This is a genomic window from Pseudomonas sp. UME65, from assembly GCF_014170225.1.
In the GTDB taxonomy this organism is placed as follows: domain Bacteria; phylum Pseudomonadota; class Gammaproteobacteria; order Pseudomonadales; family Pseudomonadaceae; genus Aquipseudomonas; species Aquipseudomonas protegens.
The window spans coordinates 173,014-288,356 of the sequence record NZ_LZZQ01000005.1; the positions used below are offsets into that span (position 1 = coordinate 173,014).

Here is a 115,343-nt window from a genome sequence, read left to right on the forward strand (position 1 = left end):
CCTGGGCTGGCGTATTCCCACCGCCAGGGACCAGAACGTGTTCATCAATGTCGACGTGTTCAACGTGCTCGACAAGAAGTCGGTCAATGCCAACCAGACGGTCAACAGCAACTCGGTCTCGACCTATGAGGTGGGCCGCCAGTACTGGCTCGAAGTCGGATACGCGTTCTGAAATGCGCCGGTCCCTGAAGAGCCTGCAGGTCATGCTCGGCATGGTGCTGGTGATTGGCCCGCAGCACGTGCTGGCCTGCGCCACGAGCGAACCGTCTTGCCTGCGCGAGTTGTACAGCCGGCCCCCCGCGCAGTGGCCGGCGCCGCAGGTGGATGCCGGCGTGGCCTGGCAAGAGCTGGGCCCCTTGCCCGAGCGGGCGCCGTCCCCGGCGTACAACCCCTACACGCAGCAGAAGGCCGATCTGGGCCGCCGGCTGTTCTTCGACCCGCGCCTGTCGCGTTCGGGGCAGATTGCCTGCGCCTCCTGCCATGAACCGGACCTGGGGTTCGCCGATGGGCGTCGGGTTTCGTTCGGGCATGACCGTGCCGCGGGCCGGCGCAATGCACCGAGCCTGGTGGCCAGCGGCCTGGCCAAGAAGCTGTTCTGGGACGGGCGCGCCGACAGCCTGGAGATGCAGGCCCTGATGCCGGTCGTCGACCCCAAGGAGATGGCCTTCAGTGTCGCGGAACTGGTGGCCCGGCTGCGTGACACCACGGACTACCCGGCACAGTTCGCCCAGGTATTTCCCGGACAGGCGCTGGGTGCCGAGCAGGTGGCGGCGGCATTGGCGACTTATCAGCGTGGCCTGCTGCGGGTTGCCCAACGCACCCCCTTCGAGCGTTTTCTACGGGGGCAGGCGAAGGCGCTCAGCGACCAGCAATTGCAGGGGCTGCACCTGTTTCGCACCAAGGCACGCTGCATGAACTGCCACTTCGGCCCGGGGATGCAGGACGACCGCTTCCACAATGCAGGCCTGACCTTCTATGGGCGCCTGCGCGAAGACCTCGGGCGCTATGAAGTCACCGGGCTGGCGCAGGATGTCGGGCGCATGTGCACACCTTCACTGCGGCTGGTGAGCCATACCGGCCCCTGGTTTCACAACGGGCTGGCCAGCAGCCTCGATCAGGTGCTGTTGTTCTACAACGCAGGCATGCCCAGGCCCGTACCCAAGGAGGGGCAGCTGCAAGACCCGCTGTTTCCCGTGACGTCGGCGCAATTGAAGGTATTGGAGCTGGACCGGACCGAACTGAAGGCACTGAAGGCTTTCCTGGAGGCCTTATGAGAGGTTGGCCGCGGCGGCTGCACATCGGTGTGGCCACACAGGGCCAGCGCCAGGGACTTGATCACCTCCTGCCCGCTGCGGATACCGCTGTCGAGCCAGACTTCGAGGCGCCGGGCAACAGGCGCCTGGCGGCAGCGGGCCGGTGGCTGGCGATCTAAAGAGTTCGTAAAGACTGCCCGCCCGCCCCTCCCGGCACCTGGCAAATGCGCTTCAATAGCCTGCAAGCCAAGCCTGAAGCTCCCGGAGAAGCCCATGAGCAAAGTCGCCCGCTATCTGCAGGTCGAAGACATCCTCCTGGCGGTCAATGTCACGAACAAGCAGCGCCTGTTCGAGCAGGTCGGCCAGCACCTGCAAGAGACCCGGCAACTGCCGGCGGATTGGGTGGCCGCCAGCCTGTGGCGCCGGGAGCTGGCCGCCAGTACCGCCATCGGTGAAGGGGTCGCGGTGCCCCACGCGCGACTCGCCGAGCTCGATCGCATTCATGCGCTGTACCTGCGGCCGCAGACCGCCATGGCCTTTGCCGCCCCGGACCAGCAGCCGGTCAGCGATATCCTGGTGCTGCTGGTGCCCGCTCCCGCCGATCAGCAGCACCTGGACCTGCTGGCCGACACCGCCCGGCTGTTTACCAACCCGCGGTTTCGCCAGGCCCTGCTGCGCTGTACTGCGCCGATGCAGGTCAAACAGCTGTTCGATCACTGGTAGCTTGACCCAGACACCTGCTCCAGCACGCAATACCCATTTGCCGCTCCCCCGCGGCAAATGGGATAGCTCAAGCCCCACCGATCACCTTCCGGCACAAGATTTCATCTATTGGCGGTTAGCCGACTCATCCATTAACGTTCATTACACCTCGCGCAGCCCAGCGCTTGAGGGGGTGCCTGCCCTGCCGTCGCGCCGCTCTCCATATTCCTGTTGAACTCACTCACTGATTGCTCAATTAGAGAGAATATGAACAAGCCACAGCTGCTGCCTGTAGCCACTGGCGGCCGGCGTCCTCACAGGGACGAAGGTACCGGTCGAAAATCCTCTGGGCACCTGTCTCTTCTGTTGCTTGCCCGCTCGTCCCTGAACCTGCTCTGCATCGCAGCCCTCGCCAGCTGCGCCGTGGGGCCGGATTTCAGCCGCCCGGAACTGAGCCGGGACGCCGGCTACAGCGCCACGCCCCTGCCGCCCCGCACCGTCACGGCGGGGGTCGCCGCCGGTGGCGCGGCGCAGCGACTGGTGAACGGCATGGACATTCCCGGGCAGTGGTGGACGCTGTTCCGCTCGCCGCAACTCGATGCCCTGGTGCAGGAAGCGCTGCAGGCCAACCCGGATATCGACGCCGCCCAGGCCGCGCTGCGCCAGGCCAATGAACTGCTGTACGCCGAACAGGCGTCGCTGTTTCCCTCCCTCAGCGCCTCGGCCTCGAAAACCCGCGAGAAGGTGTCCGCCGCCAGCGCCCTGGGCTCCAGCGGCGGTGCGGCAGCGGCCGGGGGCTCTGCGGCGCAGATCTTCACGGTCAACTCGGCGTCCCTGAGTGTGTCCTACGCCCCCGACGTGTTTGGCGGCACCCGCCGGCAGATCGAGGCCAGCGGTGCCCAGGCCGACTACCAGCGCTACCAGCTGGAGGCGACCTACCTGACCCTCACCGCCAACCTGGTGAACACCGCCATCAGCCTGGCCTCGATCCGTGACCAGATCGCCGCCACCGAAACCGTGATTCGCCTGCAGAGCGACCAGCTCGACCTGCTGCAGGCCCAGCGTCGACTGGGTGCCATCGGCGACAGCGATCTGCTGACCCAGCAAGCGACCCTGGCCCAGACCCGCGCCACCCTGCCGCCCTTGCAGAAACAGCTGGCCCAGGCCCGCAACCAGTTGCAGGCCTACCTGGGTCGCTTCCCCAGCCAGGACCGTGGCGAACACTTCCAGCTGGCCTCCCTGCACCTGCCCGAGGAACTGCCCCTGAGCCTGCCTTCGGCCATCGTCGAGCAGCGGCCCGACGTACGTTCCGCCGAGGCCCAGTTGCATCAGGCCAGCGCCGATATCGGCGTGGCCATCGCCAACCAGTTGCCGCAGTTCAGCATTACCGGTTCCCTGGGCTCCACGGCGCTGGCGGGCACCAAACTGTTTTCCTCCGGCACCGGGGTCTGGAGCCTGGCCGGCTCCATCGCCCAGCCGCTGTTCGACGCCGGCGCCCTGGAGCATCGCAAGCGCGCCGCGGTGGCCGCCTATGAGCAGGCCGCAGCGCGCTATCGCGGCACGGTGATCACCGCCTTCCAGGACGTAGCCAATGCCCTGCGTGCCCTGCAGGCCGACGCCGAGGCCCTGCAACAGCAAGTGCTGGCCGAGACCGCCGCGCGCCAGAGCCTGGACCTGGCCCAGGCCCAGTACCGCCTGGGCGCGGTGGGCTACCTGAACCTGCTGACCGCGCAGCAGACCTACCAGAACGCGATTGTCAGCCGGGTGCGCGCCCAGGCCGCCCGCTACAGCGACACCACGGCGCTGTTCCAGGCCCTGGGGGGCGGCTGGTGGCAGCGCCAGGATGTCGCCCCCGACAGCCTTGGCAGCCCCGATCGTTTCGGCTGGCCGTCGCTCAAGGAGATGTACCCGCCGCCCGCGGCCCAGCACCGCGAACAGGCTCAAGCCGGCCAGCCGGGCCGGCTCCAGGGGCCGGCAGCCGCCGCGCCGTCCACTCGACCTGCACCCTTGCCTTAAGTGAGATCCGCCATGGCCGATGTCCACTCCAGCCCCTCCCCTGCGCACCCCGGCGCGGCCCCCCAGGCGCCGCGCAAGCGCCGGCTGCTGCGGCCGATGCTGATCATGCTCGGCGTGGTGCTGCTGATCGTCGCGGTGATCGGCGGGGTCAAGTTCGCGCAGATCTCCAAGCTGATCGCCCAGGCCAAGGTGCCCCTGCCGCCCGCGGTGGTTACCGCCATCAAGGCCCAGTACGAAGAGTGGCAGCCCAGCGTCTCCGCGGTGGGCTCGATGAAGACCGTGCGCGGGGTGGACGTGACCACCGAGGTCGGCGGCATCGTGCGCAGCATCGGCTTCAAGCCCGGCCAGGAAGTGGCCGCCGGCGACCTGCTGGTGCAGTTGAATGCCGACTCCGACATCGCCCAGTTGCATTCCCTGGAAGCCACCGCGGCCCTGGCCGGCACGGTGCTCAAGCGCGACCGGGCGCAACTGAAGGTGAGCGCGGTGTCCCAGGCCCTGGTCGAGGCCGACGAAGCCGACCTCAAGGCCAAGCTGGCCGCTGCCGAACAGCAGCGCGCGCTGGTGGCGAAGAAGAGCATCCGCGCGCCCTTTGCCGGGCGCATCGGCATCACCGCGGTCAACCCCGGGCAATACCTCAACCCGGGGGACAAGATCGCCAACCTGCAGACCTTCGACCCGATCTACATCGACTTCAACGTGCCCCAGGCCCAGGTGCAGCAAGTAGCTCTGGGCCAGAGCGTCACGGTCAGCGCCGACGGCCTGCCCAAGCAGACGTTCACTGGCCGGGTCAGCTCCATCGACACCCAGTTCGACCCCAACACCCGCAACGTCACGGTGGAAGCCACCATCGACAACCCCAAGCGCAGCCTGGTGCCCGGCATGTTCGCCCGGGCCGTGGTGGCCTCCGGCGGCACCCAGCGTTACCTGACCCTGCCCCAGACCGCGGTCACCTATAACCCCTACGGCACCACGGTGTTCATCGCCAGCCAGAAGAACAACGACCAGGGCGACGCAGTGCTCACCGCGCAGCAGACCTTCATCGAAACCGGCCCCAACCGTGGCGACCAGGTGGCGGTGCTGTCAGGGGTCAAGGAAGGCGACCTGGTGATCACCAGCGGCCAGATGAAACTCAAGAACGGCTCGCCGGTGAAAGTCGACAACAGCCACGCGCCGCGCAACGATCCTTCGCCGACGCCGCAAGAGCATTAGGGCCCGCCATGAACTTCACCGATACCTTTATCAAGCGCCCGGTCTGGGCCGTGGTGGTCTCGCTGTTCATCCTGATCCTGGGCCTGCGCTCGATCTTCGAGCTGCCGGTGAACCAGTGGCCGCGCACGGAAAACACCGTGGTCACCATCAGCACCTATTACTACGGGGCCGACGCCGCCACCGTGGCCGGTTTCATTACCCAGCCCCTGGAGGCCGCCATCGCTCAGGCCCAGGGCATCGACTATCTGTCGTCCACCAGCATCACCGGGCTCTCCACCATTACCGCGACCCTGCGCCTGAACTACGACTCCAGCAAGGCGCTGACCGAGATCAACACCCAGGTCAACTCGGTGAAGAACCAGTTGCCGGCCCAGTCCCAGGAACCGGTGCTGACGGTAGCGGTGGGCCAGACCACCGACGCCATGTACCTGGGGTTCTACAGCGACACCCTGGCCACCAACAACATCACCGACTACCTGGTGCGGGTGGTCAAGCCCAAGCTCGATTCCCTGGAAGGCGTGCAGACCGCAGAGATCCTCGGCGGCCGCCAGTTCGCCCTGCGGGCCTGGCTCGACCCGGACAAGCTGGCGGCCCACAACGTCACCGCCCAGGACGTGGCCACGGCCCTGGGCAACAACAACTACCTGTCCGCCGTGGGCTCCACCAAGGGGCAGATGATCACCGTGGACCTCACCGCCGGCACCGACCTGCACACGGTGGACGAATTCAAGCGCCTGGTGGTCAAGCACAACGGCGACGCCCTGGTGTACCTGGAGGACCTGGGCAACGTCACCCTGGGGGCGGAAAACTACGACAGCAGCGTGGCTTTCTCCGGCAAGCGCTCGGTGTTCATCGGCATCAAGGCAGCGCCCACCGCCAACATCCTCAACGTCGCCGACAACGTGCGCAAAGCCTTCCCCGAACTGCAATCGCAACTGCCGGCCGGGGTGCGCGGCGAGATCGTCTACGACTCCACGGCCTTCATCAACACCTCGATCTTCGAGGTGGTGAAGACCCTGGTGGAAGCCATGATCATCGTCTCGGTGGTGATCTACCTGTTCCTCGGCTCGTTCCGTGCGGTGATCGTGCCTCTGGTGGCGATCCCGCTGTCGCTGGTGGGCACCTTCTTCGTCATGTACCTGCTGGGTTATTCCATCAACCTGCTGACCCTGCTGGCCCTGGTGCTGGCCATCGGTCTTGTGGTGGACGACGCCATCATCGTGGTGGAAAACGTCGACCGGCATATCAAGGAGCAAGGCCGCGGCGTACTGGAGGCGGCGTTGCTGGCGGCCCGCGAGCTGGGCGGCCCGATCATCGCCATGACCGTGGTGCTGATCGCCGCCTACGTGCCCATCGGCCTGCGCAGCGGCCTGACCGGGGCGCTGTTCAAGGAGTTCTGCTTTTCCCTGGCCGGCGCAGTGACGGTGTCGGCGGTGATCGCCCTGACCCTGTCGCCGATGATGACCTCGCGGCTGTTCAAGAGCGGCCAGGAGGAAGGCCGGTTCGCCAAGCGCCTGGACCGCTACTTCGACTGGCTGCGGGGGCGCTACCACCGGGTGCTGGCGGCCGGGCTGGATAGCTGGCCGGTGCTGGTGACCTTCGGCTTCCTGCTGTTCGTGCTGGTGGCCGCCAGTGGCCTGACCGCCAAGAGCGAGCTGTCGCCCACCGAGGACCAGGGCCTGGTGTTCATGCAGATCAAGGGCGCGCCCACCGCCTCGCCGCAGCAGATGGAGTGGATTGCCGACCAGGCGTTCCAGATCGCCAACAAGGAGCCCGAGTACCTGCAGATGTTCCAGCTCACCGGCCTGCCCTCGCTGAACCAGGGCCTGGGCGGGGTGCTGCTCAAGTCCTGGGAGGATCGTGACCGCTCCCAGGCGCAGTTGATCCTCGACCTGCAACAGAAGTGGAACCAGGTGCCCGGCGCCACCATCGCCGCCTTCCCCCTGCCCTCGCTGCCCGGCGCCCAGGGCCTGCCGGTGCAGTTCGTGGTCAGCACCACCGAGTCGGTGGCCAACCTCAACGAGGTGGCCCAGGCGGTACTGGCCGAGGCCACCAAGCAGCAGCTGTTCTGGTTTTCCGACCTGGACCTCAAGCTCGACAAGCCCCAGGCCAAGCTGGTGGTGGACCGGGAAAAGATCGCCGCCCTGGGCATGACCCAGGCCGACGTCGGCGCCGCGCTCTCGGCGGCCCTGGGGGGCAACTACGTGAACTACTTCTCCACCGCCGGGCGCTCCTACAAGGTGATCCCCCAGGTGCTGCAGGTAGACCGGCTGAACCCCGAACAGATCCTCGACTACTACATCCGTACCCCGTCGGGGGCGATGATTGCAGCGCGCACCGTGGCCCATATCGAAACCTCCACCGAGCCTGAGTCGGTCAACCACTTCCAGCAGCTCAACTCGGCGACCCTGTCCGGGGTCAGCGGCGTGTCCCAGGGCGAGTTGCTGGCCCGGCTCAAGGGCATTCTGGAACAGGTGGCGCCATCCGGTTACTCCAGCGACTACGCCGGCGAATCACGGCAGTTCATCCAGGAATCGGGGGGGTTCGTCGGCCTGCTGCTGTTCTCGATCCTGATCGTCTACCTGGCCCTGGCGTTCCAGTTCGAGAGCTACCGCGACCCGGTGGTGATCCTGTTCTCGGTGCCGCCGGCGCTGTTCGGCGCCCTGGCCTTCATCACCATGGGGTTCGCCTCGATCAACGTCTACACCCAGGTCGGGCTGGTGACGCTGCTGGGGCTGATCACCAAGCACGGGATCCTCATCGTGCAGTTCGCCAACCAATTGCAGCGCGCCGGCCACAATAAGCGCGAAGCCATCGAAGAAGCCGCCGCGGTGCGCCTGCGGCCGATCCTGATGACCACCGCGGCCATGGTCCTGGGGGTGGTGCCGCTGGTCTGGGCTTCCGGCGCCGGCGCGGCGGGCCGCCACGACATGGGCCTGGTGATCTTTGCCGGGCTGTCCATCGGCACCCTGCTGACCCTGTTCATGGTGCCGGCCATGTACCTGTTCATTGGCAGTACGCACTCTGCCGCAAGCATCGAGAACCCGGGGGCGCAGGCGGATGCCGGAGCTTCCGACAGCGCCTGAACCCCTGCTCGATCGAAACCGCCGGGTATCAGGCCGGCACGCCCAGGATGATGTGGGACGCCTTGATCACCGCCGTGGCGCTGACGCCCGGGGCCAGGCCCAGTTCGGTCACCGCATCGCGGGTGACGATGGAATACACCTGGCTGCCGCCGCTGAGCTCCAGCACCACTTCGGCGTTGACCGCACCATCGGTGACGCTGATCACCTTGCCCTGCAGGCAGTTGCGAGCGGACAGGCGGATGCCCTCGGCATCGGTCATGAGCATCACCCAGGGTGCCTTGACCAGGGCCAGGGCCTCGGTGCCCGGGGCGATGCCCAGGCTACGCAGGCTTTGCAGGGTCACCACCGCCACCAGTTGCTCGCCGCCCTCCAGGGACAGCACCACCTCGGCGTTGACCGAACCCTCTTCCACCTGGCTGACCCGGCCTTTGAACACGTTGCGTGCACTGACTTTCATGTTGCATTCCTTTTGTTGACTACGGGGTTAGGATCGCCCGGCATGATCCGGACGCACGTTGTGTAGAAACAACCATAGCGCCCGCCACTCAAAGCCGGATATTTCTCGCAGGCCCCGGGTCAATCCTGCTCTTGCAGGTGTTCGATAAAGGTCGTGCCGCTATAGCGCTCGCGAAACAGCCCCGCCTCCACCAGCATCGGTATCACCTGTTCCAGGAAAATGTGCATCGAACGGATCGAGCCCCCCGGCGCGGCGATAAAGCCGTCCATGGCGCCGGCCTCGGCCCATTCGACGATCTGTGCAAATGCATCTTCGGCGGTGCCTATCACTTGCCAGTGGGCCGCGCAAATCACTTCCGGGCGCAGCAGCAGTTCGTCCAGGCGCAGGGTTTCGCGCTCGATCAACCGCCGCAGCAGGTTGGTGTGGGTGCGGCTGCCGGGGTTGTGCACCGGGGCCGGCAGGTCGGCGGCGCTCACCGGGCGGTCCAGGGGCCAGTCGCTTAAATCGAGGCCGATCATCTGCTGGATCGAGGCGAACTTGCGCGCGTTGTCCGGGCGCCCGTGGGTTTGCATGAACAGCTCGCGGGCCTGTTCCCGGGTCGGCGCCAGGTACAGGCTCAGGCCCGGCAGCAGGCGGATGTCCTCGGGGCGGCGGCCGTGGCGCCGGGCCCGTTGCGAGAGGTCGCGACGCAGTTCCAGGGCCGCATCCTTGTCCGGGGTCGGGGCGAACACCAGGTCGGCCACCGAGGCGGCAAAGTCGCGACCGGTGTCCGAGGCGCCGGCCTGGACCAGGGGAATCCGTGCCTTGCCGAACGCCGGCAGGTTGAGCGGGCCGCGCACCCGGAAGTACTCGCCGGCATGGTCCACCGGGTGCACCTGGCTGCGGTCGGCGTAACGGCCGTTCTCCCGGTCCAGTAGCAGCGCCTGGTTGGGGTAGCTGGCCCACAGGTCGTGCACCAGGCGGGTGAACTCTGCCGCCCGGGCATAGCGCTCATCCGCACCGGGCATGGCCTCCAGGCCGAAGTTCTCGTGGCCCTGCAAGGCGGTGACGATGTTCCAGCCGGCGCGGCCGTTGCTCACCCAATGCAGCGACTGCAACTGGCGCGCCACCACATAGGGCGGGAAGAAGGTGGTGGAAACGGTGGACACCAGGCCGATGCGGGACGTCTCCCGGGCGATGCACGCCAGCAACACCGTGGGATCGAGGCTGGCGAAACCCGAGCCGCTTTCCAGGCCGTCCATGTTCAGGCAACTGACGTCGGGGCGGAACACGAAATCCAGGTGCGCGGCCTCGGAACGCTTGGCGATGTCCACGGCGAAGTCGGCGCTGTAGATGCCTTCGATATTGCTGTCGGGCTGGCGCCAGGCATCGCCGCTGAGCCAGGTGGGGGCCAGGGACATGCCGATATGCAGGCGTTTGCGGTTACTCATCTGTTGCCAATCTCCTGTGTACGAATGAACGCCGGCAGCGCCTCGGGGGGCGGCCGGCGACGGGTTCCCGGGGGCCTCAGAACGCCCCTTTGACGCCGATGCCCAGGGTCCGTGGCTGGGTCATGCTGGCCTCGATGCCGCCGATGCCGCGGTTCTGCTGCATGTAGGTGGGCGAGCGGTCGTCGAAGACGTTCTTGACGTAGCCATAGAGCTGCACCTGGTCGTTGAAGCGGTAGCTCATGCGCGCATCGGTCAGGGTGTAGGGCTTGATCGAATAGGCCGAGGTGTTGGCGGTATCCGAGTAGTAGCCGTCCAGGTAGCGCACCTGGGCATTGAGGTTCAGGCGCTCGGTGATGTCCCAGCTGGGGCCGAAGCTCAGGGTGTAGCCCGGCGAGCGGGCAAACTCGTTGTGGGCGTAGTCGGCGTTGCTGGAAATCTTGTCGATGCGGGTGCGCAAGGTACCGGCGCTGGCCTTGAGCCGCAGGTTGTCCAGCAGGCGATAGTCCAGATCCAGCTCCAGGCCATAGGCGTGGGCCTTCTCGGCGTTGATGGTGTAGGACTGTGCCACCCCCGGGGAAATCACCACCGGGATGTTGTACTGGGCGTCCTTGAAATCCATGTAGAACAGGTTGGTGTTGATCAGCAGGCGGTCGTCGAGAAAGCTCGCGCGGCTGAACAGCTCATAGTTCCAGATCGACTCTTCCTTGAAATAGGCCCATTGCCGGGTCGTCAGGTTCAGCGACACACCGCCCGGGTTGTAGCCCCGGCTGACCAGGCCACCGACGGTCCAGTGCGGGGTGGCGGCGTAGGCCAGGGAAACCTTGGGCAGCACGGTGGAGAAGGTCTTGTCGTAGTTCAGCGCGCCGGGAGCCAGCACCGAGTTGCCCGTGCGCTCGATGTGGTCCTGCTGGTAGCGCAGGCCGGTGCTCAGGGTCCACAGGTCGGTGAGCCGGTAGTTGAGCTCGCCGAAGATCCCCAGGTTGGTCTTGGTGTCGTCGAAGGCCGAACGCCCCCGCAGGTTGAGGGTTTCGTCGGTGCGGGTGCGGGCGTAGTAGATCCCGCCCATGCCACTGAGCAGGTCCTCTTTCTCACCGAAGGTCAGGCGCGACTCGTTGGAGGCGTTCTTCTGGTGGATATCGGCATCGCCCTCGCCCGCCGCCCCAGTCACCCGGTGCACCGACGACAGCGAATACTGCGCCTGGTTGAACAGCTTGAGGCCATTACCCAGCTCATAGGAGACGTCGAGGATGCTGGTGTTGGTGTCCTGTTCCCAGGACGGCATGGTGGTGGAGCTGTGCTCCAGCTTGTGGAACGGCGCCGAGGCGGCTTCCTGGGTCGGGCGGTTGCTGTCGTTGTGGGCGAAGGTGAACTGGCTTTCCAGCCCTGGAATGTCGGTGGGCAACCACAGCAGCTTGGCCCGGGCATTGAGGTTGCGAAAATCCTGGTCGGTCTTGCCGCCCTGGAACTTCGGGTTGTCGTAGTCGATGAAGGTGTCGCGGGCCGAATAGTCCACTGCCAGGCGCCCGGCAAAGTCCTGGGCCAGGGGCCCGGACACCGCCACCGAACTGCGCCGCGAGTGGTAGCTGCCGATCTCCGCCTGGTAGGCCGCCTCGGGGGTGAAGGTCGGGTTCTTGGTGTTGACGATGATCGCCCCGGCAATCGCATTGGCGCCCTGGGAGGTGGTCTGCGGGCCGCGGAACACCTCGATGCTGTCCAGGTCCCAGACCGAGGTCGCGCCGAAGAACATCTCGTTGTAGTTCAGGTAGTGGCCGTCCAGGTTGATGGTGGCCCGCGGCACCGTACCGCCCCAGAACACGTTCTGCCCGTTGTTCGGGCCCTGGGTGTCCTGGCCGCGGATGATCGGCGCGCCCACCGAGTCGGTGTAGATCACGTTGGGGCTGCCGTTGATGACCTCCGACACCGACGCATCGCCGGTCTTGTTCTGGTCGATATCGCGGTCGGTGATGATCGACACCGAGGAGGCGGTGTCCTTCAGCTCGCGGTCGAGTTTCTCACCGGTGACCACCAGCGATTCCAGGGCCAGGCTGCCTTTTCCCGGCTTGTCCGGCTGCCTGCTGTCCTCGGCCATCAGCGGCGGGCTCGCCAGCAGGGTGGACAAGGTGAGAACGCCAATACCGTGACTGAATGTGCGGTGCGTAAGGGCCATCAAAACTTCCTTCCAAATGAGAATGATCCTCTTTCACGATTAGGCTATCACGCTGCCATGATATTCCTCAATACGGAATACGTTCTGCAAATTGGAATGATCTACACTTTTGGCCCGGGCGCATTCCCCCGTCCCAGGCAGGCGGTGGAACCGGTATCATGGCCGCCGCTAGCGCCAGCGCCGCGCAGGCCGTAGCCTGCGTACCCCACGCGGCCAGACATTGGTGAGGAGACCCAGCCGTTGAACAGTTCGCAGCCCCCGTTGGACGAGACCCTGGATGCACCGCCGGAAAAACGTTCCGGGGTGATCCAGTCGGTGTCGATCGCCGCGCGTTTTCTCAACACCCTGGCCAATGCCGAGGGTGAGCTGGCCCTGGGGGAAGTGGCCCGGCGCACCGGCACGGGTGGCTCCACCGCCCACCGCTACCTGCAAAGCCTGGTCAAGGAAGGGCTGGCCAAGCAGGACCCGCTCAGTGGCCTGTACGACCTGGGCCCGGCGGCCCTGAGCATCGGCATTGGCGCGCTCAAGCGCATCGATGCGGTGGACATCGCCGCCCAGCGCATGAAAGCCCTGGCCCAGCGGCATGCCGCCAGCGGGGGCGTGGCGATCTGGACCGACCGCGGGCCGACCCTGGTGCGCTGGTACCGCAGCGCCTATTTCTCCATCAACCCCCTGGCCCTGGGGGACATCCTGCCCATCGACAACACCGCCTGCGGCCTGGTGTTCCAGGCCTTTCTGCCCAAGGCCGTGATCGACGCGGCGCGCAAGCAGCAGCCGGCGCATTTTCGCGGCACCCCGCCCAGTGCCGCGGTGCTCGACGAGGTACGACGCCGGCATTGGGCCGAACTCACCAGCCACCTGCTGTCCAACGTCACCGGGCAGGCCGCGCCGGTATTCGACGCCCAGCAGGAGATCGTCTGCGTGATGACCACGGTCACTGACCTGGGGCAATTGCAGGCCCCGCAAGACCGCGATGCGCTGTTCCATGAAGCGGCCCAGGTCAATCAGGCCACCGGTGGCCAGCGCGTGCCCCAGGAAGCGTTGCCGGCGCGCCCCTGAGCCGTGGCTTCAGGCCGGGTCGATCCGGCCCTTGGGCACCATCAACGGCGTGCCGCTGACCGGGTCGCGGATGATCACCGAGGCCAGGCCGAACACCTGCTCCACCAGGGCCTCGGTGAAGATCGCCGCCGGCGCGCCCTGGGCGACGATGGCGCCGTCGCGCAGGGCGATCAGGTGGCTGGCATAGCGGCAAGCCTGGTTCAAGTCATGCAGCACCGCGACGATGGTCCGGCCCTGGCGGTTGAGCTCGGCCAAAAGCTCCAGCAGCTCGATCTGATGGACGATATCCAGGTAGGTGGTGGGCTCGTCCAGCAGCAGGATCGGCGTTTCCTGGGCCAGCACCATGGCGATCCAAACCCGCTGGCGCTGGCCGCCGGACAACTCGTCCAGCAAGCGTTCGGCCAGCGCCTCGACCCGGGTCGCGGCCATCGCCCCGCGCACCGCCTGCTCATCCTCCTTCGACCACTGGCGCAGCAACGACTGGTGCGGATAGCGCCCGCGCGCCACCAGTTCGGCAACGCTGATGCCATCCGGCGCCATGGCGCTTTGCGGCAGCAGGCCCAGGCGCCGGGCCACTTCCCGGGCCGGCAGTTGGCGGATGTCCTTGCCATCGAGCACCACCCGCCCTTCAGCCGGTGCCAGTAGCCGGGACAACGCCGCCAGCAAGGTGGATTTGCCACAGGCGTTGGGCCCGACAATGACCGTGAACGAGCCGTCGGGAATGCTCAGGGACAGGCCCTGGGAAATGATTCGCGCGTCGTGGCGCAAGGTCACGGCATCGGCGTGCAAACGGTGAGTCATGGCGGGGTTTTCCTTGGGAGACAAGCGCTTGCAGTATTGCAATTGCGGAATTGATTCTACAATATGGAACGCATTGCATGAGAAGCATTATCATATGGTTCTGCTGTTCAGGCCCCTGCGCCCCACCCTTTACCGTCCGATGGATCGATGATGAACCCACGCCTTTGCGCCCGGCTGCTCAGTGCAGCGGTCCTGGCCCTGAGCTGCCAGCTGGCCCTCGGGGCAAGCACCACCCCCACCCGTATCGTCTCCACCAGCCCCAGCGTCACCGGGATCCTGCTGGCCATGGATGCGCCGCTGGTGGCCAGCGCCGCCACCACCCCCAGCCGCCTCACCGATGAGCGCGGGTTCTTTTCCCAGTGGGCAGAAGTGGCCAGGCAGCGCGGCGTAGCGGTGCTGTACCGCAACCTGCAATTCGATATCGAAGCGGTGATCGCCGCTGACCCGGACCTGCTGGTGGTGTCCGCCACCGGCGCCGACAGCGTGGTCGCACACCGCAGCGAGCTGCAGGCCCAGGGCCTGGAGACCCTGGTGGTGGACTACTCGAACCAGAGCTGGCAAGACATCGCCACCGCCCTGGGCCAGCGCACCGGCCTGGAGCAACAGGCCCGGGCGGCGATCCAGCGCTTCGACCAGTACACCGCGCAAACCGCTGCCCGCATCACCCCGCCCCCGGGGCCGGTGAGCGTGGTGGGCTACAACATTGCCGGCAGCTATTCCATCGGCCGCCTGAGCAGCCCCCAGGCCCGGCTGCTCGGCGCTCTTGGCTTCAAGGTCGCAGAGCTGCCCGAGGCGCTGGCGGGCAAGGTCACCCGGGCGTCGGACTTCCAGTTCATCTCCCGGGAAAACCTGCCGGCGGCGATCACCGGTGACAGCGTGTTCCTGCTCAGCGCCACGGACGGCGACGTGCAGGCGTTCCTCGCCGACCCGGTGCTGGCCAACCTGCCAGCGGTGATCAACCGGCGGGTGTATGCCCTGGGCCCGAGTTCGTTTCGCATCGACTATTACTCGGGACGGCAGATGATCGATGCCGTCGCCGCGCACTTTCGCTAAGCCATGAACCTCGTTGCCCAGCCCCTGGCCCGACCGCTGTCGCGCCCTCACCACCGCACCTGGGGCCTGCTGGCCGGGCTGCTGCTGTTGCTGGTGCTGGCCCTGCTGAGCCTGGCCATCGGCTCCCGGGCGATCCCCCTGAGCGTGACCTGGCAGGCGTTGCAGGCACCCGACCTGCACAACGACCAGCACCTGATCCTGCGTGAACTGCGCCTGCCCCGGACCCTGATCGCCCTGCTGGCCGGCCTCGCCCTGGGGGTGGCCGGCGCGGTGATGCAGGCGGTGACTCGCAACCCGCTGGCCGAACCGGGCCTGTTGGGCATCAATGCCGGCGCCGCCGTGGCGGTGATCGGCGGCGTGGCGCTGCTGCACTTGACCAGCCTGGCCGAGTACCTGTGGCTGGCGTTCGGCGGCGCCGGACTGGCGGGAGTGGTGGTGTTCCTGCTGGGGCAGGCCCATGAGACCGGGACCAACCCGGTGCGCCTGGTGCTGGCCGGCGCAGGGCTGTCGGTGATGCTGACTTCACTGACCGGGATCATCGTGCTCAACAGCCCACCCGAGGTCTTCGATCACTTTCGCCACTGGGCCGCGGGCTCGCTGTCCGGCAGCGGCTTCGCCCTGCTGCAGGTTCCGGCCCTGGCCATCGCGCTGGGCCTGGCCCTGGCCCTGGGGATCGCCGCCCAGCTCAACGCCCTGGCCCTGGGCCAGGACCTGGGGCGCGCCCTGGGAGTGAACCTGCGCCTGACCTGGCTACTGGCCTGCCTGGCGGTGATGCTGCTGGCCGGTGCCGCCACCGCCGTGGCCGGGCCGATCGGTTTTGTCGGGCTGGTGGCGCCCCATCTGGCGCGGATGCTGGTGGGCACCGACTACCGCTGGATCCTGCCCTACTCGGCGCTGCTGGCCGCCGGCCTGCTGCTGGGGGCGGACGTGCTCGGCCGGGTGGTGGCAGCGCCGGAAGAAATCGCCGCCGGCATCATCACCCTGCTGCTGGGTGGGCCGTGCTTCATCGTACTGGTCAGGCGCTTTCGCCTGAGCCGCCTGTGAAGGGGCTCAAGGCCCTGCGCCTGGGCTCGCTCTCGCTGCGCTGGCAACCGCGCACGGCCCTGGTCTGCGCCGTGCTGCTGGTGGCGATGCTGCTGCTCTGGGCGCTGCTGCTGGGTACCGGCAGCCTGTCACTGGGCCCGGAACAGGTGCTGGCCAACCTGCTGGGCCAGGGCCAGGACCCCACCGCCCAGCGGGTGCTGCAACGCGTGCGCCTGCCCCGGGCCCTGACCGCGACCCTGGTGGGCGCGGCACTGGGCATGGCCGGGGCGATCTTCCAGTCGATCTCGCGCAATGCCCTGGGCTCGCCGGACGTGATCGGCTTCACCACCGGCGCCGCCAGTGGCGCCATCGTGCAGATCATGCTGTTCGATGCCGGCCCCCTGGCCACGTCCCTGGCGGCAGTGGCGGCCGGCCTGGGCACCGCCCTGCTGGTGTTGCTGCTGGCGCGAAACGGCCACAGCAGCGGGGGTTATCGCCTGGTGCTGGTGGGCATCGGCGTGGGCGCCAGCCTGTCCGGCCTGAACAGCATCCTGCTGGTCAGCGGCAACCTCGACCAGGCGATGTTCGCCCAACTGTGGCTGGCCGGCTCGCTGAACACCCGCACCTGGTCCCATGTACTGCCGGCGGCCCTGGGCCTGCTGCTGATCGCCCCGATCGCCCTGTACCACGCCCGGCGCATCAACCTGCTGGAAATGGGCGACGCCACCGCCAGCCAACTGGGGGTCGCGGTGGAGCGCACCCGATTGATCATGGTCCTGGCCGCCGTCGGCCTCACTGCCATCGCCACCGCCGCTGCCGGGCCCATCGCCTTTATCGCCCTGGCCGGCCCGCAACTGGCCCGGCGCCTGACCCGCAGCGCCGACGTGCCGCTGGGGTCGGGCGCGCTGATGGGCGCGGTATTGCTCCTGGCCGCAGACCTGCTGAGCCAGCGCCTGGCGTTCCACGCCAACCTGCCCATCGGCCTGATGACCGGCCTGCTGGGAGGTTTCTACCTGTTGTGGTTGCTGGGCCGTAGCCGGCGGGTTTGAGCCTCGGCGTGTACCGCATAAAAAGACGCAGGCGAGCAATAGGCTCGCCTGCCCCAGGTGGTCCACCAGGCTCCAGCCATCAGGCCAGAGTGAAGGTCCCGGTGCCACTACCATGGAAATAGCCGTTGTAGTAGTGCCCCGGCAGCGAGTGCATCACCCCCAGCACCCGCCCCTGGTCGTAAAACGTCATGGTGACCGCCCCCGAAGAAATCTCCAGGTTGAATGGCAACGTGTGGTTGACCACGCTGTTGACATCCGGGAACACCCCACTCATGTAGACATCTGACAGGTTGATGCCGGCGTTCATCGGCCCGTTCGCGCTGCCGTTGAAATGCGCGGGCATGCCCTGGCTTTGCGTCGGGCCGATGGTGGTCAGGTTCGAGCTGATGTAAAGGTAGCTGCTGCATCCACAGCCCTGGGTACTGAAGCAGTAGTAGCCGCACACATACTCCTGGCAGCCACAACCGCACAGCGACTGGGGATGCGGCTGCTGGCTCAGCGAGGAGGCCAGGCCGGGTTTGCCTGCGGCCATCTCGACACGTTGGGCGACGGCGGCGTCATAGGCGACCTTGGACAGCACGAACAAGGCATTTTTTTGTTCTTCAGTCACTTTGTTGGCAGGGTTCGAGTTCATTTCAAAGTCCTTTTTTCCAGAGTTGGGTCACGGTTTTCTTGCCAGCTAAGTCGCTATGGCAACTTGCTGAAAACGACTATAAAGCGACCCAATCAAGCTGAAATTGGTACTTTTACCAAATCTTCCTCCCGCACTTTTCGAGACGGCCTACCGGTCCTCTTTTCGATAATCTTTCTGCATATCCAGAATGGCGTCTATTGCCAAACAAGTTGACTCCTTGCGCCCTCTTCCCGGGGCTCATTCGGCCCCGCTCAACGGTGCCCGCAAAATTCATCAGTACCCACTTCATAGAACCTGACAGAACAGTTCCGGCACTGATTCCAAGGAGTATGCAGCGTCCCTTCGCAGCATTTTCAAACGCTCGCCAGCAACTACACTGGAACCTCCAAGGCAACTTGATCAAACACCACGAGGTGCGGATCAAGTCCCGGCTTGAGTTCGGAAAAGCGCACTTCTGGCCTTTCCCCACGCATTTTTCAGGCCGATTCTAAAGGAGTAGAAAATGGGACGTTATACGAGAAGATCGCCCGAGATAGAGTTCAAGAGAGTCAATATCCCGAGCAAGTTATGTGATGAGATCAGGACCGAGCTGGAACGAGAAACCAACCACACCGAGTTCTCTTTCATACTGCGCTCGGATCTGAAGTCCCACAGCAAAGTTGTCTACAACATCGATAGCTACAGCTACGCCTGGCGCCGGGACTACGAAGCGGAAAAATTCTGGATAGTGGACCCGATCCTGAAGATCCATTCTCCGACCCCCTACTTCCCGACGATATGGAGCGACGACTTCATCGAGAGCAAACTGTTTCTCCAGGCGGGCAAGGACTATGGCTTTCTTTCCGGGATGAGCATCGGCCTGCCCTGCAGCTTCGGCAACTACGGGGTGTTGTCGATCGCCTCGTTGAAGCAGGGTTCCCTGCAAGGCGTCGACCCCCTCGACTGGTCGGCTTGCGTCCTCAAGGTCTACGCCAAGCTGATCGACTACATCAACCGCCAACACTCCCTGCAGCGCATCTTCAACGATCATCAGCAAGCCCTGAATGATCGCGAGATCGATATCTTGCGCTACACCGCCGATGGCATGTCCTCCACCGATATCGCCATGCGCATGCACCTGAGCAAAAGCTCGATCGACTACCACATCGCCAAGATCCTGCAAAAACTCGACAGCCCCAACAAGCACCAGGCCCTGGCCCTGGCCATCAAGAAAGGCAAGATATGAAGCGCGTACAGACACCTGCGGCCTGCGTATCGTGCTATGGCGCAAAGACTTTCCCGAACCGCAGATTGCGCGCCACGCTGCTGGTCAGCACCGCGCCTTGCTCGGCAAAGCTGAGCACCCCCAGTTCCCCGGCGCTGAAACGCTCAGCGGTCAGGGGCTGCATCGGGTAGGTGTACAGGCCGATGCGTACATAGAGCTTGCCTTGCCGGGCATGGACCTTGAGCTGTCCGGGGCTGGTTTCTAGGGTATAGAGGCCGACGTAGGGGCGGATATCATCGGGCTTCCAGGGCGGGGCCAGGGCATAGGTCGAGGCCGGGTTGTTGAGCGCGATCCGCCCTCCCGAGGTCGCCGCGAGGTAGATCGGGGTGCCGTCGTTGTCCGCCACCAGCACCTCATCGCTCTGCCGGGTCAGCGGCAGGACGTCGGGGAAGGTTTCCAGGCTCCAACCCTTGCCGCTGCGCCGCAGCTGCAACTGATGGCCGCCATCGTCCAGGTAGGTGCCGGCCACCAGCGTTTTCAGCGATGCCTTGGGCAGCGCCCGGATGCTCGGGGGTGGCGGCGGAATGTCCGCTTCCCCGGACGGCGCCGGCGAGCCCAGCAGGGTATCGAGCAACTGGCGGCCGCGCTCCGAGGCACGGCCGTCATCGCTGTTGCACAGCACCACCGTGGCCACATCGAGCTTGGGGTACCAGGCCACGTCGGTGTTGAAACCGGCCCAGCCGCCGCTGTGGGACAGCTCTTGCAGCCCGCGGTAGCTGCGGTTGGCAAGGCCCATGCCGTAATAGCCGGGATCACCGTCGTTCAGGGGCTCGGTCAGGCGCATGTTCTCCACCAGCGCCTTGCCCCCGACCCGCCCGGTGGACAGGTTGCGCAACCACCGCATCAGGTCCGCCACATTGCTGTGCACCTGGCCGTCGCCGGTCTGCTCCCAGCGCGCATCCACCGCTACCTGGGCCTTGCCCTGCCCGCCCGGTTCATAGCCCCGGGCCAGGTTCGGCAACAGCACCGGGTACTGATCGACGATGCTTGAGTGATCCATGCCCAGGGGCAAAAAGATGTTCGCCCGGGAGTAGTGTTTCAGCGACAGGCCGCTGGCTCGCTCGACGATGCTCGACAGCAGGACGTAGCCGCTGTTGCTGTAGCTGAATTCGCTGCCGGGCGGGAACATCAGGCTGTTCTGGCGCACCAGCAGGTCCAGGGCCTGTTGCTGGGTAAAGCGCTGGCTCAGGGGAATCCCCGCCAGTTCGGCCAGCAGCATGTAGTCCTGCAGCCCTGAGGTGTGGTGCAACAGGTGACGGATCCTGATGCCCTGGGCATAGGCCGGCAGCTCCGGCAGAAAGCGCCGCACCGGGTCCTCCAGGCTCAAGCGCCCCTGGGCTTGCAGTTGGAGGATGGCAAAGCCGGTGAACTGCTTGGACACCGATGCCAGGTTGAACAGGGTATCGGCCTGGATCGCCGCTCCGGTGGCCAGGTCGGCGGCGCCATAGCCTGCGCTCCAGATCACTTTGCCGCCGCGCATCACCCCGGCGGCGCAGCCGGGCTGGTCGGCCGAAATATCCTCGAACACCTTGGAAAATGGCGCTGGTCCATCGGCACGAACCAGAGAGGCCGCCCCCAGGGTCGAGATCAGTACGGCGGTCAACAGTCTACGCATGGGGTTCTCCAGTCACGTCGGTCCTTGGCGCTCCGGCGGAGCAGGCGCCAGTATCCCCAGCAGCGGTGTTGGAATCTGTCGTGGGTCGGTGATTTTCTGTGAACAAAGGTGCAGGGATGTAATGAACGCCCGGGCCGGGAGGATTGCCCTGGAAAATCCCGTTATCATCGGCCGCCATCTCACTTCACCGGCGCCCATGGGCCCGGGCAAACCCTCACTGGCAGGATTCGCCATGCACCTTCTCTACCCCAGCGACCCCTTCGACCCGAAGCGCCCGGACGAGCAGTACCTCGACGAATACCAGGCGATTCTGGCCGCCGGCCTGAGCGCTTCGCTGTTTTCCTTCGAGGATTTCGAGAGCGGCAATTTCCGGGCGCGGCCAGCCCTCGAAGGAGGCACCCCGGTGCTGTACCGCGGCTGGATGCTGACGCCCGAAGGCTACCGCGAACTGGTGGAGCATCTGCAACGCCTGGGCGCCGTTGCCTTCACCAGCGTTGCCGACTACCGGGACTGCCATCACTTGCCCCAGTGGTATCCGCGGCTGGCCCGCTTCACTTGCGAAACCCGGGTGCTGGCGGCCGACGCCAACTTCACCCAGGCCCTGGCGGACCTCCACTGGCCGGGGTATTTCATCAAGGACTACGTCAAATCGCTGAACACCGGCAGCGGTAGCCTGGTGCACTCCCCCGCGGATATCGCGCCACTGATCGAACGCATGCGCCAGTATCGCGGCCAGATCGAAGGTGGTGTCTGCGTCAGGCGTCGCGAGGACTACCAGGATGACACCGAGCGCCGCTACTTCGTCCTCAACGGCCAGGCTTACGGTGCTAGCGGTGAAGTACCGGCGCTGGTGCACGAATGCGCGGCACTGATCGACAGTCGGTTCTTCTCGGTGGATGTGGTGTTGCGGGCCGACGGCGTACTGCGCCTCGTGGAGGTGGGCGACGGCCAGGTGTCGGACCGCAAGGAATGGCCAGCCCGGCGCTTTGCCGCGATGCTCGCCGGCGCCCTGTAGAAAGCCGCTTAGCGCAGCAAGCGGCGCAGCCCCGCTTCGAAAGCGCCCTCCAGCGCCTGCGCGCCCTCCCCGGCCAGGGCCAGCGCCAGGGCGTGGCCGTGGCTGTAGTCCACCAGCAGGTCGAACAGCGCCGGGTCTGCATCGAAGGCCCGTACTTCCTCGCGCAAGCGCTGGCTGAAGGTGGCCAGGGAGCCGCCGAACAGCTGCGGGTCACCGAGGACGCACAGGGTCAGCGCCGGATGGCGGCGGACCCGGGCCATGTACTCCCCCAGCAGCGCCTGGATTCTTGCCTCGGGTGGCCACTGCGCTGCCGGCTCGGCCAGCGGCTCGGCGTGCACCCGCTCCACCAGCAGGCGCATCAGGTTGCGCTGGTCGCCCACGTGGTAGGCCACCGACATCGGGGTAATCCCCAGCTGCCGCGCCAGGGCCCGGCCACCGAACCCCTGGGGCCCCAGCTCCTCCAGCAGCTCCAGGCCCACGTCGAGAACCTGGTCCAGGCTCAGTTCACGCCCTGCGGCAGGGCGGCCGCTGCGCTTGGGCCGGTCAGTCATGGACGGCGCCCCGCTCCACCCGGTAGCGGGTGCTCACCAGCCCATCCGGATACCGCCGGGAATCGACGCAGCGCAGGTGCAGGTCCCGGGGCAGTACGCCGAACAGGGGGCGGCCCGTGCCCAGCAGCACCGGCACCCGGGTCAGGGTCATTTCATCGATCAGCCCGGCCTGGAGAAAGGCTTGAATCAGGGTGCCGCCATCGATGTAGGCGGTTCTCCAGCCCTCGGCCCGCAACTGCGCCACCAGCGCCACCGGTTGCAGCGCGCTGATGCGTACTTTGCCCTCCAGGCGCTGCGGCACGTCCTGCGTACTGAGGGTGCGGCTGAGCACCACCACCGGCTTGTCGAAAGGCCAGGGGGTGAAACCCAGCACGCTGTCGTAGGTAGCACGGCCCATGACAATTCCGTCCACCGACGCCATGAAGGCGCCGTAGCCGTAGTCCTCACCGGACTCGCCACTGGGCAGCCAGTCGATGGCACCGTCGTTGCGGGCGATGAAACCATCGACCGAGGTGGCGATGAATACCTTGCCGAATGCCATGGGCGTTGCCTCCTGGGGGCCTAAACATACAGCGTATGATAAGCCGCTGCCGGGGCCACCTGGCAACCCTTGCCGACACCCTGGCGGTCAATCGCCCCCGGCATAGGCCGCCAGCCCCTGCACCAGCGCGGCGAAGGTCACCGCGCAGCGCGGGCTGTTGCGCAGGTCTTCATGCATCGCCACCCAGGCTTCCAGGCTCGGTGCGAACTGCTCCGCCAGGACCCGCACCAGGCGTGGATCAGCTTCGGCCAGGCGTACCTGGCAGGCACCAATGCCAAACCCCGCGCGCAATGCCGCCAACTGCGCCAGGTCACTGTCACTGCGCCAGGCGAAGGCGCCCCGGGCCAGCATCGGGTACTGCTGTTGCAGGCGGCGGATAAACGCGGTTTCACGGTCGAAGCCAATCAGGGCGTGCCCGGCCAACTGCTCCAGCGAGAGCGGCGTGCCCTGCTGCTGCAGATAGTCCCGGTGGGCATGCAGGCCCAGTTCGATGTCGGCGACCCGGCGCACCAGCAGCGCTTCCTGGGTCGGGCGGAACATCCGCACGGCAATATCGGCCTGGCGTTGCAGCAGGTCGTCGGCACGGTTGGAAAGCACCAGCTCCACCACCAACTGCGGATGCTGCTGGCGCAAGGTGGCGAGAATCGGCGGCAACACCTCCACCCCGATGATTTCGCTGGCCGAGATCCGCACACTGCCCTGCACCCCGGCGCCATGGCTGCTGGCCACCCGGCGCAAGGCCGCCTCCCCCGCCGCCAGCTGCAGCAGGTAGGGCTTGAGCTCCAGCGCCGCTTCGGTGGCGGCGAATCCGTCGAAGGAACGGGTGAACAGCTTCAGGCCCAGGGCCGCTTCCAACTGGTCGATATGCCGGCCCACCGTGGGCTGGGTCAAACCCATGGCACGGCCGGCGGCAGACAGGGAGCCACTGTCCAGCACTGCGAGAAAGGTGCGGTACCAGTCCCAGTGGGGGGGAGTATCCGTGGGGCTATGCATTTTTTTATAGAAACCATCGAAGTCTGGGCAATTTCCATTTAGCCGAGGAACTCGCACTCTGCAAGCTCTGTTCATCCACGAGGAACCCCGTCATGCCCCAAGTAGCCTTGTTCGGCGCCGTCGGCGCCATTGGCCAGAGCATTGCCCGGACCCTGCGCAGCCAGGGCCAGCCCTACCGCGTGGTGGGCCGCAGCCAGAGCAGCCTGCTAAAGGCCTATGGCGCCGACCCGTTGGCCGAGCCGGTCACCTGGGACCCCGACCAGCCCGCCTCGGTCGAGGCTGCCGCAGCCGGCATCGACACCTTGATCTATCTGGTAGGGGTGGACTATTGGCGCTTCGAACTGCACCCGCAACTGATGCGCCAGACCCTGGACGGCGCCATCGCCGCCGGGGTGCGCCGGATCCTGCTGATCGGCACCGTCTATCCCTACGGCATGGCTCGCAGCAACCCGGTGGCGGAGCAGCATCCGCGCCAGCCCAACAGCTTCAAGGGCCGCATGCGCAAGGCCCAGGAAGACCTGCTATGGAAGGCCCATGCCGACGGCAAGATCCAGGCCACGGTGCTGCGCCTGCCGGACTTCTACGGGCCCGGGGTCGATAAAAGCCTGCTGCACGGCGCGTTCCAGGCCGCGGTCCAGGGCGGCACGGCGAACCTGGTAGGCCCCCTGGACCGGCCCCATGAGTTTGTCTTCGTTCCCGACGTGGGGCCGGTGGTCTGCCGCTTGATCCAGCAGCCCGAAGCCTTCGGCAAGACCTGGCACCTGGGCGGCGCCGGGGTCACCAGCCAGCGCGAGCTGCTGGAGCTGATCCGGCAGCACGGCGGTACCCGCTTCAAGCAGCGGGTGATCGGCAAGCCCCTGCTGCGCCTGCTGGGGCTGTTCGACCCGCTGCTGCGCGAGATGGTGGAGATGCATTACCTGATCAGCTCGCCGCTGATCCTCGACGACTCGGCCCTGCAAGCTCTGATCGGGCCAATCGCCAAGACGTCCTATACCGAAGGGGTGCGCCAGACACTCGCGGCGAGCGCCAGTGCCCCTCAGAACGTGAAGCGGTAACCGAGGTTGGCGGCCCAGGGCCGGTCGATGTTCGAGCCTTCGCTGGTCTCGACCTCGGCATACACCTGATGCTGGCGGCTCAGCTCACCGGTCACGCCAACCCCGGCATACCAGCCACCGCCGTTGCCATCGGGACGGCTGGCGATGCCGTTGGTGCGGACCTTGTTCTGCGCCGACAGATCCTCGACCCAGCCAGCCTTGAGGTAGGGCTGCAAGCGTGTGCCATCTTCCAGCTGCAGGTTGCGCCCGGCCCGGGCACCGGTGCGGATCTGGGTCGACAGCCCATCGCCGGGCTGCACCTGCAGGCCGTTGTCCAGGCGGTAGTTGTCGGAGCGGGCATAGAGCATGGAAACCTGCGCCTGGGGCTCGACGAACCAGCGGTTGCCCAGATCGATCTGCTTGCCGGCTTCCACCGACAGGCCCGCGCCCTTGCTGCGTGAATGCCCGGAGACTTTGGCGCCGTCGGTGCCCCATACATCCAGGCGGGTGGACCAGCGGTTCAGGGTCAACAAGGTGTCGGTGTACCAGCCCGAGTCATCCAGGTAGGTGGCATAGCCGCCCAGGTGGTAGCTGTCGAGCTTGCCGCTGCCCTCGCCCTTGAAGTTGCGATCGGTCTGGCTGTAGCCGGCCAGCGCGCCAAGCACCAGGGTGCCACCGGCGGTGTCGAGCCGGGTGTCCATGCCCAGTTGCGTGCCCTGTACCTGTTGGGAAAACGTCCGGCCAACGCCGTTGTCCAGGGATTGCTGCTGGCCGAAACCACGGATCCACACACCCTGGCGGTCGGCCCCCTGGCGCAGGTCGCCGAGGCGCTGTACCAGGGTCGCCCGCTCGGCATCCCAGGTGGCCCGCAAGGTGGCAATGGCGCTGCTGTTGACCGCCGCGCTGGCGCCGGTGGAAAGGTTGTCCGGCCCCGGCGCCGGCTGGATACGGCCGACGTTCACCAGGTTCCAGTTGCCCTGGGCATCGGCCGCAAGACCGTAGCGATAGGTCCCGGCATCCACTACCCCACCGCGGTTGGCCAGGCTGAACGAACCCGGGCCACCGGCGCTTTGCACCAGGGTCAGGCTCTGGCCCTCGGCCCCCGGTTCGCTGCCGGAGTTGCGCACCAGAATGTCGTTGTTGCCGGTGACCTGGCCGCCGACGATCAACCGGTCACCCTGCTGCAGGCCCAGGTCGGTGTTCATGATGTAGTGGCCGTCGCCCTCGAGGTCGCCACTGACCTGCAACTGCTTGAAGGCCCCCGCCAGGCCGGGATCGGCGAACTCCACCACGCCGTTGTTGGCCAGGCGGGTGAGCTGGGAGTCGCCGCGCAGGGTCCAGACACTGCTGTCGTCCAGGCTCAGTTGGGTATCACGGCTGCCGCCCTTGATCGCCCCGTCCAGGCTGGAGTGGTCGGCCAGGGACAGTTGCAGGCTGCCGCCGTCCACCAGCACATCACCGAACAGGTTCGAGCGCACGGCGTCCAGTTGCACCGCACCGGCCAGCACCCCGCTGGCGCGGTCGGTGATCCACAGCGCGGTGCCCTGCTCGCCACCGCTGCGGCCCACCAGGCTACTGTCGGTAAAGCGCGTGGTCAGGCCACCGCCGTTGACCAGGATGCCGGCGCCGTCTTCAGCCTGGATATGGCTGGACGTGACCTCCACATCGTTCACTACCCCGGCGCCAGTGGCGAAACTGACGATGCCATTGGCGTTGCTGCCGTTGGTGACCACGGTCGAGCCCTGGAAGCGGGTCGTGGCGTTGTTGCTGATGGCCAGGCCGTGAGCCTGCTCGCCGGCGGTCTGCACGTCGCTGTCCTGCAGCTCCACGCTGGCACCGCGGCCCGAGGCGAACAGGCCATAGCCCAGGTCGCCGTGGGTGACGATGCTGCTGTTGCTCAGGCTGATGCTCGCCCCCGCCATGCGGGCCAGCGCCCCCACGGAGCCCCGGCCGCTGGTTTCGATCAGCACGCGGCTGACGTTGAACACCGCACCGGGGCTGTTTGTGGTGTCCGGCGAGGCGTACAGGGCATGGGAGTTGTCGCCAAGGGTGCTGATGGAACCACCGTCCATGGTGAACACGCCGCCACGGTTGTCGATGGCCACCGCACTCTGGCCACGGGTTTGCAGAATGCTGTCCTTGACGTCCACCCGGGTGTTGCTGCCCGGCATCCAGATCGCCACGCCATAGTCGCCCAGGGTGGTGACCTGCACGCTGTCCAGATCGGCCGCGGCCTGGTCGGCGTTGACGTTGATGCCGTCGCCGTTCTGCGAAGTGATCCGGCTGTGGCTGATCACCGCCGTGCCGCCCGGTTTCTGGTACAGGCTGCTCAGGGTGATGCCATCGCCCTTGGCATTGATGCTGCCGTTGCGAAAAGTCAGGGCGGCGCTGGTCACACCGATGCCACGGCCATTCTCGGCGGTGATGTCGACGCCATCGGCGCTGAGGGAGGAGCCGACCCCTTCCACGGCCACCGCGCCAATGAAGCCGCTGGACTGGATGCTGACGCGCTGCAGCTCGATGGCCGCACCATCGGCGACGCGGACCGCATTGACCGAGCCGGTCGAAGTGGCGGTCAGGGTCAGGTCCGAGGCCAGGATGCTGGAGCCCTTGCCGGAGGCGGACAAGACATCGGCCTGGTTGCCCGAGGTGGTGATGGAGCCACCGGCCACCTGCACCTGGCCACCAGCGCTGGCCACCACGCCGCGGCTCTGGTTGCCGCTGGTGGTGATCTGCACATCGTTCAGGGTCAACTGGCTGCCGGCGCCGGTGGCCTGGGCCCCGGTGGCGAAATCCGAGCCGCCGGTGCTGATGGTCACGCCGCTCAGTTCGGCCTTGCCGCCGGCGTCCACCTGCACGCCCACCACCGCGCTGTTGGGGCTGTCCGCCGTGGCCCGGATATCGTAGCCCTGGCCCTGCAACTGGTTCTGAGCGCCGCTGACCCGCACCGCCGGCCCACGGCCGGTGTAATCGACAGACGCCTCATCCAGGGTCAGGGATTCACCTTCGGGCGAGGACAAATCGATTTTTTCATAATCAGCAGCGGTTGCAGACTGAGTAACAAGCGTCATCAACGACAGCGCGGAGCTAACGGCGAGGCTTATCGTTTTCTTAACCAGAACCATAACTTTCAAACCTTTGCGTTAGAGCACAAGAGGGTCGAAAGCCTGAAGTCAATAGGTGAACTAAAAAATGAGAATCTTCTTAAAGCCCCTGGCATTAAGAATATTCTGAAGAGGGATATAGATAGTTCTCCTTACTATGGGCCGATGCATACACAAGCCCACTTCCCAGCGTTTACCAGCCACTTCTCCGGGGCCTATATCCCGGTGGTCCTGCTGCGCCTTTTCATGTACAGCCTGCTGTCCTGCATCCTGATCATTGCCGGTTTCGTGGTCCACTGGTCACTTAATGAAACCCTCTCCAACTACCGCCGGCAAATGAACGCAGCGGCATTTAACGCACAACAATTCTTCAATCAACGGGAAAGCCTGTTGAAGGCCATTTCTTCTTCGGCCGTGCGCACTAGCGATGAGCGCCTTAGTTCAACGGCGCGCAACTTTCTGGCAAGTAACGAGCAACTGCGGGTACTGCCCTTCGGCAGTACTCCCTCCCGGCGCTGGGCCCTGGTGCTGACTGCCCGCGACCTGGTGGAAGTGGACAGCACCCACAGCCAGCTGCTGTACCTGGTGCCGGAACAGGGCCTGGTCAGCACTCTCTACGAGCCAGCGGCCACCGGCACCGGCCAGCCCTCCAGCAAGGCCGTGGACGCACCCTGGCTGCGCCAGCTCGACCAGCGTGCGGTACAGGACCTGCTGGCCCGACACCCCGAGGCCCGGACCCTGTGGTACTGGGCCGGCATCGATGGCAACAAGCAGGTGTACCTGTTGCGCCCGGTGGACGAGCATCACGCCAGCGAGGGCTGGCTGGGCCTGGAGCTCACCGAGATCGACCTGGCCCTGGACCCCCTGGGCCTGCACCAGGGCAAATACCTGCTGTATGACGCCGACGGCGCACTGGTGCTGCACAGCGCCAACTGGCAAGTGCCCGGCAGCCTGTCGCGCCTGCAGGCCGACGAGGACTCCTTCGGCCTGCACCGCCTGGGCGGGCTGCCCGACTACATCGTGCTCAATAAATCCGTGGGCAATGCCGGCTGGCGCCTGGTGTACTACGCACCGGTCAGCCAACTGCTGCGCGACAGCCGTGGCCCGCTGTACACCACCCTGCTGGTGACCCTGCTTCTGTTCGCGGTGATCTTTCTCGGCGCGCGCTACATCCGCCTGCGCCTGGTGGAACCCGCAGTGCGCCACTACAGCGCCCTGGCAGACAGCGTGTCCCTCAACCGGCGCTTCATCGAGGTGGCGCCGGTGGGCCTGTGCCTGATGCGGCGCGACAACGGCCGGCTGATCCTGTGCAATGAATCCGGGCGCCGCTGGCTGGCCTCGGTGCCCGGCCTGCGCGAGCGCATCCTCGACGAGCCGCCTGCCCGGGTGCATGCCATCGAACATGCCCTGGACGACGGCACCTTCATCCAGCTGACCTGTGCCCCCACCGGCTACAACGGCGTGGCGGCGGTGCTGTGCTGCATCAGCGACGTGACCGACTTCAAGGTGGCCGAACAGTCGCTGCTGCAGGCCAAGCTGCTGTCGGATCAGGCCAACCACGAGAAGACCCTGTTCCTCAGCACCCTGAGCCACGAGATCCGCACGCCCATGTACGGCATCCTCGGCTCTCTGGAAATGCTCCGCACCACCGCCCTCAGCGCCCAGCAGGGCGACTACCTGGAAGCCACCCAGCAAGCATCCTCGGCGCTGATGCGAACCATCAACGACACCCTCGACATGTCACTGATCGAGTCCGGCCGCCTGAGCCTCACCAGCGCCCCCTTCTCCCCGGGGCGGCTGGTGGAAGAAGTGGCCTTCAGTTACTCGGCCCGGGCCCGCAGCAAGGGCCTGCGCCTGTACGTGACCCTGGACCCGAATGTCGCCGAGCGAGTGGTGGGCGACGGCGAACGCATTCGCCAGATCCTCAACAACCTGGTGAGCAACGCCATCAAGTTCACCGAGTCCGGCCATGTGGTGCTGCGCCTGCATGCCGAGGCGGGCCCGAGCCAGGCGCCCCGCCTGCGCTTTCAGGTGGTGGACAGCGGCCCGGGGATCGCCCCGGAGTTCCAGGCCAACCTGTTCGAACCCTATTACCGGGTGCCCAGCTGGCTGGGCCAGAAGGCGTCGGGCACCGGCCTGGGCCTGGCCATCTGCCAACGGCTGGCGACGATGATGCAGGGCCAGTTGAGCGCCATCAGCGAACCGGGCCTGGGCTCCAGCTTCAGCTTCAGCCTGGCCCTGGAACCCTGCACCGCCGCCCCGGCGCCGGACCTGCCGCGCCTGGGGGTGACCCCGGTGTATGTGCGCGGGGATATCCAGGAAGTGAATCTCAACCTCTGCCACTGGTTGCGCCGCTGGGGCGCCCTGGCCATTCCCTATGTGGCCGAACGCGACCCACCGACCCGCAAGGCGGTGCTGGTGGAAGCCTTTCTCGGCCCCTCGCGGCCAGTGGCCTGGAGCGGCCCGCGGGTGCTCATGCACGCCCCCGGCATGGGCCCGCCGCAGCGCCAGGCCGGCGACAGCTGGGTGGCCCGCACCTTCAGCCTCGACAGCCTGCGCAACGCCGTGGCCCAGGCCCAGTCCGGCATCGTTGCCGAACGGTGCTTCGCCTCCCCCGAAGCCCTGGCCCCGAGCCTGGACCTCAAGCTGCTGGCGGTGGACGACAGCCCCCTGTCGCTGCAGGTGATCTTTCAGCAGGGCCGCTACCTGGGCAACCGGATGGTGGCCTGCGCCAGCGCCGTCGATGCCTTGAAACGCACCGACTTGCTGTCCTTCGACGGCGTGCTGACCGACTTGCAGATGGAACACATGGACGGTCTGTCGTTCGCCCGCACCCTGCGCGAGCGGGGGTATTGCGGCCCCATCATCGGTATCACCGGTGAGCTCTCCCCGGCGCTGCGCAGCCACTGCGAGTCGGCCGGAATCCGTCATTTGCTGATCAAGCCGGTACCCCTGGACGCCTTGAGCGAGGTACTGCAATCCATCAAGAGGAAAGTCATTTGAGCATGCTCAAGCCCCTGCGAGTCCTGGTGCTGGACGACCATCCGATCCACTGCCTGCAGGCCCGGCACCTGTTGCAGGCGGCCGGGTTCGGCCGGGTGGACAGCGCCCTCGATGCGCGCCAGGCCCTGGCCATGCTGCACCGGCAGGTCTACGACCTGGTGCTGGTGGACCTGCACATGCCGGAAATGGATGGAGTGCAGTTCATCCATGCCCTGACCGGTGTCGACCAGGTGCCGATCCTGGCCATCGTCTCGTCCTGCTCGCGGCGGTTGATGAACAGCGTCAGCCTGATGGCCAAGGAGAAGGGCCTGGCGGTACTCGGCACCTTCCCCAAGCCCCTGGAAGCGATCCACGTCGAGCAGATCAGCGCCATCATCGGCAACAGCCAGGACCCGGTGCTGGCAGCCCGGCCCGAGCACGAGGCAGTGTTCGACCGCCAGGTCCTGGAGCGGGCCATCGAACGCCGCGAGCTCAAGGCCCGGTTCCAGCCCCGGCGCTCGCTGAGCACTGGCCGGATCGTCGGCGCCGAGGCCCTGGTGCGCTGGAACAGTCCGTCCTTCGGGCTGCTGATGCCGGACTCGTTCCTTGCCTCCATCAGCCGCTGCCAGCTGGACCATGCGCTGTTGCTGCTGATGCTCGACGACGCCCTCCAGGCGCAGCAGCACTGGCAACGCCTGGGCCACCGCCTCAGCGTATCGGTGAACCTGCCCACCGGACTGCTGGACGACCCCGGCCTGCCCGACCAGTTGCAGCAGATCACCCTCGCCTCGGGGCTGGCCACCAGCGATATCTGCTTCGAGCTGCTGGAAACCGAGCGGCCACTGTCCCCCGGGCAGTATCATATGGGCGCCAGCCGCCTGCGCCTCAAAGGCTTCGGCCTGGCACAGGACGACTTCGGCATGGGCTACAGTTCCATGTACAGCCTGATCTCCACGCCCTTTACCGAGATGAAGATCGACCGCCACTTCGTGCATGGCGCCGCAGCCGACGATGCCCGCGCCGCAGCCCTGGTGGCGGCGGTGCAACTGGGCCGGCAACTGGGCCTGGAAGTGGTGGCCGAGGGCGTGGAATCGGCCCGTGACCTGGAATTTCTGCGCCAGATTGGCTGCGACAGTGCCCAGGGGTATCTTATTTCCGCCGCATTGGAGCTGGACGCCTTCACACAACTGCTGGGATGCACTGTTACTCCACCCTTTTCGTCACCTACCCGGCCCGCCTCCTCTCTCCCATGCCAGACATCCCGCTACGCCGCATCGCGAAAAACTTCCGACGATTGAATCTCGTGCTGTTCCTCATTCTGCCGTTGCTGCTGGTCATGGGCGGCGCGCTGTTCTGGGGCGGCCAGCGGATCATCCGCCAGGAACAGGAACGGATTGCCGTGGACTTCCAACTGCTGACCCGCTACATGAGCGAGCAGCAAGCTCTGCTCCAGCGGCTGGCCGGCGAGAAGCGCCTGCAATACAAGGACGCGGACCAGGATCCGGCGCAGCTCTTCCACCTCATGGAGCAACAGGAGGCGGTGGGCGCGACCCTGTTCCAGGGTAACCCCTCCTCGGTGGAAACCCCCTTCACCCTGGTCTGCCAGGACCTGGCCCAATGCCCCCACCAGAGCGCCGCAGCAGCCGGCCTTGGGCGCTACCTGGCCGATCTCTACTCCAGCTTCTGGGTGCGCTCGAGCTTTCCCGCTTCGGCCCTGCTGGTGGTGGACGCCGGTGCCGGCAGCAGCTTTACCGTGCCCACCATCGGCAGCCGCTGGCCGCGGCTGACCACCCCCCTGGTCCTGGCAGGCCTGCATGCGGTGCGCGCCAGCGCTACCAGCAGCGACAGCGACGCGATCCGCTGGATCCGTCTCAAGGACTTTCCCCAGCACATGATCGCCTTCACCGCCCTGCACAACCTTGCCCCCGGCAGCGGCCTGCAGAGTTCCGGCACCTATGCTGCCTGCCTCACCTACAGGGACCGCATCAACGTCTTCACCACGCCGCAGCGGCGGCACTTCTACGACAAGTTCTGGCTGCAGGGCCGGCTCGACGGCCTGCTGCTGGGGGATGAACCGGCGCCCCTGGCGCTGCACGAGGGGGCCAACGTGCGCAGCGACGGCCTGCTGTTCCGGATCAACGACGCCAGTGGCCACTGGAGCGGTTACTACCTGTTGAGCTACCGCACCCTGTTCCTCGGCCACTCCTGGTCCCTGGCGGCGATCTTCCTGCTGCTGATGCTCAGCCCCCTGGCCGCCAGGGTCTATGCGCGCTGGTACCAGCGCCGGGTCATAGCGCCGGCGCAACAGGCTCACGCCGAGCTGGTGGAAAACCATCAGTTCAGCCGCACCCTGCTGGAGACCACGCCAGTGGCCCTGTGCGTGCTCAGCCGCGAAGACCGGCGGATCGTCTTCGCCAACAACCTGGCCCTCAAATGGTTCACCACCCAGGTCGGCCAGAGCCTGGACGCCAGCGGTCTGGACCCGGCATTGCTGGAGCGCATCGCCCGGGCCCGGGAGCCGGGGGAGATCGAAAACTTCCAGAGCTTCGACGGACGCTCGTTCTACATCGCCTTCGCCCCCACCCGCTACCGCAACCAGGATGTGCTGATCTGCGCCTTTGCCGACCTCAGTGCGCGGGCCCAGATGGAGCAGCAACTGACCCAGGCGAAACAGGCGGCCGACAAGGCCAACGGCGCCAAGTCGGTGTTCCTCGCCACCATGAGCCACGAGATCCGCACGCCGCTGTACGGGGTGCTCGGCTCCCTGGAACTGATGGGCCTGACCGACCTGGACCGCGAACAGCGCCAGTTGCTCGAACGCATCCAGGTGTCGTCCGGGCTGCTGCTGCAGATCATCAGCGACATCCTCGACATCACCCGCATCGAATCCGGCCAGCTGTCCCTGGGGGATCAGCTGTTCGATCCCAGGGCCCTGGTCCAGCGCTGCACCGCAAGCTTTGTCGACAGTGCCCGGAACAAGGGCCTGCTGCTGTTTTCCTGGGTCGATCCAGAACTGCCTCCAGCCCTGCTCGGCGATCCGGGGCGGATCAGCCAGATCCTCACCAACCTGATCAGCAACGCGGTCAAGTTCACCCACTCGGGCCAGGTGATAGTGCGCGCCCGGGCCGAGCCCGGCAGCCAGGGACGGGTGCTGCTGTCGCTGCAGGTGGCGGACACCGGTATCGGTATCGGCAAGGAAGAACAGCAGCAGCTGTTCATCCCCTTCTATCAGATCGACGCCCACTCCCACACAGTGCACGGCGCGGGGCTGGGCCTGTCGATCTGCGCCAAGCTGGCGGCGCTGATGGGCAGCCAGATCCACCTCACCAGCGAGCTGGGCCTGGGCAGCAGTTTCTCCATGCAGCTGGAACTGCCGGTGGCCAGCGACCCCGACGCCGAGCGCCAGCCCGACCTGGGCGGCGCGCGAATCTACGTGCAAAGCCCGCACCACGAACTCACCGACAACCTCTGCCAGTGGCTGCAGAAGTGGCACGCCCAGGCCACCCCCGTGGACGCTACGGCCCCACCTCCCCAGGGCCAGGGCGTTCTCCTGCGGCTGTTCGATGACCGCCCCGAAGCGTCCGAGGCCCTGCCCCCCGGGCTGCTGCGCATCGACCTGGGCGGCCAGCAACGCACCCCCGGTGCGGGCCTGGCCGAGGCCGGCGACTACTATGCCATCGGCCGCTTGCTGGAACGCACCCTGGGCGGCGCGCCCGACGCTCCTGCCGAACCGGAACTGCCGGCCCGGGACATCGCCACTCTGGCCCCCCTGGGCCTGAACGTGCTGGTGGCCGAGGACAACCCGATCAACCAGGCGACCCTGAGCCATCAGCTGCAGCAACTGGGCTGCCGCAATACCCTGGCCGCCGATGGCGCGGAAGCCCTGGACCTGTGGCGCATCGGCGACTACGACCTGTTGCTGACCGACGTCAACATGCCGCGCATGAACGGCTACGAACTCACTTGCATCCTGCGCGCCGCCGGGGACGACCGGCCGATCATCGGCATCACCGCCAATGCCATGTGCGACGAAGAGGCCCGCTGCCAGGCCTGCGGGATGGACGCCTGGCTGGTCAAGCCAGTGCCGTTGCAGACCCTGCGGGCCAGCCTGGCACGGCTCACCAGCCTCGCCCCGGAGCCGACCGCCGAGCCGGCAGCCGCGCCTGGCAACGCGCCAGTTGATGGCCTGCCGCCGAACCTGCGGGAACTGTTTGCCCGCACCATGGGCCAGGACGTGGAACACCTGCGCCAGGCCCTGGACGAGGAGGATTACGAGCGCATCTTCCAGTTGCTGCACCGGGTGCGCGGGTCGCTGGCGGTGGCTGGCCAGGAAGCGCTGATCCTGCAGGTCCACGACTTGGGGCAGAGCTTGCGCCAGAGCGGTTTGACGGCTACCACGCGCACGCATAGCCTGATGCTGCTGCACGCCTTGCAAGACATCAGCCAGCTCGAATGAACGCTCCTAGTACCCGCATTTCTGCGCATTCCCTTTTGACAATGGATCGTGTCCACCATGAAAAAAATACGCGTTGCCCTGGCCGACGATCATCCCCTGGTGCTCGCTGCCGTCAGCGACCTGTTGAAAAAGACCCGCCAGTACGAGGTGGTGGCGGCTGTCACCACCCCCAGTGCCCTGGTCCAGCAACTTTCGGATGACCCGCGGATCGACGTGGTCATCACCGACTACTTCATGGAGGGCGACCCGACCTTCGGCGATGGCATACGCCTGGTGACCTACCTGATCCGGCACTTCCCCAGGGTCCAGGTGCTGGTGCTGACCATGATGTCCAACCCGATGATCGTGGCCGCGCTGTATGACATCGGCGTGCGCTCGGTACTGCCCAAGCGCCATGACATGAGCGAGCTGCTCAGCGCCCTGGAGAACGTCCGCCAGGGGCGCATCCACCACCCGCCGAGCCTGGTGCAGAACGAGCTCAACAGCAGCCCGCTGCGCTCCATGGCCGACGGCCTGAGCAGCCTTACGCCCAAGGAATACGAAGTGCTGCGGCATTTCGTGCGCGGCGAATCAATGATGCAGATCGCCGCCAACCTCAAGCGCAGCGTGAAGACCGTCAGTGCGCAGAAGATCTCGGCGATCCGCAAGCTCAACCTGGACAGCGACCAGGCCCTGGTCGCCTTCTGCCTGGAGTCCGGCGAATTTCAGTAGGCCCTGGGGCCGGGGCAGCGCCGCGGCCAGGCGCTGCTGCTTCTGCATCCATGGCCTGCTCAACACTGCTGTTGCCTGCCTCGCTGGAACGCGAGCGCACGACCGCGCCGAAAGTACCTGCAGGGCAATCATTGAATAGCCCGGCACAAAAAATCGGAAATCTGATGCCGCCCTACCTGGGTAGCGGCTGGGGAATCGCCAGGCGGCTGGTGGCCTTGACCTCGCGCAGCGCCAGGCTGGACTGGATCGAGGCAATGCCCGGCTGGCGCCTGAGCACGTGCTCGACAAAGTCGCTGTAGCTGTCCAGGTCACGGGCCAGCACCTGCAGCAGGTAGTCGGCGTCGCCGGTGATCTTGTGGCAGGCCTGGACCTCGGGCAGGCGCATGATCACCGTCTCGAAATCGTCCGGGGTCTGGTCGGAGTGGGTGGCGAACCGCACATGGACGAAGGCCAGGATGTCCAGCCCCAGCAGGCGCCGGTCGAGGTTGGCCTGGTAGTCCCTGATCACCCCCTCCTCCTCCAGGCGCTTGCGCCGCCGCCAGCAGGGGGTAAGGCTCAGGGACAGGCGCTCGCTGAGCTCGGCGTTGGAAATGCTCGCGTCCTGCTGCAACAGCGCAAGAATCGCCAGGTCGGTGTCGTCGAGGTTAACGCTGCGAGTCGTTTTTTTCACAATCAGCCACCAACGGGGAAAATATTACCCAAAACTCTAATTGCACCCGAACAAAAAGCAAAGAATTCGCAGCCATGCCGGAACAAACTATTTGCACCGGACAATAACAATGGATGCGTTCAGCATGCTTACCGTCTTCAGCGAATCCCACCGCCTGCACCATGGCACCGAATTGAAGGATGGCGTGCTCAAGCCCTCCTTCGAGCAACCCAGCCGCGCCGACACGGTGCGAGACCGGGTGCGCCACGTGGGGCTTGGCGAGATCATCGGCCCGCGGCGCTTCGACCGCGCCTGCTACGTGGCCGCCCACAGCGAACGTTACGTCAGCTTCCTGGAAAACGCCTGGAGCGAATGGACCGCCACCGGCCGCAGCCACGACGCCCTGCCCCTGGTGTGGCCGGTGCGCGACCTGGCCAACCAGCAGGAGCCCGAATTCATCGACGGCAAGCTGGGTTTCTTCGCCATGGACGCCGGCTCGCCGATCACCGCCACCACCTGGGATGCGGTACGCACCAGCGCCGATATCGCCCTCACCGCCCTGGCCCTGATCGATGAAGGCCAGGACAGCGCCTTCGCCCTGTGCCGCCCGCCGGGGCATCACGCCGCACGGGAATACATGGGCGGCTACTGCTACCTGAACAACGCCGCCATCGCCGCGCAGCACGCCATCACCCAGGGCGCCAGGCGGGTGGCGGTGCTGGACGTGGACTTCCACCACGGCAACGGCACCCAGAACATTTTCTATGACCGTGGCGACGTGCTCTTCGTCTCGCTGCACGGCGACCCGGCCGTGTCCTACCCCTACTTCTCGGGCCATTCCAGCGAGCGCGGCAGCGGGGCCGGCGAAGGCTGCAACCTGAACCTGCCCCTGCCGAAGAACACCACCTGGCGGCACTACCGCCAAGCGCTGGAGCTGGCCTGCAAACAGTTGCGGGCCTTCGCTCCCGAACTGCTGGTGGTGTCCCTGGGCGTGGACACGTTCAAGGACGACCCCATCAGCCACTTCCTGCTGGAAAGCGAAGACTTTCTCGGCATGGGCCAGATCATCGCCACGGTGGGCACGCCCACCCTGTTCGTGATGGAAGGCGGCTACATGGTGGATGAGATCGGCATCAATGCGGTCAATGTGCTGCACGGCCATGCCAACCGCTAGCGCGCGCCAGGCGCGCTCTCCCGCAGTGTTCAACGTTCCGACCGAGAGGGAAATCACCATGACCTTGTTTATCGATGTGGATCAGGCAGCGGCGCTGTACAAGAGCCTGGGTGTCGCCAGGGCGATCCGTGAAATGGCCGGTTATATCCAGGCCGACTACCTGCGCTGGCAAGCCTTCGAAAAGTCCCCGCGCACCGCCAACCACTCGCCCACCGGAGTCATCGAACTGATGCCCGCCGACGATGGCCAGCAGTACGCCTTCAAGTACGTCAACGGCCACCCTGGCAATCCGGCCCGGCAGTTGCTCACGGTCATGGCCTTCGGTGTGCTGGCCGAGGTGGACAGCGGCTACCCGGTGCTGCTCAGCGAACTGACCCTGACCACCGCGGTACGCACCGCCGCCACCTCGGCCCTGGTGGCCCGTGCCCTGGCGCGCCCGGACAGCCGAACCATGGCGCTGATCGGCAATGGCGCCCAGAGCGAGTTCCAGGCCATCGCCTTCCACGACATGCTCGGCATCGACGAGCTGCGGATCTTCGACATCGACCCGGCCGCCTCCCGCAAGCTCAAGCACAACCTGCAAGCCTGGCCGGGCCTGAAGGTGCGCATCGCCGAGTCGGTGGCCGATGCGGTCAAGGGCGCCGACATCGTCACCACGGTGACCGCGGACAAGGCCTACGCCACCATCCTCACCCCGGAGCTGATCGAGCCCGGCATGCACCTCAATGCGGTGGGCGGCGACTGCCCGGGCAAGACCGAGCTGCACGCAGAGATCCTGCGCAATGCCCGGGTGATCGTCGAGTTCGAGCCGCAAACGCGCATCGAGGGTGATATCCAGCAGTTGCCGGCGGACTTTGCGGTGACCGAATACTTCCGCATCGCCCAGGGCCTGGAACCGGGCCGCGAGCATGCCCGGCAGGTCACGGTGTTCGACTCGGTGGGCTTTGCCCTGGAGGACTTCTCGTCCCTGCGCTACCTGCACGACCAGGCGCGCGAACACGGCATTGGCGAGCGGATCCACCTGGTGCCGACCCCGGCCAACATCAAGGACCTGTACCAACTGATCGGCCAGGGCCCCGACGCCGCCACAGGCGCCCCGCGCCGGCTGGCCAGCGGCTGAGGCAATACCCCCATGGCCGCTGCACGGGAAAACGCCCCGTGCCCCTGTGCAGCGGCCCAACCCGAACCGGTTGCGCCACCCCGACCTACAACCACAGCGCGCAGCCCCAGCCACCCTGCACTGCCAAAACTCGACAACTATAAAATCAAGAGGTTTTGTGATGACTCCAGATACCCTCGGGGCCCCTGCGCGCCCCGTGCTGCAACGCACCCTGCATAACCGTCACATCCAGCTCATGGCCATGGGCGGCGCCATCGGCACCGGGCTGTTCATGGGCTCGGGCAAGATCATCGCCATGTCCGGTACCTCGATCATCCTGATCTACATGATCATCGGCCTGTTCGTGTACCTGGTGATGCGCGCCATGGGCGAGCTGCTGCTGTCGAACCTGCAATTCAAGAGCTTCGCCGACTTTGCCGGCGCCTACCTGGGGCCGCGCGCGGCTTTTTTTCTCGGCTGGTCCTACTGGCTGAGCTGGAGCGTGGCGGTGGTGGGCGACGCCGTGGTGGTGGGCGGTTTCTTCCAGTACTGGTTCCCCGGGGTGCCGGCCTGGATGCCCGCGGTCAGCATGATGCTGACGCTGTTCGCCCTCAACGTGCTCACGGTGCGGCTGTTCGGCGAAGTGGAGTTCTGGTTCGCCATCATCAAGATCATCGCCGTGGTCACCCTGATCGGCGTCAGCCTGGTGCTGATCGCCAGTTCGTTCGTCTCGCCCTCGGGCGTGACCGCCTCGCTGGGCCACCTGCTGGACCGGCAAGCGGCCTTTCCCCACGGCCTGCTGGGCTTCTTCGCCGGGTTCCAGATGGCGATCTTCTCCTTCGCCGGCACCGAGCTGATCGGCACCGCCGCCGCGGAAACCCGCGACCCTCACAGCACCCTGCCCAAGGCCATCAACGCCATACCGCTGCGGATCATCCTGTTCTACGTGCTGGCCCTGGCCTGCATCATCGCCGTGACCTCCTGGCAGCAGGTGTCGCCGAACAAGAGCCCGTTCGTCGAGCTGTTCCTGATTGCCGGCTTCCCGGCGGCGGCGGGCATCGTCAACTTCGTGGTGCTGACCTCCGCCGCTTCCTCGGCCAACAGCGGCGTGTTCTCGGCCAGCCGCATGCTCTTCGGCCTCGCCGACCAGGGCAATGCGCCGCGCCTGTTCAAGCGCCTGTCGGGCCAGAGCGTGCCGGTCATCAGCCTGAGCTTCACCACCCTGCTGATGCTGCTGGGGGTGTTGCTGCTGTACGTGGTTCCCGAGGTGATGACCGCCTTCACCCTGGTGTCCACGGTGTCGGCGATCCTGGTGATCTTCACCTGGTCGACCATCCTCGCGTCCTACATCGCCTACCGCAAAAAGCACCCGCAACTGCACGCCCGTTCGCGCTACAAGATGCCCGGCGGCGTGCCCATGGCCTGGTTTGCCCTGGCCTTCCTGCTGTTTGTCCTGTGCCTGCTGGCCCTGCGCCCGGACACCCGCCTGGCGCTGTGCGTGATGCCGGCGTGGTTTGTCTGGCTGGGCATTGCCTATCGCCTGACGGCGGGGCGCAAGGGGCGGGTTCATGGCCGGGCGGCATACCCGCGCTGAAGCGCAACAGTGCCAGGGATGGCACGGTTGCCAGCGGGCCAGCGTGCAAAAGCATCGACACAGCCCATGAGGTCTTGCTCTACTCCCGCGCCATCAACGTCGCCAGGGAGTGCCCACATGCAAGTCGCAGGACCCGCCTTTGAAGAGGTGTTCAGGAGAAATTTCAAGCGCGTGCTCACGTACTGGGGACCGATCGGCACCCTCATCGGACTGGGCGCAGCCGGCCAGGGCCTGCTGAGCCTGTACCTGTACACCCGTGCAATAGGCCGCACCGACCTGTTCATGGCCGCCATCGATGCCAAATCGGCGCTGGCGGTGTGGCTGGTCATCGTGCTGGTACTGATGGTGCTCTATCTGATACTGCTGGCCACCACCACCTTGCTCTTCGGACTGGCGTGCAGCTTGTTCCACTCCACGCCCGAACACCTGAAGAACGTCGTGGTATGGCTGACCCTGCCGGTCCTGGCGGGCTTTGGCGGCTTCATTCTGATCAGCTACTACCTCAGCGAATGGCTTGATCCGGGCCTGGCCATACTGCTGGTGGTGACACTGGTGCTGCTCGCCTGCTGGGGGGTGCTCTCGCGCCCGGCCTTCAAGGAGGTGCTCGACAGCAACGTGAACAAACCAGGCAAGGCGACACGGGCCTCAAGGATCGGCTTTACCTACCTCATCACCTTCTGCCTGACCAGCACGGTGATATCGGGAGTCTTTCCCAGCCTGTTGCTGCTCAATGCCTATAGCAACGAGGTGCTGAGTGAAGCTCCCCATTTCCCGGCAATCCTGAACCTGCTGGTGCTGGCCTTTACCCTGCTACCCGTCGTGATTTTCTACTGCCTCAACGCGGACCTCTACAAACGCATCGCCTACTCGGTAGCCTGCGCACTGTTGATGGCCTGCACCTTCCTGCTGATGCTGCCCGGGGCCATGAGCCAGATCACCTACAAGGCCGCAGGCGGCCTGGAGGTTCGCCAGGGAGCCGTGGAACGCTACTCGGTGCAGCAGGAGTTTGAGCTACAGGACCTCGACCCGCTGATGTGGAAAACCCGACTCAGCCCTCAGGGCCGCCTGGAGATCCAGGGATTCCAGCAGTTCTTGTTCGGTGATGCACTGCTGATCTGCCCCCAGGACCTGATCGACGTCAGCCTCAACCAGATCCGCAACTACACCCGCTACTGCATCAAGGTGCGCGACAGCAAGGTGACCCACAAGCCGCCAAAGCCATTGCTCGCTCATAAACCCTTCTACGTTGGCATGTGCCAGGAACCGGGGTACTGGAGAGTGGCCCGTAGACTGGACTGGGGGCCCCTGGGCGCTACGCCGGCACACTGAACGCCGGCGTGGCCGGAACCCCTTACACCCTGACGGCCTGCAACACCGAGGCGTAGTTGGCCACCGCCATGCCGCCCATGTTGAACAACAGGCCGAACTCCGGCGAACGCGCGGCGAGGCCAATGGGCTCGCCGGTCAACTGGCGAAAGCCCAGGGCATGCATCGACACACCGGTGGCGCCCACCGGATGCCCCTTGGCCTTGAGCCCGCCGGAGAGGTTCACCGGCAGGCGTCCGTCGGCATTCACCCAGCCTTCGTCCAGGGCTCGATGGCCTTCGCCCTTGGGCGCCAGGCCCATGGCTTCATAGATCAGCAGTTCGGCGATGGTGAAGCAGTCGTGGACTTCGGCGAACGCCAGGTCGTCCAGGCCCAGGCCGGCCTCGTGCAAGGCGCCCTGGATCGCCAGTTGCGGGCCTTCGAAGGCCAGCACGTCGCGGCGCGCCATGGGCAGGAAGTCGTTCACCTGGCTCAGGGCGCGGATCGCCACTTCACGGCGGAACTCCCGGGCCCGGCGCGGCGACGCGAGGAGGATCGCCGCCGCGCCGTCGCTGATCAGCGAACAGTCAGTCAGGCGCAGGGGCTCGGCGATCAGCGGGTTGCCGGGCGAAACGCTGTTGCAGTGGGCAAAATCCATGGCCCGATGCATCTGCGCCAGGGGGTTGGCCATGGCGTTGGCGTGGTTCTTCACGGCAATCGCCGCCATGGCAGCCAGGGGGCTCTGGTAGCGCTCGGTGTAGCGCTGGGCCACTTGGCCGAACAGTTGGGCAAAGCTCAGGCCGGCCTCTTGCGGGTCGTTCTGGTAGCCGGCCCCGGCCAGGGCCCGGGTGACCTCGGCGGTGCTGTTGCCGGTCATCTTTTCCGCCCCCACCACCAGCACCAGTTCGGCGGCGCCGCTGCGGATCGCGTTGATCCCGGCCTGGATCGCCGCCGAGCCGGAGGCACAAGCGTTTTCGCAGCGGGTGGCCGGCTTGAAGCGCAACTGCGGGTCGGCCTGGAGCATCAGGGACGCGGGAAAACCATCAGGCACCAGCCCGGAGTTGAACTGGCCGAGAAACAGCGCATCGATCGCCCCGGCGTCAATGGCGGCGTCCACCAGCACGTCGCGGGTGACCTGGACAATCAGGTCTTCCAGGCTGCCATCGAGGCGGCCAAAGCGGGTGTGGGCCGCCGCGACGATGCAAACGGATTCATGGTTCATGGGGGTTCTCCTGTACTGAAGGCGGGTGGTCCCGGCCAGCGGCCCGCATACGCAAGGGTTCTCGGCCGGGGTGACTGCCCATCAGTGTAGGTAGTGTTGCGCCAGGTGCTCAGGTCAGCGCGGCCTGGGCATCCAGGCGCAGCAGCTGCAAGGGTTCCAGAGTGGAGCCCTGCAAAGATTCCCCGGCATACAGCGCCTCGTTGGCCATGGCCATTTCAGCGCTGCGGCCAGCCACCATTTCGTAGGTCTTGCGCGGCAGGACCTCGCTCCAGCCGTTTTCAAAGGTGTTGTAGGCCAGGGTCAGCGCGGCGGTAAAATAGTGCTGGTCGGCCACTGGAACCCGGACCTCCTCACCCTTCTCATCCAGGGCGATGAAGTGGTTGGGCAGGTGTTTCACCCCCAGGCGCTTGAGCACGATCCAGGCCAGGGCCGATGGCACGAAGGCGTTGAGTTTTTCCGCGGCGATGGCCGAGTAGCCACGCGCCTGCAGCAGTTGGACGATGTCGTCTTCACTGGCCTCGGGGTGGCCGGCCATCAATTCCAGGGTATCGAGCACACCCTGATGGGCACTGGCATGATCCAGGCAGCAACTGCAGTCCGGCGAATGTGAATCGTCATGCATGATCGGTCGATGATCCCTATCGGTCTTGGTGAGGGGGCGCAGGATAAACCCTGCGCCTGCCTCGCCACCAGCAAACAGCGGTTACTTGATGACGATGGGGTTCACCGGCGCTCCGCTGCCGCCGACGATCTTCAGCGGCGCGGCGGTGTAGAGGAAGGTCCACTGGCCATCGGCGGCGCAATCCTCGGCCAGTTCTTCAAGCAGCACGATCTCGGTGAAGGCGATCCCCAGGTTGCGCATCAGCGCGCAATGCAGCGGAATCTGCACCCCGGACACCGGGTCGGTGATCACCTCGTTGGCGATGGTGTCGGTGACCAGATTGGGGATCTCCATCTGGTTGAACCAGTCCACCAGTTCCCGGCTGTAGGTCAGCCCGGGTTCCACCAGGTCCTTGAAGAACTCGGTCTTGCCGTACTCGTAGAAGGCGCCCATGGAACCGGTGCGGATGATGAGGATGTCGCGCTTCTCGATGGCCACGCCCTGGGCCTGGGCAGCGGCCAGCAGGTCCAGATGGTTGAAGGTCTCGCCGCGCCCCAGGTACTTCTTGCCGCGGTGCCGGGCCATGTCGATCAGCACCGCACGGCCCACCACGCCGCGCTCGGCAATCGGCAACACACTGGCCTTGGCCATGCCGCCGACAGTGCTGCTGGCGTCGTAGCCGTTCCACAGCTGGTTGTCGTACCAGGCATGGCCCAGGGCGTCGTACTGGGTCGAGCCCTGCAGCTGCATGAAGATCACGTCGTCGCAGTACTCGGCGCCACCGGTCATGGAGGGCTGCTTGCCGGCCTGATAGTGGCTGCGGTCCAGGGTATTGAAACGCATCGACGGGTTGCGTGCCGGCCACATCGGGTCGCCGCCGGGATGGCCGATCTGCACTTGCAGGGTGAAGGTCTTGCCCTGGCGCACGGCGGCCACGCCCCGCAGTACCTCGGCCTGTTGCAGGTAGTTGAGGGCACCGACTTCGTCGTCCGGGCCCCACTTGCCCCAGTTCTTTGGCAGGCCTTCAAGCAGCTGCTTGGTATTGGGGTGACTAGTGTTGTTATCGATCCCACACATGTCGACTGCACTCCGTAGCTGGGTTTGGATTTAGCCAAAGGGCTTTCTACAGATCATCAGACGCAGCGTCCACCATCCACTTCCAGGCAGGTGCCGGTGATAAAGGCCGCCTCATCGGAGGCCAGGTACAGGCAGGCGTTGGCCACATCCTGGGGGGTGGAGAAGCGCCCCAGGGGAATGGTGGCCATGAACTTCTGGCGGTTTTCCGGGGTGTCCGGCACCCCCATGAACTCGCTGAGCAGGGCTGTGGCACCCACCACCGGGTTGACGCAGTTGACGCGGATGTTGTCCGGCCCCAGCTCGGCGGCCATGGTCTTGCTCATCACCACCACCGCGCCCTTGCTGCCGTTGTACCAGACCAGCCCCGGACGCGGCCGGATCGCCGCCGTGGAGGCGATGTTGATGAACACCCCGCCGCCCTGGCCACGAAAATGCGGCACGAAGTGCTTGGCGCTGAGGAAGATGCTTTTGACGTTGACCGCGAACACCCGGTCGAACTCGGCCTCGTCCACTTCCAGCATCGGCCGGTTGCGGTGGGTGGTACCGGCGTTGTTGACCACGATGTCCAGGCCGCCGTATTGCTCCAGGGTGTTGCGCAGCAGCGCGGCAACGCTGGCGTCCTGGGCCACGTTGACCTCGATGAAGTGGGCCTGGCCGCCGGCATCGCGGATTTCCTGCGCCACCCGCTGGCCGCCCGTGGCGTTCATGTCGGCGATTACAACCCGGGCGCCCTGCTGGGCGAAGGTCTTGGCGATGCCTTCACCAAAGCCGGAACCGGCGCCGGTGACGATGGCAGTTTTATGGGCTAGACGCATGCTAGTGACTCCTGTTTTTGTTGTTATTGGCCGCCGTAGTGGCGGCCCTCAGTCGTGACGAATGGCGATGGTCTTCAAGGCGGTAAAACCCAGCAGCGCCTCGAAGCCTTTCTCGCGCCCGTAGCCGCTGGCCTTGACTCCGCCGAAGGGCAGTTCGACGCCGCCACCGGCGCCGTAGTTGTTGATGAACACCTGGCCACAGCGCAGCTTGTGAGCCATGCGCAACTGACGCGCACCGTCCCGGGTCCAGACCCCGGCCACCAGGCCGAAGGCGCTGTCGTTGGCCAGGCCAATGGCCTCTGCCTCGTCCTCGAAGGGCATCACCGCCAGCACCGGGCCGAACACTTCCTCCCGGGCCAGGCGACTGTCTGGCGGCACATCGCGAAACAGCACCGCTTCGTGGAAGTAGCCGCCGCTGCCGGCCTCGGCCACCACCTGCCCACGCGCCGCCACCGGGATACCGGCGGCCTCGGCCTCGCGGACGAACTCCCGGACCTGGCGCAGCTGTTTCTGGTTGATCAGCGGGCCCATGTCCAGGTCCAGCTCCGAGGGCCCGGCGCGCAGTTGGCCAAAGCACTGGGCCAGGCGTTCCAGCAGCGGTTCATACAGGCTGCGCTGCACCAGCAGGCGGCTGCCGGCGGAACAGGTCTGGCCGCAGTTCTGCACGATGGCGTTGATCAGCACGGGCAGCGCCCGCTCCACATCGGCATCGGCGAAGACGATCTGCGGCGACTTGCCGCCCAGCTCCAGGGTTACCGGGCAATGCCGTTCGGCCGCCGCCTTGGCCACCAGGGCGCCGGTGCCGGTTGAACCGGTGAACGAGATATGCGCGACGCCAGGATGGGCGCACAACGCGGCACCGGCTTCGTGGCCATAGCCGCTGACCACATTCAGGCTGCCCGCCGGGAAGCCGACCTGGGCCGCCAGCTCCGCCAGCCGCAGCAGCGACAGGCTGGCGTCCTCGGCGGGCTTGACCACGCAGGCATTGCCCGCCGCCAGGGCGGCGCCGACGCTGCGGCCGAAGATCTGCATCGGGTAGTTCCAGGGAATGATGTGCCCGGTAACGCCATGGGGCTCGCGCACCGTGAGCACGGTGTAACCGGCCTGATAGGGCAAGGTCTCGCCGTGGAGCTTGTCGGCGGCCCCGGCGTAGTACTCGAAATAGCGCGCCAGGGCGGTGGCGTCGGCGCGGGCCACCTTGAGTGCCTTGCCGGTGTCCCGGGCTTCGATCTGCGCCAGCTCTTCATGGTGCTCCAGCACCGCCTGGCCCAGGCGGGCCAGCAGGCGCCCACGCTCCAGGGCGCAAAGGCTGCCCCAGGGCCCGTCGAAGTTGTCCCCCAGGGCCCGTTGCGCGGCCTGCACCGCCAGGTCGATGTCCTCGGCGGTGCCCCGGGCGATACGCGCATAGCTGATGCCGGTACTGGGGTCCTGCACCGGAATGTCTTCGGCCCAGGATGAGGCTTGCCATTGGTTGTCGATGTAGTGTTCGAGGGTCATCTGTTCAGCTCCTGTTTCCAGCCAGACACTCGGCAATCGCCCGCCCGACTTCCACGGTACTGGCATTGCCGCCCATTTCCCGGGTGCGCGGCCCTTCGGCGAGCACCGTCTCGATGCTTTCGACAATCGCCGCCGCGGCCCGCTGGTAAAGTTCATCGCCCTGCCCCAGGTGTTCGATCATCAGGGCCGCCGACCAGATCTGGCCGATCGGATTGGCCACGCCGAGACCGGCGATATCCGGCGCCGAACCATGCACCGGCTCGAACAGCGAGGGGTACAGGCGCTCCGGGTTGAGGTTGGCCGAGGGCGCAATGCCGATGGTGCCGGTGCAGGCCGGGCCCAGGTCGGAGAGGATGTCGCCGAACAGGTTGGAGGCCACCACCACGTCGAACCAGTCCGGGTGCTGGACGAAGTGCGCGCAGAGAATGTCGATGTGGAACTTGCGGGTCGCGACCTGAGGGTAGGCCTGGGCCAGCGCCTCCACCCGTTCGTCCCAGAACGGCATGGTGATGGCGATGCCGTTGGACTTGGTGGCCGCCACCAGGTTGCGCCGGGGCCGGCGGCTGGCGAGTTCGAAGGCGTAGTTCACCACCCGGTCCACACCATGGCGGGAAAACACCGACTCCTGCAGGGCAATCTCCCGCGGGGTGCCCTCCCACATGCGCCCGCCGACGCTGGAATACTCGCCCTCGGTGTTTTCCCGCACCACGATGAAATCGATGTCCCCCGGCGCCCGGCCGGCCAGCGGGCACGGCACCCCGGGCATCAGCCGCACCGGGCGGATGTTCACGTACTGGTCGAACTGGCGGCGGATCTTCAGCAGCGAATCCCAGACCGCAATATGGTCGGGCACGATGTCCGGCGCGCCCACGGCGCCGAAGAAGATCGCCTCGTGGCCACCGATCTGCTGCGCCCAGTCGTCGGGCATCATGCTGCCATGGGCCTGGTAGTGCTCGCTGCACCAGTTGAAATGATCGAATTGCAAGGCGATGCCGAAGCGCCGGCTAACGGCTTCCAGCACACGCAGGCCTTCGGGGACCACTTCGCGGCCGATGCCGTCACCGGCGATCACCGCAATGCGATGGGGAGGTTTTACAGCGGGATTGATCCTGGACAAGCCGTCTCTCCTGGTCTGACGTGTTGTTGTTATGGAGGCAGGTCAAGCGCACGGGCGAGCCCATTCTGGCCACAGCGCGGGGCCAGTGGGAATTGCTCATTATGGAAACCGCCTTCGCAAAATTCGAAGGCACGCGGGAAGAGTCCTGCTATGACCGGCGGCTAGCCCGCGGCTGCCGCGGCCTGCTCGCAACCGACCAGGTAGTCGAACAGCTCGCGGCTGGCCAGGGACGGCTGTTCCTGGCGCCGGCAGAGGTACATCTGGCGGTCAGCCCAGGGGTCGTCGATTTCGATAAAACGCAAGGCCATCTCCTTGCGAAAGATCTGCACCGCCCCCTGGGGCAGCACCCCCACGCCCTGCCCTGCGGCGATCAGCCGGCACACGGCCTCGAAGCTGCGCACCTGCACCCGCAGGCGCAAGGGCATGCTCACCGCCGCGGCCGCCTCGCTGATCAGGGGAGTGATCGCGGCGTTGTCCTCCAGGCCGACGAAGTCATAGCCCAACAGGTCCTGAAAGCGCGCGTGGCTCATCTTGAACGGGTGGTCCTGGGGCACGATCAGGCACAACCGGTCGCGGCAATAAGGGATGAAATGCAGGTCCTGGCCCCGTGGCCGGGTGGTGACGATGCCCACATCGGCCACGCCGTCACGCACCGCCAGGAGGATCTCGCGGCTGCGCTCCTCGCGGATGTCCACGCGAATGCCCGGGTGCAGGTCGCTCCACTGGGTCAATTGCCGGGGCAGTTCCTGGCTCATGGCCGAACTGTTGGCGTACAGGCTGACCCGGCCGGTGGCGCCCTTGGCGAAGTCGGCCAGGTCGGCGTGCATCACATCCACCGCCCGCAACAGCGAGCGGGCGTGCTCGGCCAGGGCCTGCCCCGCCGCCGTCGGCAATACCCCGGTGGAGGTGCGGGTCAGCAGCGCCACCTTGAAATGCTGCTCCAGCAGCGACAGGCGCCGGCTGGCGGCGGACAGCGACAGGTGCGACTGCTCGGCGGCCCGGGACAGGTTGCCCAGGGTCAGGGCCTTGAGAAACAGCTCGATGGAGGTCAGGTCCGGGGCCATGGCAGGGTCCTTGTGCGCGGTCCGTGAAAACTACCCAGTCGGGCGCGCCCTGTCCAACCTTGTGGCGGCTGCTCGCAGCCCCGGTCAGCGCCCGGAAAAACGCAGCCGCGACAGCTGGCGCAGATCCCCTTCCAGGTAGTAGGCGTTGCTCCAGCTGTCGTCCACCGCCAGGGGCTGGACCTGCTTGAGGGCCAGTTGCCTGGCGAAGTAGCGGAAGCGGTAGTGTTCGTAGAACCGCAGCAGCTCCAGGCCGTAGCGGTCCGCCAGGTCGATGTCGCCGCGGATGATCAGGAAGTTCTCGTCATTGCTCTGGCTCGCGCCGACGCTGAGGTTGTGACTGCCGCTGATGATCACCGGCGCCTCGCTGGTGAAGTCGGTGACGATGGCCTTGGTGTGCACCAGCAGGTTGCCCTTCTGGCCTTTGAGCCCCTCCTTGAGCCAGCCCTCCAGGCCATTGTTGAGCAAGGCGGTGGCGGCGAACTCGGCTGTGCGGTCGGCGTGAAAACCGGTGATGCGACTGGCGGTGTTCTGCAGGCCGTAGCGCAACACATCGTCGTGGGGCTGGCCGAGCAAGGCATCGAGAATGCTGTCGGGCAAGGCGAAGGCGGTGACGAACAGCAGGTCGCGGCGGGCGCCGTTGATGATATCGACGAACTCCGCGAGGTCGCCCTGGCCGCTGCGCGGGGAAAACCCGGCGAACAGCGACGCCTGCGGCTGCATCGGGTTGTTCCGGGTCAGCCAGGTGCGCGTGGCGCCGACATCCGCCGGCGTCGCCCAGACCTGTTCGAACACCTCCAGGTAGCGCGTGGCGATGTCCACGTGGTCGAGGCTGTGCAACACGTTGGCCTGACGGTAGACACCATTGGCGGTGAAGTTGGTGCTGCCGCACAGCACCGATTGCGGCTGGCGCTGGCCGGCGGCGTCGAGGCGGCCGAGGACGATGAACTTGTCGTGGAAGATCGCGTGGGTCACCCGCCCGCACTTATTGGCCTCGGGCAGGTGCTGCAGGCTGGCCTGGTTCATCGTGGTGTCGGCATCGCCGGGGGCGGCGTGGTACAGCACCCGCACCTGTACGCCGCGGTCGAAGGCCGCATTGACGGCATCGATGATCGCCTGCAACTGGTACTCGTAGATGGCGATGTCCAGGCTCCAGCTGGCGTCCGTGGCGCGCTGAATGAACCCCAGCAGCGCCTCCAGCAGGCCGTTTTCCAGCCACTGGCGGGGCGCGTCCGGCCACTTTTCGATGGGCAGGTTCTTGTTGGCACTGAGCAACGCATCGAGCTCGGGAAACTTGCGCGAGAACGCCTGGCTGGCAGCCACCGTACGGTTGAAGATCACCCGCTGGCCGGGAGGCTGGCCGTTGTCGGCGGTGATGCTCAACTGCAGGGACTCGCCCAGTTGCGGCGCGTCCGGGCTGCCATAGGCCAGGTGCACCCGGTAGTTGAGGGTGGCGCCGGGGTTGACCGCGTAGTCGGCCCAGCGGAATTTCTGCAGGGGCGCCTGATCGCTGGGGGTGGCGTTGTATTGGGGGAAGGTATGGGCCTTGCCGGGGAAAGTCAGGCTGTTGAACAGAAACAGCCAGGGCTTGCTGCCGGTCTGTTTTTCGATGGCAAAACCCAACAGGCCCTGGCGCCGCGACGCATCCAGGTCCATGGCCAGCAGCACCCCGTTGGTTCCGGCATAGGCCTTGACCCGGAAATCGTCCTTGTCGTTACGCACCAGTACCCGCATGAAGTCACTCCTGTGAAAGACAGCGCAAAGCGTAGCCGCTTCCCGCTCCGGCATGCCAAGGCAAATCCCTGTAGGAGCCGGCTTGCCGGCGAAGAGGCCCTTGTGACTTGCACCGCCAGGCCGGACGCTTTCGCTGGCAAGCCAGCTCCTACGGGGGATGTGCGGTGTGTCGGGGAGGTAGTCAGTCGATATGCTGGTAGACAGCGTTGAGGAGAGTCGCCAGTTCGCGGGCGCGGCCCAGGCGGATCGGGCCTCGTTCGATGTCGAGCAGCAAGGTCGGGCAGTTCAGGGGCCTGGGTGGTGGCAGGTTCTTCAGCCGGCCATCGGTGATCAGCAGCACGCGCTGCTGCTCCGCCGGCAGGCGCCGTTGGCGTTGTTCCAGCCACTGGGCCGCTTCGTTCAGGGCTTGGGGCAAGGGCGTGCCGCCGCCGGCACCCAGGCCGTCGAGCCAGTGCCGCAGGTCCCTGGAGGCCTTCAGGCCCTGGACCTGCCAGCTCGGCGCACGGCCGCTGGCAGTGAGCAGGGCCAGGCGTGCACGCTGGCGGTAGGCGTCGTCGAACAGTTGCGCCAGCAGGCCCTTGGCATCGCTCAGGGCGCTGTGCCGGCGGGTCGAGGCCGACGCGTCGACTATCACCAGCCACAGCTCATGGGGCGAGCGGCTGCGCAAGCGAAACAGCAGGTCTGCACGCAACCGTGGACGGCCTTTGAGCAAGGTGCCGGGCCAGTTGACCGAACCGGCGCTGGCCTCGCGGCTTTTGCCTTGCCGGCCGTGATCCAGGTGCCCCGCCCGGGGCTTGGCATCCGCCCCCCGGTCAGTGCGGGGGCGGATGCCTAGGGCTTTTTTGGCCAGCTGGGCACTTCACGACGGGCGCCGGTGGGCAGGGCCTGGGCCGGCATTTCGCCCCATTGGCCCTGGCCTTCGCTGGGGTTGGCGTTGGCTGGCGCCGGTGCCTGGGGGCTTTGCCCGGACTGTGGCGCGCTGGGCGGTGTCTCCCGCCGCCGGTGGCGCAAGGCGAACTCGGCCACGGCATCGATATCCTCCTCGGCAATCGCCGGGGCGCCACGCCAGGCGGCATGGGCGCGGGCCGCGCGCAGCCAGACCAGGTCGGCGCGCAGGCCGTCCACGGCAGCAGCAAAGCAGCGCTCGGTAATCAGCGCCAGGGCCTGGTCGTCCAGCGGGATGCTGGCCAGCGCGGCCCGCGCCTGTTGGCAGCGCTCGCGCAATGCCGCCTGGGGTTCGGCCCACTGGGCGCAGAAGCCCTGGGGATCGCTGTCGAAATCCAGGCGGCGGCGAATGATCTGCCCGCGCTCCTGGGGCGCGGGCTGGCCGCTGAGGGCGACGTTGAGGCCAAAACGGTCCAGCAGTTGCGGACGCAGTTCGCCCTCCTCCGGGTTCATGGTGCCGATCAGCACGAACTTCGCCGAATGGCGGTGGGAAATACCGTCGCGCTCGATCAGGTTGGTGCCGCTGGCGGCCACGTCCAGCAACAGGTCCACCAAGTGGTCAGGCAGCAGGTTGACTTCATCGACGTAGAGCACGCCGCCGTCGGCCTTGGCCAGTACCCCCGGAGAAAATTGCGCCCGGCCGTGGCCCAGGGCGGCGTCCAGGTCCAGGGTGCCCACCAGACGCTCTTCGGTGGCGCCCAGGGGCAAGGTGACGAACTGCCCGCTGGCCAACAGGTCCGCCAGGCCCCGGGCCAGGGTCGACTTGGCCATGCCCCGTGGGCCTTCGATCAGCACGCCGCCGATCTTCGGGTCGATGGCGGTCAGGCACAGGGCCAGTTTCAGTGCTTCGGCGCCGACCACGGCGGACAGCGGGAAATGTGGGGTGTCGCTCATGTCAGGGTCTCGCTTGGGTCGGGGGGTGTCCGCAGGACGCTTTCGCGAGCAAGCTCGCTCCTACAACGGCAATGCCAGCCCTGTAGGAGCGAGCTTGCTGGCGATCGAGTGCGCAGCACTCGCCGCCTCAGGAATCTTCTTCTATATCCAGCAGCAGGTGTTCCAGGGCTTCACGATAATCGCCAGGCTCTTGCCACAGGCCACGCTGCTGAGCTTCCAGCAGGCGCTCGGTCATGTCCCGCAGGGCGTGGGGATTATGCTGACGGACGAACTCGCGGGTCGAGCCATCGAGCAGATAGGCATCGGCCAGCAAGGCGTACTGGTGATCGTCGATCAGTTCGGTGGTGGCGTCGAAGGCGAACAGGTTGTCCAGGGTCGCGGCCATTTCGAAGGCGCCCTTGTAGCCATGGCGCTTGACCCCTTCGATCCACTTCGGGTTGGCCGCCCGGGAACGGATGACCCGGTTCAGTTCTTCCTTGAGGGTACGGATCTTCGGCAGGTCCGGCTGGCTGTGGTCGCCGTGGTAGCTGGCGGCCTGGTTGCCGCTGAGGCTTTCCACCGCCGCCAGCATGCCGCCCTGGAACTGGTAGTAGTCGTTGGAGTCCAGCAGGTCGTGCTCGCGGTTGTCCTGGTTCTGCAGCACCGCCTGCACCCGGCTCAGGCGGGTGGCGAACTGCTCGCGGGCGGCAGTGCCTTCGTCGCTGCCACCATAGGCGTAGCCACCCCAGTTCAGGTAGACCTCTGCCAGGTCCTCGCGGCTCTGCCACAGGCGGCCGTCGATGGCGCCCTGGACCCCGGCGCCATAGGCCCCCGGCTTGGCACCGAAGATCCGCCAACCGGCCTGGCGCGCGGCGGCGTCGGCATCCAGCCCCGACGCCTCCAGGGCCGCGCGCTCGGCACGCACCCTGGCCGCCAGCGGGTTCAAGTCCTCGGGTTCATCGAGAGCCGCTACCGCCTGCACCGCCGCATCGAACAGGCGGATCAGGTTGGCGAAGGCATCGCGGAAGAACCCGGAAACACGCAGGGTCACGTCGACCCGCGGCCGGTCCAGCAGGCTCAGGGGCAGGATCTCGAAGTCATCGACCCGCTGGCTGCCGGTGGCCCACACCGGGCGTACCCCCATCAGGGCCATGGCCTGGGCGATGTCGTCGCCACCGGTGCGCATGGTGGCGGTGCCCCAGACCGACAGGCCCAATTGCAGCAGGTGATCGCCGTGGTCCTGCAAGTGGCGTTCGAGAATCAGGTTGGCCGACTGGAAACCGATGCGCCAGGCGGTGGTGGTGGGCAGGTTGCGCACGTCCACCGAGTAGAAGTTGCGCCCGGTGGGCAGCACGTCCAGGCGCCCGCGGCTTGGCGCGCCACTGGGGCCGGCAGGCACGAAACGCCCGTTCAGCGCGTCCAGCAGGCCGCGCATTTCCGCCGGGCCGCAGGCGTCCAGACGCGGTGCGACCACCTCGCGCAGGCCGTCGATGATGCTCTGCACCGGCTCCCAGCCGGGTTGGTCCAGCTGTGGGACGGGCCCTTGCAGCGCCGCTTCGATCAACCCGGCGGCGTAGAGCTCCAGGCGCTCGCGAACGTCACCGGCGGTGCGCCACAGCGCCTCGCTCAACTGTTGCAGCACGGGCGGGCGGCGCCCGGTCCAGGGCTCGGACAGGGCACAGTCCAGGGGGTCGAAGCCCAGGCCGAAAGCCTTGGCCAGGGCCCGCAGCAGGCTGGCATGCGCGCCTTTGCCGTCGCCCCGGGGAATGCGTAGCAGGGCCAGCAGGGTGTCGATGCGCAAGCGCCCCTCGGGGGACTCGCCGAACAGGTGCAGGCCATCGCGGATCTGCGACTCCTTGAGGTCGCACAGGTAGGTGTCCAGGCGCGGCAGCCAGAGCGCGGCGTCGGCGTCGCTGTCGAGCTGTTCGCCCAATTGCAGCTCGCGGTCGATATGGGTCTCGCGCACCAGCTTGAGAATGTCCCGCTGCAGCTCCCGGGCCCGGCGCGGGTCCAGCAACTGGGCTTCGTAGTATTCGTCCGCCAGCAGTTCCAGGTTGCGCAGCGGGCCATAGGTCTCGGCGCGGGTCAGGGGCGGCATCAGGTGATCGATGATCACCGCCTGGGTGCGGCGCTTGGCCTGGGCGCCCTCCCCCGGGTCGTTGACGATAAAGGGATAGATGTTCGGCAACGGCCCCAGCAGCGCATCCGGCCAGCATTGCTCGGAAAGGCCCACGCCCTTGCCCGGCAGCCATTCCAGGTTGCCGTGCTTGCCGACATGGATCAGCGCGTGGGCGCCGTAGGCCTGGCGCAGCCAGAAGTAGAACGCCAGGTAGCCATGGGGCGGCACCAGGTCCGGGTCGTGGTAGACCGCGCTGGGGTCCACCTGGTAACCCCGGGCCGGCTGGATACCGACGAAGGTCAGGCCAAAGCGCAGGCCGGCGATCATCATCCGCCCGTCGCGGAACATCGGGTCTTGCTGCGGTGCGCCCCAGCGCGCCAGCACCGCTTGGCGGTTGGCTTCGGGCAGGGCCTGGAACAGCGTCAGGTAGTCGGCCATGGCCAGGCTTTGCTGGCAGGGGCGCTGGTCGAGGCTGTCCAGGTCGTTGCTGACCCCGCCCAGCAACTGCTGGATCAACTCGGTGCCGCTGGCCGGCAGTTCGGCCGGCAGCGGATAGCCTTCGGCGTGCAGTGCCTTGAGGATGTTCAGCGCCGCCGCCGGGGTGTCCAGGCCCACGCCGTTGCCGATGCGCCCGTCCCGGGTCGGGTAGTTGGCCAGTACCAGGGCCACGCGTTTGTGGCCGTTGTCCAGGCGCCCCAGTTCGACCCAGCGCCGGGCCAGTTCGGCGACGAAATCCATGCGTTCGGGCTGGCCGCGATAGCAGACCACGTCCGACTGGCTGCGCTCGCTGCGCCAGGCCAGGTCCTTGAAGCTGATGGGCCGGCTGATGATGCGCCCGTCCAGTTCCGGCAAGGCGATGTGCATGGCCAGGTCCCGCGGCCCCAGGCCCTGCTCGCTGTCACGCCAGCCCGGTTCGTTGTCCTGGGCGCAGATCGCCTGGATCACCGGGATATTGCGGCGGAACGGCCGCAGGTGCGGGGCTTCGGGGCTGGACTGGGCAAAGCCGGTGGTGTTGAGGATCACCCCGGCCGCGGTTTCATCCAGCCAGTCTTCCACCTGGCTCAGGCAGCCCGGTTCCTTGAGGCTGGCCACCGCTATCGGCAAGGGGTTGAGGCCCGCCGCCAGCAAGCGCTGGCAGAACAGGTCGATAAAGCCGGTGTTGGCCGCCTGCAGGTGGGAGCGGTAGAACAGCAGCGCTGCCACGGCTTGCCCCGGCTGCCAGTCGGCCTGCCAGTCACTGAGGGCAGCCTGGCTTTTGTGCGGGTGGTAGATCGCCGTGCGTGGCAGGGCCTGCGGTTCGCTCCAGGGGTAGTCGCGCCCCAACAGGCCGCTGGCCAGGCAGCGGTAGAAGTTCAAGGCGTTATCGCGGCCGCCCTGGCGCAGGTATTGCCACAGGCGATCACGCTCGATGGGGCCCACGGTGCTCAGGTCGCCGAGTTCCGGGTCGGGGCGGTCGTCCCCCGGCACCAGGATCAACTGCACCCCGCGCTGGGACAGCTCCACCAGCCGCTCGACGCCGTAGCGCCAGTAGGCGATGCCACCGTGCAGGGAAATCAGGATGACCTTGGCGTGGCGCAGCACCTGGTCCACATACAGGTCCACCGAGGCGTGGTTCTGCACCTGCATCGGATTGGCCAGGCGAAAGCTGGGGTAGTCCTCGGGCAATTGCTCGGCGGCGTCCGCCAGCAGCGCCAGGCTGGAATCGCCGCTGCACAGGATCACCAGCTCGGCGGGGGTTTGTCCCAGGTCGGCAATGTTGTCATCCGACACGAAACCGCCGGGCTGGGTCCTGAGCAGGTGCATGGCTTAGACGCTGAGTGCGGCGCGCAGTTGCGCTTCGAGCTGGGCGGCGTCCAGTTCCTGGCCGATCAGCACCAGGCGCGTGGTACGGGCCTCGTCGGCGCCCCACTTGCGGTCGAAGTGCTTGTCGAAGCGCGTGCCCACGCCCTGGATCAGCAGGCGCATCGGCTTGTTGGGGATGGCGGCGAAACCCTTGACCCGCAGGATGCCGTGCTTGACCACCAGTTGGGTCAGGGCGTCCAGCAGCAGGCTTTCGTCGGCCTGGGGCAGCTCGATGGAGATGGAATCGAAGGCGTCGTGATCGTGGTCGTCGTGATCGTCATCGCCGTCATGGTGATGGTCGTGGTGGCTGTGGCGGCCGTCGATGTGTTCCTCGGAACCGGCACCCAGGCCCAGCAGCACATCCAGGGGCAGGCGACCGCTGCTGGCTTCGATGACCTTGACCGCCGGCGGCAGCTCCTCGGCCACTTCCAGGCGCACCTTGGCCAGGTCTTCGGGGCTGATCAGGTCGGTCTTGTTGAGGATCACCAGGTCTGCGCTGGACAGCTGGTCGGCGAACAGCTCATGCAGCGGCGATTCGTGGTCCAGGTTGGGGTCGAGCTTGCGCTGGGCGTCCACTTGATCGGGGAAGGCGGCGAAGGTGCCGGCGGCCACGGCCGGGCTGTCGACCACGGTGATCACCGCATCGACGGTGCAGGCACTGCGGATTTCCGGCCACTGGAAGGCCTGGACCAGAGGCTTGGGCAGCGCCAGGCCGGAAGTCTCGATGAGGATGTGGTCCAGGTCGCCGCGGCGCGCCACCAGTTCGCGCATCACCGGGAAGAACTCCTCCTGCACGGTGCAGCACAGGCAACCGTTGGCCAGCTCGTAGACTCGGCCGCTGGCCTCTTCCTCGGTGCAGCCGATGGCGCATTGCTTGAGGATTTCGCCGTCGATGCCCAGCTCGCCGAATTCGTTGACGATCACCGCAATGCGCCGGCCCTGGGCGTTGTCCAGCATGTGCCGGAGCAAGGTGGTCTTACCCGAGCCAAGGAAGCCGGTGACGATGGTGACGGGAAGTTTGGCCAGTGTTTTCATCGGATGCCCTTTGGCAAAAGGAGGCGGGCAAACGGGACGAGAACCGCAACGCCGGGCGCGCGGAGATTTCGCCACCGGATCACCCCGCCCGGTTGTAGTGAGAATCTTGGATCGAGGCAGGTCTCCTGGCTGAGGGCTTGCCAGTCGTCGGACCGGCGATTGCTGCGCCTTCCCACCGGCGTCGTCGACGCCCATGCAGTGGCCTTGCAGCAATCGAACCCTTCACAGTTGCGGGGGCAGCCGCGGCATCGACCGCGTTCCCTTCTTAGCTTCGACCCGTGGCCGAAGAACCTCGAAAGCGCAAGGCTACGCAGAGCCAGGGGGACGGTCAATCGACAATGCGCCCGTAGCAGCCGGCTTGCCGGCGAAAGAGCCATTGAACCTTGCACGAGCGCGGCGCACACCTGCGCAGCGGTCACGGCAATTGACGCCCCTGCCCCGCCCATGATCTCCTACACACCTTGTTACGGGTGCCCCTTACAGGGTGAAACGGGAAACCGGTGAATCACGTGCTTAACTAAAAAGCCGTGGCCAGTCCGGTGCTGCCCCCGCAACGGTAAGCGAGCGAAGTGTCAGATCCACTGTGCCAAGGCATGGGAAGGCGACACTTGCTGGCACGGCATGATACAGCCCTGCCCCTCGCAAGCCCGGAGACCGGCCCGCAACACTTACATAACAACCCGCGGTGGGCGGGCGCTGTTGCAAACCCTGCGTGGCCATCACGCGGGGTTTTCCTGCGCCTCTACCCCGCTGACACTCCAGAGGGAAGCGCCATGTCGATCATCAGCAGCACCAGCCACTCCGCCAGCACGACCTCCACCCTGAGCCAGCGCCTGGTGGCCGCCATCGGCGCCTCGATCCTCGGCGCGTGCCTGGTGTACTTCGCCGGCTTCTCCCACATCGAGGCGGTGCACAACGCGGCTCACGACACCCGCCACAGCGCCGCCTTCCCTTGCCATTGAGACCTGCCGACATGATCAAGCGTATCGCGCAAACCGCAGGTTTCACCGGCCTCTTGGCCGCCCTGCTGCTGACCCTGCTGCAAAGCTTCTGGGTCGCCCCGTTGATCCTGCAGGCGGAAACCTATGAAAAGGCCCCCGCGGCCGAAGTCCATGAGCACGCCGAAGGCGCCATGGCCGCCCACAGCCACGATGCCGAAGCCTGGGAGCCGGAAGACGGCTGGCAGCGCGTGCTGTCCACCACCGGAGGCAACCTGGTGGTGGCCGTGGGCTTCGCCCTGATGCTGGCCGGCCTCTACACCCTGCGCGCGCCGAACCGCACGTCCCAGGGCCTGCTCTGGGGCCTGGCCGGCTATGCCACCTTCTGCCTGGCGCCGACCCTGGGCCTGCCGCCGGAACTGCCGGGCACCGCCGCAGCCGACCTGGCACAGCGGCAGATCTGGTGGGTCGGCACCGCCGCCTCCACCGCTGTGGGCATTGCCCTGATCGTGTTCGCCCGCAACTGGCTGCTGAAGATCCTGGGCGCGGCCATCATCGCCGTACCCCACGTGATCGGCGCGCCGCAGCCGGAAGTGCATTCGATGCTGGCCCCGGAAGAACTGGAAGCGCAATTCAAGATCGCCTCGCAGCTGACCAATGCGGCCTTCTGGCTGGCCCTCGGGCTGATCAGCGCCTGGTTGTTCCGGCGCAAGAGCGCGGGCCAGTACTCGGCATGATCGAAGTGAGCGCAGCGCCGACCATGGTGGTCGGCCTGGGCTGCCAGAAAGGCTGCCCGGTGACCACGCTGCGCGCCTTGCTCGACCAGGTCCTGGCGGCGCACCAGTGGCAGGCCCGGCAGGTCCTGGCCCTGGCCAGCATCGACCTCAAGCGCAACGAACCCGGCCTGCTGCAACTGGCGGAGCAACTGGAACTGCCGCTGACCTGTTTCAGCAGCGGCCAGCTCGCCCCCTTTGCCCTGCGCCTGAGCCACCGCTCGCAAATCGCCTTCGAACGTACCGGCTGCTACGGCGTGGCCGAAAGTGCCGCCCTGGCCCTGGCCGAACAGCTGTCACCCGGCCCGGCCACACTGCTTGTTCCCCGGCAAAAATACGCCCAGGCCACCCTGGCATTGGTCGCCGCCCGGTAGAATCCCCGATAATTCCCGCCTTCGATCATGAGCAATCTTCATCTGAAGCACGGCTCCCGACCTTTTTTCACAGGACACAGCCATGACTGTCTATTTCATCGGCGCCGGCCCCGGCGACCCGGAACTGATCACCGTCAAGGGCCAGCGCCTGATCCATCGTTGCCCGGTGATCATCTACGCCGGCTCCCTGGTCCCCCAGGCAGTGCTCGACGGGCACCGCGCGGAGCGGGTGATCAATAGCGCCGAACTGCACCTGGAGCAGATCATCGAGGCCATCAAGCAGGCCCATGCCCGGGGCCAGGACGTGGCCCGGGTGCATTCCGGCGACCCGAGCCTGTATGGCGCCATCGGCGAGCAGATCCGCTGCCTGCGGGAGCTGGGCATCCCCTTCGAGATCATCCCCGGGGTCACCGCCACCGCCGCCTGCGCTGCCCTGCTGGGGGCCGAACTGACCCTGCCGGACGTCTCCCAAAGCGTGATTCTTACCCGCTACGCGGACAAGACCGCGATGCCTGCCGGCGAGGATTTCGCCAGCCTGGCGGCCCACGGCGCCACCATGGCCATCCACCTGGGGGTCAATCACCTATCGAAGATCGTTGCCGAGTTGCTGCCCCACTACGGCGCAGACTGCCCGATTGCAGTGGTGCACCGCGCCACCTGGCCGGATCAGGACTGGGCCCTGGGAACCCTGGCGGACATCGTCGATCAGGTGGCGGCCAAGGGTTTTCGGCGCACGGCACTGATCCTGGTGGGCCGGGTGCTGGCCACGGATGCATTCAGCGAATCGTCGCTGTACCGCGCCGGGCACGCACACCTCTACCGCCCTTGACACACACCCTGTGTAGGAGCTGGCTTGCCAGCGAAGGCGATCTTGGCATCGTGCAAGGCTTGAGGGCCCATTCGCCGGCAAGCCGGCTCCTACGAGGTGGGAGTTCCTATGTTGCCGCGCTGGACGCTTTGTAGGAGCTGGCTTGGGGGCATAAAAAAACGGCGCTCACGGGGCGCCGTTTTTTCAAGTCGCAGCGAACGCCTTAGTAGTAGGCGTTTTCTTTCTGCGTGTGGTCGGTGACGTCACGTACGCCCTTGAGCTCCGGAATGCGCTCGAGCAGGGTGCGCTCGATGCCTTCCTTCAAGGTCACGTCGGCCTGGCCGCAGCCCTGGCAACCGCCGCCGAACTGCAACACGGCAATGCCGTCCTCGACCACGTCAATCAGGCTGACCTGGCCGCCGTGGCTGGCCAGCCCCGGGTTGATCTCGGTTTGCAGGTAGTAGTTGATGCGCTCGTTGACCGGGCTGTCGGCATTGACCATCGGCACCTTGGCGTGGGGCGCCTTGATGGTCAGCTGGCCGCCCATGCGGTCGGTGGCGTAGTCGACCACCGCATCATCGAGGAAACCTTCGCTGAAGGCGTCGATGTAGGCGGTGAAGCTTTTCAGGCCCAGGGCCTTGTCTTCGGGTTTCTCTTCGCCCGGCTTGCAATAGGCGATGCAGGTCTCGGCGTACTGAGTCCCTGGCTGGGTGATGAAGATGCGGATGCCAATCCCCGGGGTGTTCTGCTTGGATAGCAGATCAGCCAGATAATCGTGGGCGGCGTCGGTAATGGTTATGGCGCTCATGGTGGTTCCTCGCAGACGTGGGCGCAGTTTACGCCAATCCAAGCCGCTGACAAAGTCCTAGTATTTTTGTCGGGATAGACTTTGGTATAGAGCGTCCCCGGGCCGCGCCAAGGCGCAGTCCGGGGGCGATGACAGCTCTATGTCAGAGGTTTTCGTAACGGTTCATGTCCAGGACCCCGGCTTCCACCGGGTCGGTTTCCTGCAGGTAGCGGGTCTGGTCATGGAAGTACTGCCAGAACTGCGGATGGCTGCGGCGGATGCCCCAGCGCTCGACGATCTTCTCGAAGCTGGCGGCGTCCCGGGCCGCCTGCATGGCGTCGACGAACTCCGGCACTTGCCCGGCCGGTACGTTGAACATGAAGTTCGGATAGCTGCTGAGAATCCCCGGGAATATGGTCAGGGTGTCCAGCCCCGGCTGGTAGCGCAGCGACTCGCCGAGCATGAAGGCCACGTTACTGTGGGCGCGGTTGCGCAGCATGCTGTAGAACTCGCGCTTGCCGCTGGCGGTCTGGACACGCAGCAGGGTCGCTTCCGGCAACTGTTCGATGACCTTGAGGCCCGCCGCCGGGCGCGATGCCAGGCGGCTCAGGGCCTGCTCGGCATCCTGCAGCGCCGGGTCGATGTTCGGGCGTGAGCAGTAGGCGCTGTCACAGCGGTTGATCGGATCCGGCTTGGCGTTGAGGTCGCCATAGCGGGCCAGCAACTGGTTGGCGAAGTCCTTTTTCGGGTCCTTGAGGTCGAGCTTCAGCGCGCTGCGCTTGTCGTCGTCGATGGACTCGTAATCCAGCCACATCTTGAACTTGCCGCTGTTCTGGTACCAATCGTCGAGGAAATCCTCGCGGGTGCCGGCGGGCATCAGGCGCAGGAAGTTCTGCTCCGCGCCATTGCGGATCAGGTCGAAGTACAACCGGGTCTGGGCCTGGTGGGAGACGTTGCCGAACACGTCGAAGTTCACCGCCAATTGATAGTAGGTGCGCTCCAGCAGCGGGTAGTCGAACAGCCACATCGTCTGTGGCACTTCGCCGATCAGGCCCTTGGTCACCGAGGCGCTGTCGAAGTGGCGGAAGATGCTCAGCAGCGCGTTGTCGTTGCCGGCCCACAGGGTCGACCAGCTGGGCGCCGGCGAATCGGCATAGGAATCGCGGCGCAGGGCCTCGTACTCGTTGCGCTTGTCGCGATAGGCCAGCCACAGGCTGAGCACGCTGCCGACGTCGTCGTTCTGCCCGGGCATGGCCAGCAACGGCGTGGCCTGGCCGCGATAGGCCGGGTCGGTGATGTACAGGTCATGTTCGGGGGCCTGGAACAGCGCCCAGAAGTTGTCGCGAATCACGTCGGTGGCGATCTGCCCGCGGCACACCGGGCCACGGATAAAGGTGCGCACGAAGTATTCGGCGTTATCCAGCATGAACTGGTAGCGGGCCTTGGCCGGAATCGCCTCGAAGGTCTCGAACGGGTTGGCCCGGCGCGCCGGCCCGTAGCCCGGCAGGGCCGTGACCTGCCAGTCGCCGCTGTAGAACAGGGTCTTGACCCGGGCCATCTTCGCCGCGCTCAGCGGGTAGGTGATATGGGTCTTGTGCACGATCACCCCTTGCACCGGCCACAGGCGGTAGTACACCTGGGTGCCCGGGTCGTCGTTGGGGCGACGGGTGTTGATCAGGTCGATGGGCTGGCCACTGGGGGTACGGGAACGCACCCACTGGAAGAAATGCCCCGGCTCGCCGCCTTCAAAATAGAGATGGGCGAGGAACAAGTGTTCATAGAGCCAGCGCGCCACCAGGCTCTCCCGGGCGCCAGGGGCGTTGAGCAGGTTTTCCCACTGAGCCACTTGCAGGCTTTCCCGGGCACTGGGGGCCAGGCCTTGCTCGTCGATGGGCGCGCCCGAGGCCAGCCAGCGTTGCAGGGTCAGGTATTGCTGATCGGTCAGGCCGGTGACCGCCAGGGGCATGCCTTCCTTGGGGTGAGCCCCGGCATAGGCGTCGAACTCCGCCGGCTGCGGGCACATGTTCTCGCGGCTCAGGCCCAGGGCGATCTCGCTGGGCAACTTGGCGTTGGGTTGCAGCGGGGTGCGATGGCCCAGTTCCAGCATGCGCGCCATCAGCGCCGCCTGGCTGCCCTGGGCGTCAAGCACCGAATAGAAGCCCTTCTGCTGCCAGGCACGCTGGCCAGTGGCGTCATAGAACAGCCGCGTAGGCGCTTGGGCCTTGCTGCGCTCGCCGTCGTACACCGGAATCTTCGAAGCACCGCGGCTGGCCCCTTCGCCACTGCCCAGGTTGAGCTGACAGGCGGAGTCGTAACAGGCATGACAGGCCACGCATTTCTCGGTAAAGATCGGCTGGATGTCGCGGGTATAGGAAATCGCCGGCGCCGGACCTTGTGCCAGGCACACTGAACTCAGAAGCAGCAGCGCGCTGCTGACGATAAAACGAAACGGCATGTCCCTGGTCCCGAAAGAAAAAAACGCCGCGATTCTACCGGTCTCACTCCTCGACCAACATGAGCGATATTCATGCAAAAACCACGCATGCCGCAAAACCATGCAGGTTTGCTATGATCGCCGCCCTTCGTAATGGCCTTACCAGGTAGTTCTCATGTCCGATCGCAGTGCTCGCCTCCACGCCCTCCAGCAAGCCCTCAAAGAGCGCATTCTGATTCTCGATGGCGGCATGGGCACCATGATCCAGAGCTACAAGCTCGAAGAACATGACTACCGTGGCAAGCGCTTCGCCGACTGGCCCAGCGACGTCAAGGGCAACAACGACCTGTTGGTGATCACCCGTCCGGACGTGATCGGTGGCATCGAAAAAGCCTATCTGGATGCCGGCGCCGACATCCTGGAAACCAACACCTTCAACGCCACGCGCATTTCCATGGCCGATTACGGCATGGAAGAACTGGCCTACGAATTAAACGTAGAGGGCGCACGCCTGGCGCGCAAGATCGCCGACGCCAAGACCCAGGAGACCCCGGACAAGCCACGTTTCGTCGCCGGCGTCCTGGGACCGACCAGCCGTACCTGCTCGCTGTCGCCCGACGTCAACAACCCCGGCTACCGCAACGTCACCTTCGATGAACTGGTGGAAAACTACACCGAGGCCACCAAGGGCCTGATCGAAGGCGGTGCCGACCTGATCCTGATCGAGACCATCTTCGACACCTTGAACGCCAAGGCGGCGATCTTCGCCGTACAGGGCGTGTTCGAAGAACTGGGCGTCGAGCTGCCGATCATGATTTCCGGGACCATCACCGATGCCTCCGGTCGTACCCTGTCGGGCCAGACCACCGAGGCCTTCTGGAACTCCGTGGCCCACGCCAAGCCGATCTCGGTGGGCCTGAACTGCGCCCTGGGCGCCAGCGAACTGCGCCCGTACCTGGAAGAGCTGTCGAACAAGGCCAGCACCCACGTCTCGGCGCACCCCAATGCCGGCCTGCCCAACGAATTCGGCGAATACGACGAACTGCCGGAACAAACCGCCAAGGTCATCGAGGAATTCGCCCAGAGCGGCTTCCTGAATATCGTCGGCGGCTGCTGCGGCACCACCCCGGGGCATATCGGCGCCATCGCCAAAGCCGTGGCCGGTTATGCCCCGCGACAGATCCCGGACATTCCCAAGGCCTGCCGCCTGTCGGGCCTGGAGCCCTTCACCATCGATCGCAGCTCGCTGTTCGTGAACGTCGGTGAACGCACCAACATCACCGGCTCGGCCAAGTTCGCCCGGCTGATCCGCGAGGACAACTACACCGAGGCCCTGGAAGTCGCCCTGCAGCAGGTGGAAGCCGGCGCCCAGGTGATCGACATCAACATGGATGAAGGGATGCTGGATTCGAAGAAGGCCATGGTGACCTTCCTCAATCTGATCGCCGGCGAGCCGGACATCTCCCGCGTACCGATCATGATCGACTCCTCCAAGTGGGAAGTGATCGAAGCCGGCCTCAAGTGCATCCAGGGCAAGGGCATCGTCAACTCCATCAGCATGAAGGAAGGCGTCGAGCAGTTCATTCACCACGCCAAACTGTGCAAGCGCTACGGCGCCGCCGTGGTGGTAATGGCCTTCGACGAGGTCGGCCAGGCCGACACCGAGGCGCGCAAGAAGGAAATCTGCAAGCGCTCCTACGACATCCTGGTCAATGAAGTGGGCTTCCCGCCGGAAGACATCATCTTCGACCCGAACATCTTCGCCGTAGCCACCGGCATCGAGGAACACAACAACTACGCCGTTGATTTCATCAACGCCTGCGCCTATATCCGCGACGAGCTGCCCTATGCCCTGAGCTCCGGCGGTGTGTCCAACGTGTCGTTCTCGTTCCGCGGCAACAACCCGGTGCGTGAAGCGATCCACTCGGTGTTCCTGCTGTACGCGATCCGCAACGGCCTGACCATGGGCATCGTCAACGCCGGCCAGCTGGAGATCTACGACCAGATTCCGCAACAGCTGCGCGACGCCGTGGAAGACGTGGTGCTCAACCGCACGCCCAACGGCACCGACGCGCTGCTGGCCATCGCCGACCAGTTCAAGGGCGACGGTAGCGTCAAGGAAGCGGAAACCGAGGAATGGCGCGGCTGGGAAGTCAACAAGCGCCTGGAACACGCGCTGGTCAAGGGCATCACCACCCATATCGTCGAAGACACCGAAGAGTCGCGCCAGAGCTTCAGCCGCCCGATCGAGGTGATCGAAGGCCCGCTGATGTCCGGCATGAACGTGGTCGGCGACCTGTTCGGCGCCGGCAAGATGTTCCTGCCCCAGGTGGTTAAATCCGCCCGGGTAATGAAACAGGCGGTGGCCCACCTGATTCCCTTCATCGAGCTGGAAAAAGGCGACAAGCCGGAAGCCAAGGGCAAGATCCTCATGGCCACGGTCAAGGGCGACGTGCACGACATCGGCAAGAACATCGTCGGCGTGGTCCTGGGCTGCAACGGCTACGACATCGTCGACCTCGGGGTGATGGTGCCGGCGGAGAAGATCCTCCAGGTGGCCAAGGAGCAGAAGTGCGACATCATCGGCCTGTCCGGGCTGATCACCCCGTCCCTGGACGAGATGGTCCACGTCGCCCGCGAGATGCAGCGCCAGGATTTCCACCTGCCGCTGATGATCGGTGGCGCCACCACCTCCAAGGCCCACACCGCGGTGAAGATCGAGCCTAAATACAGCAATGACGCGGTGGTCTACGTCACCGACGCCTCCCGCGCGGTGGGCGTGGCCACCCAATTGCTGTCCAAGGAACTCAAGGCCGGCTTCGTGCAGAAGACCCGCGAGGAATACGTGGAAGTGCGCGAGCGCACCGCCAACCGCAGCGCCCGCACCGAGCGCCTGAGCTACCCGGCGGCCATCGCCAAGAAGCCGCAGTTCGACTGGAGCAGCTACCAGCCGGTCAAACCGACCTTCACCGGCGCCCGGGTGCTGGACAACATCGACCTCAAGGTGCTGGCCGAATACATCGACTGGACGCCGTTCTTCATCTCCTGGGACCTGGCCGGCAAGTTCCCGCGCATCCTCGAAGACGAAGTGGTGGGCGAAGCTGCCACCGCGCTGTACAAAGACGCCCGGGAGATGCTCGACAAGCTGATCAACGAAAAGCTGATCAGCGCCCGCGCCGTGTTCGGTTTCTGGCCGGCCAACCAGGTGCAGGACGACGACCTGGAAGTCTACGGCGATGACGGCCAGCCCCTGGCGCGCCTGCACCACCTGCGTCAGCAGATCATCAAGACCGATGGCAAGCCGAACTTCTCCCTGGCCGACTTCGTCGCGCCCAAGGACAGCGGCGTCACCGACTACGTCGGCGGCTTCATCACCACCGCCGGAATCGGCGCCGAAGAAGTGGCCAAGGCCTACCAGGATGCCGGCGACGACTACAACTCGATCATGGTCAAGGCCCTGGCCGACCGCCTGGCCGAAGCCTGCGCCGAGTGGCTGCACCAGCAGGTGCGCAAGGAGTACTGGGGTTATGCCAAGGACGAACAACTGGACAACGAGGCGCTGATCAAGGAGCAGTACAGCGGCATCCGCCCTGCCCCGGGCTACCCGGCCTGCCCGGACCACACCGAGAAGAGCACCCTGTTCGCCCTGCTTGACCCCGAGGCCAGCGAAGGCCGTGCCGGCCGTAGCGGCGTGTTCCTTACCGAGCATTTCGCCATGTTCCCGGCGGCCGCCGTCAGCGGCTGGTACTTCGCTCACCCGCAGGCGCAGTACTTCGCCGTGGGCAAGGTCGACCAGGACCAGGTCCAGAGCTACACCGAGCGCAAGGGCCAGGACCTGGCCGTGAGCGAACGCTGGCTGGCACCGAACCTGGGCTACGACAACTGACCCAGACGCGGTAGGAGCCGGCTTGCCGGCGAAGGCGGTCCCCGGGGCCTCTTCGCTGGCAAGCCCATTCCTGCAACCGCCCGCCACCCCGGGCGGCATTGTCTATGCTCTGTTGACACCCAATCGTGTCGAGGGATTTATGGACGATCCAAGCAAGGACAATCAGCCTCCGACCTTCCTGCAGATGCTGCAAAGCGTGCTGGCCGCCGCCTTCGGCGTACAGAGCGGGAAGAACCGCGCCCGCGACTTCAGCCACGGCAAGCCCAGCCACTTCATCGTGCTGGGCATTCTGTTCACCACCCTGTTTGTTCTGGTGCTGCTGGGCATCGCCAACCTGGCGATGCACCTGGCGGGGGTCTGAAGCGGCGTCAGCGCAGCAACAGCTGCAAACCGAAGGGATAGCGGTAGCTGTCCGGCTTGCCTTGGGCGGACAGCCCGCGAAAATCGACCCTGGTGCCCACCTGATCCCCCAGGCGCAACAACTGCCGGGCCTGGGCCGGGGTCAATGCCTGGAACAGCGACAGCTGCCAATCCGGCCCGCCCAGGCGCCGGGCGTCCAGCCCCAGGGCATCATCGTGCAACGCCACCAGGGCCCAGCCCCCCAGGGTGAAGTGCCCCGCCTCCAGCACCGACAACTTGCCGTCGATCAGGGCCTGCAAGGCCTCGGGCGAACTGTTGACTCCACTGAACAGCAGATCCGTTCCCGGCTTGCGGCCCAGTTCCCGGGCCGCTTGCATGGCCCCCAGGGCCATTTCGTCATTGGCCGACCAGACCAGTTGGGTTTTCGGATAGCGCTTGAGCAACTGTTGCGCCTGGCGGTAGGCGCGCTCCCGGTTCCATTCGCCATAGACCAACTGACGCAAATGCACCTGCGGATGTTCGGCCAGGGCCCGGCGCAAGCCGCGCTCGCGCAACTGCGCCGCAGGTGTGACCTTGAGCCCGGAAAATGCAAGCAGTTCGATGCCGTGCCCTGCCGGGACCGGCCCAAGCTTGTGCAGCAGCTCCTTGAGCATGCGGTAGCCGGCTTCCTCATCGTCGCCCACCATGCTGCCGATCCAGTCCGAATAGTTCTGCCGGCTCTGCCCGATCAGTTCCCGCTGGTCCAGGGTCAAAGGGCTGTTGACGATAAACAGCTTGATCCCGGAACCCTGGGACAGACGCAGGATCTGCGGAGCCACGTACTGTTCGTTCACCAGCATCAGGTAATCGGGTTTGTCGCGGCCCTGGAACAGCTCCCGGGCCTGCTGCAGAGTGTTCTGCGGATCGCGCTCAGCATAGAGGATGCGCAGGTCAAGCCCCAGGTCCCGGGCCGCGGCCTGCATGAACTGCGAATAACTGACCCAGAAGGTCTCCGTGGAATTGCCGGGATTGAGAAACACCACCGATGTGGCATGAGCGACCGCCCAGAACGGCAGACTCAGGCACAACAGCCACTTGCACAGACGCTTGAACATTACGAGAAGAGCCCCAGAATTTCGCCCAGGCAGTATAACTGGCAAAGTGCTGGCCAACGGCGGCAAATTGTCATGATTGTCCGACAATTCAGGCTCTTTTTTATCGCTCGACTACTGGTGACTGACCCAGAACACGGCCGTACCCACGACCAGTATGATCAGAAAGAGAATGGCCCAAGCATCAACGCTACTGTCACTTTTCCTTACTTTGGTTGGATGGCTCATAGCATCGCCTCTAGTAGATTTTGTCGGTGACTGCTCAAAGACTCGTCCACAGTTAAGACCAGGATTGCCCCTACCACAAATGGGGTTACTCTCACGCCCCTACCGTTAGTCGTTTTGGTTCTGTGCATATACTCAAACATCACTTTTGCGCATAACCGCAAACTGGTATCGTTCGGCGGCTCCGTTGGGAGTGCGCGGCCGTGCGCGCAGATTTGCTTACATGGGTGGCGTGAAGCGTGAACGAAGGCAAGACGAGGTGAGACCGGCGAAAACCGCGCTGGACGCCAGTCCGAGCAGCGTACCGAAGCCGTTCACCGCAGTATTTGCCAAGTGCGCTTGAGCGCCGCCTGTAGCCTGAGAACTGGACCTATATGTACGTATACGACGAGTACGATCAGCGGATCATCGAGGACCGCGTCAAGCAGTTCCGTGATCAGACCCGACGCTATCTGGCAGGCGAGCTGAGCGAAGAAGAATTCCGCCCCCTGCGCCTGCAGAATGGCCTTTATATCCAACGTTTTGCCCCGATGCTGCGGGTCGCCGTGCCTTACGGCCAACTGACCTCGCGCCAAGCGCGGATGATGGCCAAGATTGCCCGCGACTACGACAAGGGCTACGCGCACATCAGTACCCGGCAGAACGTGCAGTTCAACTGGCCGGCCCTGGAAGACATCCCGGACATCCTCGCCGAACTGGCCACCGTGCAGATGCACGCGATCCAGACCAGCGGCAACTGCCTGCGCAACGTCACCACCGACCAGTTCGCCGGTGTTGCCGCCGACGAGCTGATCGACCCGCGCCCCTGGTGCGAGATCGTCCGCCAGTGGACCACCTTCCACCCGGAATTTGCCTACCTGCCGCGCAAGTTCAAGATCGCCATCAACGGCTCGACCTCTGACCGCGCGGCCATCGAAGTCCATGACATCGGCCTTGAGCCTGTGTACAACGCCGCCGGTGAGCTGGGTTTCCGCGTGCTGGTGGGTGGCGGCCTGGGCCGTACCCCGGTGGTCGGTGCCTTCATCAACGAGTTCCTGCCCTGGCAGGACCTGCTGAGCTACCTCGACGCCATCCTGCGGGTCTACAACCGCTACGGCCGGCGTGACAACAAGTACAAGGCGCGGATCAAGATCCTGGTCAAGGCCCTGACCCCTGAAGTGTTCGCCGAGAAGGTCGAGGCCGAGATGGCCCACCTGCGTGGCGGCCAGACCACCCTGACCGATGCCGAAGTGCATCGCGTGGCCAAGCACTTCGTCGACCCGGACTACAAGACCCTGAGCAACCAAGACGCCGAACTGGCCGCCCTGGACCAGCAGCACCCGGGCTTTGCCCGCTGGCGCACGCGCAACACCCTGGCCCACAAGAAGCCGGGCTACGTGGCCGTGACCCTGTCGCTCAAGCCCACCGGCGTAGCGCCGGGAGACGTTACCGACAAGCAGTTCGACGCCATCGCCGACCTGGCCGACCGTTACAGTTTCGGCCAGCTGCGCACCTCCCACGAGCAGAACATCATTCTCGCCGACGTCGAGCAGAGCCAACTGTTCACCCTGTGGGGCGAGTTGCGGGAGAACGGCTTCGCCACGCCGAACATCGGCCTCTTGACCGACATCATCTGCTGCCCGGGCGGCGACTTCTGCTCCCTGGCCAACGCCAAGTCGATCCCGATCGCCGAATCCATCCAGCGCCGTTTCGACGACCTGGACTACCTGTTCGACATCGGCGAACTGGACCTGAACATCTCCGGTTGCATGAACGCCTGCGGCCACCACCACGTGGGCCACATCGGCATCCTCGGGGTGGACAAGAAAGGCGAGGAGTTCTACCAGGTGTCCCTGGGTGGCAGCGCCAGCCGCGACGCCAGCCTGGGCAAGATCCTCGGCCCGTCCTTCGCCCAGGACGACATGCCCGACGTGATCTCGAAGCTGATCGACGTGTACGTGGAACAACGTACCGAAGACGAACGCTTCATCGACACCTATCAACGTATTGGCATCGACCTCTTCAAGGAGCGCGTCTATGCAGCGAATCATTAAGAACAACGAGGTCATCGACGAAACCTGGCACCTGCTGCCCAAGGACGCGACCCTCGACGGCATTTCCAACTGCGACGACCTGATCGTGCCACTGGCCCTGTGGCGCGAGCATGCTCACGCCCTCAAGGCCCGCGATGGCGGCCTGGGTGTATGGCTGGATGCGGACGAAGAAGCCGAGGAAATCGGTGACGACGTCGAGCAGTTCCAGGTGATTGCCCTGAACTTCCCGGCCTTCACCGATGGCCGCAACTACTCCAACGCCCGCCTGCTGCGTGACCGCTACGGCTACAAGGGCGAGTTGCGAGCGATTGGCGACGTGTTGCGCGACCAGCTGTTCTACCTGCACCGCTGCGGCTTCGACGCCTATGCACTGCGGGCCGACAAGGACCCCTACGAAGCCTTGGAAAGCCTCAAGGACTTCTCGGTGACCTACCAGGCCGCCACCGACGAACCGCTGCCGCTGTTCCGTCGCCGCTAAGCCCTGGCGCCAACAAAAAGCCCTGAACCGGGAAACCGGTTCAGGGCTTTTTTGTGCCGCCTACCACTTCCACCGTAGGAGCCGGCTTGCCGGCGAAGAGGCCCTCGGACCTTGTGCAAAGCTTGCAACCGCCTTCGCTGGCAAGCCAGCTCCTACAAAGCCAGCGCCTACAAGGCCGGGGGGTTACCAGAAGCGCTGCTGGGTCAGACGGCTCCACCAGGTCAGCAACACGCGATCGATGGAACCACTGGCCGCCAAGCCTACGCGCTCCTGCAGGCTCTTACGCTCGGCATAGTGCAGGTGGAAAACCTCGGCATTCTTGGCCTTGTCGGCCAGGTACTCATCGCTGGTCTGCAGCTCGTCCACCAGCAGTTTTTCCTGCGCCGCCACGCCCAGCCAGACTTCACCAGTGGCCACTTCATCAATGGCCAATTGCGGGCGATAGCGGGACACAAAGTTCTTGAACAGTTGATGGGTCACGTCCAGGTCTTCCTGGAACTTCTCCCGGCCCTTCTCGGTGTTTTCACCAAATACCGTCAGGGTGCGCTTGTACTCACCGGCGGTGAGCACTTCAAAATCGATGTCGTGCTTCTTCAGCAGGCGGTTGACGTTGGGCAACTGGGCCACCACGCCAATGGAACCGAGGATGGCGAACGGCGCGCTGATAATCTTTTCACCGATGCAGGCCATCATGTAGCCGCCGCTGGCCGCTACCTTGTCGATGCACACCGTCAGCGGCACGCCAGCCTGGCGGATACGCGCCAGCTGCGACGAAGCCAGCCCGTAGCTGTGGACCATGCCGCCACCGCTCTCCAGGCGCAGCACCACTTCATCCTTGGGCGTTGCCAGGCTCAGCAGGGCAGTGATTTCATGGCGCAGCCCTTCGGTGGCCGAAGCCTTGATGTCGCCATTGAAGTCCAGCACGAAGACCCGGGGCTTGGCCTCGGCCGGCTGTTTCTTGTGCTTCTTCTGGCTCTTTTCGCTCTTGCTCTTGGCCTTGCGCAGGGCCTTGAGCTGATCCTTGTCCAGCAGGCTCTGCTCCAGGCGCTCGCGCAGTTCCTTGTAGAAATCATTCAGCTTGCTGACCTGCAACTGCCCCACACCCTTGCGCCGCCCCTTGCTGCGCAGCGCAGCGGCGGTGATCAGCACCACCAGGATGGCGACCACCAGGGTCACGGTCTTGGCCAGGAAACTGGCATATTCGGCGATAAACTCCACAGGGACTCCTCAAACATGGACCGCTGCCAACGAGCGGCGTAATGGGCTAAAGCATACCGGCGCGACTGGTCGGCCACCAGTCGGGAAACCTTGTGTAACCAAGCTCCAACAATCATTTCAAACAAGCGTATGTTTTTTCATTGACAGCTCACCGGCATCCTCATAACCTCGCAAAACTTTCAACGTACCGGGATGACGCGGACGTGGGCAGCATCTACTTGATTCGACATGGCCAGGCCTCCTTCGGTGCAGACGACTACGACGTGCTGTCGGCCACTGGCGTGCGCCAGGCGGCGGTGCTCGGCGAACACCTGGCAGCGCTGGGCATCGGCTTCGATCGCTGCCTGTCCGGCGATCTGCGGCGCCAGCAGCACACCGCCCAGGCCGCTCTGGAACAGATGAGCGCCGCAGGCTTTGACAGCCCGGCCCTGGAAATAGATTCCGCCTTCAACGAATTCGATGCCGACGCCATCATCCGCGCCCTGCTGCCCGACCTGCTGCCCCAGGAACCCGAAGCCCTGAACATCCTGCGCAACGCCGCGCAGAACCGCGGTGAGTTCCAGCGCATCTTCGCCCTGATCATCCAGCGCTGGCTGGCCGGCACCTACGACCCGCCGGGCCTGGAAAGCTGGCTGGGTTTTGTCGAACGCGTCCAGGGCGGCCTGCAACGGATTCTCGAAGCAGCCAACAACCAGCAGAAGATCGCCGTGTTCACCTCCGGCGGCACCATAACCGCCCTGCTCCACCTGATTACCCGGATGCCCGCCCAGCAGGCTTTCGAACTCAATTGGCAAATCGTCAACACCTCGCTCAACCAGCTGAAGTTCCGCGGTCGCGAGGTGTCCCTGGCTTCCTTCAACGGTCATGCCCATCTGCAACTGTTGAAGGCCCCGGAGCTCATCACCTTCCGTTGAGCCCGGCTTACTGTGACCCTTGCTGTAACCACCCCATAAAAGGATCGAACCATGACCTCCGTAGCTGACGCCGTACAAGCCATGCAAGCCAAGTTCAACCCAGCTGCCGCTGCCGGCCTGGACCTGGTTTTCGGTTTCCGCATCGATGACTCCAAGCACTTCTCGCTGGTCGTCAAGGACAGCACCTGCGAACTCAAGGAAGGCGAGAACCCGGACGCCCAGGTCACCCTGGTGATGGACGGCGAGACCCTGGACGGCATCGTCAGCGGCGAGACCGACGGCATGCAAGCCTTCATGGGCGGCAAGCTGCGCGCCGAAGGCGACATGATGCTGGCCATGAAACTGAGCGAGCTGTTCCCAGCCTAAGACCGCGCAAGGTCCGGCTGTACCCGAATCCCGCCCCTGTGGCGGGATTCGTCGTTTCTGGCTGCCGCAACCGCTCTGGCCCGTGCCTTTGCCCTGAATCAATACCGCTGGGCGGCTGGCATTTCAGGCGAGACGCTTGATTGATCTCGGTCAGTTCCCACCCCGCAACGCCCCTCTACTCTTGCGCCTTCCATCGCGGTCAGGGACGGCTCAGCCGGAGCCACCTGCCATACCGCCATCACTCACGGAAGAGTCTGCATTATGCGATCACTGAAGATCATCCTGCTGTCTACCGCCTTCAACGGCCTGACCCAACGCGCCTGGCTCGACCTGCGCCAGGCCGGCCACCGCCCCAGCGTGGTGCTGTTCACCAGCGAAGAAGAGGTCTGCCGGCAGATCGAAGAGGCCGAGGCCGACCTGGTGATCTGCCCGTTCCTCAAGGACCGGGTCCCCCAGCAACTGTGGAGCCATCCCAAGCGCCCGGTGGTGATCATCCACCCGGGTATCGTCGGCGACCGTGGGGCCAGCGCCCTGGACTGGGCCATCAGCAAGGAACTCAAGCGCTGGGGCGTCACCGCGTTGCAGGCGGTGGAAGAAATGGACGCCGGGCCGATCTGGTCGACCCACGAATTCAACCTGCCCGCCGGGCTGCGCAAGTCCGAGCTGTACAACGGCCTGGTGAGCGACGCGGCGATTCACTGTATCCGCGACGTGGTGGAGAAATTCCGCAACGGCTACACCCCCCAGCCCCTGGACTACGACAAACCCTCGGTCCTCGGGCGCCTGCAACCGAACATGAAGCAATCCGACCGCACCTTCAGCTGGCACGACAGCGCGCAATTCATCAAGCGCAGCATCGACGCCGCCGACGGCCAGCCCGGCGTCCTGGCCAGCCTCGCCGGCGGTCAGTACTACGTCTACGACGCCCACCTGGATTCACGTACCGGCATGCCCGGGCAACTGCTGGCGGTGCACGACGATGCAGTGCTGGTGGCCTGCGGCGATCACAGCCTGTGGATCGGCTACCTGCGCCTCAAGCCCCAGCCCGGCGAGGAAACCTTCAAACGCCCCGCCCGCCACGTACTCGGCGAACGCCTGGCCGACGTGCCGGTGCTGGACTGGTCAGTGTCCAGCAGCCCGTTCAGCACCGAAGCCTACCAACCGATCCGCTACCGCGAGTCCGGCAGGGTCGGCGAGTTGACCTTCGAGTTCTACAACGGCGCCATGAGCACTGAGCAATGCCAGCGCCTGGTCAGCGCCCTGCGCTGGGCCAAGGCCCGGGACACCCAGGTGCTGCTGGTGCGTGGCGGCCGCGGCGCCTTCAGCAACGGCGTGCACCTCAACGTGATCCAGGCCGCCGAAGTACCGGGCCTGGAAGCCTGGGCCAATATCCAGGCCATCGACGACGTCTGCCTGGAACTGCTCACCGCCCGCCAACTGGTGGTCAGCGGCCTGACCGGCAATGCCGGCGCCGGCGGCCTGATGCTGGCCCTGGCCGCGGACGTGGTCCTGGCCCGCGCCGACACCGTGTACAACCCCCACTACAAGAGCATGGGCCTGTACGGCTCCGAGTACTGGACCTACAGCCTGCCCCGCGCCGTCGGCCAGGCCATGGCCAAGCAGTTGACCGAAGCCTGCCTGCCCATCAGCGCGCTCCAGGCCCTGCAGATGGGCATGGTGCAGGAGATCGGCCCGCGCTGCCCGGACGAGTTCGGCCTGTGGCTGCTGCAACGGGCCAACGGCGTTCTCAACGACCCGCGCTACCAGCACCTGCGCCAGCGCAAGCTGGATGCCGACCCGCAACTGATGCAGCACTGCCGCAACGCCGAGCTGGAAGATATGCACATGGACATGGTGCAGAACCGCAAGGGCTTCGCCGAGAAGTGCAGCAACTTCGTCTACAAGCGCAAGACCTGCTGCACCCCGGAGCGGCTGATCGAAGCCTGGGCCAAACCCCAGGACATCGCCCTGGTGGGCTGACCCAAAGCCTCCCCCCTGAACCGTCGCCCGGCTCGCCGGGTGACAACTTCAGCGCTGTGGCTGCAACAGCAACGCCACCAGCGCCGTCCAGCCGGTCTGGTGGCTAGCCCCCAGGCCGCGCCCGGTTTCGCCATGGAAGTATTCATGGAACAGCACCAGCTCGCGGTCCTCGGCCTCCACCTGCAACTGCGGGTAGCCGCTCATGGACGGCCTGCACCCATCCTCGTCCAGCAGAAACAGTCGCGTCAGGCGCTGGCTCAAGCCGTCGGCCACTTCCTCCAGGGACGCCAGATACCCGGAGCCCCGCGGGTACTCCACCGAGAAGTTGACGTCGTAATAGCGGTGAAACTCGCGCAGCGATTCGATCAGCATGTAGTTGATCGGCATCCACAGCGGCCCGCGCCAGTTGGAGTTGCCGCCGTACAACCGTGAATCGGACTCCGCCGGCTCATAGCGGGCGCACAACTGCTTGCCGTCCACCTGCATGGCGAACGGCTGCTCGAAGGCCTTGGACAGGGAGCGGATACCGAAGTCCGAGAGGAACTCGCTTTCATCGAGCATGCGCTTGAGCAGGTCCTTGGTGCGTTCACCCCGCAACAGCGCCAAGAGCATGCGGTTGCCCTTGCCCGGCTCGTACCAGCGCGACACCAGGCTCGCGAGGTCCGGACGATGATGCAAAAAACCCAGCAGACGTTGAGCCAGTCCCGGCAGGTTCTGGTGCTCGTGCTGCTCCAGCACCTGCACCGCGAACAGCGGCATCAGGCCGACAATGGAGCGCAGGCGCAGGGGTTCGTTGTCGCCGTCGGGCCGGTGCAGCACGTCGTAGAAGAACTGGTCCTGTTCGTCCCACAGCCCCTCGGCGCTTTCATCCACGCGGTTGATGGCCCCGGCGATATACAGGAAGTGCTCGAAGAACTTCACCGCAATGTCCACGTACACCCCATTGCGCTTGGCCAGTTCCAGGGCGATGCGCATCAGGTCCAGGGCATAGGCCGCGACCCAGGCCGTGCCATCGGCCTGATCCAGGGCAAAACCTTCGGGCAAGGCGGCGGAGCGGTCGAACAGGGCGATATTGTCCAGGCCGAGGAAGCCGCCCTGGAACAGGTTGCGGCCTTCTGCGTCCTTGCGGTTGACCCACCAGGAAAAATTCAGCAGCAGCTTGTGGAAGATGCGTTCGAGAAAATCCAGGTCACCGACGCCAGTCAGGGACTTTTCCTGCTGGTAGACCCGCCAGCAGGCCCAGGCGTGCACCGGCGGATTGGCGTCGTCAAAACGCCACTCGTACGCGGGCAACTGGCCGTTGGGATGCATGAAGCGATCCTTCACCAGCAGCAATAACTGCTGCTTGGCAAAGCCGGGATCGATCAGGGCAAAGGCTACCGCCTGGAAACCCAAGTCCCAGGAGGCATACCAGGGGTACTCCCAGGTGTCGGGCATGGAGACGATGTCGCAGTTGGACAGATGGCGCCAATGGGTGTTGCGCAGATGCTCGCGTTCACTAGGGGGCACCGGCTGGCCGGGATCACCATCAAGCCACTGGTTGACGTCGAAGTAGTACAGCTGCTTGGACCACAGCAACCCCGCCAGGGCCTGGCGCTGGACATTGCGCGCGTCGCTACTGGCGATACCTTGCTGCAACGCCCCGTAGAACTCATCGGCCTCGCGCCGGCGCTGCTCGAACAGGCGGCGGGCGCTGACCGGTTCGCTACCGGCCGGGGCAAAGCGCAGGAACAGGCGCTTGCTCTCGCCGCCCGCCAGATCCAGGACGAAGTGCGCCGCCACCCGGGTGCCGCCATCGAAACTCACCGCACTGGCCTGTCCATCCACCAGGTAATCGTTGAAACCATCCTTGAACGGCCCGGGTGACGCCAGCCCGTCCAGCTTGGGGAAATTGCTGTCGTTGTTGCAGAACAGCCACTGGCAGGGCTCGGCCCCCCAGGCGGTGATCTGCCGGTCGGGCAGTTGCCCATGCCGCGCCAGCACCTTGTCGCCCTCCAGGCGCAGGCTCGGCCGCGGTGCGTCGCCGCCCCAGCTCCAGGTGTTGCGCGCCCAGACCTGGGGCAGCACCCGCAGCCGCGCCGGCTGGTGGAAACGGTTGTGCACGGTGATGAGCATGAAAATGTCATCGGCCGTGTGCTTGGCATATTCCACCGTCACATCGAAGTAGCGGTTGTCCTCGAAGACCCCGGTGTCGAGGATCTCGTACTCGGCATCAGACAGACCACGCCGGGCGTTTTCCGCCACCAGATCGGCATAGGGAAAGGCCGCCTGGGGGTACTTGTAGAGCATGCGCATATAGGCATGGCTGGGCACGCCATCGAGGTAGAAATACAGCTCCTTGACGTCCTCGCCATGGTTGCCCTCGGCGTTGTTCAGGCCGAACAGGCGCTCCTTGAGAATGCTGTCGTGTTCATTCCACAGCGCCAGCCCCAGGCACCAGTGCTGGGCCTTGTCGGAAAACCCGGCCAGCCCGTCCTCGCCCCAGCGGTAGGCGCGGCTGCGGGCATGTTCGTGGGGAAAGTAGCTCCAGGCATCGCCATCGGCGCTGTAATCCTCGCGCACCGTGCCCCACTGCCGTTCACTCAGGTACGGCCCCCACTGGCGCCAGAGCTCGGCGTCGCTGCCTTGCAAGCGCCGGCCCTCAACCGTATCGAGAATGCTGGTGGTGGATTTTGCCGGCATGGGGGAGTGTCCTTGACCATGGAGGTGACTTGCAGTGTAGGAGCAGCCCGTCTCGCTGCCCCGTGACAAATGTTTCACGGTACGAAGGCCCGAGGTGCCTAAAAACCCACGAGGCATCCGGGCCAGAGCCATTACGGCTAAATTTTTCACCCCTGGCTCGTTATAATCGGCAACCCTTTTATGGCAATGCGGATTCAATGATGTTCAGTTGCAAAGCGTTTTTCCCGGGCGCACTGCTCGCGGCAGCCTTCTCGACCCTGGCTGAAGGCCTTGACCTGAGCTACCCGCAGCCCCCGTTACCGGCCACCCCCATCCAGACCCCGGCGCCCCAGAGCGACATGCCCACCTTCAAACTGCAATTCAAGCCAGGCATCAGCTACGAGCACCATTGCAGCGGCCAATGCACCTACGAAACCAATATCGACCAGCTGCACGACCGCGAAGCCCGCCATAGTGCACGCGTCGGCTTCGACTGAGCCCCGCCATTGAACCTGTGGCGCGCTTGATCCACACTCCCGCTCCTGAGTCCTACAGCAAACTCAGAAAGTCCTGTCGTGCCAGTGCCTTGTTCCGTTTTGGGGTAAATGCCTATAGTCCTGGGTCGTCCTGATGACGAACGGGTTTGGCGACCCGATGACCGTGTGCGAGAGCCCTGTGCTTGCTTGCAGGGCTTTTCGCATCCGTAACGCTGCCTATATGGCGGCTGTACGCGGGAGACCTTCGGGTCTGCCGGCTCCCCGGTCCCGGTTCGCCAACCTGCGTACAGCTGCCACCTTTCGTTTGGCGACGATCCAGTGGCGCTCTTAACCGACCGAGGCGTTACTTATGAACAGATACATGCCGATCACCGGCCACGACTGCACCATCCCTTCCCTGCTGATCGATACCCAGGCCCCTGCCGACGTGCTGTACGAAGCGGCCGCCTATCGCATCCGCGCCGTCACTCAACTGCTGGAAAACTTCGCCGCCCGCCCCGACATCCCCGGCGATGCCGTGGTGCTGCAAGAGTTGGCATTGGTTTGCGCCATTCCGCTGCGCGATGGCTGTGACGTGCTGGATGTACTGGGCCGCCAGCTGCAAGCGCAGCCACGCTGAACCGGTAGGAGCCGGCTTGCCGGCGAAGAGGCCCATGAGCCTTGTGCAAAGCTTGAGGCCGCCTTCGCGGGCAAGCCCGTTCCTACAACGATCGGTTGGAGTAGTACCGATAGAGGTCTTCGTCCGGCCAAACCTCTTCGTAAGCACTGATAAGTCCCGCCAAGGCATGACTGCGAGGATTGATGGAGGGCTGGTAAAGCGCCAAGGCGAAGCACTTGACTTCCTCCCATTGCAGCTCCCGCATGCAGAACTCCACAACCTCCAAGGGCGTAACGCGAGAAGACAGCATGATCTTGAATTTCTCTACAAACAGATCCCGGGCCTGCGGATAAGACTTCACCAGGTTCAGGATATCCAGCAAACGCGACTCGAAGCGCGTGTCGCCCGTCTCGTCATAGGACAAAGCGGCCAGTGCACAGAGCTGGTCGAAGGTATCACTGATGCTAGTCATTGCTGTTCTGCCCCATCCCTGAATCCGCTTGAATACCTGTCACGATGAAGCGCACAACTTGAGATGAAACGCCGCGCCGGCTTGCTAGCGAAAAAGGTCCGCGAACCTTGTACAGAAAAGCCGTCTTCGCTGACAAGCCAGTACTTGCATAAGTAAGCGCTGAGCGAGGATGTTTACTGCCTCGCCCTTGGCAACAGCACACAGGTACTGATTATTCTCGCGACATCAGCTGACATGACCTGTCAGGACGGAGCCGCAGCCATGGCCTCACTCGCTGGGTGTTGCACTTGCGCCCGGGATAACAGGTCCCGGGCCACTTCGAAATACTGTCGATCCCCCCACAGGTTCTGGTCCCCCAGGATGTAAAGGTGTTTTTTCGCCCGGGTGACGGCGACGTTCAGCAAGTTCGGAGTGGAGCAAGCCCAATCAATCGCCCCCATGCGCGTGGAATCACACCCCAGCACAAAGAAAACGATATCGGCCTCCTTGCCTTGAAAGGTGTGGACCGTGCCAATGCAACTGCTGACCCACCCCGCCAGATTGGCGGGAGGCGGCACCTCGGCGCCCAGAACTCGCCTCCAGGCCGCAGCATTGCCCAACAGACTGACCAGCCCCGCCTTGACCTCGCGGAACGGGGTGATGACAAACACCGGCGGCAGCAGCGCCCCACCGTCCCTCAGAGCCGCCTGGTAAAGCTTTGCCAGCTCGCGCAGCAATCGTTGCCCTTGGGCTTCGATGTACTTCGTACCGTCCGCCGACTCCCCCGACACACTCCACCAGGCACTGGCACCCAATAACGGATGGGCAACGATGCCGGAATCCTTGGCATGGCGCATGCGTTGGGCGTAGGCGATGCGGTTGGAAATCTCGAACATCGGGTTGTCACAGCGGCGGTGCATGACCAGCGGAATACCGATGAATTTTTCAGCGTCCAGAGGATGCCGTACACCCTGTCCATAGCCACGGTCGGCGAAGGTCTGCACCGAGTGGCTGTCGATCGCGTAACGCGAGCGCGAATCACCGAGCCAGTGCCGGCCCAAGGTATCGAGCAGACGGGTCGATTGCGTCACCACAGGCTCGATCTGCAAGGGGTCGCCCACCACTACAACGCGCTTGGCGCGCATGATGGCACCAACGGCCGCTTGCGGCGGGGCCTGACCGGCTTCGTCGATGATCAGCCAACCCAGGTCTTCAGCTTCAAGGCCGGCAAACTGCGCACGAATCGAGGCGAAAGTACTCGACACCACCGGGGTCAACATAAACAGCCACTGCCATAAGGCACGCCTGGCGGGCAACAGCGGTGGACGCTCAAGCATGGCGCTCAGTGCGAACACCAGATCAGGGCTCGCGACTTCAAGAAAGAACGCTTCGTGCAAGGTCATCGCGGCAACGAACAAGTCGCTGCGGGCTTCATTGAAAGCAGCCCCCTGCCAGAAGGCGTGCTGCTGATTCGCCTGACTGTCCAAAGGCGCACCGTCCCACAGGTAGACGCCGCATTCCTGGATCAACCCCGGCAGGTCCCGTAGTTCACTCTCGAAAGCGCGCGCAAGCTCCAGATCATCACTAGCAGACACCCATTGCTGATAGAGCGGTTTGCGAAACCACTGGGCCAGCCAGCGCCACCATGCGGGGCCAAGCTTGCGTTCCAGGGTATTTTTTTTGGCCTCCAGACGCTCCAGCAGACGCTGCGTGCCCTCGATCAGTGACGCCAGGTGCTGCGGGCTCAGCCTCGGTGCAGCCGGCCATAACGCCTGGACCGCGGGAAACGCCTGCTGCAAGCGCTCATACAATGCACACAGAACCTGCAGCCGCTGACGCTGTTCATCATGGATTTTACGCGCCTTCAGGTAGCGCTCCTTGGCAACCTTGAAACCGAGCTGTCGATGACGGGTGCTGGACTTGAAATGCCAGTACGTCATGGCGCCGACCTTTTCCCAACTGCCGAGGTCGACCTTGCTCTTGGCAATAAACGTGTCACCCGGTTTATCCGCAGGCGTTGCGGCGCGATTGCCAAAAATGTCGCGTAACCGCCGGCGGTTGCTTTTTCTGCCCAGTGCCGCCGCGACCAAGCCCCAGACTGGCTCTGGGGTTTTCCAGGGTTTGTCGCCCTGACAACCGGCGTAGCGAGTCGCGATCTCCTGAAAATAACTCAGGTGCTGGACGCGCGCGGCGTCGATGCCCTTGAGCTGAGGCAACTCCAGGGACAGATTTTCCACGGCGCCGTTATTGGTAGAGGCCACGAGCATCTCGAAGCCGGTCAGCGTTTCAGATAACAGCGGAATCCGATAACTCTTCTTGCTGAAAACCGCATCGATCACTTGATCACTGAGGCCATCCTTGGCCACCGTCAGTTGTGCCAGCGCATCCGCCCTTCCGACCACCAAATCGGCGATCAAGTCACGCAGCAAGGTGGTTTTTCCGGTGCCTGGTGGGCCGTTGACCGCAAGGATCTCACCCTCGTCCATCGCTCCCATGGTGTTCAGCGCAAACTGCTGCATCAGTGATTGCACGTGCTGGCTTGCAGCAGGCCAGCGCCCGCCAATGCCATTTTCCGGGCGCAACGTGCGGTTTATCGCCTGTTGCCCGGACTCGCTATCCAGGTCCAGCTTCTGCGGGTCGAGTGTCGACAGATACGCCCGCAAAGCACGCGCAGGCCGCTCGCTGCTCAAGAGACGTTTGGCCTGGACAAGGTCATGCACGTAGAAGCTGTTGAGGATCACCAATTCATCAGCAGGCGCCATCGGCTCAGGGCTGTCAGTTGATACTTCGTCAGGCTGAACCGAAACCGCACCGTTGCGAGGCTTGGCGATCGGCCAAATATCCATGTAGGCCAGGTCGGTCTGTGGCAGGGTCCATCCGGCCCATTGCTCCAGGTGCTTGAGCACTTGGGGCAACTGTTTCGCGCCCAGGCGCTTGTCTGCCCATTGCGACTGTTCATCAGCCAGGACGCGTTTGAGTTCACGTACGCTCTCATCGAAAGTCACGGCACACAAGGCACCGATATCGCCGCTGGCCAACCGGCCTAGCGCCCACGGCAAGGCCGAAACACTCAGGCTCTCAAAGTTGGGTTCACCGTTGGGACCCAGGGTCAATTTGGCGTAACAGGTAAGGCCGGTTGCTGCCATCTCGCCATCGCGCACCTTGGCCACTTCACTGATCGAAGGGCTGTCGACATAGTCTTCGATCATTCGCGTGACATGAGTGACATCGAAGGGCAGCAAATAGAGCACGCGACGGTGCCCCAGGTATTTATCCCAGAGCCCACTGGCCAACCAGGTCTCGGTCAGCCGCTCGACACTGCGTGATTTACGCGCGGCGTCCAGGGGCTGATCCAGGTCGTATGCATTGAAGAATTCGACGCTGTGCCAGAAGTCCAGCACCTGCTCGTGATCGGTCATCGTCATGATGAGAAAGAAATCCTTTAGAAATTCCAGCTCGAAAATACAGTGATGGCAAAGCGCTGTCTAACGCAGCCGCCGGCTCCAGTGAACCCGACACAGTTATCTGATTACGCCCCCTCAACACCAAAAACGACACCCCATTCCCTCAGGCGGTTGACGCGCCGCCCTCATCTCTATTTATTACTATTTATCCGCATTAATACGATAAATAGCCGCCCATGCTGAAACGCCCCGTTCGCCGCAAACGCCAGAAGCTTTCCGACGTGATTGTCGAGTCGGTGAAGCGTTCCATCGTCACCGATGCCCTGCGCCCCGGGGATCGCTTGCCCACCGAGAAGGAGTTGATGGAAAGCTTCCAATGCTCCAAGGGCTCGGCCCGGGAGGCGCTCAAGGCGCTGGAGGTGGAGGGGCTGGTCAACACTCGCACCGGGCCAAACGGCGGCGCCTACCTGAACCAGGCCGGCACCGAGCCGGCCAGCCGCGCGCTGCGCAACTACCTGCACTTTCAGCACATGGACGGCGAGCAGGTCTATCAGCTGCGCAAGGTGATCGAGGTGGAGCTGGCGGTGTCGGTGATCGGGCGCTTGAGCGAGGCAGATTTCAAGGCCCTGCAGGACAACATCGACTTCTGCAGCCACCCCGAGGACAGCGAGGCCGGCCAGCGCGAGCAGCGCATCGCCGAGCTGGAGTTCCACAACTTGCTGGGGCGGGCCTGCCCCAACCCGCTGCTGAGTTTCATGGCGCAGTTTCTCAACGATTTGCTGCGCGACCTGGTGGTGCTGAAGAAGGCCTACAAGCCCAAGCGCAAGCAGTTCGACGCCGCCAACCTGGATTACCACAAACGCTTGCTGCTGGCCTTGCGCGCCGAAGATGAAAGCGCAGTGCGCCAGTTGATGCACGAACACATGTGCGACGCCGAGCACCACATGACCGCCCTGGAAGGCGAAGTCACCCAGCACTTCCTGCTGGAGTTCGACCACCACCGATAGCGCCCGCCGTCCACCGCTTTGCCAATAACAAGCCTGAACACAGGCTGCTACGTCGATTCGCCATTGCCACTCCTGCCAATAACTAAACCAGGGAGTTACCCCATGCAGCGTCGTACGTTGTTGAAAGCCGGTCTGGCCGTTAGCGGTGCCCTCAGCCTCGGGCTGGGGGTGCGCAACGCCTTTGCCGCCGAACCCTTTACCTTCTACGGTTTGAAGTCGATGTCCGGCGCCTTTGCCAGCTATGGCAAGTTCGCCGACATGGGCTCGCGCCTGGCGGTGGAGCAGTACCCGACCCTGCTGGGGCGACCGCTGCACTACAAGGTGATCGACACCGAGGGCAACGCCGGCAAGGCGGTGCGCCGGGTGCAGGAGGCGATTGCCCAGGACGGCGCGCGGTTCTTCCAGGGCTGCACCCTGTCGTCTTCGGCGCTGGCGGTGGCCAAGGAGGTGGGCAAGGTCGGCGGGGTGTTCATGACCCCGGTGGGCGCCGATGAGGTCACTGGCAAGGACTGCAATGCCTCGACCTTTCGCTGGTCGGTGCCAACCTACGGCGCCATCCGCGAAACCATGGTGCCGCTGATCAAGTTGCTGCCCGAGGCCAAGCGCTGGTACACCATCACCCCGCAATACGTGTTCGGCGAAGCCTTGCTGGAAGGGGCGAAGCAGGTGTGTGCCGAACATGGCATCGAGCACATCGGCAACAGCTACCACTCCTTGCAGGAGCAGGAATTCTCCGGCTACCTGACCAACGCCATCGCCGCCCGCCCTGATGTGCTGGTGCTGTTGAACTTCGGCAGCCAGTCATCCAACGCCCTGCGCCAGGCGGTGAACTTCGGCATCAAGGAACGCATGAAGGTGCTGCTGGTGTGGTCCGCCGGGCTCGACCAGTTCCAGGAGCTGGGCAGCGACGTCTTGGAAGGCGTCTACCTCGGCGCGCAGTACTGGCATCAGGTGGACACCCCGCTCAATCGCGAACTGGTGAAGCTGACCCAGGCCAAATACGGCATCAACCCCACCTACCCGCTGGCCGCCGACTACATCGGCAGCAAGATCATCCTCGACACCATTGCCGCCACCGGCAGCTTTGACGGCGCTACCGTGGCCAAGGCCATGCAGGGCCTGACCTACCAGGGCCCCACCGGCGAGGAGAGCATCCGCGCCGGCGACCATCAGGTGATCAAGGATTACTACCTGCTGGTGGGCAAGGCCGCCGCCACGATGCGCGACAAGGACGACCTGGCCGAGGTGCTCAGCGCCGGTCGCTCGTTCCCGGATGTCAGCGCCACCGGCTGCGCCCTGGCCTGACGCTCGACACTTCTATCGCTGGCTACAGGCAGCGGGCTCCGTCCAAGGGCTCCCTGCCGAGGGTTCCTGCATGCTTAATTTGTACCTGTTCCAGATCCTCAACGGCCTCGGGCTGGGGATGATCTACTTCCTGATCGCGGTGGGCCTGACGATCATTTTCGGCCTGCTGAACTTCGTCAACTTCGCCCATGGCGCGTTCTTCGTGCTCGGCGCCTACATCTGCTACACCGCCGTCAGCCTGACCGGCAACTTCTGGCTGGCCCTGGTGCTAGCGCCCCTGGTGGTGGCGGCCCTGGCCTGGATCATCGAGCGCCTGTTGATCCAGCGCATCTACCACTTGCCGCACATGTTCCAGATCCTGGTGACCCTGGGCATCGCGCTGATCATCCAGGAAGCCAGCGTGATGATCTGGGGCCCGGTGGGCAAGGCCGTGGCGGTGCCGGAACTGCTGCGCGGGGTGCTGGTGATCGGCGACTTCGTCTACCCCTACTACCGCCTGTTCCTGATCCTGTTCTCGGCCCTGGTGGGGCTGGGCCTGTGGCTGCTGCTGGAGCGCACGCGCTTCGGTGCCCTGGTGCGGGCCGGCAGTGAAAGCACCGAGACCGTGTCGCTGCTGGGCACCAATATCTTTCGCCTGTTTTCCATGACCTTCGCCCTCGGCGTGGCCCTGGCCGGGATCGCCGGGGTGCTGTTCGCGCCCTTGCGCGGCGCCCAGCCCTTTGTCGGCCCGGAGATTCTCGGGGTGGCCTTCGTGGTGGTGGTGATCGGTGGCATGGGCTCGTTCGGCGGCGCCCTGGTGGGCGGCCTGCTGGTGGGGGTGGTGCAAAGCCTGATGACCAGCCTCTGGCCCCAGGGCGCCAGCCTGATGATCTACGGCGCCATGGCGGCAGTCATTCTGGTGCGTCCTTACGGCCTGTTCGGGAGAGCATGATCATGAGCGAGAAAAATCCCCTGCCCTTTGCCAAGACTCAATCGCGCGGCCTGCTGTGGCTGGTGATCGCGGTGCTGATCGGCCTGCCCCTGGTGCTGCCGTCGGCGACCCTGGCCAGCGAGATCCTGATCTTCGCCCTAGCCGCACTGGCCTGTAACCTGCTGCTGGGCTACACCGGGCTGCTGTCGTTCGGCCAGGGCATCTTCTTCGGCGCCGGTGCCTACTGCGCCGCCCTGTTGATGATCCATCTGCAGCTGGGGCTGTTCAGTGCCCTGCTCGGCGCGGCGCTGGTGGGAGCCTTGCTGGCACTGCTGGTGGGCGCCCTGGCGATCCGCCGCACCGGCATCTACTTCGTCATGCTGACCCTGGCCTTCAGCCAGATGGCCTACTTCATCGCCTACACCCTCAGCGACTGGACCGGCGGCGACAACGGCCTGCTCAGCGTGCCGCGCCCGGAGATCCGCATCGGTGACACGGTGCTGCTGTCCCTGGCCGACGCGCGCTATTTCTACGGGTTTGTCGCGGTGCTGTTCCTGCTGATCTTCATCGGTGCCCGGCGGGTGATCGCCTCGCCATTCGGCAGCACCCTGATGGCCATCCGCGAGAACGAAACCCGCGCCGCCGCCATCGGCTACGACACCCGGCATTTCAAGATCCTGGTGTTCATGCTCTCCGGCGCGGTCACCGGGATTGCCGGGGCCCTGTACGCCATGCTCCTGCACTTCGTGCCGCTGTCGAACATCGACCTGGCGATGTCGGAAAACATCCTGATCATGACCATCGTCGGCGGCACCGGCTCGCTGTTCGGCTCCCTGCTCGGCGCCGGCGCCATCGTACTGCTGGGCGAGTTCCTCTCCGAGCTGTGGCCACGCTGGCTGATTCTGCTGGGGGTGATCCTGATCCTGGTGGTGGTGTTCATGCGCGGCGGTTTGTGGGGCGGTTTGTCGAGCCTGGTGGAACGCCTCAAAGGCTCACGCAAGACGGCCTTGCTGGCCGAGGAGAAACGCTCATGAGCAAGCCTGCGCAGTACCTGCTGGAAACCCAGAACCTGGAGCTGGCCTACGGTGCCTTCCACGCGGTCAACGGGGTCAACCTCAAGGTCGAGGCCGGCACCATCCACACCATCATCGGCCCCAACGGCGCCGGCAAGACCAGCCTGTTCCACTGCCTGACCGGCGAACGCCAGGCCACCGCTGGAGCCATCCGTTTCAACGGCAAGAACATCATCAAGAAACCCGCCCACGGCCGGGTCGGCCTGGGCATGGCGCGTTCCTTCCAGCTCACCAGCCTGTTCCAGAACCTCAGCGTGCGGGAGAACCTGCGCCTGGCCGCCCAGGGCCGCGACGGCCTGGGGGCGCTGAACTTCTGGCACCACGTGGATAGCCGCCTCGAGCACCTGGAGGTGGCCGATCAAGTGCTGGAGCGCCTGCAACTCACGGCCCGGGCCCAGACCCTGGCCGGCGAGCTGTCCCACGGCCAGCAACGGGTGCTGGAAGTGGGCATGTCGATCTGTTCGAAACCGCAATTGCTGATGCTCGACGAGCCCACCTCGGGCATGGGCATCGACGATATTCCGATCATGACCCAACTGATCAGCGACCTGGGCCGCGACCACACGGTGCTGCTGATCGAACACAACATGAGCATCGTCATGTCCATCAGCCAACGCATCACCGTGATGAGCCACGGCCAGATCCTGGTCGAGGGCACGCCGGATGTGGTGCGCGCCGATGAGCGTGTGCGTGTCGCCTACCTGGGAGAAGCCGCCTGATGCTGACCGTCGAGAACATCCACTCCTACTACGACAAGAGCCACGTGCTCGAAGGCGTCTCGCTCAAGGTGGAGGCCGGTGAACTGGTGACCCTGCTGGGGCGCAACGGCGCGGGCAAGACCACCACCTTGCGCAGCATTCTGGGGATCATCTGCCCGCGCCAGGGCCAGATCCACTTCAACGGCCAGCAGCTGGTGGGCCAGAAAATCTTCGAGATCGCCCGCCAGGGTCTGGCCCTGGTGCCGGAACACCGGGGCATCTTTCGCCTGCTCAGCGTCGAGGAAAACCTGCGCATCGCCCAGCGCAAGGCCAGCCGCTGGCAGCTGGACGACATCTACCGAATGTTTCCTCGGCTCAAGGAACGCCGCAAGAACGCCGGCCACGCCCTGTCCGGCGGCGAACAGCAGATGCTGGCCATCGCCCGCGCCCTGCTCAATGACCCCAAGCTGCTGATCCTCGACGAACCCACCGAGGGCCTGGCGCCGGTGATCGTCGACGAGCTGGTGAAAATCCTGCGCACCCTCAAGGAAGACGGCCTGCCGGTGCTGCTGGTGGAACAGAACCTGATGGTCTGCGACAAGCTCGCCGACCGTCACTACGTGCTCGAACAGGGCCGCGTGGTCTACCAGGGCAGCGCCGCCGAGTTTCGCGCCGACCCGACCATCAAGAACCGCTACCTGGCCCTGAGCGCCTGACGGGAGAAATGCCATGAACAGTCGACTGGACCCACTGCAGTCCTTGCACAGCAATGCCACGCTGATCAACCGCGAGCGCCTCTGGCAGTCCTTGATGGACCTGGCCCGACTGGGCGCCACCGCCAAGGGCGGCGTGTGCCGCCTGGCCCTCACCGACCTCGACCGGCAGGCCCGGGACCTGTTCGTGCGCTGGTGCGAAGAAGCCGGCTGCAGCGTCAGCGTGGACGGCATCGGCAATATCTTCGCCCGCCGCGCCGGGCGTGACCCGAACCGAGCCCCGGTGATGACCGGCAGCCATATCGACACCCAGCCCACCGGCGGCAAGTTCGACGGCTGCTACGGGGTGATGGCCGGGCTGGAGGTGATCCGCACCCTGAACGACCTGGGCCTGGAAACCCAGGCGCCGATCGAAGTGGTGGTCTGGACCAACGAGGAAGGCTCGCGCTTCCCGCCGTGCATGATGGGTTCGGGAGTGTTCGCCGGCAAGTTCGACCTCGCCGAGACCCTGGCCAAGCAGGATGAACAGGGCCTGTCGGTGGGCGCCGAGCTGCAGCGCATCGGCTATGCCGGTCCGCGTGCGGTACTCGGCCACCCGGTGGGCGCCTATTTCGAAGCGCATATCGAGCAAGGGCCGGTGCTGGAAGACCGCCAGACCACCATTGGCGTGGTCATGGGCTGCCTGGGCCAGAAGTGGTTCGACCTGACCCTGAGCGGGGTCGAAGCCCACGCCGGGCCGACGCCGATGCACCTGCGCAAGGACGCCCTGGTAGGCGCAGCGCAAGTGGTCAGCGCGGTCAATCGCATCGCCCATGCCCATCAGCCCCATGCCTGCGGCACCGTGGGCTGCCTGAGCCTGCACCCGGGCTCGCGCAACGTGATCCCCGGGCAGGTGCAGATGACCCTCGACCTGCGCCACCTGCACGCCGACCGCTTGCAAGCCATGGTCGATGAAGTGCGCCAGGTGATCGAAGACAGCTGCCGCCAGCACGGCCTGACGTTCGAGCTGACCGCCACCGCCGATTTCCCGCCGCTGGACTTCGACCCCGCCTGCGTGGCCGCCGTGCGCCAGGGCGCCGAGCACCTGGGGCTGAGCCACATGGACATCGTCAGCGGCGCCGGGCACGACGCGATCTTCATCGCCGAGCTGGGCCCGGCAGGGATGATCTTCGTGCCCTGCGAGGGCGGCATCAGCCACAACGAAATTGAAAACGCCGCGCCCCAGGACCTGGCCGACGGCTGCGCGGTCCTGCTGCGGGCCATGGTCAATGCCGCTTAAGGAGCTCAATCGCTATGAAGCAAGCCACTGACATCGCCGCCTTGAGCGGCGTCGAACTGCTGCGCCATTACCGTGACAAGCGCCTGTCACCGGTGGAGGTCACCGAAGACGCCCTGGCGCGTATCGAGCGCTTCAATCCGCTGGTCAACGCCTATTGCCATATCGACCACCAAGGGGCCCTGGACGCGGCACGGGCCTCCGAACAGCGCTGGCTCAAGGGCCAGCCCTGCGGCGCCCTGGACGGCTTGCCGGCGTCGATCAAGGACCTGACCCTGACCCGTGGCATGCCCACCCGCAAGGGCTCGAAAACTACCTTGGCCGCCGGCCCCTGGGAAGTCGACGCGCCCTTCTCCGGCTTCATGCGCGCGGCCGGCGCGGTGCTGCTGGGCAAGACCACCACCCCGGAATTCGGCTGGAAAGGCGTGACCGACAACCCGTTGTACGGCATCACCCGCAACCCCTGGGACACCCGCCTGACGGCCGGTGGCTCTTCCGGCGGCGCAGCGGCAGCGGCCTCGCTGAACCTCGGCGTGTTGCACCAGGGCAGCGATGCCGGCGGATCGATCCGCATTCCCTGCGCCTTCACCGGCACCTTCGGCATCAAGCCGACCTTCGGCTACGTGCCGCAGTGGCCGGCCAGCGCGATGAACATCCTCTCGCACCTGGGGCCGATGACCCGCAGCGTCGATGACGCCGTGCTGATGCTGCAGACCGTGGCCCGTCCGGATGCCCGTGACGGCCTGCTCGGCGCACCGCGCAGCACGCCCTGGTTACCGGAAAATGCCAGCCTCAAGGGCCTGCGCATCGCCTACAGCCCGGACTTCGGCTACGTCAAGGTCGACCCGCCAGTGGCGCGAGTGGTGGCCCGGGCGGTGGAGCGCCTGGCGCAACTGGGGGCACAGATCGAGCAGGTCGATCCCGGTTTCAGTGATCCCCTGGAGATGTTCAATACCCTGTGGTTCTCCGGAGCGGCGCGCCTGACCGCAGCCCTCAGCCCCGCCCAGCGCGCCTTGCTGGACCCGGGCCTGCTGCGCATCGCCGAACAGGGCGAAGGCATCAGCCTCAGCGACTACAGCGCCGCCCTGGAGGCGCGCGCCGCCCTGGTGGCCCACATGGCCGCCTTCCATGAGCGCTACGACCTGCTGCTCTCGCCCATGCTGCCCCTGACTGCGTTCGCCGCCGGACACAACGTCCCACCGGGCTCGGGCCTGGGGGAATGGATGGAATGGACGCCCTTCAGCTACCCCTTCAACCTGACCCAGCAGCCGGCGGCTTCACTGCCCTGCGGCTTTGCCGACGACGGCCTGCCCGTGGGCCTGCACGTAGTGGGCGCACGCTTTGCCGACGAGCAAGTGCTGCGCTTGTGCCGGGCCTATGAGCGGCGTCGTCCAGCCCCCACCCCCAAGCCCCCGTCCTGCGACACTGGTACCGGCATCGTGCAGAATCCCGCAGGAGCCGGCTTGCCGGCGAAGAGGCCCGCGAGCCTTGGGCAAACCTTGAGGCCGCCTTCGCGGGCAAGCCCGCTCCTACAGAACGTCGCGATTGGGTGGGGCCGTATTCAATCGGGCCAAGGGATACGCCGCTGCAGTGCTCACAAAAACGCAACACCAGGCTGCGTCCTTTGTGATGGTTGGGCTAGGGTGGAAGCGATACAGTCGGGCCATCAGCAACCCGACTGACGCCCGACACAAGGATGCGTTCGATGACTGATTTGCACGATCTCTCCACCACCCAGCTGCTGGCGCAATTCGCCAGCCGCACCCTCTCGCCACTGGACTATTACGAGCATCTGCTGGCCCATGTCGGGCGCTGGGAGCCGCATATCCGTGCGCTCTACGCCTTCGATCCGGAGCAGGTGCGCCTGCAGGCCCGGGCCGCCACCGAGCGCTGGAACAAGGGCGCCCCCAACGGCCCGCTGGACGGGATTCCAGTGACGATCAAGGAACTGATCGCCACCCAAGGCACGCCAATCCCGCTGGGCAGCGCGGCCACCACGCTGAAGCCGGCGTTGCAGGATGCTCCACCCGCCGCGCGGATGCGTGAAGCCGGGACGATCATCCTGGCCAAGACCACGGTGCCGGATTTCGGCATGTTGTCTTCGGGGCTGTCGAGCTTCCACGGCATTACCCGCAACCCCTGGAACACCGCCTGCAATACCGGCGGCTCCAGTTCCGGTGCCGCGGCCGCAGCAGCCGCCGGTTACGGGCCGCTGCATATCGGCACCGACATCGGCGGCTCGGTGCGCCTGCCGGCCGCCTGGTGCGGGCTGGTGGGGTTCAAGCCGACCCTGGGGCGGATTCCCATCGACCCCTACTACACCGGACGCTGCGCCGGGCCCATGACCCGCAGCGTCGAGGATACGGTGCTGCTGATGCGCCACCTGGCCAGACCCGATGCCCGGGACGCCACCAGCCTGCCGCCCTTGACCGGCGACTGGAGCGATGAGCCGGTGTCGGTCAACGGTTTGAAGATCGGCCTGATGCTGGAACCCGGCGCGGGGCTGCAGCCGGAAGGTTTTGTCTGCGCAGCGGTGGAACAGGCCGCGCGGTTGTTCGAGAGCCACGGCGCCCAGGTCCGTACCCTGGCGCCGATCATGGACCGCGCGCAGCTGGACGGCCTCGACCGCTTCTGGCGCGCCCGGCAATGGGCGGAACTCTCGGCCCTGGGCGCCGAGCAGTTTGCCAAGGTGCTGCCCTATATCCGCGACTGGGCGGCGCCGGGGGCCGACCTGTCCGGGGTCGAGGCGGTGCTGGGCTTCAACCAGACCTTCGAGATGCGTCGGCGTGCCGCCCAGGTATTCAGCGAGTTCGACCTGGTGTTGTCGCCCACCAACCAGGTCAACCATTTTCCCGCCCAGTGGCCGTCACCGAGCAACGACCCGCAGCAGCCGTTCGAGCACATCGTCTTCACCCTGCCCTGGAACATGGGCGAACAACCGGCGCTGTCGATCAACTGCGGTTTCGCCGCCGATGGCATGCCCATCGGCCTGCAGATGATCGCCCCGCGCTTTGCCGATCAATGGCTGCTGCAAGTGGCCAAGACCTATGAGAGCTGGCGTGGAGCGATCCACAACTGGCCGAACCCGCCGTCCCACTGATACACCGAAACTGCCACCTTCACCCCAGCCCCGGGCCTTGCCGCCCGGGGCCTGGGCAACCTATGAATAAAAATTCGAGGGGCCAGTATGCACAGCCAAGCGTCCAATCCATCCGCCACACCCGAGCCCGAAACGCCCAACGCGGCGGGAGGCAAGCGCAGCGTATTCGCGGTGATCCTCGGCAATGCCGTGGAGTTCTTCGATTTCGGGGTCTACGCCACCTTTGCGGTGATGATCGGCCACACCTTCTTTCCCTCCGACAGCGCCTTTGTCAGCCTGATGCTCTCGGTCACCGCCTTCGGTGTGGGTTTTATCGTGCGGCCCCTGGGGGCGGTGCTGATCGGCGCCTACGCCGACCGCGTCGGGCGCAAGCCGGCGATGCTCCTGACCCTGGTGATGATGGCCGTGGGCACCGGCAGCATCGCCATCCTGCCCAGCTATGAAAGCATCGGCATCGCCGCACCGATCCTGCTGGTGCTCACTCGGCTGATCCAGGGCCTGGCCTGGGGTGGCGAGGCCGGCCCCGCCACCACCTACATCCTCGAAGCCGCGCCAGCCCACAAGCGCGGCACCTACGCCTGCTGGCAGGTGGTGGCCCAGGGCGTGGCCGCCATGGCCGCAGGCACCGTGGGCTACACCCTGACCCAGGTGCTGTCCCCCGAGGACCTCAACAGCTGGGGTTGGCGCGTGCCCTTCGTGTTCGGCCTCTTGGTGCTGCCAATCGGCATCTACATCCGCCGCAACCTGGCGGAAACCTTCCACGGCCAGGGTGAGACAGCCAGCACCGGCAGCCTGGTGCGCCAGGTGTTCGGCGAGCATCGCCGGGCGCTGGTGCTGGGGCTGCTGATTCTCTCCGGCAGCACCATCACCCAGTACTTCATCAACTACATGACCACCTTCGCCCTCACCGAACTGAAACTGCCCACCAGCATCTCCATGCTCTCGACCCTGGTGGCCGGCGCAGCCATGGCGGTGTGCGCGATTGCCGGCGGCATGCTCTGCGACCGCTTCGGCCGCCGCACCATCCTCATGGCGCCGCGGGTGGTGCTGTTGCTGGTGCTGTTCCCGGCGTTGCAATTGATGACCGAGCACCCCAGCCCGACGACCTTCCTGCTGACCCTGGCGGTGCTCTCCGGGCTGCACGGCATGAGTGGCGCGGCGCTGATCGTGCTGCTGGTGGAGAGCTTTCCCAAGGCGGTGCGCTCCACCGGTTTCTCCATCGTCTACGCCTTTGGCGTGGCGGCTTTCGGCGGTACGGCGCAGATCATCATCACCTGGCTGATCGGCACCACCGGCAACCCGATGTCACCGGTGGGCTACCTGCTGGTGGCCAACCTGGTGTGCCTGACCGCCGCTTGGTTCGCCAAGGAAACCCGCCCGCAAGCACCCGGGCGCAGCAACCCCGGCCAACGGCTCGCAGAAGCCCGCGCCCGCTGAGCATTCGCCTCACTGCCCAAAACCCTTTTCCGGCATCGCGTCTTCCTCTACCCTGCCGGCCGCGCATGACCGCGGTCGGGCGGAGGTTCGACGCCTTTGATTTGTGGGGAAGCGACATGAAACAGCTCGTACTTTGCGTCCTGGCCATGAGCGCCAGCAGCACCCTCCTGGCCCAGGACAACCCGCGCCCGAGCCAACAGGATCAGGCGCCGGGGTTTATCCAGGGCAGCCACCTGGACCTCAACCTGCGTCACTACTATTCCAACCAGCACACCCAGCGCGACACCTACCTGTCGATCAAGAAGGCCGACGGCATCGAGCGCACCCGGGTGCGGGAAACCTGGGTACAGACCGGCATGCTCAAGTACAGCTCCGGCTACACCCAGGGGCTGGTGGGTTTTGGCGTCGACGCCGGGCTGTTCAGCGCGGTCAATCTTGAGCGTGGTCATGGCCGGGTGGCCAACGGCGGCGACCGAGTGCTAGTGGACAGTGACGGCGACGCCCTGCCCACCTGGAGCCGCCTGGGCATCGGCGATGTGCGCTTGCGCCTGTCCAACACCGAGCTCAAGGCCGGGCGCCTGATGACCGACAACCCGGTGCTGCGCTACAAGGACAACCGCGCCCTGCCCTCCAGCTTCCAGGGCGTGGGCCTGTACAGCCATGAAACCGACTGGTTGTCGCTGCAGGCCGGCAGCTTCGACCGGGCCATCCCGCGCACCGGCACCGGCAGCGAACGCCTGACCACCACCTTCGGCAACCGCGCCTACAGCGGCGAGCGCATCAGCTACCTGGGGGCGACGGTAAAACCCGGCCTGGGCCTGGAAGGCAGCCTTTATGCCTCACGCTTCGAGAACATGTGGGACCAGTACTACCTGGGCCTGACCCACCGCGCCGGGGACAAAAGCCGGCTGGCGCTGAAGACCGCGTTCAACTACTACCACACCCGGGACCAGGGCCAGCAGCGCCTGGGCTACATCGATAACGACGCCTTCAGTCTGGCGCTGACCGGCAGCCATCAGGCCCACAGCCTGACCCTGGCCTGGCAGCAGGTGTTCGGCGACGAGTACTTCGACTATGTGTGGGAGTCCACCGGCAACTACATGGCCAACTCCCTGTACTCGGACTACAACGGCCCCAATGAAAAGTCCTGGCAGTTGCGCTACGACCTGGATCTTGCCGCCTACGGCGTGCCCGGGCTGAGCGCCAGCCTGTGGCACGCCAAGGGCTGGGGCATCGATGGCACCCAGTACGACGGTGACCGCAATGGCCGCAACCGCGGCTACAACGTACGCGGCCTGGACGGCGCCAAGCACAACGAGAATGGCCTGATGCTGGCCTATGTGGTGCAGTCCGGACGGCTCAAGGATGCGGTGCTGCGCACCATCGTCTACAACCACCGCGCCAGCGGCGGGCAGATCGACGGCAGCTATGACGAGTTCCGCCTGGTGGGGAATTTCCCGTTCAACCTGTTCTGACCACCGCCCCTCCTCCGTAGGAGCCGGCTTGCCGGCGAAGAGGTCCGTAAGCCGTGCAGCGCTCTTGGAAACGCTTTCGCGGGCAAGCCCCGCTCCTACGCCAGGCTATGGCGTTGCATCGCCCGGACAAGCATTTCCTGGCACCTGAGGGTCGCCACTGACAAGGGCCGGTTGCGCACCACGCACAGGTCCACCCGGATCCGCTCCAGGTATTGGTCGTCGATCGGCACGGCCACCAGCCCATCCCCCAGGTCCCGGGCCTCGGCATCCACCTGGGGCAGGATCAGCACTGCCGCACGTTGGCGGGCCAGGCTTTTCTGCACCTCCAGGGAGCTGGTGGTGAATACCGGAAGGATGTTCACTCCGCGCTTTTTCGCCGCGCCCTCCAGGGCCTGGCGCACGCCGTAGGCCGAGTCGGGAATCGCCAGGGGCTGGCCCTCCAGATCCTGCAGGCGAATGCTCGGGCACTGGGCAAACGGGTGCTCGGCGCTGACCAGTACCCGGTGCCACAGTTGGCAGTGGGCGGTCACCTCCACTTCGGCCCGTTCCGGCAGGTAGAACGCCAGGCCCAGGTCGGCCTCGCCGCTGCACAGGGCATCCAGAGTGGCGCCGGCACTGGCGATGACGATGTTGAAGGTGACTTTCGGATGGGCCCGGTTGAACGCCGCCAGCACCGGCGCCAGCACGCTGGAAACGATACTTTCCGACACATGGATGCTGACGTTACCCGCTACCTGGCTCTGCCGGCTGGCGATCACATCGCGCACCTGGTCGAAGCCGCGCAAGGTGGAGGTGACCTGCTCGGCCAGGCATTCACCCTCCACGGTCAGGCGAATGCCCCGGGGCCCGCGCTCGATCAGCGCGGTGCCGAAGAAGTGCTCCAGTTGCTCGATCTGCCGGCTGACTGCGGTGGGGGTCACGTACAGGCGCTCCGCCGCCTGACGCAGGGAGGCGCACCGGGCCACCTCGTGGAAGTAACGCAACGCTCGTAATTGCATGGCCGCGGGCCCCATCGTTGAACTGAGCCATGAGGCAGGCAATTACTGCGCCAGCCGCAGCGCCCCGGAACCATTCAACACGCGGTTTTCACACAAAAGATTGATCTGAACGATGCCCCTGCCTACCCTGCCAGGGCGCCGATGCCTCATTCGGCAAGAACCCTCCCCGCCCCCTTGCCGTCTGCTTCCAAGGATTTCCATGAGCACTCTGCCCCGCACCGCACCACTTGCCGCAACCCTCACCGCCCTGGCGCTGCTTGGCGCCTGCTCCAGCGTGACCCGGGAGATCAACCCGGAGCCCACCATCACTTCCGCCGGCATCCTGGCCTTTCGCGATATCTGCCTGAAGTCCGCGCCGTCCTTCGCCGGCGCCGAGACCGCCGCGCGCAACCATGGCATCAGTGACCTGACCGATGCCGGCTTCGCCAAGATGGGCATGAACGAGGACCAAAGCCTGGGCGTGCAGATACAGGCCAACAAGGAATGCGCGATCACCACCCCGACCCAGAACGACAGCTCGCTGACCCAGCAATTTCTCAGCGTGGCCGGCAAGTTCTCCAGCACCCCGGTGGCCCAGAGCGTACCGAGCAAGATCACCCTCAACGGGCAGACCTTCATCCTCATGCACGACCGTCGTGGCGGTGAAGCCTATGTGATGCTCAAGACGCAGTGACCGCGCTGCATCCTAGCTCTGGCTGAGCTGTCGCTGCGGCGGCCGGCTCAACGTCAGGACCCGGATCAGGGCGGCCGCATTCATCGGTTTGTAAAACAGAAAGCCCTGGGCCGCATCGACACCCAGGCGCTGCAGGTGCGCACGTTGCTTTTCGGTCTCGATGCCTTCGGCCACCAGCTCCAGGTTCAGCGCACCGGCCATCCCCACGATGGCCTCGATGATCCGGGTTTCCTTGGCCCCCGTAGCGTTGGCGACAAATCCGGAGTCCAGCTTGAGCTGCCCAAAGGGAATGTCCGCCAGGCGCATGATCGAGGAATGCCCGGTGCCAAAATCATCCAGGGACAGACGCACGCCACTGTGCACCAGCACACTGATGTTCTCGATGCACTGCATGCTCAGGACCAGAGCCTGGCGCTCGGTGATCTCCAGGGTCACCTGGCGCGTGGGCACCTGCGCCTCGTCGATCTGTTGCAACACCCGCAAGGCGAATTGCGGATCGCTCAGCTGGCTGGCCTCAATGTTGTAGGAGAACATCAGGGCATCGCCGCTGACGTGGCCCTGCAACTGCCGCTGCAGCGCCAGGCCCTGCTGCAACAGGCAATCGAACAACTGGCGATGGCCCTGCGGGCTGTCGAACAGGTCGAGAAAGAACTGCGGCCCCAGCACCCCCTTGTGAGGATGCTGCCAACGGGCCAGGACTTCGGTGCCGGTGATGCGCCGGGTCTTCATGCAGACCTGGGGCTGGAAAAAAGGCACGATCTGCCGCTGTTCCAGGGCCTGGGAAACATCCAGTTCGGCCACCCAGTCGTTGTTGGCGCAATCAGCTCCCGCCGCCCCTGGAGCATCGTCACGTGCATGGCCTTTCACCGTACGCTTGATGGCCAGCGCCTTGAGCAGCAAGGCGCTGATCTGCAGCGTGTCCAGCTCGCTGTAACTGCCGACGCAGTACTTGCCGGAACGCACCCGAAAGTTCGCCAGCCCCCAACGGATCGGCGCTTGCAGCGCTTCGCATTCCATCATCGAGAAAAAGCCGTAGTGCTCGCAGAGCCTGCGCAGGTAGGGGATGGCGTTCAGGGGTTGCAGCGAGTCGCAGATCACCAGGTCCAGTTCATCCAGGGCGGGCGGGAACTGAGCGCCGTCGCAGTCATCGCTGATCACTTGTACCCGAGCAAAACCGCAAGACGCGAGAATTCTTGAAAAATGTCGAACCCGAAAAGCGTTCGAACACAACAACAGTACGCTCAGCGTCGACATCACCGCGGCTCCGGATAAAAAACCATGCTAGCCAAATTGAACTCAACTGAGTTCAAGACACTTCGCCAATGGAAGTAGGAAATTTCTGAGACTTGGCACTTTCTCAAGAAATTCCGGAGCCAGAGCTGGTCGACCGAGGCCGGCCCCTCCTGGGCAGCGCCCCGTTTACCCGGAGTGCATGGCGACTATGGAGCACTGGCAATGGCCGCAATCTCCCTGCGCAACCATTGCAGGCCCGGCGCCTGTTGCTGCTGGCGATGCCAGATCAGGCTGACCTGCACCGGCGCCGCCAGCAGCGGCAGGCTGGCGATGCGGATCGGCAGCAAGGCGCAGAAATGCTCCGCCAGGTAGCGTGGCACGGTGCCCAGCAGGTCGGACTGGGCAACGATCAGCGGAATGCTCAGGTAGTTGGGCACGAACACCTGCACCTGGCGCTGGACCTTGGCCGAGCCGAGAACGATTTCCAGGGGCGAGCCGCGCCCACCCCGATCGGGAATCGCCACGTGCAGGCAAGCCTGGTAGGCCTCCAGGCTCAGTTCCGGGGCAAAGGCCGGATGGTCGCGACGGCCGATCACCACCAGTTGCTCCTCAAGCAGCGGCTGGTAGCACAGGTCCGGGCTGTCGAAATACAGGTAGTCCACCGCCAGGTCGAGCATCCCGGCACCGAGCCAGGCGGCGATGGCGTCGGCGCTGTCGCTGCGCACCGCCAGCCGGACCCCGGGCGCTACCTGCTGCAGGCGTCGGGACAGAGCCGGCAGCAGGCGCGCCTGGGCGTAATCGTTCATCGACAAGGTGAACAGTTGCTGGGCCGCCGCCGGCTCGAACGCCGCAGCAGGATCGAGGCCCTGCTGCAACAGGTGCAGGGCCTGGCGCACGGCCACATGCAGGCTCAGGGCCCGGGAGGTGGGTTGCATGCCGCGGGCGGTGCGAATGAACAGCGGCTCGTCCAGGTGCCGGCGCAGGCGCGCCAGGGCATTGCTCACCGCCGGTTGGCTGAGGTTCAGGCGTACCGCGGCCCGGGACAGGTTCTGCTCCTGCATCAAGGCGTCGAACACCCGCAACAGGTTGAGGTCCAGGCGCTGCACATTGAGCTTCATGAATAATGCCCATTGAAATTATCCAGGGGCTGGATAATTCGCGGCGCCAGCCCCGGCTGTCAATAACGGCAGCCGGAGCAAGGGGTCAGTCAGCAACCCCTGGACCAGCATTGCTCTCGGGCAGGAAAAGGCGCGCCGCCAGCCAGCAGGTCAGGCAGGCAGCCACGAATAGCACCAGCATCTCCACCTGGTAGTCGGCGAACTGTGCCTTCTTCACGCCATGGACCACCAGGGCGATGAAGATCAGCGCCCATAGGCTGGCCACGCTTGCGCCCACCAGGGCCAGCACCGCACAGGCGCGCGGGCTGTGGTAGACCTTCATCAGCGTCACCCCCAGGGCGAAGACCAGGAACGGCAGCAGAAACGCCACCTGGGCCACCAGCGGTGCAAGCACCGGCATCAGCAGCAACTCGCCCCCCCGCACCTCCCCCAGCAATCGCGGGTTGCTGGCCAGGTGGGCCAGCAGCGTGACGAACTTGAAGGCGCCGAACACCAGCCCCAACACCAGCGGGCAGAAGAAAAACGCCATGAACACCCGGCGTCGCGGGTAAGCCGCCGCACTCATGGCGCACAGCCCTGGCTCTTGGAGTAGCCCAGCAATTTGCAGCCAAACTCCACCCGGGACTTGTAATCCAGAATATCCACGCCGCCATCCATTCCTTTTCGATCACCGATCATTATCTCGGGCATGATCGACGTATCGGTCACCAGCCCGGAAAGCCAGGTGAATGCACTCCGGTCGCCCATGTACTGCTCATGAATCGGCTGCAGGATAGTCTGTTCGCCTTTCAATTGCTTGATGTCCCAGGCGACCGGATCGCTGGTGGCCTTGTTGTAGAGGTTCTTGAAGTTCTCGAAGCCACCGGTGATCAGCGCATCCCCGGCTGCCTTGCGCCAGTCATAGACCGGCGCCATCAGCCGGCCGACACCAAAGGTTATGTACGAGAGGTTATCGTCGGCTCCCAGGCCGGTCCAACCGGCCCTGGACACCTCTTCCGCCCCACCGAACCACTTGGCACCAATCCCCATGTTCTGCTCGTAGACATGGCTGGCACCAAAGAAATTGGCCCGGTTGTCGATGGTGTTCAAGTAGGTCACCAGGCGCCCGGCAGCCCCTTCGGTGTTGTAGAGATAGTCGAAGGTGTTCTTCGAGGAACGGGTCACATCCTTGTTCATGATGTTCCAGGCATCCTTCATGGCCACGTACTTGATCGAGGCATTGACCGCCGCGCGGCAACTGTCGCTGGTCGGCGCCTTGTCGCAGAGGCTGCGCATTTCCGAGTCCAGCCACTCGCTGAGTTTCTCGGCCTTGGCCACCGCAGCCTTCTTCTGCTCATCGGTAGAGCAGGTACGTCCCGACAGGCAGTTGCCCACCTCGTCGAAGGCCTGGTGCGTCAGGTAGTTGTACTGAGTGCCATTGGCCGCCACCGCCGAGGCGATGCTCATGTCACCACCGGACGCCGACGCGCCGAGTACACCGACAATCTGCGACAGGGCCATCAGGTTGGCCTGGGCCTGGATGTACTCCGGCGAGCCGGGGATCAGGTTGTCCGGCAGCAGCTTGTCCCCCAGCACCCCCACCAGCAACTCGTTGGCACCACCGGCGATGGCGCCGGTGCGAAAATCACCGCCCATGGCTTCAGACAGCAGGCCGCCAAGCCCGGCATGCAGGGCGATTTTCGCCAGGCCGCCTTCGGTCAGGCCCAGGTCGCCGATCTTGCCGGCACCATAGGCCCCGCCAATGCTCGCCGCGGTGCCGGCAGCGGCGCTGGCCAGGTTGTCCTTGAAGCTGCCGCCATAGACCGCAGTCTTGATCAGGGCATCGGCCGTGACCTTGACCGCCACGGTCTGCAGGCTCTTGGCATCCAGGCCCATGGCGCTCGGGTTGTAGTTCAACCCCTGGGCCACTCCGGCGGTGGCTGCGGCCACTGTGTAGCCCTTGATGCTCTCCTTGGAGGTCACGTCCTTGAGGACCTTGCCCAGGTTGCCGCGGTTGTCGATGGTGCTGACCGTGGCCTTGGTGGCGACGTTCACCGCCACTGCCTGGAGCATGGTGTTCATCCCGGCCATCATCGGCCCCATCACCGCCGCCAGGGCGATGGCGATGATCAACTGCGCTGCCGGGCCCAGGCCCGAGTTGTTGTACTTGAAGGACTCGTGGATCTCCTTGACCTGGCGCCAGTCGACGTCGCCCCGGGCCTCGGCCTGTTTCAGCCAGGCCAGTTGCGGGTCGGCCTGGACCATGGCGTCGATGGCCTGGCTGACGCTTTTCTGGTCGATGTGCTTGATGTCGATCTTCAAGCCTTCCACGGCCTTGATGGTCAGGCTGCCGCCGGCCACCAGGCTGCTCTGGCGCAGGGTTTCATCGGTGTTGCCGCGGCCTTTGGAGGAATTCCAGAAGGCATTGTTATTGCTCTTGGTGTGGCTTTCGTCGTGCAGGTCCTTGACCCCCTCGAAGGTGATCGCGCCGCCACTGTCCAGGGTCAGGTCCTTGGCGCTTTCCAGCTTGGCCACCTGGTATTTCTGGTCGCCGCCGCTCTTGAGGGTCAGGTCGCCGCCAGTCGTGATCTCGCTGCCGATGTTGGTGACCTGGGTCACCTCGTCACGGCGGGTCTTCTTGCGGCCCCAACTGCCCTTCTTCTTCATGTCGTACAGCGAGTAGTCGCTGTCCTGGGCCGCCAGCAACTCCAGGTTGTCACCAGCCACCAGGTAGGCTTCGTTGCCGGCGCTGATACGGCTGGAGATCAGGCTCAGGTCCTTGCCGGCACTGAGGACCACATCGGCGCCGGCGGTCAGCGAAGTGCCGACCTGGCTGACATGGTCTTCCTGGCGGGTGACCTTCTTGGTCTTGGAGTAGCTGTGCTGCTCATCCGCCGCCGAGGCCAGGGTCAGGTCACCCGCCGCATCCATGGCGATGTTGCGCTTGGCCTCGATCTGGCTGGCGACTGCCGTCAGGTCGCGTCCGGCGCTGACCGCCAGATCCCTTCCGACGCTGAAGCTTGAACCGTGCTGGGTGATGCTTTCGTTGAGGTAGCGGTCGCGGGTGAGCTTGTCGTGCTCCTGGGCCGATACCAGGTTGACGTCGCGCGCAGCGATCAGGGTCGTGTCGCCGCCACTGCTCAGCACCCCGCCGATGTTATTGATATCGCGACCGGCACCGACATTCAGGTCGTTGCGGGCCTCGATCCGCCCGGCGTTGTCGGCGTAGTCCAGGCGCTGGGTGGTGGAGCCCGGGTTGCTCTGGAAGGTGGTGATGCTGCGCTCGTTGATCACGTCCCCGGCCAGGGCGCGGACCGTCACGTCACGCCCGGCGATAATACCGCCGGACTGGTTGACCACGTTGTCCCCGGCCAGCAGGTTCAGGCGATTGCCCGCCTCGATCAGGCCACCGTTGATCAGGTCAGTCCCCGCCGTGGCACTGAGGTTCTCACTGGCGCGCAAGGTCCCGGAGTTGACCAGGTCCTTGCCGGCGATCAGGGTCACGTCGCGGCCCTGGACCAGCGCGCCATTGGGCGCCAGACGGTTGTTGGCGTTGGCCAGGTACAGCACTGGCACCAGCACCTTCTCGCCGTTCACCTCCTGCTCTTCGAGCCAGACGATGTCGTGGGTCAGGGCCGCCACCTGCTGGGAGGTCAGGGTCACGCCCACTGCCAGGTTGAGTGAATCCTTGCTGGCGATGGCGTTGTTCATCAGGTACTTGAACATGCCCTCATCGCTATTCTGGCCATCGAGGAAACGCTGGCCGGTACGGGCCGTGACCGCTTGCTGGATCAGGCGCTGCTCGTAAAAACCATCACCCAGGCGCTTGGCGCTCTGGTCCGGGTCGTAGCCCAGTTTCGACAGCAGATAGTCCGAACCCATGAACTGCTTGAGGTCGGTGAGCAGCGGGTTGGTCTCGATCAGGTACTTGTGCGGATTGCTGCGCACACTGCTGTCCGGCAGGCCCTGGACGCGGTTGACGCTCTGGTTGCCAGCACTGCCCGTGGGCAGCAGCACGCCCCCCGGCGAATCCCCGGCCACGGCGTTCACCTGCACCGTCGCTGCGCGGCCATCGATGCCCGTGGCCTGGTGATCAACCAGGTTCAGGTCGCGAGCGCCCAGGGCCACTTGCGGCAGCGGCCGGTTGCTCAGTTCCCGGGGCTGGACCGGCTCCGGACCGGCCTGGCGAGTGCTCAGTTCCAGGCTGGCGCCGCCCATGCTCCAGCTCTGCGCCGGGGCCGAGGGCTGCGCTGCGCCGCCCTGGCCGCTCAGGCGGAACAGGCCGTTCTGCCCGGATGGCAGGCTGAAGTTGGGCAGGCTCAGGGGGTTGACCTGCTGCTGCGCCAGGTCCGGCGGTAGCTGGGAGTGGAGCACTACCATCAGCGGCTTGCTGGAGGCGCCCACCGCCGTGTCGCGGGTGCTACCGCCCACGGCGATGGCATTCTTGACCACGCTGATATTGCTGATGTCGTTGGCTGCCGTGAGCCGGGCCTTGCCACCGGCCTGGATGATGGCCGGCGCCGCCGAAGAGCTCAGGGTCGAGGTCTCTACCGGCCGGTCGATGCCATAGAAGATCCCCGGGTTGAACTTGGCCACCAGGGCGGCGAAGTCCTCCTGGTTGAAGGCACTGCCCTGCGGGTGCGCCCGGTCATAGGCCTGCACGTCACGGGCCAGCTGGAAGAACAGCCCGCGATTGATCTTGACCCCGGCGCCGACTTCATAGCCGGAAGAACCGGACGCCACCAGGGAGGCCTGGTTGGTGATGGTGCCGCTGGTGATGCTCAGGTCATTGCCTGCCGACACGGTGCTGTAGCGGTTGAGGAAGCTGGTGCTGTTGACCGTCAGGTTGCCCCCCGCGTTCAGGGTCGACTGCGGCGAGTCGCTGGTCACCACGCCTTCCACCGTCCGGTAGATAAACACCGGCCCCCGGACCCAACTGGCGCCACCGCCGCAGTGCTGGACGCAGCGGATGGTCATGCGGCCATCGGTGATCTGCTGGCTGGCTTCGTATTTTTCCCGGTCGTTGACCAGATCCAGTGCAGCGATATTGATATCGCCGCCGCTCTGGATGTTGCCGGAGATGTTTCTCAGGTTTTGGGCCGAGGTGCCTGCCGCCATGCCGGCCACGGTCAGGCCGCCAAGGCTGTAGAACTCGCCATAGCTGTTGGTCAGGGTGTTGACGTTGAGGCTGGCGTTCTGGCCGCTGAATACGAAACCGTGGTCGTTGACCAGGGTCGGGGTGACCAGATTCAGGCCCTGGGCGGCGCCCAGGGTGCCGGTGTTGAGCACGCCGCCGGCATTCACCGAGAGTCCGGCGTTGGAGGTCAGGCGCCCGGCGTTGTTCAGTTGCCCGGCGACCGTGACCTGGGTACCGCCGCCACCGGCGATGCTGCCCGCGGCGCCAAGGTTGAGCTGGGCCGCGCCAAAGCCAAGGGTGCCCAGGCTGGATACCCGGCCATTACCGGAATAGGTGCCGCCGATCTGCAGGTCCAGGCTGCCATCACTGGCCAGCAGCCCGTCGTTGTTCCAGTTGCCACCCCGGGCCTGCAAGTGCTGGCTGGCCAGCAACTGGCCAGCGGCGGTCTGGCTGAAGTGGTTGACGTCGAGGTTCAGGCGCCCGGCCTGGATCACGCTACTGTTGGTCCAGCTGTCGGCGGTCAGCGTCAGCCCGCCCCGGGTGACCAGGCTGCCGCCGGCATTGATCACGTTGCCGGTGGCGATATCGAAGTTGCCTTCGCCCAGGTGCAGCAGGCTGCCACCCTGATTGAGGAAACCCGACGCCGCCAGGGTCAGGTCGGTGTTGGCGGATTCCAGCAGGCCGTTGCGGTTGTCGAACAGCCCGCCGATCTGCAGGTCGGTCTTGCCGCCAGGGGCCAGGGCCCGCAGTTTGCCGCCCTGGTTGTCCAGGCTGGCGCCGCGCAGCGCCAGGCTCTCGCGGCTTTCAATCAGGCCGCCCTGGTTGACCAGGGAACCGTTGAAATCCAGGTCGATGTGCTGGCCGTTGATCTGCCCGGTGCTGTTGTCGAGCTGATTGCCGCTGGCCTTGACCCGCCCGCTGGCATACAGCCCGCCCTGGCTGTTATCCACCCCGGCGCTGCCGGCATTGAGCAGCAAGTCGCCACCCTTGGCCGCCATGCGTCCGGCGCCGTTGTCGAAACCGGCCAGGGCTTGCAGATCCAGGCGCTGGGCCTCGGCCTGGCCGCCATGGTTGTTCAGCACCCCCGATATCCGGGCCTGGAACAGCCCCTTGAGGCTGGACAGCACACCCGCGCGGTTATCCAGGCTGGCGCCTTGAATGTCCAGGTCACCATCCTCGGCAATCAGCTTGCCGCCCTGGTTATCGATGCCCCCGGTCACTGCCAGGGTCTGGGCCTTGGCGCTCTGGATCGCGCCCTTGGCATTGTTCAGGCTGCCGGCGCTCAGGCTCAGGCCGGCGTCGCGGCTGTAGATCAGGCCGTCATTCTGGTTGCGCACCTCACCACTGACGTTGACCTGCAGCGCACCGTTGGCGGCCAGGGTGCCGCGGTTACTGTTGTCCAGGCTGTTGCTGAACAGAGTCATCAGGTTCTGGCTGACCAACTGCCCGTCCTGGTTGTCGATGCGGCTGGAACGCTTGAGCAGCAACGGGCCGCTGGCGGCCAGCTTGCCCTGGGTGTTGACCAGGGCACCCAGAAGATCGAGGGTCACCGCGCCTTCACCGCGCAGGTTGCCACCCTGGTTGTTCAGGCTATTGCCGTTGAAGTTCAGGCCGCCCACGGCGCTGAGTCGGCCGCCCTGGTTGTCCAGGTCGCCGGCGCCGATGTCGAGGCTGGCGCTGCTTTCAATCAGCCCGCCCCGGGCGTTGTTCAAACCTCCACTGCCAAGGATCAGTTGCTGCTCGCCCTTGCTGGTGACGATGCCCTTGTCGCTGTTGTCCAGGCTCGCGGCCTTGAGGGTCAGCTGACCCTGGCTGGCCAGCCCGCCTTGCGCACTGTTGAGCAAGGCGCCGCTGAGGTCGATATTCAGATCCCCCAGCAGGCTCGACAAGGTACCTTGCTGGCGGTTGTCCAGGCTGCCGCCGCTGACCTTGAGCCCCTGCCAGCCGGATATCAGGCCCTGCTGGTTGCCCAGGTTCACGGCCTCGACCCCAAGCTGCTGGTGGCTGATCAGCTTGCCGCCACTGTTGTCCAGGCTGCGCCCGGCCAGGTTGAAGCCCTGGGTGCTGGAGATTTCCCCGGCCTGGTTCTGCAGGTCCCGCAGCCCGGCAATGCTCAGCACGCCCTGGGTGTTGATCAGGCCCTGGCGGTTGTCCAGGTCCGAGCCTTGGGCCCCCAGGTCGATGCCCACACGGGTGCCGCCGAGCAGGCGCCCACCCTGGTTGTCCAGGCCGTTGGCGCTGATCTGCAGCGGCCCGGCGGCCTGGATCAGGCCCTGGTTGCGCAACGGGCCAGTGACCCGCAGGTCCAGTTCGCTGTCGCTGAGCAGCGAGCCGCTGTGGTCCAGGCTAGCGGCATCGATCTGCAACGCGGCGGCGGCGATCTTGCCCTTGAGCGCGGTCAGCGCGCCCTCGATGCGCAAGGTCAGGGCCTGGTTGCTGAGCAACTGCCCGGCGCTGTTGTCCAGGCTGCGGGCGGCCAGTTCGAAAGCCTGCTGGCTGGAGATTTCCCCCTGACGGTTGTCCACCGCGCCGAGGTTGCTCAGCAGTAGCACACCGGGGGCATTGATCAGGCCGCCCTGGTTGTTCAGGGTGCCATGGTTCAGGTCCAGGCTCAGGCGGCTCTTGCTGAACAGCTTGCCGCCCTGCTGCTGCAACCCGGTGACCGAGGCCGTCAGGGCCTTGGCGCTGCCGATGCTGCCCTGCTCGTTGTTGACCTGGGCAGCGTTCAGGCTCAGTTCATCACCGCTGTTGAGGTTGCCGCCCTGGCTGTTGTCCAGCGCTCCGGTAGTGAGTGACAGCCGGCCCTTGGCGCTGATGATGCCCTGCTGCTGGTTGTCCAGCCGGGCACTGGCCAGGGTCAGGCCCGCGTCGCTCAACAACTTGCCGCCCTGGTTGCTCAGGGCCTGCCCGGCGCTGACCTGCAAGGCACCACCACTGGACAGGCTGCCCCGGTCGTTGTTCAGGTTGCGGGCCTGGGTCGCCAGGCGGCCTTCGCTGCTGATCCGGCCTTTGCGGTTGTCGAGGTCTTCACCCAGTTCCAGGTCCAGGCGCTGGGCCCCCACCAGTTGCCCGCCCCGGTTGTCCAGGCCGATGCCGCTGAGGCTCAGGCCCTGGTCCGCGGAAATCAGGCCCAGGTTCTGGTTGAGCACCCGGGCCACCTTCAGGGTCAGGTCACCACTGGCCAGCAGGCGGCCCTGGTCACTGTTGTCCAGGCGCTCGCCGCTCAGGTCGATCTGCCGGCTCGACACTTCACCGCCGCGGTTATCCAGTCGCCCGACCTGCAGGTCCAGGGCGCGGGTGGCGCCCACCAGCCCCTCCTGGCGGTTGTCCAGGCTGGCGGCCTTGAGGGTCATCTGCCCTTCGGCCAGCAGTATTGCGCCCTGGTTGTCGGCGTGCCCGCTGACCTGCAGTTGGCTGTCGCCACGGCTGTGCAACTGGCCGTCGCGGTTGTCCAGACTGGCGCTGCGGCTGTCGATGGCTGCAGCCGAGATCAGCCCCTTGACGTTGGCCAGGGCCTGCTCGATGCGCAGGGTCAGGGCCTGATTGCTCAGGAGCTTGCCGGCACCGTTGTCCAGTTCCCGGGCGTTGAGGCTGAAGGCCTTGGCCCCGGAGATTTCACCGCTGCGGTTGTCCACCCGGTCGAGGTTGCGCAACAACAACTGCCCCGGGGTGTGCAGGTTGCCGCCCTGGTTGTCCAGCAGGCCATGGTTCAGGTCCAAGGTCAGGTCGGCGTTGCTGAACAGCTCGCCGCCCTGCTGCTGCAGACCAGTGATGCTGGCATTGAGGGCCTGGTCGCTGCCGATCCGGCCCTGGTTGTTGGTCAGTTGGGCAGTGGTCAGGGTCAACTGCCCGGCACTGGTCAGGCTGCCGCCCTGGCTGTTGTCGAAAGCGCCGGTGCCCAGGCGGGCATCGGCCTTGGCGCTGATCACGCCCTTGTCGCTGTTGTTCAGGCTGGTGCTGTCCAGGGTCAGCCCCTGCTCGGCGACGATCGAGCCGCCCTGGTTGAGCAGCGCCCCGCGGCTGTCGAGGCTCAGGGCCCGGGCACCGGTCAGGCGTCCGCCGCGGTTGTCCAGGCTGCCAACCTTGAGGGTCAGCAGGTCTTCGCCGCTGATCAGGCCGCGCTGGTTGTCCAGGGCTGCGCTCAGGGTCAGCAGCAACGGCTTCTGGCTCACCAGCTGGCCGCCGCTGTTGTCCAGGCTGTCGCCACTCAGGGTCAGCCCTTGCTTGCTGAACAACAGCCCCTGGTTCTGGTTGATGACCCGGGCCACCTGGAGCAGCAGGCGCTGGTCCGCCAGGACCTTGCCGCCATCACTGTTGTTCAGCCCCTGGCCGTTGACCTGCACTTCCCCCTGGCCCGACAGTGCACCACCACGGTTATCCACCTCGACGACGTCCAGGGTCAGGGCCTTGAGGGAGGCCACCAGGCCCTGGTCCCGGTTATCCAGGGACTGGCCCTGCAGATGCAGAACGCCTTCGGCCACCAGCTCGCCGCCATGCTGGGCAAGGCTGTCCACCTGGGCATGGAGTTCGCCTTTGCTGGCGATGCGGCCAGCGTGGTTGAGCACCTCGCCGCTGTTCAGCGTCAGGGTTGAAGTGGCGCTGAGCAGGCCACCGCTGTTGTCCAGGCGGTTGCCTTCGACGGTGACGGCGGTCCGGCTTTCCAGGCGGCCCTTGTCGCGGTTATCCACGTCACGACTGTGCAGGCCCAGGGCCTGATCGGCATGTATCACCCCACCGCGGTTGTCCGCACTCTCGCCGCGCACCACCAGGGTGTCGCTGCCGGAAATCCTGCCCTTGCGGTTGTCCAGTTGCCCGGCCTGTACTTCCATGGCCTGGGTAGCCTGAATCAAGCCCCTGTCCTGGTTGTCGAGACGACCGGCGACCTGGACCTCCAGGCGCTCCTCGCTGCGCAGGTTACCGGCCTTGCTGTTGTCCAGGGATGCGGCCTGCACCTTCAGCAAGCGCTCCGCCCCCAGGGCACCGCCACGGTTGTCGATGGCCCCGCTGGCGTTGATATCCAGGGTTTCACCGGCCATCACCAGCCCGGCAACGTTGTCCAGCGCCGCCAGTTGCAGGCGAACCTGGCTCAGGCTGCTGAGCTCGCCGTGGCGATTGCCCAGGTGGCCGATCTCGGCCTTGAGTTGGCCGTCGCTGGTGATCAGGGCATTGTGGTTCAGCACCTGGGTGGCCTGCAGTTCCAGGCTGTCGCTGCTCAGGACCCGGCCCTGGTTCTGGTTGTCCAGAGTGCCGGCGCTGACCTTCACCTGATGCTGGCCACTAAGGGTACCGCCCCGGTTGTCCAGGGTCTGGGCCGTGTTCAGGGTCAGGTCGCGGCTGGCGATAATGCTCTTGCCGCGGTTGTCGAGATCCCGGGCGTTGAGGCTGATATCGCCGTTGGCGTTGCGAGAGTTATCGGCATTGACCCCGGCTTCGATGATGCCCTGGTTGCTCAGTTGGCCACCGCTGTCCAGCTGGATGCTGTCGCGGGCGGCGAGGGTTTTCTGGCTGCTCAGGTCGCCCCGGGTCTGTACCTTGAGTTCGCTGCCGGCGTAGACCGCGCCCTGGGCCTCCAGGCTGCCGGCCTTGATCGCCACCGCGCCCTTCTCGGCAGTGGCGTCGGCCATGCGCAACTGGCCGTTGGCATCCAGTTGGATATCACCGCCACTGGCGATCAGCTTGCCGTCGAGCTTCACCCCGACCCCGGCTTCAGTGCCCACCAGCTTGATCGCCCCGGCGTACATGCCGCCGAGGGCTGATGAGTCGATGGCCAGTTGCGGTGCATCCACCGGGTTGGCGGTGCGGGCCGTGGCGTTCAAGGTCTTGGCGTCGACGTCGTTGGTCCCGGCGATCACCGCCAGGTGCCGGGCCTGGATCTCGGCGTTGATCTTGGCGCTGCGGGTGATGATTTCGAACTGGTCGATATTGCTCGCGTTGAGGCCTGCACCCTCGATGGCGACGCTGCCCTGGTCCACTTGGTAACGCTGGAGCTGGCCGTTCTCGATCACCGGCTTGCCGGTGGTCAGGGTGGCTTTCGGGGTGTTGATGAAGCCGCAGCCGTTGCAGGTCACGCCGTAGGGGTTGGCGACAATGACATGGGCCGCTTGCCCGGCCACTTCGGTGTAGCCCTTGAGCTGGCTGGGGCTGCCGCCGTTGACCTCGTTGAGGATCACATTGGCCGCGCGGCCACCCAGGTTGGAGTTGCCGAGAATGATTCCACCGAGCTGGGTTTCCTGGGTGCGGCCGGTGGCGTTGTTGAGGATCAGCCCCTGCTGGCCGACGTTGTAGTCGCTGAACTTGTTGTGCGACAGGCCGCTGCCATTGGGCGTGGCAATGTTGACGATGGGCACGCCATTGCCGGCCTGTCCCAGTGTTGTACCGCTGCCGTTGACCACGATGCCGTCGGCCATCGCCACCAGCGGCTGCCAGAACATCATGTTGGCCAGGACGAACGCCAGGCTGCGCTTGGACAAGCCGCAGAACGAATCACGGGATTGCAGGACAGCAGAGGGTTGCTGGGCCAGGAAGGTGAAGTGGCGAACGTCCATGTCAGTCTCTTAGCAATGCAGGAGCACAAGCCCCTGGAGCCTTCATCCTGAAGGCCCATGGCGAGGAAAAATTGATTTCGGCAAGCAGGGTCGAACTGGCAGCCCCTCGATGCCTGACAGGCAAAACGGAACCAGAAAGAAGCAGAGTGCGAGCAGAAATGATATCAATTCAATATCAAAATACTAAATAGCCACTATTCTGGCGTCAATCTTTCATTCGCCTCGCTGTCGTTTCCCTGGGCTTTATCCAGGCATTTTCAGCCTGATGAATAATCCTCATTCCCACTATCCATTGGCTGGATAATTACCCGCCGGCTACGCTGCTGCCCATAAAAACAACAACGGGAATCGGGCCGTGCGAGAAACCACCCAGCACTTTCGTCAGCAATACCGAGCGGCGGTCAGTCCGCGCTACAACCCCTGGCTGCATGGCGGCTTTGTCCTGGCCTATGGCCTGCTGTGCATCGGCCTGCTATGCAGCACCCTGAGCCAGGTGCAGCCCCTGGAATGGCTGGCGGTGCCGCTGGCGCTGCTGTTCTTCAACCTGTGCATCTACGTGGTGCACCGCTGGCTGGGGCATCACAAGCAGCGCTTCGCGCGGATGTTCTATGCCCGCCATACCGGCGACCACCACAGCTTCTTCGCCCCCGGGCTGATGGCCTATGAAGGCTACCGGGACTGGCGGGTGATTCTGTTTCCGGCCTGGCTGATCGTGGTGCACAGCCTGCTCTTCGCCCTGCCCCTGTGGGCGCTGCTGCGCCTGTGGAATGGCAACGTGGCGGCGCTGTTCGCCAGTTGCACCCTGCTCGGCTACCTGGCCTACGAGGTGTTCCATGCCTGCGAGCACCTGCCCGCCAATCACCCCCTGGCGCGCCTGCCCTGGGTACGGCAGATGCGCCGCCTGCACGAACTGCATCACCGCCGCGAGCTGATGCAGGAGCGCAACTTCAATATTGTCCTGCCGCTGATGGACTGGCTGTTCGGTACCCTGCACTGGCAACCGCAAGAGCCGCCCGCCGTCACTTCCACCCCTGACGAGGCCACGCCCATGACCCGCATGCAGCACCAGGTCGACATCCCCCGCAGCGCCGCCAGCACCCTGGCCTATGCCGCCAGCTCGCGGCTCTGGCCACAGTGGCACCCCTCCTCGCTCAGGGTCGAGGGCGACGAAGGCCCGCTGTTCGCCGGGCAAGGCTTCGAGGAAGACATCCATGCCGGCGGGCGCAGCGGCCACCTGAGCTGGACGGTCGAGGAGTACCTGCCCGGGCACCGCTGGCGTGCCAGCGCCCGGGGCGATCACGGCCTGCACCTGCAGGTGACCTACGAATGCCAGCCCCTGGGGGCGCAGCACACGCGCTTCGTACGGACCCTGGAGTACGGCTTTGACAACCTGCTGATGCGCCTGGGCAATCAGCTGTTATTCAAGCGACGGATAGAACGGGAATCCGCCGCCTCATTGCTGGCATTGTGCGAGATGGCCCAGCAAGCTATCCCGCTGCCCGCCACCGAGGCCCCCGGCCGCCCGTCCTGAGGCCGCCCCGACAGGAGTCATTGCATGAATCAGATTGCCCCCCGCCGCTTCAGCGGCCTGCGGATTGTCCTGCTGGTGCTGCTGGCCGTCCTGGCCTTCCTGCTGCTGATGCCGACCAGGGTCCAGCCGGTGGCCTGGAACCCGGCGCCGGCGCCGTCCCTGAGCCAGGGGCCGTTTGCCGAGAACCAGAAGCTCAAGGCCGTGCAGCCGGTGGGCGCCCGGGACATCGACGGCCCCGAAGCCCTGCTGCTGGAACACGAACAACTGCTCAGCGGCCTGCATGACGGCCGGGTGATCCAGAGCAGCCTCGACGGCAGTGCGCTCAAGGTGCTGGTCAATACCGGCGGCCGGCCCCTGGGCCTGGCCCGGCACCCGGACGGGCGCCTGATCATCGCCGATGCCATCAAGGGCCTGCTGGCCCTGGACAGCCAGGGCCAGTTGCAGACCCTGAGCACCGAGGCCAACGGCCTGAAGTTCGGCTTTACCGACGATGTGGCGGTCGATGCCGCGGGGCGCTACGCCTACTTCAGCGACGCCACCAGCCGCTGGGGCTATGGCCATGACGGCGAAGCGGTGATCGAGCACGGCGCCGATGGCCGCCTGCTGCGCTACGACTTCCAGAGCGGCACCACCGAGGTGCTGCTGGACCGCCTGGAGTTCGCCAACGGCATTGCCCTGGGGCCGGACGAGGCCTATGTGCTGGTCAATGAAACCGGCGCCTACCGCATCAGCCGCTACTGGCTCAAGGGTGACAAGGCCGGCAGCCACGACCTGTTCATCGACAACCTGCCGGGGCTGCCGGACAACCTGAGCTTCAATGGCGCCGGGCGTTTCTGGGTGGCCCTGTACGCACCGCGCAACCCGTTGCTCGACGCCACCGCGCCCTACCCCTTCG

The 115,343-nt window shown here is 65.3% G+C and carries 82 protein-coding genes, 1 pseudogene and 2 riboswitches (2 of these 85 only partly in view); of the genes and pseudogenes, 48 read left to right on the plus strand and 35 right to left on the minus strand.

Features of this window, described 5'->3' with window-relative positions; all coding sequences use genetic code 11:
- The 6 genes from A9971_RS04420 to A9971_RS04445 form a co-directional block, all read left to right on the plus strand.
- Positions 1-172, plus strand: partial view of a TonB-dependent receptor gene (locus A9971_RS04420; protein ID WP_011061889.1) — the end only. Its footprint begins 2,624 nt before the window's first position; the window shows 172 of its 2,796 coding nt (coding positions 2,625-2,796); its start codon lies off the left edge, out of view; the stop codon is at positions 170-172.
- A gap of 1 nt (position 173) precedes the next feature.
- Positions 174-1,274, plus strand: coding sequence for a cytochrome-c peroxidase (locus tag A9971_RS04425; RefSeq protein WP_183001473.1), 1,101 nt, complete (start codon positions 174-176; stop codon positions 1,272-1,274).
- Between the two features lie 252 nt (positions 1,275-1,526).
- Positions 1,527-1,976 carry a PTS sugar transporter subunit IIA gene (locus A9971_RS04430; protein ID WP_015636047.1) on the plus strand — a complete coding sequence of 150 codons (450 nt, stop codon included), beginning with the start codon at positions 1,527-1,529 and terminating at the stop codon, positions 1,974-1,976.
- Between the two features lie 246 nt (positions 1,977-2,222).
- Positions 2,223-3,971, plus strand: coding sequence for an efflux transporter outer membrane subunit (locus A9971_RS04435; RefSeq protein WP_183001474.1), 1,749 nt, complete (start codon positions 2,223-2,225; stop codon positions 3,969-3,971).
- 12 nt (positions 3,972-3,983) lie between these two features.
- Entirely contained in the window at positions 3,984-5,180 is a 1,197-nt protein-coding gene (locus A9971_RS04440) for an efflux RND transporter periplasmic adaptor subunit (RefSeq protein ID WP_053159263.1), read from the plus strand.
- Between the two features lie 8 nt (positions 5,181-5,188).
- Positions 5,189-8,266: an efflux RND transporter permease subunit gene (locus tag A9971_RS04445; protein WP_183001475.1), complete on the plus strand. Its 3,078-nt coding sequence runs from the start codon at positions 5,189-5,191 to the stop codon at positions 8,264-8,266.
- A 28-nt stretch (positions 8,267-8,294) separates the two neighbouring features.
- Here A9971_RS04445 and A9971_RS04450 read toward each other — a convergent pair whose 3' ends face one another.
- The 3 genes from A9971_RS04450 to A9971_RS04460 form a co-directional block, all read right to left on the minus strand.
- Entirely contained in the window at positions 8,295-8,723 is a 429-nt protein-coding gene (locus tag A9971_RS04450) for a molybdopterin-binding protein (RefSeq protein WP_015636050.1), read from the minus strand.
- A gap of 119 nt (positions 8,724-8,842) precedes the next feature.
- Complete coding sequence (locus A9971_RS04455) at positions 8,843-10,153, minus strand: NtaA/DmoA family FMN-dependent monooxygenase (RefSeq protein ID WP_019094355.1); 1,311 nt, start codon at positions 10,151-10,153, stop codon at positions 8,843-8,845.
- Between the two features lie 76 nt (positions 10,154-10,229).
- Positions 10,230-12,323, minus strand: coding sequence for a TonB-dependent receptor (locus tag A9971_RS04460; protein ID WP_093403950.1), 2,094 nt, complete (start codon positions 12,321-12,323; stop codon positions 10,230-10,232).
- A gap of 270 nt (positions 12,324-12,593) precedes the next feature.
- On the opposite strand from A9971_RS04460, the gene A9971_RS04465 reads away from it, so the two are divergent.
- Positions 12,594-13,379, plus strand: a complete 786-nt coding sequence (locus A9971_RS04465; protein WP_169893601.1) for an IclR family transcriptional regulator — start codon at positions 12,594-12,596, stop codon at positions 13,377-13,379.
- Between the two features lie 9 nt (positions 13,380-13,388).
- Here the strand turns inward: A9971_RS04465 and A9971_RS04470 are convergent, their stop codons facing one another.
- Entirely contained in the window at positions 13,389-14,180 is a 792-nt protein-coding gene (locus A9971_RS04470) for an ABC transporter ATP-binding protein (RefSeq protein WP_011061899.1), read from the minus strand.
- A 147-nt stretch (positions 14,181-14,327) separates the two neighbouring features.
- Between A9971_RS04470 and fepB the strand changes: the two genes are divergently transcribed.
- From fepB to A9971_RS04485, 3 genes are read left to right on the plus strand one after another with little or no spacing between them, the layout of a single operon-like run.
- The gene (fepB, locus tag A9971_RS04475; RefSeq protein WP_183001476.1) at positions 14,328-15,233 is read left to right on the plus strand and encodes a Fe2+-enterobactin ABC transporter substrate-binding protein; all 906 of its coding nucleotides are present in this window, start codon (positions 14,328-14,330) and stop codon (positions 15,231-15,233) included.
- A gap of 3 nt (positions 15,234-15,236) precedes the next feature.
- Positions 15,237-16,277, plus strand: a complete 1,041-nt coding sequence (locus A9971_RS04480; RefSeq protein WP_015636053.1) for an iron ABC transporter permease — start codon at positions 15,237-15,239, stop codon at positions 16,275-16,277.
- The gene (locus A9971_RS04485) at positions 16,274-17,305 is read left to right on the plus strand and encodes an iron chelate uptake ABC transporter family permease subunit (protein ID WP_053159269.1); all 1,032 of its coding nucleotides are present in this window, start codon (positions 16,274-16,276) and stop codon (positions 17,303-17,305) included. The genes A9971_RS04480 and A9971_RS04485 overlap by 4 nt, the downstream gene beginning before the upstream one ends.
- A 79-nt stretch (positions 17,306-17,384) precedes the next feature.
- On the opposite strand, the gene A9971_RS04490 is transcribed toward A9971_RS04485, so the two are convergent.
- Positions 17,385-17,939, minus strand: a complete 555-nt coding sequence (locus A9971_RS04490) for a hypothetical protein (RefSeq protein ID WP_019094352.1) — start codon at positions 17,937-17,939, stop codon at positions 17,385-17,387.
- A gap of 502 nt (positions 17,940-18,441) precedes the next feature.
- On the opposite strand from A9971_RS04490, the gene A9971_RS04495 reads away from it, so the two are divergent.
- Positions 18,442-19,164 carry a LuxR C-terminal-related transcriptional regulator gene (locus A9971_RS04495; protein ID WP_011061904.1) on the plus strand — a complete coding sequence of 241 codons (723 nt, stop codon included), beginning with the start codon at positions 18,442-18,444 and terminating at the stop codon, positions 19,162-19,164.
- A gap of 34 nt (positions 19,165-19,198) precedes the next feature.
- Here the strand turns inward: A9971_RS04495 and A9971_RS04500 are convergent, their stop codons facing one another.
- On the minus strand, positions 19,199-20,818 hold the full coding sequence (locus A9971_RS04500) for a serine hydrolase (RefSeq protein ID WP_183001477.1): 1,620 nt from the start codon (positions 20,816-20,818) through the stop codon (positions 19,199-19,201).
- Between the two features lie 232 nt (positions 20,819-21,050).
- Here A9971_RS04500 and A9971_RS04505 point away from each other — a divergent pair, with 232 nt between their 5' ends.
- Entirely contained in the window at positions 21,051-21,833 is a 783-nt protein-coding gene (locus A9971_RS04505) for an ATP-grasp domain-containing protein (RefSeq protein ID WP_053152455.1), read from the plus strand.
- An 8-nt stretch (positions 21,834-21,841) separates the two neighbouring features.
- Here the strand turns inward: A9971_RS04505 and A9971_RS04510 are convergent, their stop codons facing one another.
- From A9971_RS04510 to A9971_RS04520, 3 genes are all read right to left on the minus strand, one after another.
- Positions 21,842-22,384 (minus strand): TetR/AcrR family transcriptional regulator, encoded by a 543-nt coding sequence (locus tag A9971_RS04510; protein ID WP_015636058.1) that lies wholly within the window; start codon positions 22,382-22,384, stop codon positions 21,842-21,844.
- Positions 22,377-22,925: a dihydrofolate reductase family protein gene (locus A9971_RS04515; protein WP_183001478.1), complete on the minus strand. Its 549-nt coding sequence runs from the start codon at positions 22,923-22,925 to the stop codon at positions 22,377-22,379. The genes A9971_RS04510 and A9971_RS04515 overlap by 8 nt, the downstream gene beginning before the upstream one ends.
- Positions 22,926-23,012: 87 nt before the next feature.
- Complete coding sequence (locus A9971_RS04520) at positions 23,013-23,918, minus strand: LysR family transcriptional regulator (RefSeq protein ID WP_011061908.1); 906 nt, start codon at positions 23,916-23,918, stop codon at positions 23,013-23,015.
- Between the two features lie 92 nt (positions 23,919-24,010).
- Between A9971_RS04520 and A9971_RS04525 the strand changes: the two genes are divergently transcribed.
- Positions 24,011-24,973: an SDR family oxidoreductase gene (locus A9971_RS04525; protein ID WP_183001479.1), complete on the plus strand. Its 963-nt coding sequence runs from the start codon at positions 24,011-24,013 to the stop codon at positions 24,971-24,973.
- Here the strand turns inward: A9971_RS04525 and A9971_RS04530 are convergent.
- Positions 24,955-27,972 (minus strand): autotransporter outer membrane beta-barrel domain-containing protein, encoded by a 3,018-nt coding sequence (locus A9971_RS04530; protein WP_183001480.1) that lies wholly within the window; start codon positions 27,970-27,972, stop codon positions 24,955-24,957. The two genes, A9971_RS04525 and A9971_RS04530, sit on opposite strands and share 19 nt — an antisense overlap.
- Positions 27,973-28,221: 249 nt before the next feature.
- Here A9971_RS04530 and A9971_RS04535 point away from each other — a divergent pair, with 249 nt between their 5' ends.
- Genes A9971_RS04535 through A9971_RS04550 form a run of 4 tightly spaced genes read left to right on the plus strand, consistent with a single transcriptional unit; the run spans position 28,222 to position 36,205 of the window.
- Positions 28,222-31,059 carry a hybrid sensor histidine kinase/response regulator gene (locus A9971_RS04535; RefSeq protein WP_183001481.1) on the plus strand — a complete coding sequence of 946 codons (2,838 nt, stop codon included), beginning with the start codon at positions 28,222-28,224 and terminating at the stop codon, positions 31,057-31,059.
- Between the two features lie 2 nt (positions 31,060-31,061).
- On the plus strand, positions 31,062-32,336 hold the full coding sequence (locus tag A9971_RS04540) for an EAL domain-containing protein (RefSeq protein WP_011061912.1): 1,275 nt from the start codon (positions 31,062-31,064) through the stop codon (positions 32,334-32,336).
- A gap of 5 nt (positions 32,337-32,341) precedes the next feature.
- Entirely contained in the window at positions 32,342-35,494 is a 3,153-nt protein-coding gene (locus A9971_RS04545; RefSeq protein ID WP_310889325.1) for an ATP-binding protein, read from the plus strand.
- A gap of 57 nt (positions 35,495-35,551) precedes the next feature.
- On the plus strand, positions 35,552-36,205 hold the full coding sequence (locus tag A9971_RS04550) for a response regulator transcription factor (RefSeq protein WP_011061914.1): 654 nt from the start codon (positions 35,552-35,554) through the stop codon (positions 36,203-36,205).
- Between the two features lie 172 nt (positions 36,206-36,377).
- Here the strand turns inward: A9971_RS04550 and A9971_RS04555 are convergent, their stop codons facing one another.
- The gene (locus A9971_RS04555; RefSeq protein WP_011061915.1) at positions 36,378-36,875 is read right to left on the minus strand and encodes an Lrp/AsnC family transcriptional regulator; all 498 of its coding nucleotides are present in this window, start codon (positions 36,873-36,875) and stop codon (positions 36,378-36,380) included.
- Between the two features lie 124 nt (positions 36,876-36,999).
- Between A9971_RS04555 and A9971_RS04560 the strand changes: the two genes are divergently transcribed.
- The 4 genes from A9971_RS04560 to A9971_RS04575 all read left to right on the plus strand — a co-directional run bounded on the left by A9971_RS04560 (position 37,000) and on the right by A9971_RS04575 (position 42,050).
- Positions 37,000-38,028, plus strand: coding sequence for a histone deacetylase family protein (locus tag A9971_RS04560; RefSeq protein WP_183001482.1), 1,029 nt, complete (start codon positions 37,000-37,002; stop codon positions 38,026-38,028).
- A gap of 58 nt (positions 38,029-38,086) precedes the next feature.
- Positions 38,087-39,148 carry an ornithine cyclodeaminase gene (locus A9971_RS04565; RefSeq protein WP_183001483.1) on the plus strand — a complete coding sequence of 354 codons (1,062 nt, stop codon included), beginning with the start codon at positions 38,087-38,089 and terminating at the stop codon, positions 39,146-39,148.
- 160 nt (positions 39,149-39,308) lie between these two features.
- Positions 39,309-40,721 (plus strand): amino acid permease, encoded by a 1,413-nt coding sequence (locus tag A9971_RS04570; RefSeq protein ID WP_015636067.1) that lies wholly within the window; start codon positions 39,309-39,311, stop codon positions 40,719-40,721.
- A gap of 117 nt (positions 40,722-40,838) precedes the next feature.
- The gene (locus A9971_RS04575) at positions 40,839-42,050 is read left to right on the plus strand and encodes a hypothetical protein (RefSeq protein ID WP_011061919.1); all 1,212 of its coding nucleotides are present in this window, start codon (positions 40,839-40,841) and stop codon (positions 42,048-42,050) included.
- Between the two features lie 22 nt (positions 42,051-42,072).
- Here the strand turns inward: A9971_RS04575 and A9971_RS04580 are convergent, their stop codons facing one another.
- The 12 genes from A9971_RS04580 to cobW all read right to left on the minus strand — a co-directional run bounded on the left by A9971_RS04580 (position 42,073) and on the right by cobW (position 57,964).
- Positions 42,073-43,248 carry an acetyl-CoA acetyltransferase gene (locus A9971_RS04580; protein WP_015636069.1) on the minus strand — a complete coding sequence of 392 codons (1,176 nt, stop codon included), beginning with the start codon at positions 43,246-43,248 and terminating at the stop codon, positions 42,073-42,075.
- Positions 43,249-43,357: 109 nt separating this feature from the next.
- The gene (locus A9971_RS04585; RefSeq protein ID WP_077934421.1) at positions 43,358-43,870 is read right to left on the minus strand and encodes a hypothetical protein; all 513 of its coding nucleotides are present in this window, start codon (positions 43,868-43,870) and stop codon (positions 43,358-43,360) included.
- Between the two features lie 81 nt (positions 43,871-43,951).
- Positions 43,952-44,926, minus strand: a complete 975-nt coding sequence (locus A9971_RS04590; RefSeq protein WP_123430542.1) for a cyclase family protein — start codon at positions 44,924-44,926, stop codon at positions 43,952-43,954.
- Positions 44,927-44,982: 56 nt separating this feature from the next.
- Positions 44,983-45,741 carry an SDR family oxidoreductase gene (locus A9971_RS04595; RefSeq protein ID WP_011061923.1) on the minus strand — a complete coding sequence of 253 codons (759 nt, stop codon included), beginning with the start codon at positions 45,739-45,741 and terminating at the stop codon, positions 44,983-44,985.
- 48 nt (positions 45,742-45,789) lie between these two features.
- Positions 45,790-47,238, minus strand: a complete 1,449-nt coding sequence (locus tag A9971_RS04600) for an aldehyde dehydrogenase family protein (RefSeq protein WP_077934423.1) — start codon at positions 47,236-47,238, stop codon at positions 45,790-45,792.
- Between the two features lie 4 nt (positions 47,239-47,242).
- Positions 47,243-48,355, minus strand: coding sequence for a tartrate dehydrogenase (locus A9971_RS04605; RefSeq protein WP_011061925.1), 1,113 nt, complete (start codon positions 48,353-48,355; stop codon positions 47,243-47,245).
- A gap of 161 nt (positions 48,356-48,516) precedes the next feature.
- On the minus strand, positions 48,517-49,419 hold the full coding sequence (locus A9971_RS04610; RefSeq protein WP_077934424.1) for a LysR family transcriptional regulator: 903 nt from the start codon (positions 49,417-49,419) through the stop codon (positions 48,517-48,519).
- Between the two features lie 84 nt (positions 49,420-49,503).
- Positions 49,504-51,150 carry a phospholipase D-like domain-containing protein gene (locus tag A9971_RS04615; RefSeq protein WP_183001484.1) on the minus strand — a complete coding sequence of 549 codons (1,647 nt, stop codon included), beginning with the start codon at positions 51,148-51,150 and terminating at the stop codon, positions 49,504-49,506.
- A 181-nt stretch (positions 51,151-51,331) separates the two neighbouring features.
- Positions 51,332-51,928: a VWA domain-containing protein gene (locus A9971_RS04620; protein ID WP_026020114.1), complete on the minus strand. Its 597-nt coding sequence runs from the start codon at positions 51,926-51,928 to the stop codon at positions 51,332-51,334.
- A gap of 53 nt (positions 51,929-51,981) precedes the next feature.
- Positions 51,982-52,989, minus strand: coding sequence for an ATP-binding protein (locus A9971_RS04625; RefSeq protein ID WP_123472707.1), 1,008 nt, complete (start codon positions 52,987-52,989; stop codon positions 51,982-51,984).
- A 127-nt stretch (positions 52,990-53,116) separates the two neighbouring features.
- Entirely contained in the window at positions 53,117-56,890 is a 3,774-nt protein-coding gene (gene cobN / locus A9971_RS04630; protein WP_077934428.1) for a cobaltochelatase subunit CobN, read from the minus strand.
- Positions 56,891-56,893: 3 nt separating this feature from the next.
- Positions 56,894-57,964: a cobalamin biosynthesis protein CobW gene (gene cobW / locus A9971_RS04635; RefSeq protein ID WP_011061931.1), complete on the minus strand. Its 1,071-nt coding sequence runs from the start codon at positions 57,962-57,964 to the stop codon at positions 56,894-56,896.
- A 97-nt stretch (positions 57,965-58,061) separates the two neighbouring features.
- Positions 58,062-58,274, minus strand: a riboswitch (cobalamin riboswitch).
- A 141-nt stretch (positions 58,275-58,415) separates the two neighbouring features.
- A riboswitch (cobalamin riboswitch) is annotated at positions 58,416-58,642 on the plus strand.
- A 95-nt stretch (positions 58,643-58,737) separates the two neighbouring features.
- On the opposite strand from cobW, the gene A9971_RS04640 reads away from it, so the two are divergent.
- The 4 genes from A9971_RS04640 to cobM all read left to right on the plus strand — a co-directional run bounded on the left by A9971_RS04640 (position 58,738) and on the right by cobM (position 60,878).
- Positions 58,738-58,926 carry a CbtB-domain containing protein gene (locus tag A9971_RS04640; protein WP_011061932.1) on the plus strand — a complete coding sequence of 63 codons (189 nt, stop codon included), beginning with the start codon at positions 58,738-58,740 and terminating at the stop codon, positions 58,924-58,926.
- A gap of 11 nt (positions 58,927-58,937) precedes the next feature.
- Positions 58,938-59,639, plus strand: coding sequence for a CbtA family protein (locus A9971_RS04645; RefSeq protein ID WP_019094336.1), 702 nt, complete (start codon positions 58,938-58,940; stop codon positions 59,637-59,639).
- Complete coding sequence (locus A9971_RS04650) at positions 59,636-60,049, plus strand: cobalamin biosynthesis protein (RefSeq protein ID WP_077934429.1); 414 nt, start codon at positions 59,636-59,638, stop codon at positions 60,047-60,049. Before A9971_RS04645 ends, A9971_RS04650 begins: the two co-directional genes overlap by 4 nt.
- A gap of 82 nt (positions 60,050-60,131) precedes the next feature.
- Positions 60,132-60,878 carry a precorrin-4 C(11)-methyltransferase gene (gene cobM / locus A9971_RS04655; protein ID WP_019094335.1) on the plus strand — a complete coding sequence of 249 codons (747 nt, stop codon included), beginning with the start codon at positions 60,132-60,134 and terminating at the stop codon, positions 60,876-60,878.
- 202 nt (positions 60,879-61,080) lie between these two features.
- On the opposite strand, the gene nfuA is transcribed toward cobM, so the two are convergent.
- A complete protein-coding gene (gene nfuA / locus A9971_RS04660; RefSeq protein ID WP_183001485.1) occupies positions 61,081-61,665 on the minus strand; it encodes a Fe-S biogenesis protein NfuA in 585 nt (194 codons plus the stop codon).
- Positions 61,666-61,807: 142 nt separating this feature from the next.
- Positions 61,808-64,099 carry a fatty acid cis/trans isomerase gene (locus A9971_RS04665; RefSeq protein WP_053152490.1) on the minus strand — a complete coding sequence of 764 codons (2,292 nt, stop codon included), beginning with the start codon at positions 64,097-64,099 and terminating at the stop codon, positions 61,808-61,810.
- A gap of 154 nt (positions 64,100-64,253) precedes the next feature.
- Here A9971_RS04665 and metH point away from each other — a divergent pair, with 154 nt between their 5' ends.
- Together metH and A9971_RS04675 are read left to right on the plus strand one after the other, a co-directional pair.
- Complete coding sequence (gene metH / locus A9971_RS04670) at positions 64,254-67,964, plus strand: methionine synthase (protein WP_053152492.1); 3,711 nt, start codon at positions 64,254-64,256, stop codon at positions 67,962-67,964.
- Between the two features lie 139 nt (positions 67,965-68,103).
- Entirely contained in the window at positions 68,104-68,325 is a 222-nt protein-coding gene (locus A9971_RS04675; RefSeq protein ID WP_015636084.1) for a DUF2970 domain-containing protein, read from the plus strand.
- A 7-nt stretch (positions 68,326-68,332) separates the two neighbouring features.
- Here the strand turns inward: A9971_RS04675 and A9971_RS04680 are convergent, their stop codons facing one another.
- Positions 68,333-69,418, minus strand: a complete 1,086-nt coding sequence (locus A9971_RS04680) for an ABC transporter substrate-binding protein (protein WP_011061940.1) — start codon at positions 69,416-69,418, stop codon at positions 68,333-68,335.
- 596 nt (positions 69,419-70,014) lie between these two features.
- On the opposite strand from A9971_RS04680, the gene A9971_RS04685 reads away from it, so the two are divergent.
- Both A9971_RS04685 and A9971_RS04690 read left to right on the plus strand, forming a co-directional pair.
- Positions 70,015-71,673, plus strand: a complete 1,659-nt coding sequence (locus tag A9971_RS04685; protein ID WP_011061941.1) for a nitrite/sulfite reductase — start codon at positions 70,015-70,017, stop codon at positions 71,671-71,673.
- Positions 71,657-72,151: a DUF934 domain-containing protein gene (locus A9971_RS04690; protein WP_011061942.1), complete on the plus strand. Its 495-nt coding sequence runs from the start codon at positions 71,657-71,659 to the stop codon at positions 72,149-72,151. Before A9971_RS04685 ends, A9971_RS04690 begins: the two co-directional genes overlap by 17 nt.
- Before the next feature lie 183 nt (positions 72,152-72,334).
- Here A9971_RS04690 and sohB read toward each other — a convergent pair whose 3' ends face one another.
- Positions 72,335-73,369, minus strand: a complete 1,035-nt coding sequence (gene sohB, locus A9971_RS04695) for a protease SohB (RefSeq protein ID WP_053159294.1) — start codon at positions 73,367-73,369, stop codon at positions 72,335-72,337.
- A gap of 203 nt (positions 73,370-73,572) precedes the next feature.
- Here sohB and A9971_RS04700 point away from each other — a divergent pair, with 203 nt between their 5' ends.
- The 3 genes from A9971_RS04700 (at position 73,573) to A9971_RS04710 (ending at position 76,629) form a co-directional block, all read left to right on the plus strand.
- Positions 73,573-74,283, plus strand: coding sequence for a histidine phosphatase family protein (locus tag A9971_RS04700; protein ID WP_019094330.1), 711 nt, complete (start codon positions 73,573-73,575; stop codon positions 74,281-74,283).
- 51 nt (positions 74,284-74,334) lie between these two features.
- Positions 74,335-74,649 (plus strand): SCP2 sterol-binding domain-containing protein, encoded by a 315-nt coding sequence (locus A9971_RS04705; protein ID WP_011061945.1) that lies wholly within the window; start codon positions 74,335-74,337, stop codon positions 74,647-74,649.
- 261 nt (positions 74,650-74,910) lie between these two features.
- Positions 74,911-76,629, plus strand: a complete 1,719-nt coding sequence (locus A9971_RS04710; protein WP_161467268.1) for a hydrogenase maturation protein — start codon at positions 74,911-74,913, stop codon at positions 76,627-76,629.
- A gap of 48 nt (positions 76,630-76,677) precedes the next feature.
- On the opposite strand, the gene A9971_RS04715 is transcribed toward A9971_RS04710, so the two are convergent.
- Positions 76,678-79,311 (minus strand): MGH1-like glycoside hydrolase domain-containing protein, encoded by a 2,634-nt coding sequence (locus tag A9971_RS04715; protein ID WP_183001486.1) that lies wholly within the window; start codon positions 79,309-79,311, stop codon positions 76,678-76,680.
- Positions 79,312-79,511: 200 nt separating this feature from the next.
- Between A9971_RS04715 and A9971_RS04720 the strand changes: the two genes are divergently transcribed.
- Together A9971_RS04720 and A9971_RS04725 are read left to right on the plus strand one after the other, a co-directional pair.
- The gene (locus A9971_RS04720; RefSeq protein ID WP_183001487.1) at positions 79,512-79,787 is read left to right on the plus strand and encodes a hypothetical protein; all 276 of its coding nucleotides are present in this window, start codon (positions 79,512-79,514) and stop codon (positions 79,785-79,787) included.
- 349 nt (positions 79,788-80,136) lie between these two features.
- The gene (locus A9971_RS04725) at positions 80,137-80,406 is read left to right on the plus strand and encodes a hypothetical protein (protein ID WP_183001488.1); all 270 of its coding nucleotides are present in this window, start codon (positions 80,137-80,139) and stop codon (positions 80,404-80,406) included.
- Between the two features lie 82 nt (positions 80,407-80,488).
- Here A9971_RS04725 and A9971_RS04730 read toward each other — a convergent pair whose 3' ends face one another.
- Entirely contained in the window at positions 80,489-80,857 is a 369-nt protein-coding gene (locus A9971_RS04730) for a hypothetical protein (protein WP_159892919.1), read from the minus strand.
- Positions 80,858-81,099: 242 nt separating this feature from the next.
- The gene (locus A9971_RS04735; RefSeq protein ID WP_220803150.1) at positions 81,100-84,261 is read right to left on the minus strand and encodes a DEAD/DEAH box helicase; all 3,162 of its coding nucleotides are present in this window, start codon (positions 84,259-84,261) and stop codon (positions 81,100-81,102) included.
- Positions 84,262-84,476: 215 nt separating this feature from the next.
- On the opposite strand from A9971_RS04735, the gene A9971_RS04740 reads away from it, so the two are divergent.
- The 11 genes and pseudogenes from A9971_RS04740 (at position 84,477) to A9971_RS04790 (ending at position 97,234) form a co-directional block, all read left to right on the plus strand.
- On the plus strand, positions 84,477-85,247 hold the full coding sequence (locus A9971_RS04740) for a FadR/GntR family transcriptional regulator (protein ID WP_015636093.1): 771 nt from the start codon (positions 84,477-84,479) through the stop codon (positions 85,245-85,247).
- 102 nt (positions 85,248-85,349) lie between these two features.
- Positions 85,350-86,552 carry an ABC transporter substrate-binding protein gene (locus A9971_RS04745; RefSeq protein ID WP_015636094.1) on the plus strand — a complete coding sequence of 401 codons (1,203 nt, stop codon included), beginning with the start codon at positions 85,350-85,352 and terminating at the stop codon, positions 86,550-86,552.
- Positions 86,553-86,622: 70 nt separating this feature from the next.
- On the plus strand, positions 86,623-87,483 hold the full coding sequence (locus A9971_RS04750) for a branched-chain amino acid ABC transporter permease (protein ID WP_011061951.1): 861 nt from the start codon (positions 86,623-86,625) through the stop codon (positions 87,481-87,483).
- A gap of 2 nt (positions 87,484-87,485) precedes the next feature.
- Positions 87,486-88,496 carry a branched-chain amino acid ABC transporter permease gene (locus A9971_RS04755; protein ID WP_041118906.1) on the plus strand — a complete coding sequence of 337 codons (1,011 nt, stop codon included), beginning with the start codon at positions 87,486-87,488 and terminating at the stop codon, positions 88,494-88,496.
- Entirely contained in the window at positions 88,493-89,254 is a 762-nt protein-coding gene (locus A9971_RS04760; protein ID WP_183001489.1) for an ABC transporter ATP-binding protein, read from the plus strand. Before A9971_RS04755 ends, A9971_RS04760 begins: the two co-directional genes overlap by 4 nt.
- The gene (locus A9971_RS04765; RefSeq protein ID WP_053152508.1) at positions 89,254-89,949 is read left to right on the plus strand and encodes an ABC transporter ATP-binding protein; all 696 of its coding nucleotides are present in this window, start codon (positions 89,254-89,256) and stop codon (positions 89,947-89,949) included. Before A9971_RS04760 ends, A9971_RS04765 begins: the two co-directional genes overlap by 1 nt.
- 13 nt (positions 89,950-89,962) lie before the next feature.
- A complete protein-coding gene (locus A9971_RS04770; RefSeq protein ID WP_183001490.1) occupies positions 89,963-91,225 on the plus strand; it encodes a Zn-dependent hydrolase in 1,263 nt (420 codons plus the stop codon).
- A gap of 14 nt (positions 91,226-91,239) precedes the next feature.
- Positions 91,240-92,640 (plus strand): annotated as a pseudogene (locus tag A9971_RS04775) (amidase); the annotation flags it as partial.
- Positions 92,641-92,927: 287 nt separating this feature from the next.
- A complete protein-coding gene (locus A9971_RS04780) occupies positions 92,928-94,322 on the plus strand; it encodes an amidase (protein WP_183000942.1) in 1,395 nt (464 codons plus the stop codon).
- A gap of 87 nt (positions 94,323-94,409) precedes the next feature.
- A complete protein-coding gene (locus A9971_RS04785; protein ID WP_011061958.1) occupies positions 94,410-95,759 on the plus strand; it encodes a citrate-proton symporter in 1,350 nt (449 codons plus the stop codon).
- Positions 95,760-95,875: 116 nt separating this feature from the next.
- Positions 95,876-97,234, plus strand: a complete 1,359-nt coding sequence (locus A9971_RS04790; RefSeq protein WP_183000943.1) for an OprD family outer membrane porin — start codon at positions 95,876-95,878, stop codon at positions 97,232-97,234.
- Between the two features lie 95 nt (positions 97,235-97,329).
- Here the strand turns inward: A9971_RS04790 and A9971_RS04795 are convergent, their stop codons facing one another.
- Complete coding sequence (locus A9971_RS04795; protein ID WP_015636103.1) at positions 97,330-98,232, minus strand: LysR family transcriptional regulator; 903 nt, start codon at positions 98,230-98,232, stop codon at positions 97,330-97,332.
- A 199-nt stretch (positions 98,233-98,431) separates the two neighbouring features.
- Between A9971_RS04795 and A9971_RS04800 the strand changes: the two genes are divergently transcribed.
- Positions 98,432-98,905, plus strand: coding sequence for a hypothetical protein (locus A9971_RS04800; RefSeq protein ID WP_015636104.1), 474 nt, complete (start codon positions 98,432-98,434; stop codon positions 98,903-98,905).
- A gap of 12 nt (positions 98,906-98,917) precedes the next feature.
- Here the strand turns inward: A9971_RS04800 and A9971_RS04805 are convergent, their stop codons facing one another.
- The 4 genes from A9971_RS04805 to A9971_RS04820 form a co-directional block, all read right to left on the minus strand.
- Positions 98,918-100,063 (minus strand): EAL domain-containing protein, encoded by a 1,146-nt coding sequence (locus tag A9971_RS04805; RefSeq protein WP_183000944.1) that lies wholly within the window; start codon positions 100,061-100,063, stop codon positions 98,918-98,920.
- Positions 100,064-100,344: 281 nt separating this feature from the next.
- Complete coding sequence (locus A9971_RS04810) at positions 100,345-101,256, minus strand: LysR family transcriptional regulator (protein WP_011061963.1); 912 nt, start codon at positions 101,254-101,256, stop codon at positions 100,345-100,347.
- A gap of 85 nt (positions 101,257-101,341) precedes the next feature.
- On the minus strand, positions 101,342-101,821 hold the full coding sequence (locus A9971_RS04815) for a hypothetical protein (RefSeq protein ID WP_227454146.1): 480 nt from the start codon (positions 101,819-101,821) through the stop codon (positions 101,342-101,344).
- On the minus strand, positions 101,818-112,917 hold the full coding sequence (locus A9971_RS04820) for a DUF637 domain-containing protein (protein WP_183000945.1): 11,100 nt from the start codon (positions 112,915-112,917) through the stop codon (positions 101,818-101,820). Before A9971_RS04820 ends, A9971_RS04815 begins: the two co-directional genes overlap by 4 nt.
- Positions 112,918-113,272: 355 nt before the next feature.
- On the opposite strand from A9971_RS04820, the gene A9971_RS04825 reads away from it, so the two are divergent.
- Both A9971_RS04825 and A9971_RS04830 read left to right on the plus strand, forming a co-directional pair.
- Entirely contained in the window at positions 113,273-114,448 is a 1,176-nt protein-coding gene (locus A9971_RS04825; RefSeq protein WP_183000946.1) for an SRPBCC family protein, read from the plus strand.
- 24 nt (positions 114,449-114,472) lie between these two features.
- On the plus strand, positions 114,473-115,343 hold the 5' portion of the coding sequence (locus tag A9971_RS04830) for an SMP-30/gluconolactonase/LRE family protein (RefSeq protein ID WP_183000947.1). 233 nt of this gene lie beyond the right edge of the window; only the first 871 of its 1,104 coding nucleotides appear in the window; it begins with the start codon at positions 114,473-114,475; its stop codon lies beyond the right edge, outside the window.

What these genes read in the sequence shown, in the direction of transcription:
- A9971_RS04425 (WP_183001473.1), top strand. Translation starts at nt 174, where the DNA reads ATGCGCCGGTCCCTGAAGAGCCTGCAGGTCATGCTCGGCATGGTGCTG.
- A9971_RS04430 (WP_015636047.1), top strand. Translation starts at nt 1,527, where the DNA reads ATGAGCAAAGTCGCCCGCTATCTGCAGGTCGAAGACATCCTCCTGGCG.
- A9971_RS04435 (WP_183001474.1), top strand. Translation starts at nt 2,223, where the DNA reads ATGAACAAGCCACAGCTGCTGCCTGTAGCCACTGGCGGCCGGCGTCCT.
- A9971_RS04440 (WP_053159263.1), top strand. Translation starts at nt 3,984, where the DNA reads ATGGCCGATGTCCACTCCAGCCCCTCCCCTGCGCACCCCGGCGCGGCC.
- A9971_RS04445 (WP_183001475.1), top strand. Translation starts at nt 5,189, where the DNA reads ATGAACTTCACCGATACCTTTATCAAGCGCCCGGTCTGGGCCGTGGTG.
- A9971_RS04450 (WP_015636050.1), bottom strand. Translation starts at nt 8,723, where the DNA reads ATGAAAGTCAGTGCACGCAACGTGTTCAAAGGCCGGGTCAGCCAGGTG.
- A9971_RS04455 (WP_019094355.1), bottom strand. Translation starts at nt 10,153, where the DNA reads ATGAGTAACCGCAAACGCCTGCATATCGGCATGTCCCTGGCCCCCACC.
- A9971_RS04470 (WP_011061899.1), bottom strand. Translation starts at nt 14,180, where the DNA reads ATGACTCACCGTTTGCACGCCGATGCCGTGACCTTGCGCCACGACGCG.
- fepB (WP_183001476.1), top strand. Translation starts at nt 14,328, where the DNA reads ATGATGAACCCACGCCTTTGCGCCCGGCTGCTCAGTGCAGCGGTCCTG.
- A9971_RS04480 (WP_015636053.1), top strand. Translation starts at nt 15,237, where the DNA reads ATGAACCTCGTTGCCCAGCCCCTGGCCCGACCGCTGTCGCGCCCTCAC.
- A9971_RS04490 (WP_019094352.1), bottom strand. Translation starts at nt 17,939, where the DNA reads ATGAACTCGAACCCTGCCAACAAAGTGACTGAAGAACAAAAAAATGCC.
- A9971_RS04495 (WP_011061904.1), top strand. Translation starts at nt 18,442, where the DNA reads ATGGGACGTTATACGAGAAGATCGCCCGAGATAGAGTTCAAGAGAGTC.
- A9971_RS04500 (WP_183001477.1), bottom strand. Translation starts at nt 20,818, where the DNA reads ATGCGTAGACTGTTGACCGCCGTACTGATCTCGACCCTGGGGGCGGCC.
- A9971_RS04505 (WP_053152455.1), top strand. Translation starts at nt 21,051, where the DNA reads ATGCACCTTCTCTACCCCAGCGACCCCTTCGACCCGAAGCGCCCGGAC.
- A9971_RS04510 (WP_015636058.1), bottom strand. Translation starts at nt 22,384, where the DNA reads ATGACTGACCGGCCCAAGCGCAGCGGCCGCCCTGCCGCAGGGCGTGAA.
- A9971_RS04515 (WP_183001478.1), bottom strand. Translation starts at nt 22,925, where the DNA reads ATGGCATTCGGCAAGGTATTCATCGCCACCTCGGTCGATGGTTTCATC.
- A9971_RS04520 (WP_011061908.1), bottom strand. Translation starts at nt 23,918, where the DNA reads ATGCATAGCCCCACGGATACTCCCCCCCACTGGGACTGGTACCGCACC.
- A9971_RS04525 (WP_183001479.1), top strand. Translation starts at nt 24,011, where the DNA reads ATGCCCCAAGTAGCCTTGTTCGGCGCCGTCGGCGCCATTGGCCAGAGC.
- A9971_RS04535 (WP_183001481.1), top strand. Translation starts at nt 28,222, where the DNA reads ATGCATACACAAGCCCACTTCCCAGCGTTTACCAGCCACTTCTCCGGG.
- A9971_RS04540 (WP_011061912.1), top strand. Translation starts at nt 31,062, where the DNA reads ATGCTCAAGCCCCTGCGAGTCCTGGTGCTGGACGACCATCCGATCCAC.
- A9971_RS04550 (WP_011061914.1), top strand. Translation starts at nt 35,552, where the DNA reads ATGAAAAAAATACGCGTTGCCCTGGCCGACGATCATCCCCTGGTGCTC.
- A9971_RS04560 (WP_183001482.1), top strand. Translation starts at nt 37,000, where the DNA reads ATGCTTACCGTCTTCAGCGAATCCCACCGCCTGCACCATGGCACCGAA.
- A9971_RS04565 (WP_183001483.1), top strand. Translation starts at nt 38,087, where the DNA reads ATGACCTTGTTTATCGATGTGGATCAGGCAGCGGCGCTGTACAAGAGC.
- A9971_RS04570 (WP_015636067.1), top strand. Translation starts at nt 39,309, where the DNA reads ATGACTCCAGATACCCTCGGGGCCCCTGCGCGCCCCGTGCTGCAACGC.
- A9971_RS04575 (WP_011061919.1), top strand. Translation starts at nt 40,839, where the DNA reads ATGCAAGTCGCAGGACCCGCCTTTGAAGAGGTGTTCAGGAGAAATTTC.
- A9971_RS04580 (WP_015636069.1), bottom strand. Translation starts at nt 43,248, where the DNA reads ATGAACCATGAATCCGTTTGCATCGTCGCGGCGGCCCACACCCGCTTT.
- A9971_RS04585 (WP_077934421.1), bottom strand. Translation starts at nt 43,870, where the DNA reads ATGCATGACGATTCACATTCGCCGGACTGCAGTTGCTGCCTGGATCAT.
- A9971_RS04590 (WP_123430542.1), bottom strand. Translation starts at nt 44,926, where the DNA reads ATGTGTGGGATCGATAACAACACTAGTCACCCCAATACCAAGCAGCTG.
- A9971_RS04595 (WP_011061923.1), bottom strand. Translation starts at nt 45,741, where the DNA reads ATGCGTCTAGCCCATAAAACTGCCATCGTCACCGGCGCCGGTTCCGGC.
- A9971_RS04600 (WP_077934423.1), bottom strand. Translation starts at nt 47,238, where the DNA reads ATGACCCTCGAACACTACATCGACAACCAATGGCAAGCCTCATCCTGG.
- A9971_RS04610 (WP_077934424.1), bottom strand. Translation starts at nt 49,419, where the DNA reads ATGGCCCCGGACCTGACCTCCATCGAGCTGTTTCTCAAGGCCCTGACC.
- A9971_RS04615 (WP_183001484.1), bottom strand. Translation starts at nt 51,150, where the DNA reads ATGCGGGTACTGGTGCGTAACGACAAGGACGATTTCCGGGTCAAGGCC.
- A9971_RS04625 (WP_123472707.1), bottom strand. Translation starts at nt 52,989, where the DNA reads ATGAGCGACACCCCACATTTCCCGCTGTCCGCCGTGGTCGGCGCCGAA.
- cobN (WP_077934428.1), bottom strand. Translation starts at nt 56,890, where the DNA reads ATGCACCTGCTCAGGACCCAGCCCGGCGGTTTCGTGTCGGATGACAAC.
- cobW (WP_011061931.1), bottom strand. Translation starts at nt 57,964, where the DNA reads ATGAAAACACTGGCCAAACTTCCCGTCACCATCGTCACCGGCTTCCTT.
- A9971_RS04640 (WP_011061932.1), top strand. Translation starts at nt 58,738, where the DNA reads ATGTCGATCATCAGCAGCACCAGCCACTCCGCCAGCACGACCTCCACC.
- A9971_RS04645 (WP_019094336.1), top strand. Translation starts at nt 58,938, where the DNA reads ATGATCAAGCGTATCGCGCAAACCGCAGGTTTCACCGGCCTCTTGGCC.
- A9971_RS04650 (WP_077934429.1), top strand. Translation starts at nt 59,636, where the DNA reads ATGATCGAAGTGAGCGCAGCGCCGACCATGGTGGTCGGCCTGGGCTGC.
- cobM (WP_019094335.1), top strand. Translation starts at nt 60,132, where the DNA reads ATGACTGTCTATTTCATCGGCGCCGGCCCCGGCGACCCGGAACTGATC.
- nfuA (WP_183001485.1), bottom strand. Translation starts at nt 61,665, where the DNA reads ATGAGCGCCATAACCATTACCGACGCCGCCCACGATTATCTGGCTGAT.
- A9971_RS04665 (WP_053152490.1), bottom strand. Translation starts at nt 64,099, where the DNA reads ATGCCGTTTCGTTTTATCGTCAGCAGCGCGCTGCTGCTTCTGAGTTCA.
- metH (WP_053152492.1), top strand. Translation starts at nt 64,254, where the DNA reads ATGTCCGATCGCAGTGCTCGCCTCCACGCCCTCCAGCAAGCCCTCAAA.
- A9971_RS04675 (WP_015636084.1), top strand. Translation starts at nt 68,104, where the DNA reads ATGGACGATCCAAGCAAGGACAATCAGCCTCCGACCTTCCTGCAGATG.
- A9971_RS04680 (WP_011061940.1), bottom strand. Translation starts at nt 69,418, where the DNA reads ATGTTCAAGCGTCTGTGCAAGTGGCTGTTGTGCCTGAGTCTGCCGTTC.
- A9971_RS04685 (WP_011061941.1), top strand. Translation starts at nt 70,015, where the DNA reads ATGTACGTATACGACGAGTACGATCAGCGGATCATCGAGGACCGCGTC.
- A9971_RS04690 (WP_011061942.1), top strand. Translation starts at nt 71,657, where the DNA reads ATGCAGCGAATCATTAAGAACAACGAGGTCATCGACGAAACCTGGCAC.
- A9971_RS04705 (WP_011061945.1), top strand. Translation starts at nt 74,335, where the DNA reads ATGACCTCCGTAGCTGACGCCGTACAAGCCATGCAAGCCAAGTTCAAC.
- A9971_RS04710 (WP_161467268.1), top strand. Translation starts at nt 74,911, where the DNA reads ATGCGATCACTGAAGATCATCCTGCTGTCTACCGCCTTCAACGGCCTG.
- A9971_RS04715 (WP_183001486.1), bottom strand. Translation starts at nt 79,311, where the DNA reads ATGCCGGCAAAATCCACCACCAGCATTCTCGATACGGTTGAGGGCCGG.
- A9971_RS04720 (WP_183001487.1), top strand. Translation starts at nt 79,512, where the DNA reads ATGTTCAGTTGCAAAGCGTTTTTCCCGGGCGCACTGCTCGCGGCAGCC.
- A9971_RS04725 (WP_183001488.1), top strand. Translation starts at nt 80,137, where the DNA reads ATGAACAGATACATGCCGATCACCGGCCACGACTGCACCATCCCTTCC.
- A9971_RS04730 (WP_159892919.1), bottom strand. Translation starts at nt 80,857, where the DNA reads ATGACTAGCATCAGTGATACCTTCGACCAGCTCTGTGCACTGGCCGCT.
- A9971_RS04735 (WP_220803150.1), bottom strand. Translation starts at nt 84,261, where the DNA reads ATGACGATGACCGATCACGAGCAGGTGCTGGACTTCTGGCACAGCGTC.
- A9971_RS04740 (WP_015636093.1), top strand. Translation starts at nt 84,477, where the DNA reads ATGCTGAAACGCCCCGTTCGCCGCAAACGCCAGAAGCTTTCCGACGTG.
- A9971_RS04745 (WP_015636094.1), top strand. Translation starts at nt 85,350, where the DNA reads ATGCAGCGTCGTACGTTGTTGAAAGCCGGTCTGGCCGTTAGCGGTGCC.
- A9971_RS04750 (WP_011061951.1), top strand. Translation starts at nt 86,623, where the DNA reads ATGCTTAATTTGTACCTGTTCCAGATCCTCAACGGCCTCGGGCTGGGG.
- A9971_RS04755 (WP_041118906.1), top strand. Translation starts at nt 87,486, where the DNA reads ATGAGCGAGAAAAATCCCCTGCCCTTTGCCAAGACTCAATCGCGCGGC.
- A9971_RS04760 (WP_183001489.1), top strand. Translation starts at nt 88,493, where the DNA reads ATGAGCAAGCCTGCGCAGTACCTGCTGGAAACCCAGAACCTGGAGCTG.
- A9971_RS04765 (WP_053152508.1), top strand. Translation starts at nt 89,254, where the DNA reads ATGCTGACCGTCGAGAACATCCACTCCTACTACGACAAGAGCCACGTG.
- A9971_RS04770 (WP_183001490.1), top strand. Translation starts at nt 89,963, where the DNA reads ATGAACAGTCGACTGGACCCACTGCAGTCCTTGCACAGCAATGCCACG.
- A9971_RS04780 (WP_183000942.1), top strand. Translation starts at nt 92,928, where the DNA reads ATGACTGATTTGCACGATCTCTCCACCACCCAGCTGCTGGCGCAATTC.
- A9971_RS04785 (WP_011061958.1), top strand. Translation starts at nt 94,410, where the DNA reads ATGCACAGCCAAGCGTCCAATCCATCCGCCACACCCGAGCCCGAAACG.
- A9971_RS04790 (WP_183000943.1), top strand. Translation starts at nt 95,876, where the DNA reads ATGAAACAGCTCGTACTTTGCGTCCTGGCCATGAGCGCCAGCAGCACC.
- A9971_RS04795 (WP_015636103.1), bottom strand. Translation starts at nt 98,232, where the DNA reads ATGCAATTACGAGCGTTGCGTTACTTCCACGAGGTGGCCCGGTGCGCC.
- A9971_RS04800 (WP_015636104.1), top strand. Translation starts at nt 98,432, where the DNA reads ATGAGCACTCTGCCCCGCACCGCACCACTTGCCGCAACCCTCACCGCC.
- A9971_RS04810 (WP_011061963.1), bottom strand. Translation starts at nt 101,256, where the DNA reads ATGAAGCTCAATGTGCAGCGCCTGGACCTCAACCTGTTGCGGGTGTTC.
- A9971_RS04815 (WP_227454146.1), bottom strand. Translation starts at nt 101,821, where the DNA reads ATGAGTGCGGCGGCTTACCCGCGACGCCGGGTGTTCATGGCGTTTTTC.
- A9971_RS04820 (WP_183000945.1), bottom strand. Translation starts at nt 112,917, where the DNA reads ATGGACGTTCGCCACTTCACCTTCCTGGCCCAGCAACCCTCTGCTGTC.